General features: G+C 30.4%; 98 protein-coding genes and 2 pseudogenes (1 of these 100 running past the window's edge). 41 read left to right on the plus strand and 59 right to left on the minus strand.

The features are described 5' to 3' along the window. The 5 genes and pseudogenes from AC27L2_RS05760 to AC27L2_RS05780 form a co-directional block, all read left to right on the plus strand. A pseudogene (locus AC27L2_RS05760) lies at positions 1-193 on the plus strand (tunnelling fold family protein); the annotation flags it as partial. Between the two features lie 33 nt (positions 194-226). Further along, on the plus strand, positions 227-1,615 hold the full coding sequence (locus tag AC27L2_RS05765; protein ID WP_487210753.1) for a tyrosine phenol-lyase: 1,389 nt from the start codon (positions 227-229) through the stop codon (positions 1,613-1,615). Between the two features lie 23 nt (positions 1,616-1,638). Next, positions 1,639-4,197, plus strand: coding sequence for a [protein-PII] uridylyltransferase (gene glnD / locus AC27L2_RS05770; protein ID WP_487210755.1), 2,559 nt, complete (start codon positions 1,639-1,641; stop codon positions 4,195-4,197). Between the two features lie 8 nt (positions 4,198-4,205). Continuing rightward, on the plus strand, positions 4,206-5,033 hold the full coding sequence (gene murI, locus AC27L2_RS05775; protein WP_487210756.1) for a glutamate racemase: 828 nt from the start codon (positions 4,206-4,208) through the stop codon (positions 5,031-5,033). Positions 5,034-5,093: 60 nt separating this feature from the next. Beyond that, the gene (locus tag AC27L2_RS05780) at positions 5,094-6,203 is read left to right on the plus strand and encodes a DUF4932 domain-containing protein (protein ID WP_487210757.1); all 1,110 of its coding nucleotides are present in this window, start codon (positions 5,094-5,096) and stop codon (positions 6,201-6,203) included. A gap of 50 nt (positions 6,204-6,253) precedes the next feature. Here the strand turns inward: AC27L2_RS05780 and AC27L2_RS05785 are convergent, their stop codons facing one another. The 23 genes from AC27L2_RS05785 to AC27L2_RS05895 form a co-directional block, all read right to left on the minus strand. Beyond that, positions 6,254-6,784, minus strand: a complete 531-nt coding sequence (locus tag AC27L2_RS05785) for an NUDIX hydrolase (protein ID WP_487210758.1) — start codon at positions 6,782-6,784, stop codon at positions 6,254-6,256. Positions 6,785-7,076: 292 nt separating this feature from the next. After that, positions 7,077-7,541 carry a bacterioferritin gene (bfr, locus tag AC27L2_RS05790; RefSeq protein ID WP_487210759.1) on the minus strand — a complete coding sequence of 155 codons (465 nt, stop codon included), beginning with the start codon at positions 7,539-7,541 and terminating at the stop codon, positions 7,077-7,079. 14 nt (positions 7,542-7,555) lie between these two features. Continuing rightward, entirely contained in the window at positions 7,556-8,548 is a 993-nt protein-coding gene (gene mgrA / locus AC27L2_RS05795) for an L-glyceraldehyde 3-phosphate reductase (RefSeq protein WP_487210760.1), read from the minus strand. 2,312 nt (positions 8,549-10,860) lie between these two features. Then, positions 10,861-11,613 carry an ABC transporter ATP-binding protein gene (locus tag AC27L2_RS05800; RefSeq protein WP_487210761.1) on the minus strand — a complete coding sequence of 251 codons (753 nt, stop codon included), beginning with the start codon at positions 11,611-11,613 and terminating at the stop codon, positions 10,861-10,863. A 213-nt stretch (positions 11,614-11,826) separates the two neighbouring features. Beyond that, positions 11,827-12,195, minus strand: coding sequence for a hypothetical protein (locus AC27L2_RS05805; RefSeq protein WP_487210762.1), 369 nt, complete (start codon positions 12,193-12,195; stop codon positions 11,827-11,829). Between the two features lie 166 nt (positions 12,196-12,361). Beyond that, positions 12,362-12,532, minus strand: coding sequence for a hypothetical protein (locus tag AC27L2_RS05810; RefSeq protein ID WP_487210763.1), 171 nt, complete (start codon positions 12,530-12,532; stop codon positions 12,362-12,364). Between the two features lie 127 nt (positions 12,533-12,659). Further along, positions 12,660-13,013 (minus strand): hypothetical protein, encoded by a 354-nt coding sequence (locus AC27L2_RS05815; RefSeq protein ID WP_487210764.1) that lies wholly within the window; start codon positions 13,011-13,013, stop codon positions 12,660-12,662. A gap of 83 nt (positions 13,014-13,096) precedes the next feature. Further along, complete coding sequence (locus AC27L2_RS05820) at positions 13,097-13,267, minus strand: hypothetical protein (RefSeq protein WP_487210765.1); 171 nt, start codon at positions 13,265-13,267, stop codon at positions 13,097-13,099. A 103-nt stretch (positions 13,268-13,370) separates the two neighbouring features. Beyond that, a complete protein-coding gene (locus AC27L2_RS05825; RefSeq protein WP_487210766.1) occupies positions 13,371-14,150 on the minus strand; it encodes an ABC transporter ATP-binding protein in 780 nt (259 codons plus the stop codon). 1,464 nt (positions 14,151-15,614) lie between these two features. Further along, positions 15,615-15,815, minus strand: a complete 201-nt coding sequence (locus tag AC27L2_RS05830) for a hypothetical protein (RefSeq protein WP_487210767.1) — start codon at positions 15,813-15,815, stop codon at positions 15,615-15,617. Positions 15,816-16,190: 375 nt separating this feature from the next. Next, positions 16,191-16,382 carry a hypothetical protein gene (locus AC27L2_RS05835; protein ID WP_487210768.1) on the minus strand — a complete coding sequence of 64 codons (192 nt, stop codon included), beginning with the start codon at positions 16,380-16,382 and terminating at the stop codon, positions 16,191-16,193. 38 nt (positions 16,383-16,420) lie between these two features. After that, positions 16,421-16,558, minus strand: a complete 138-nt coding sequence (locus AC27L2_RS05840; RefSeq protein ID WP_487210769.1) for a hypothetical protein — start codon at positions 16,556-16,558, stop codon at positions 16,421-16,423. A gap of 151 nt (positions 16,559-16,709) precedes the next feature. Further along, a complete protein-coding gene (locus tag AC27L2_RS05845) occupies positions 16,710-16,907 on the minus strand; it encodes a hypothetical protein (RefSeq protein ID WP_487210770.1) in 198 nt (65 codons plus the stop codon). A 291-nt stretch (positions 16,908-17,198) separates the two neighbouring features. After that, positions 17,199-20,369: an efflux RND transporter permease subunit gene (locus AC27L2_RS05850; RefSeq protein ID WP_487210771.1), complete on the minus strand. Its 3,171-nt coding sequence runs from the start codon at positions 20,367-20,369 to the stop codon at positions 17,199-17,201. Positions 20,370-20,379: 10 nt separating this feature from the next. Continuing rightward, positions 20,380-21,591 (minus strand): efflux RND transporter periplasmic adaptor subunit, encoded by a 1,212-nt coding sequence (locus tag AC27L2_RS05855; protein WP_487210772.1) that lies wholly within the window; start codon positions 21,589-21,591, stop codon positions 20,380-20,382. Positions 21,592-21,608: 17 nt separating this feature from the next. Continuing rightward, positions 21,609-24,965, minus strand: coding sequence for an efflux RND transporter permease subunit (locus AC27L2_RS05860; RefSeq protein ID WP_487210773.1), 3,357 nt, complete (start codon positions 24,963-24,965; stop codon positions 21,609-21,611). Positions 24,966-25,317: 352 nt separating this feature from the next. Next, on the minus strand, positions 25,318-25,440 hold the full coding sequence (locus AC27L2_RS05865) for a hypothetical protein (protein WP_487210774.1): 123 nt from the start codon (positions 25,438-25,440) through the stop codon (positions 25,318-25,320). A gap of 147 nt (positions 25,441-25,587) precedes the next feature. Next, complete coding sequence (locus tag AC27L2_RS05870) at positions 25,588-25,788, minus strand: hypothetical protein (protein ID WP_487210775.1); 201 nt, start codon at positions 25,786-25,788, stop codon at positions 25,588-25,590. A 142-nt stretch (positions 25,789-25,930) separates the two neighbouring features. Further along, complete coding sequence (locus AC27L2_RS05875) at positions 25,931-26,437, minus strand: hypothetical protein (RefSeq protein ID WP_487210776.1); 507 nt, start codon at positions 26,435-26,437, stop codon at positions 25,931-25,933. Further along, a complete protein-coding gene (locus AC27L2_RS05880; protein WP_487210777.1) occupies positions 26,427-27,521 on the minus strand; it encodes a 6-bladed beta-propeller in 1,095 nt (364 codons plus the stop codon). Before AC27L2_RS05880 ends, AC27L2_RS05875 begins: the two co-directional genes overlap by 11 nt. Positions 27,522-27,630: 109 nt before the next feature. Continuing rightward, the gene (locus tag AC27L2_RS05885; RefSeq protein ID WP_487210778.1) at positions 27,631-27,792 is read right to left on the minus strand and encodes a hypothetical protein; all 162 of its coding nucleotides are present in this window, start codon (positions 27,790-27,792) and stop codon (positions 27,631-27,633) included. A gap of 27 nt (positions 27,793-27,819) precedes the next feature. Next, a complete protein-coding gene (locus AC27L2_RS05890; RefSeq protein WP_487210876.1) occupies positions 27,820-28,077 on the minus strand; it encodes a MauE/DoxX family redox-associated membrane protein in 258 nt (85 codons plus the stop codon). Positions 28,078-28,089: 12 nt separating this feature from the next. Next, positions 28,090-28,248 (minus strand): hypothetical protein, encoded by a 159-nt coding sequence (locus tag AC27L2_RS05895; protein WP_487210779.1) that lies wholly within the window; start codon positions 28,246-28,248, stop codon positions 28,090-28,092. 652 nt (positions 28,249-28,900) lie between these two features. Between AC27L2_RS05895 and AC27L2_RS05900 the strand changes: the two genes are divergently transcribed. Together AC27L2_RS05900 and AC27L2_RS05905 are read left to right on the plus strand one after the other, a co-directional pair. Next, positions 28,901-29,191, plus strand: a complete 291-nt coding sequence (locus AC27L2_RS05900) for a nucleotidyltransferase family protein (protein WP_487210780.1) — start codon at positions 28,901-28,903, stop codon at positions 29,189-29,191. Further along, positions 29,188-29,532: a HepT-like ribonuclease domain-containing protein gene (locus AC27L2_RS05905; RefSeq protein WP_487210782.1), complete on the plus strand. Its 345-nt coding sequence runs from the start codon at positions 29,188-29,190 to the stop codon at positions 29,530-29,532. The genes AC27L2_RS05900 and AC27L2_RS05905 overlap by 4 nt, the downstream gene beginning before the upstream one ends. A 306-nt stretch (positions 29,533-29,838) precedes the next feature. On the opposite strand, the gene AC27L2_RS05910 is transcribed toward AC27L2_RS05905, so the two are convergent. The 3 genes from AC27L2_RS05910 to AC27L2_RS05920 all read right to left on the minus strand — a co-directional run bounded on the left by AC27L2_RS05910 (position 29,839) and on the right by AC27L2_RS05920 (position 32,708). After that, positions 29,839-30,189, minus strand: a complete 351-nt coding sequence (locus AC27L2_RS05910) for a YkvA family protein (RefSeq protein WP_487210783.1) — start codon at positions 30,187-30,189, stop codon at positions 29,839-29,841. A gap of 2 nt (positions 30,190-30,191) precedes the next feature. Next, a complete protein-coding gene (locus AC27L2_RS05915; protein WP_487210784.1) occupies positions 30,192-32,243 on the minus strand; it encodes a S9 family peptidase in 2,052 nt (683 codons plus the stop codon). 102 nt (positions 32,244-32,345) lie between these two features. Further along, positions 32,346-32,708 (minus strand): co-chaperone GroES, encoded by a 363-nt coding sequence (locus tag AC27L2_RS05920; RefSeq protein ID WP_353677818.1) that lies wholly within the window; start codon positions 32,706-32,708, stop codon positions 32,346-32,348. Between the two features lie 73 nt (positions 32,709-32,781). On the opposite strand from AC27L2_RS05920, the gene AC27L2_RS05925 reads away from it, so the two are divergent. The 5 genes from AC27L2_RS05925 to AC27L2_RS05945 all read left to right on the plus strand — a co-directional run bounded on the left by AC27L2_RS05925 (position 32,782) and on the right by AC27L2_RS05945 (position 36,645). Further along, positions 32,782-33,399, plus strand: coding sequence for a class I SAM-dependent methyltransferase (locus AC27L2_RS05925; protein WP_487210785.1), 618 nt, complete (start codon positions 32,782-32,784; stop codon positions 33,397-33,399). An 82-nt stretch (positions 33,400-33,481) separates the two neighbouring features. Beyond that, positions 33,482-34,117 carry a TetR/AcrR family transcriptional regulator gene (locus AC27L2_RS05930; protein WP_487210786.1) on the plus strand — a complete coding sequence of 212 codons (636 nt, stop codon included), beginning with the start codon at positions 33,482-33,484 and terminating at the stop codon, positions 34,115-34,117. After that, positions 34,098-35,102: an HlyD family secretion protein gene (locus AC27L2_RS05935; protein ID WP_487210787.1), complete on the plus strand. Its 1,005-nt coding sequence runs from the start codon at positions 34,098-34,100 to the stop codon at positions 35,100-35,102. Before AC27L2_RS05930 ends, AC27L2_RS05935 begins: the two co-directional genes overlap by 20 nt. A gap of 286 nt (positions 35,103-35,388) precedes the next feature. Continuing rightward, the gene (locus AC27L2_RS05940; RefSeq protein WP_487210788.1) at positions 35,389-35,670 is read left to right on the plus strand and encodes a four helix bundle protein; all 282 of its coding nucleotides are present in this window, start codon (positions 35,389-35,391) and stop codon (positions 35,668-35,670) included. Between the two features lie 75 nt (positions 35,671-35,745). Then, on the plus strand, positions 35,746-36,645 hold the full coding sequence (locus AC27L2_RS05945; RefSeq protein ID WP_487210789.1) for an ABC transporter ATP-binding protein: 900 nt from the start codon (positions 35,746-35,748) through the stop codon (positions 36,643-36,645). A gap of 24 nt (positions 36,646-36,669) precedes the next feature. Here the strand turns inward: AC27L2_RS05945 and aroE are convergent, their stop codons facing one another. The 4 genes from aroE to AC27L2_RS05965 all read right to left on the minus strand — a co-directional run bounded on the left by aroE (position 36,670) and on the right by AC27L2_RS05965 (position 42,620). Then, positions 36,670-37,548, minus strand: coding sequence for a shikimate dehydrogenase (gene aroE, locus AC27L2_RS05950; protein WP_487210790.1), 879 nt, complete (start codon positions 37,546-37,548; stop codon positions 36,670-36,672). An 8-nt stretch (positions 37,549-37,556) separates the two neighbouring features. Next, the gene (locus AC27L2_RS05955; RefSeq protein WP_487210791.1) at positions 37,557-38,978 is read right to left on the minus strand and encodes a tetratricopeptide repeat protein; all 1,422 of its coding nucleotides are present in this window, start codon (positions 38,976-38,978) and stop codon (positions 37,557-37,559) included. Positions 38,979-39,138: 160 nt separating this feature from the next. Further along, positions 39,139-40,362, minus strand: a complete 1,224-nt coding sequence (locus AC27L2_RS05960; protein WP_487210792.1) for a galactokinase — start codon at positions 40,360-40,362, stop codon at positions 39,139-39,141. 209 nt (positions 40,363-40,571) lie between these two features. Further along, complete coding sequence (locus AC27L2_RS05965; protein ID WP_487210793.1) at positions 40,572-42,620, minus strand: alpha-amylase family glycosyl hydrolase; 2,049 nt, start codon at positions 42,618-42,620, stop codon at positions 40,572-40,574. 365 nt (positions 42,621-42,985) lie between these two features. On the opposite strand from AC27L2_RS05965, the gene AC27L2_RS05970 reads away from it, so the two are divergent. Genes AC27L2_RS05970 through AC27L2_RS05980 form a run of 3 tightly spaced genes read left to right on the plus strand, consistent with a single transcriptional unit; the run spans position 42,986 to position 47,464 of the window. Next, positions 42,986-44,830 carry a sodium:solute symporter family protein gene (locus AC27L2_RS05970; RefSeq protein WP_487210794.1) on the plus strand — a complete coding sequence of 615 codons (1,845 nt, stop codon included), beginning with the start codon at positions 42,986-42,988 and terminating at the stop codon, positions 44,828-44,830. 5 nt (positions 44,831-44,835) lie between these two features. After that, positions 44,836-46,251, plus strand: coding sequence for an MFS transporter (locus AC27L2_RS05975; protein WP_487210795.1), 1,416 nt, complete (start codon positions 44,836-44,838; stop codon positions 46,249-46,251). Between the two features lie 13 nt (positions 46,252-46,264). Further along, positions 46,265-47,464: a glycoside hydrolase family 130 protein gene (locus tag AC27L2_RS05980; protein ID WP_487210797.1), complete on the plus strand. Its 1,200-nt coding sequence runs from the start codon at positions 46,265-46,267 to the stop codon at positions 47,462-47,464. A gap of 101 nt (positions 47,465-47,565) precedes the next feature. Here the strand turns inward: AC27L2_RS05980 and AC27L2_RS05985 are convergent, their stop codons facing one another. Beyond that, positions 47,566-48,594: a PorV/PorQ family protein gene (locus tag AC27L2_RS05985; RefSeq protein ID WP_487210798.1), complete on the minus strand. Its 1,029-nt coding sequence runs from the start codon at positions 48,592-48,594 to the stop codon at positions 47,566-47,568. A gap of 160 nt (positions 48,595-48,754) precedes the next feature. Then, positions 48,755-49,501 (minus strand): 2,3-diphosphoglycerate-dependent phosphoglycerate mutase, encoded by a 747-nt coding sequence (gene gpmA, locus AC27L2_RS05990; RefSeq protein WP_487210799.1) that lies wholly within the window; start codon positions 49,499-49,501, stop codon positions 48,755-48,757. Between the two features lie 122 nt (positions 49,502-49,623). Between gpmA and AC27L2_RS05995 the strand changes: the two genes are divergently transcribed. From AC27L2_RS05995 to AC27L2_RS06010, 4 genes are all read left to right on the plus strand, one after another. Then, positions 49,624-50,088, plus strand: coding sequence for a TPM domain-containing protein (locus tag AC27L2_RS05995; protein ID WP_487210800.1), 465 nt, complete (start codon positions 49,624-49,626; stop codon positions 50,086-50,088). 57 nt (positions 50,089-50,145) lie between these two features. Next, positions 50,146-51,093: an MBL fold metallo-hydrolase gene (locus AC27L2_RS06000; protein WP_487210801.1), complete on the plus strand. Its 948-nt coding sequence runs from the start codon at positions 50,146-50,148 to the stop codon at positions 51,091-51,093. 123 nt (positions 51,094-51,216) lie between these two features. Then, on the plus strand, positions 51,217-52,053 hold the full coding sequence (locus AC27L2_RS06005; RefSeq protein WP_487210802.1) for a glycoside hydrolase family 16 protein: 837 nt from the start codon (positions 51,217-51,219) through the stop codon (positions 52,051-52,053). Between the two features lie 5 nt (positions 52,054-52,058). Then, on the plus strand, positions 52,059-53,969 hold the full coding sequence (locus AC27L2_RS06010; protein WP_487210803.1) for a CotH kinase family protein: 1,911 nt from the start codon (positions 52,059-52,061) through the stop codon (positions 53,967-53,969). Between the two features lie 146 nt (positions 53,970-54,115). Here the strand turns inward: AC27L2_RS06010 and AC27L2_RS06015 are convergent, their stop codons facing one another. From AC27L2_RS06015 to AC27L2_RS06055, 9 genes and pseudogenes are all read right to left on the minus strand, one after another. Then, positions 54,116-56,455, minus strand: coding sequence for a spermine/spermidine synthase domain-containing protein (locus tag AC27L2_RS06015; RefSeq protein WP_487210804.1), 2,340 nt, complete (start codon positions 56,453-56,455; stop codon positions 54,116-54,118). Between the two features lie 58 nt (positions 56,456-56,513). Beyond that, the gene (locus AC27L2_RS06020) at positions 56,514-59,063 is read right to left on the minus strand and encodes a glycoside hydrolase family 9 protein (RefSeq protein ID WP_487210806.1); all 2,550 of its coding nucleotides are present in this window, start codon (positions 59,061-59,063) and stop codon (positions 56,514-56,516) included. A gap of 52 nt (positions 59,064-59,115) precedes the next feature. Then, entirely contained in the window at positions 59,116-60,882 is a 1,767-nt protein-coding gene (locus AC27L2_RS06025) for a peptidylprolyl isomerase (protein ID WP_487210807.1), read from the minus strand. Positions 60,883-60,899: 17 nt separating this feature from the next. Continuing rightward, positions 60,900-62,426, minus strand: a complete 1,527-nt coding sequence (locus tag AC27L2_RS06030; RefSeq protein WP_487210808.1) for a glucuronyl esterase domain-containing protein — start codon at positions 62,424-62,426, stop codon at positions 60,900-60,902. 145 nt (positions 62,427-62,571) lie between these two features. After that, positions 62,572-64,311: a T9SS type A sorting domain-containing protein gene (locus AC27L2_RS06035; protein ID WP_487210809.1), complete on the minus strand. Its 1,740-nt coding sequence runs from the start codon at positions 64,309-64,311 to the stop codon at positions 62,572-62,574. A gap of 108 nt (positions 64,312-64,419) precedes the next feature. Continuing rightward, entirely contained in the window at positions 64,420-67,413 is a 2,994-nt protein-coding gene (locus tag AC27L2_RS06040; protein ID WP_487210810.1) for a TonB-dependent receptor, read from the minus strand. A gap of 229 nt (positions 67,414-67,642) precedes the next feature. Continuing rightward, positions 67,643-68,344, minus strand: a pseudogene (locus AC27L2_RS06045) (MvaI/BcnI family restriction endonuclease). 1 nt (position 68,345) lies between these two features. Next, positions 68,346-68,516, minus strand: coding sequence for a hypothetical protein (locus tag AC27L2_RS06050; protein ID WP_487210811.1), 171 nt, complete (start codon positions 68,514-68,516; stop codon positions 68,346-68,348). Beyond that, on the minus strand, positions 68,491-69,645 hold the full coding sequence (locus tag AC27L2_RS06055; RefSeq protein WP_487210812.1) for a DNA methyltransferase: 1,155 nt from the start codon (positions 69,643-69,645) through the stop codon (positions 68,491-68,493). Before AC27L2_RS06055 ends, AC27L2_RS06050 begins: the two co-directional genes overlap by 26 nt. A 338-nt stretch (positions 69,646-69,983) precedes the next feature. On the opposite strand from AC27L2_RS06055, the gene AC27L2_RS06060 reads away from it, so the two are divergent. Continuing rightward, positions 69,984-71,303: a TrpB-like pyridoxal phosphate-dependent enzyme gene (locus AC27L2_RS06060; RefSeq protein WP_487210813.1), complete on the plus strand. Its 1,320-nt coding sequence runs from the start codon at positions 69,984-69,986 to the stop codon at positions 71,301-71,303. A 92-nt stretch (positions 71,304-71,395) separates the two neighbouring features. Here the strand turns inward: AC27L2_RS06060 and argH are convergent, their stop codons facing one another. The 6 genes from argH to argC are packed head-to-tail and all read right to left on the minus strand — an operon-like array spanning position 71,396 to position 77,558. Next, on the minus strand, positions 71,396-72,763 hold the full coding sequence (argH, locus tag AC27L2_RS06065; protein WP_487210814.1) for an argininosuccinate lyase: 1,368 nt from the start codon (positions 72,761-72,763) through the stop codon (positions 71,396-71,398). Between the two features lie 3 nt (positions 72,764-72,766). Continuing rightward, positions 72,767-73,993, minus strand: coding sequence for an argininosuccinate synthase (locus AC27L2_RS06070; RefSeq protein WP_487210815.1), 1,227 nt, complete (start codon positions 73,991-73,993; stop codon positions 72,767-72,769). Between the two features lies 1 nt (position 73,994). After that, the gene (gene argR, locus AC27L2_RS06075; RefSeq protein ID WP_487210816.1) at positions 73,995-74,456 is read right to left on the minus strand and encodes an arginine repressor; all 462 of its coding nucleotides are present in this window, start codon (positions 74,454-74,456) and stop codon (positions 73,995-73,997) included. Positions 74,457-74,476: 20 nt separating this feature from the next. After that, complete coding sequence (gene argB, locus AC27L2_RS06080) at positions 74,477-75,325, minus strand: acetylglutamate kinase (protein WP_487210817.1); 849 nt, start codon at positions 75,323-75,325, stop codon at positions 74,477-74,479. Beyond that, a complete protein-coding gene (gene argJ, locus AC27L2_RS06085) occupies positions 75,322-76,545 on the minus strand; it encodes a bifunctional glutamate N-acetyltransferase/amino-acid acetyltransferase ArgJ (RefSeq protein ID WP_487210818.1) in 1,224 nt (407 codons plus the stop codon). Before argJ ends, argB begins: the two co-directional genes overlap by 4 nt. Next, on the minus strand, positions 76,512-77,558 hold the full coding sequence (gene argC / locus AC27L2_RS06090; protein WP_487210819.1) for an N-acetyl-gamma-glutamyl-phosphate reductase: 1,047 nt from the start codon (positions 77,556-77,558) through the stop codon (positions 76,512-76,514). The genes argJ and argC overlap by 34 nt, the downstream gene beginning before the upstream one ends. Positions 77,559-77,845: 287 nt before the next feature. Between argC and AC27L2_RS06095 the strand changes: the two genes are divergently transcribed. From AC27L2_RS06095 to AC27L2_RS06150, 12 genes are all read left to right on the plus strand, one after another. Next, positions 77,846-81,061: a ligand-binding sensor domain-containing protein gene (locus AC27L2_RS06095; protein WP_487210820.1), complete on the plus strand. Its 3,216-nt coding sequence runs from the start codon at positions 77,846-77,848 to the stop codon at positions 81,059-81,061. A gap of 3 nt (positions 81,062-81,064) precedes the next feature. Then, positions 81,065-81,439: a response regulator gene (locus AC27L2_RS06100; protein ID WP_487210821.1), complete on the plus strand. Its 375-nt coding sequence runs from the start codon at positions 81,065-81,067 to the stop codon at positions 81,437-81,439. A gap of 253 nt (positions 81,440-81,692) precedes the next feature. Continuing rightward, positions 81,693-82,076: a hypothetical protein gene (locus AC27L2_RS06105; RefSeq protein WP_487210822.1), complete on the plus strand. Its 384-nt coding sequence runs from the start codon at positions 81,693-81,695 to the stop codon at positions 82,074-82,076. Positions 82,077-82,294: 218 nt separating this feature from the next. Next, a complete protein-coding gene (locus AC27L2_RS06110) occupies positions 82,295-82,681 on the plus strand; it encodes a hypothetical protein (protein ID WP_487210823.1) in 387 nt (128 codons plus the stop codon). A 208-nt stretch (positions 82,682-82,889) separates the two neighbouring features. Next, positions 82,890-84,233: a type II secretion system F family protein gene (locus AC27L2_RS06115; protein WP_487210824.1), complete on the plus strand. Its 1,344-nt coding sequence runs from the start codon at positions 82,890-82,892 to the stop codon at positions 84,231-84,233. 48 nt (positions 84,234-84,281) lie between these two features. After that, the gene (locus AC27L2_RS06120) at positions 84,282-86,066 is read left to right on the plus strand and encodes a GspE/PulE family protein (RefSeq protein ID WP_487210825.1); all 1,785 of its coding nucleotides are present in this window, start codon (positions 84,282-84,284) and stop codon (positions 86,064-86,066) included. Between the two features lie 167 nt (positions 86,067-86,233). Then, positions 86,234-87,460, plus strand: a complete 1,227-nt coding sequence (locus tag AC27L2_RS06125; protein WP_487210826.1) for a type IV pilus twitching motility protein PilT — start codon at positions 86,234-86,236, stop codon at positions 87,458-87,460. Between the two features lies 1 nt (position 87,461). Next, positions 87,462-89,018 carry a hypothetical protein gene (locus AC27L2_RS06130; RefSeq protein WP_487210827.1) on the plus strand — a complete coding sequence of 519 codons (1,557 nt, stop codon included), beginning with the start codon at positions 87,462-87,464 and terminating at the stop codon, positions 89,016-89,018. Beyond that, the gene (locus tag AC27L2_RS06135) at positions 89,015-89,902 is read left to right on the plus strand and encodes a hypothetical protein (RefSeq protein WP_487210828.1); all 888 of its coding nucleotides are present in this window, start codon (positions 89,015-89,017) and stop codon (positions 89,900-89,902) included. The genes AC27L2_RS06130 and AC27L2_RS06135 overlap by 4 nt, the downstream gene beginning before the upstream one ends. A gap of 1 nt (position 89,903) precedes the next feature. Further along, positions 89,904-91,148, plus strand: coding sequence for a type II secretion system protein GspD (locus tag AC27L2_RS06140; protein ID WP_487210829.1), 1,245 nt, complete (start codon positions 89,904-89,906; stop codon positions 91,146-91,148). A 61-nt stretch (positions 91,149-91,209) separates the two neighbouring features. Further along, on the plus strand, positions 91,210-94,716 hold the full coding sequence (locus AC27L2_RS06145) for a response regulator (protein ID WP_487210830.1): 3,507 nt from the start codon (positions 91,210-91,212) through the stop codon (positions 94,714-94,716). A 4-nt stretch (positions 94,717-94,720) separates the two neighbouring features. Beyond that, the gene (locus AC27L2_RS06150) at positions 94,721-95,407 is read left to right on the plus strand and encodes a response regulator transcription factor (protein WP_487210832.1); all 687 of its coding nucleotides are present in this window, start codon (positions 94,721-94,723) and stop codon (positions 95,405-95,407) included. A gap of 10 nt (positions 95,408-95,417) precedes the next feature. Here AC27L2_RS06150 and menE read toward each other — a convergent pair whose 3' ends face one another. From menE to AC27L2_RS06185, 7 genes are read right to left on the minus strand one after another with little or no spacing between them, the layout of a single operon-like run. Continuing rightward, positions 95,418-96,875, minus strand: coding sequence for an o-succinylbenzoate--CoA ligase (gene menE / locus AC27L2_RS06155; RefSeq protein WP_487210833.1), 1,458 nt, complete (start codon positions 96,873-96,875; stop codon positions 95,418-95,420). Next, complete coding sequence (gene menC, locus AC27L2_RS06160; protein WP_487210834.1) at positions 96,872-97,933, minus strand: o-succinylbenzoate synthase; 1,062 nt, start codon at positions 97,931-97,933, stop codon at positions 96,872-96,874. Before menC ends, menE begins: the two co-directional genes overlap by 4 nt. Beyond that, on the minus strand, positions 97,930-98,829 hold the full coding sequence (locus tag AC27L2_RS06165) for a 1,4-dihydroxy-2-naphthoate polyprenyltransferase (RefSeq protein ID WP_487210835.1): 900 nt from the start codon (positions 98,827-98,829) through the stop codon (positions 97,930-97,932). The genes menC and AC27L2_RS06165 overlap by 4 nt, the downstream gene beginning before the upstream one ends. 5 nt (positions 98,830-98,834) lie before the next feature. After that, a complete protein-coding gene (gene menB / locus AC27L2_RS06170; protein WP_487210836.1) occupies positions 98,835-99,668 on the minus strand; it encodes a 1,4-dihydroxy-2-naphthoyl-CoA synthase in 834 nt (277 codons plus the stop codon). Further along, positions 99,658-100,497 carry a 2-succinyl-6-hydroxy-2,4-cyclohexadiene-1-carboxylate synthase gene (menH, locus tag AC27L2_RS06175; RefSeq protein WP_487210837.1) on the minus strand — a complete coding sequence of 280 codons (840 nt, stop codon included), beginning with the start codon at positions 100,495-100,497 and terminating at the stop codon, positions 99,658-99,660. The genes menB and menH overlap by 11 nt, the downstream gene beginning before the upstream one ends. Continuing rightward, the gene (gene menD, locus AC27L2_RS06180) at positions 100,472-102,256 is read right to left on the minus strand and encodes a 2-succinyl-5-enolpyruvyl-6-hydroxy-3-cyclohexene-1-carboxylic-acid synthase (RefSeq protein WP_487210838.1); all 1,785 of its coding nucleotides are present in this window, start codon (positions 102,254-102,256) and stop codon (positions 100,472-100,474) included. Before menD ends, menH begins: the two co-directional genes overlap by 26 nt. Beyond that, positions 102,253-103,602 carry an isochorismate synthase gene (locus AC27L2_RS06185; RefSeq protein WP_488657389.1) on the minus strand — a complete coding sequence of 450 codons (1,350 nt, stop codon included), beginning with the start codon at positions 103,600-103,602 and terminating at the stop codon, positions 102,253-102,255. The genes menD and AC27L2_RS06185 overlap by 4 nt, the downstream gene beginning before the upstream one ends. 193 nt (positions 103,603-103,795) lie before the next feature. Between AC27L2_RS06185 and AC27L2_RS06190 the strand changes: the two genes are divergently transcribed. Then, a complete protein-coding gene (locus AC27L2_RS06190; protein ID WP_487210840.1) occupies positions 103,796-104,227 on the plus strand; it encodes a MarR family winged helix-turn-helix transcriptional regulator in 432 nt (143 codons plus the stop codon). Here AC27L2_RS06190 and prmA read toward each other — a convergent pair. From prmA to purM, 4 genes are all read right to left on the minus strand, one after another. Further along, positions 104,216-105,067, minus strand: coding sequence for a 50S ribosomal protein L11 methyltransferase (gene prmA, locus AC27L2_RS06195; RefSeq protein WP_487210841.1), 852 nt, complete (start codon positions 105,065-105,067; stop codon positions 104,216-104,218). The genes AC27L2_RS06190 and prmA overlap by 12 nt on opposite strands. A 9-nt stretch (positions 105,068-105,076) precedes the next feature. Next, positions 105,077-106,498: a D-alanyl-D-alanine carboxypeptidase/D-alanyl-D-alanine endopeptidase gene (gene dacB / locus AC27L2_RS06200; protein ID WP_487210842.1), complete on the minus strand. Its 1,422-nt coding sequence runs from the start codon at positions 106,496-106,498 to the stop codon at positions 105,077-105,079. Next, a complete protein-coding gene (locus AC27L2_RS06205; RefSeq protein ID WP_487210843.1) occupies positions 106,499-107,860 on the minus strand; it encodes a TatD family hydrolase in 1,362 nt (453 codons plus the stop codon). A gap of 92 nt (positions 107,861-107,952) precedes the next feature. Further along, entirely contained in the window at positions 107,953-108,942 is a 990-nt protein-coding gene (gene purM, locus AC27L2_RS06210; RefSeq protein WP_487210877.1) for a phosphoribosylformylglycinamidine cyclo-ligase, read from the minus strand. Positions 108,943-109,215: 273 nt separating this feature from the next. On the opposite strand from purM, the gene hrcA reads away from it, so the two are divergent. The 8 genes from hrcA (at position 109,216) to coaD (ending at position 115,178) form a co-directional block, all read left to right on the plus strand. Further along, complete coding sequence (hrcA, locus tag AC27L2_RS06215; RefSeq protein WP_487210844.1) at positions 109,216-110,262, plus strand: heat-inducible transcriptional repressor HrcA; 1,047 nt, start codon at positions 109,216-109,218, stop codon at positions 110,260-110,262. Between the two features lie 22 nt (positions 110,263-110,284). Continuing rightward, the gene (grpE, locus tag AC27L2_RS06220; protein WP_487210845.1) at positions 110,285-110,938 is read left to right on the plus strand and encodes a nucleotide exchange factor GrpE; all 654 of its coding nucleotides are present in this window, start codon (positions 110,285-110,287) and stop codon (positions 110,936-110,938) included. 11 nt (positions 110,939-110,949) lie between these two features. After that, entirely contained in the window at positions 110,950-112,068 is a 1,119-nt protein-coding gene (dnaJ, locus tag AC27L2_RS06225) for a molecular chaperone DnaJ (protein WP_487210846.1), read from the plus strand. Positions 112,069-112,414: 346 nt separating this feature from the next. Then, on the plus strand, positions 112,415-112,603 hold the full coding sequence (locus tag AC27L2_RS06230) for a ComEA family DNA-binding protein (RefSeq protein ID WP_487210878.1): 189 nt from the start codon (positions 112,415-112,417) through the stop codon (positions 112,601-112,603). A gap of 19 nt (positions 112,604-112,622) precedes the next feature. After that, complete coding sequence (locus AC27L2_RS06235) at positions 112,623-113,180, plus strand: hypothetical protein (RefSeq protein ID WP_487210847.1); 558 nt, start codon at positions 112,623-112,625, stop codon at positions 113,178-113,180. 16 nt (positions 113,181-113,196) lie between these two features. After that, positions 113,197-114,120, plus strand: coding sequence for a type IV pilus biogenesis protein PilM (locus AC27L2_RS06240; protein ID WP_487210848.1), 924 nt, complete (start codon positions 113,197-113,199; stop codon positions 114,118-114,120). After that, positions 114,117-114,671 (plus strand): 16S rRNA (guanine(966)-N(2))-methyltransferase RsmD, encoded by a 555-nt coding sequence (gene rsmD, locus AC27L2_RS06245; RefSeq protein ID WP_487210849.1) that lies wholly within the window; start codon positions 114,117-114,119, stop codon positions 114,669-114,671. The genes AC27L2_RS06240 and rsmD overlap by 4 nt, the downstream gene beginning before the upstream one ends. Positions 114,672-114,698: 27 nt before the next feature. Next, positions 114,699-115,178 (plus strand): pantetheine-phosphate adenylyltransferase, encoded by a 480-nt coding sequence (gene coaD / locus AC27L2_RS06250; RefSeq protein WP_487210850.1) that lies wholly within the window; start codon positions 114,699-114,701, stop codon positions 115,176-115,178. Here coaD and AC27L2_RS06255 read toward each other — a convergent pair. Next, positions 115,175-115,343, minus strand: partial view of a DNA-methyltransferase gene (locus AC27L2_RS06255; RefSeq protein ID WP_487210851.1) — the 3' portion only. Its footprint extends 767 nt past the window's final position; only the last 169 of its 936 coding nucleotides appear in the window; the start codon falls outside the window, past its right edge; it ends in the stop codon at positions 115,175-115,177. The genes coaD and AC27L2_RS06255 overlap by 4 nt on opposite strands.

Raw genomic sequence — 115,343 nt, forward strand, 5'->3', positions numbered from 1 at the left:
TGTAGAATTAAAGTCCTATAAATTCTATCTGCAATCTTATCGCAATGATGGAATTTATTTTGAGGCTGTTACAAATAAAATTTTGAACGACCTTGTTGATGTTTTGCAACCTCGATACATGAAAATCACTGCAAAGTTCAATACACGCGGCGGAATTCATTCTGATGTTATTGTTGAATATAAGAAACAATAGCCAAAAGCTATAAATAAAATATGAGGTCACACAATGGCTAAAAAAGTCATCAAAAAAAGCTGGGCTGAACCATTCAAAATAAAAATGGTTGAACCTGTTAAAATCACAACTCGAGAATACCGTGAAAAATGTATTAAGGAAGCTGGTTACAACACTTTCCTTTTAAAATCCGAAGATGTTTATATTGATTTGCTTACAGACAGTGGAACCAATGCAATGAGTGATTATCAATGGGCTGGTTTGATGATGGGTGACGAAGCTTATGCAGGCAGCAGAAATTTTTATTACCTATGGGATAATGTAAAAAAATATTACGGCATGCCTTACTTTGTTCCTACACATCAAGGAAGAGCTGCTGAACATATCATTTCAAAAATTTTGATTAAGCCCGGAGATTATATCCCAGGTAATATGTATTTTACAACAACAAGGCTACATCAAGAATTAGCAGGCGGTACTTTTGTTGATGTCATAATCGATGAGGCTCACGACCCACAGAATCGACACCCATTCAAAGGAAATGTTGATTTGAATAAGCTTGAAGACCTAATTAAAAAAGTTGGCGCAAAAAAAATTCCTTATGTAAGTATTGCCGGTCCTGTAAATATGGCAGGCGGTCAGCCAATTTCAATGGAAAATTTGAAAGCTGTCCATTCACTTGCAAAAAAATATGGAATTAAACTCTGGTTCGATGCTACTCGTGCTACTGAAAATGCTTACTTCATAAAAATGCGCGAAAAAGGTTATGAAAACAAAACCATCGCACAAATCTTAAAAGAAATGTGTTCTTATTTTGATGGACTATGGGTGAGTGCAAAAAAAGATTTAATGGTTAATATCGGTGGCTTTCTTGCAACTCGAAATAAAAAAGTTTATGAAGAAGCCAGAAACCTTGTTGTTGTTTATGAAGGTCTGCATACTTACGGCGGATTAGCAGGAAGAGACATGGAAGCTATGGCAAGAGGAATTGAAGAGATGGTAAAATTTGAAAACATAAGTTCAAGAATTGGACAAATTGAGTACTGCGGCAAACAACTTGAAAAATATGGTATTCCACTTGTTTATCCCTTTGGCGGTCATGCAATATTTCTTGATGCAAAAAGATTTTTGCCTCATATCAAACAGGATTTTTTCCCAGCTCAAACTCTTGCTGCAGAAATTTATGTTGACAGCGGAGTAAGAGGAATGGAACGCGGAATTGTTTCTGCTGGAAGAGACCCAAAAACAGGATTAAATCGTTATCCTAAACTTGAACTTGTAAGATTAACATTCCCGCGCCGTGTTTATACTCAATCACACATTGATGTTACTGTTGAATCTATAGCTCAAGTTTATCAGGATAGAAAAAAAATTAAAGGTTTGAAAATGGTTTATGAACCAAAATACCTTCGTTTCTTCCAAGCAAAATTTGTTAAATTATAATTAAGATTATTGATAACATAAATATGAGCGACGCACTTAAACTGAAAGAATCGTTTTTAAGAGATAGAAATTTACTTTTTGAGGATTCAGATATTCTCAAAGACCCTTTTAAATTCTGTAAAGAATGGAGTGTCCTTGTTGAAGAATATATCTTAAAAGCATTAAAAGAAATTAAACTCAACTGTTCAATTGCATCGGTGGGAAGTTTTGCACGACGCGAACTTTCTCCCTATTCCGATATCGATATAATGTTCATCTTCGAAAAAGTTGATAATGATGATAACATTGTTAAAAAATGTATCACAATTTTATGGGATACAGGAATAGAAGTTTCTCATACTGTAAGAGAATTTTCTGATATAAAAAAATTTTTAAAAGAAGATTTGCATGCTTTCACTCAGTTTTTTGAAACAAGATTTTTATGCGGCGACAAAAAAATTTATAATGAATGGAATAAAAAAGTATTAAGCATATTAAAAGACAGCCACAAAAAAGCTCTTATCAACGAGTTCTTTGAAGATACACGTCTTAGATATCAAAAATATGGTTCATCGGCAAAAGTGCTGGAACCAAATGTCAAATTTACTGCAGGTGGTTTGCGTGACCTTCAAGTAGTTGAATGGATTTATTCATTAAAAAACAATGTAATATTAAATTCACAAAATGAAATTACACAAACCGAAAATTTTATTAATATCTTGAAAGAAAATAAAATTCTGATTCCACGTGCAGCTGCAAGATTACTGGAAAGTTATAAATTTATACTCAACACGCGTAATCATCTTCATTTAATCTCTGGACACAAAAACGACCGTCTTGAATTTTCTGACCAGGAAAAAATTGCTTACCGCCATGGTTACTCAGAAAGCAACTGGCAGAATTACATGAAAAAATATTTTGAATCTGCCAGCATTATTAAAAGATTTTTTACCACAATGACAAAAAGATTCGAAGATGAACTTTCAAAACCAATTCCTGATTATTTGTCTATTCAATTAGATGATGATTTTTCACTTAAGGGCAGCATAATTTATTTAACACAAAATGTTGAATTAACAATGTCAACAATACTGCGTGCATTTTATTACAGAGGTTTGTATGATGCACGCTTTGATGAAAATCTTAGGTCACAAATTATTGAAGCTGTTATAGACCATGAAGATGTTCAGACTCTTGAACATCAATCTTCTGTTTTCTTTAGAGAAATTTTAAAACTCCCTAAAAATGTAAGCAAAACCTTAAATGCAATGAATGAACTCGGTGTGCTTGGTGCTTTTCTTCCAGAGTTCAAAGAAATGATAAATTTTTTTCAGCCAGGTGTTTATCATTGCTATACCGCAGACGAACATACACTTGTTGCATTATCCAATCTTGAAAATCTGAATAACGAAAATAATTTCATGGGACGACTATTTCAGAGCATTAAAGAAAAAGATGTTCTGTATCTTGCTGTTCTATTTCATGATATTGCAAAACCAATTACTGTTTCTGGTCATGAAATTATCGGTGCTGAAATTGCAAATTCTGTAATGGAAAGATTAGGATATGGTCAGAATGAAATTCAAAAAGTAAAATTTCTTGTGCGCCATCATTTAACAATGGAACAAGTTGCATTCAGAAGAAATCTTAATGATGCAACAACACTAAATATTTTTGCCGATATCTTTCCATCATCAGAAATGATTGACCTTCTCTATTTACTTACTTATGCAGATTTATCGGCTGTATCCCCTGTTGTATGGACACAATGGAAAAGCGAACTCTTATACGAACTTTATTATAAAACCAAGAGAATGGTTGAAGAAAGAATCACAGGACAAGAATTGCTTGCTCTAAGCATGGAAGAAATTATTAAAACCTCTGAAATCTTTGCAGATGAAACTGTAAGAAATCATATTGATTCAATTGACGACCTAGGATACCTGCAATATTTTACAGCAGAAGAAATCAATCAACATATTGAAGAAATTAACAAAGGGCTTCCTGTTTCTGTATTCTTCAAAGAAGAAGGAGGTTATACTTCAATTACAGTAATTACAAAAGATTCCGATGCACTTTTATCTCGTCTCTGTGGTGCTCTTTCTATAAATGACCTAAATATTCACGATGCAAAAATTTTTACAAGAAAAGATGGTATTGTAATCGATAATTTTAATGTTACAGATTTTAGAACAAACAATGTTGTTAATGATTCACGCTATCCAAAAATTATTGAAGACATCAAACTTGCTGTATCCAATCAACTTCAGATTGTAAAAGAATTTAACAGAATTAAATCCAAATGGTGGAGAATAGAAAACAAATTATTTAAACGAAAAGGTGAAGTAAAGATTACTTTTGAAAAGCATGACAGATTCACAATTATTGATATATTCTCGCCCGATAGACTTGGCCTTCTCTATCAAATAACAAAAAAAATGAATGAGCTTGGCCTTTCAATTTATTTTGCAAAAATTAATACCAAAGCCGATGACATTGTGGATTCATTTTATGTTCTCGATAGAAACAAGAAAAAAGTTTCAATAAATTCTTATGAACTAATTAAACACGAACTCACCAAAACAATCGAAGAAATGTTATAGGAAACATTATGAACTTTATGAACAGAACTAATCCAATCGGATTTTTTGATTCCGGAATAGGAGGATTAACAGTAGTAAAATCTGTAATTGAACTTCTTCCAAATGAAAACATTGTTTACTTTGGAGATACTGCACGAGTGCCTTACGGAAGTAAGTCAAATGATACAGTTATTGAATACTCACTTCAGGCAGCAAATTTTCTTTTAAGAAAAAACATAAAATTACTTGTTGTTGCCTGTAATACTGCTTCTTCTGTTGCTCTTAAGGAACTCAAAAGATTTCTTACAATTCCAGTAATTGGCATGATTGAACCAGGCTCCAAAATGGCGCTTCAAGAAACAAAGAGCGGAATAATTGGAGTAATAGGCACAACTTCTACAATAAATAATAAAGCATATTCAACACAAATCAAAAAATTAAATCCGAAAGCAAAAGTTATTGAAAAAGCATGTCCTTTATTTGTCCCATTAGCCGAAGAGGGATGGATTAATCACAAAGCAACAGAACTAATTGCAAAAGAATATTTAACAGAACTGAAAGAAAAAAAAATTGATACACTTGTTTTAGCATGCACACACTATCCAATACTTTCGGATGTAATTCAAAAAGTTGTAGGTAAAAATGTAAAACTTGTGCATTCAGGCATTCCGGCAGCAAAAATTATAGAAGAATATTTGAATGGAAGAGGATTAAGAAATATTTCAAATCATCTTGGAAAAAGAGAATTTTATGTAAGCGATATCCCAAATAAATTTCATGAAATTGCAGAAAGATTTTTAGGAACAAAAATTACACATCTTCACAAAGTTGAACTTGAAGAACTTACGAACGAATAATCTTGTGTTCGATTTTTACTAAAGAAGGATAATGATATTTGAAATAAATTTGTTTAAGAAATGAAATCCACAAGTTCAATTTTTGTATTGCTTGTTCAATTTCTAATGCTAAATTGTTCAGGCGATAATGATTCTATTAACATACCTGTTGACATAGAAGAAGAAATTGCATTAGATAATCCACCCGATTTAATTATAAAAGTTGATCCGAGAATCGAGTTATTAGCAGTGGTTCAACACTTCACTTCATGGGCAGAAAAAAATCATACAAAGTTCAATATTGGTTATAAATATGAAATCGATAACTATTTCACAAATTATAAAAATCATTCAGCCGTTCAGAAATCTCAAGCATTAACAAATGCTGGTTTCATTTATGATGCTCCAGTTGCTTTTGTTTTATATCATAGCACTCCTCCTAATTTTGAGCAGATTGTCCCATACTCTGATTACTTAATAAAACGCGCTGGTGGAGAATCTAATCTCAAAGATTTTGCAGAAAAATTGCGCTTATTTGCAAATGAAACTAACTTCATGAAATTTTTTGAAAGTAAAAGAAAATTTTATAATCACCTGCAAAATGAAATAATCAGAAATATTGGAGAGGTTAATTATATAAAAATATTAGAAAATTATTATGGTAAGAAAAAACACAGTTACAATATTATTCCAGCACCGCTTTTTCACTCAGGCGGCTATGGAGCAAAAGTCCTGAATGACACTGATGAAGATATTTATAACATTACGGGACCGAAAAATTATTCCAAGGGTAATCTTACTTTCGGTGATAAAGATGATATACTTTACATTTTATTGCATGAATTCAGTCATTCATTTATTAATGACATTACAGAAAAATATTCTGCTCAGATTAATAACTCAAAATCACTTTTTGAGCCTATAAAAGAAAAAATGATGCTTCAAGGATATAGCAACTGGCAAAGTTGTGTAAATGAACATTTAGTTAGAGCAGTCGTAGCAAGAATAACAATGCAGCTTATGGGAGAATTTTATAAAGAATTGATAATCAAAAACGAAATTAGTAATGGCTTTATTTACATTTCAAAACTTGATTTACTTTTATCTGAATATGAAAACAACCGAAATCAATATCCAAATTTTGAAAGCTTTTATCCCAGAATTATAGAACTATTTAATTCTCTTATCTAACCACATTAGATTAAAAATTTTTACTGCGCAATTTTTATAAACAGCATATATCAATAATTTAATTTAAGCATTGTTATTCCGCATATAGTTTTTGCATCAACAATTTCACCATTCCGAATTTTTTCTTCTGCTTCTTCAATAGAAAGCTCAATTAATTCCATTCCTTCTTCACCTTCTTCACGCTCATGATTCCCTTCTGTTAAATCTTTTGCAAGAAAAATATGAAGCACCTCATTGCAAAATCCTGGTGTTGTATAAATTTTCCCAAGCTTAATGATATTATTTGAAGTGTAGCCTGTTTCTTCTTTTAATTCTCGAATTGCACAATGAAGCGGCTCCTCCCCTTTATCTAATTTACCTGCAGGAAGTTCAAGAATAACTTCGTTATGAGGATAACGATATTGTTTAACAAAAATTATTTTCCCATTATTCAAAACAGGAACAATAACTGCTCCTCCTGGATGCACAGCCACCTGTCGTGTTGCCAAATTTCCAGAACCATTGTATTGAATATCATCAACTTTAACACTAAATACTTTCCCTTCGAAAACTATATTGCTTTTAATTACTTTGAAATTCATTTATTCCTCTGCTTGTTATTAATTGCAAAGTTACATAATTACAAAATTACAAGATAGACAAATTTTAATAAGAAAGAAGGGTGAACACAAAATGACAAAAACTACAACTTGAAATAAAGTTACATGAAGTAATAAGATAAACATACAGCAGCTGTAGATGAAGTCTCAGGCGTTGAGAAAACAAACTGTCTCTAAATTAACTTGGGAGTAATTATAAAACGAAAACTATTTTGGTAAGATTTATTTAATAGAAATTGAGGCGTTGCGTTCAATCAACGCCTCTGCAATTATATTACACTTGATTTGACAAATAACTTTCCAAACCCATCTGTTCAATTTGTGATCGTTGAGTTTCTGCCCAATCTACATGTCCTTCTTCCATCTTCAAAATTTTTGTCAATAGTTCAGCTGTAGATTCATCGCCAACTTCTCGTGCAAGTGCAATTCCTCTGTTATAAGCTTTAATAGCATCCTGCTCAGCTTCTTGATCATTGTAAATAATATCTGTGACAGATTTGCCGATTTTCATTTCTTTTAATTTGTTTACTATTGGATTTCCTTCGAGAAACAAAATTCTTTGAATAAGCCATTCAGCATGATGCATTTCATCGATTGCTTGCTTTTCGATTGCTTCGTGAAGTTTGCTGTAACCCCAGTTATCACACATTTCTGAATGAACCATATACTGACTGATGGCAGTTAATTCATCAGCTAATAAATCATTAAGAACTTCGATAAGTTTTTCATTCCCTTTCATTTTTATACTCCATTTTATTGAGATAAGATTTTTTCGATTTCATTTAATTCATCTTCTGAAAATTGTAAATTGTTTAATGATCCTACCGCATCATCAATCTGTTCAATACGACTTGCACCAATCAGTGCCGAAGTTACAACATGTTTTCTTAGAACCCAGGCAAGAGCCATTTGAGCTAAAGATTGATTTCTCTTTTTAGCAATTACATTGAGCTTTTTTATTTTTTCTAATTTATCATTTGTAATCTGTTCAGCTTTCAAAAATCCCCATGGTTTCGAAGCACGAGAACCTTCTGGAATTCCATTTAAATATTTATCTGATAATAATCCTTGAGCTAATGGAGAAAATACAATACATCCAATTCCTTCTTGTTCAAGCACATCTGTTAATCCATCTTCAATCCATCGGTCGAACATATTGTAACGCGGTTGATGAATTAATAAATGATGCCCCATTTGCTTCAGAATATCTGCAGCTTTTTTTGTTTCCTCTGGTTTGTATTGAGATATTCCAACATACAAAGCTTTACCGCTTCTTATAATTAAGTCTAATGCACCTATTGTTTCTTCAAGTGGAGTTTCGGGGTCAGGACGATGATGATAAAAAATATCTACATAATCTAAGCCCATTCTTTTAAGACTCTGATCCAAAGATGCAATCAAATATTTTTTTGAACCCCAATCACCGTAAGGTCCAGGCCACATACCCCAGCCGGCTTTTGTAGAAATTATCATTTCATCACGATAGCCTTTGAAATCTTTTTTAAGAATTATACCAAAATTTTCTTCTGCAGAACCTGGAGGCGGTCCATAATTATTTGCTAAATCAAAATGAGTAATACCTAAATCAAAAGCATGACGAATAATTGCTCTGCCATTTTCAAATACATCGACTCCGCCGAAATTATGCCATAAACCTAATGAAATAGCGGGCAGCTTTAATCCGCTTTTCCCGCAGCGGTTATATTTCATTGTATCGTAACGATTATCTGAAGGTGTGTAATTCAATTTTTTTTCTCCAATAATTTTTTGTGAATTTAACGATTAAATTCAATAATTCAATATAAAAAAATTCTTTGTTTTATTTAGTAATTATTATTACAAATACATTTTGATGTATTATTAATTACAAAATTACAAAATTGTGCAGAAGTCATTCTTATTGTAAAACGAAATGCAGTTTCGTTTAAAGATTACAAAATTGCAAGATTACAGGTTTATCGAGATTAGAAATGTTTTTCAGATATATTCTTTGCGGCTTTGCGATAAAAATAATTCTTATTTTTTTACCACAAAGTTCACTAAGGATTTCACAAAGTTACACGAAAGAATAATATCTTTTATTCCTTTGTGTTGAACTTTGTGCACTTTGTGGTAAAATAATCTCAAAATTCTCTGTGGTTCTCCGTGTTATCTCTGTGGCTCTCTGTGTAATTTATTTTCACACAGAGAACCACTGAACTTAACTCTGAGAACCACAGAGTATTTCTATAGTTAAAGACAAATTATCATCTTTGAAATTTTTTCAAGGAAATGATTTACAAAATGGTTACTCAATTTTTGTGTATAGTTTTTATGAAATAAGATGTATATAATCCAACCAATACAACGATAACAAACGCTCCAATTTTGATTAAAGTATATGACTCATTCAATGAAAATAATACGAATAAGAATAATAGAAAAAAGATTGAATTCATAATAATATATTCAGTAATACTCCGTGGGTAATAATTAAATTTGCGTGCATACTTTTCAGAAACTACTATAGCTATTAAACCTAAAAGCAGCGGAGTGAGAGATAAAGGAACTGCTGATAGAATATTTTTACTTTCATTTAACAAATAAATAAACATAAGCAGAGACACTATAAAACAAATTATCAACCAGAAAGAAATATGAAATGTTTTGGTGTTTATTTTCATAGTCCTCAATTTATAATTGTATGGTTAAATAATTTTATAAAAGATTTTCACCATATTCACAAATAATAAATAACTACCTATAAACTGCAGAAAATATTTTATAACGATTTCTTAAAATTCTATTTCTAAAAAAATTATATATTACAATAGAACCTGAAATCGAAACAAAGAGACTAAAAATTATAGAAATGTTAGTTATAAAAATTATTAATGTTACTGTAATTATTGATATTAAATTAGCCCTCAAAGATGTATTGTTCCTAAATGAAAACAAACTTTCAATTTTTTTGGGGAAATAGAATGAATTAACTATCCCTATTATTAATAAAACGAATCCGCTTGTAACATATATTAGTATATATTCAATATTTAACAAGTTAAAGAAATATTCAAGAAGAAAAGTAATTATTGCATCAGGGAGTATCATCACCAGATATATTTTAAAAATATTTTTCGAATAATAAATTAAACTTACCCCTGCTTTGCTCATGGTCTACCACATAGAACGTAAATATCCGAAAGTATTGTTCAAAATATATGTAAAAAGAATAGCCGGAGATAAAAAGAGATTAACAAGATATAGATAAAATCCAGGTAGATCATTCGATTTTAACAGCATATTTGCATTTGTTAAGACCAGTAAAAATTTTACTAATAATGACAATATCAGTATAGTTCTTAACTTACTATTGCCAACAATTATTTTAATAACAGGGTTTGTAAGTTGTTTTCTCACTGTTTCTTTCATAGTCTTCTGTTTGGAGTCGACAATGGAATTCTCTATTATAATATTGCTTATAAGAAGTGTTAAAAGAAATATTGATGCTATTAAATTATAATTAATAAGGTCAATCCTAAAGTATAAAAAACTAAGTAATATGAACACTCCTGTAACAAATGGTATTATTAATATTATTGATTTCCTTGTTCTAAATTCTATGAATAATTGCAGTATTCTTTTGAATAAATGGATTATTACAATCCACAATAATGTATTGATAATAAAAATAAATCTGTCCCCTTTCATTAAAAAAAAAAGGGTTCCTGTAAATAAAATTAATCCCAAATAATAAGGACAAATAAATTCATTGAGCAGGTTGTAAAAAAATTTCTTTACTTTAGCTACAGGAAAATTTTGAGGTATAAATATTTTTATTGATTGATATGAGGGGAAAAAACCTCTAATCAGTGTTATAATCATTAATGTGAGAATTAAATACAGTTCAAGTTCATGTTTAGACAGATAAATTTTTTTGGTATCAATAGAGTTATAAATACTAGAAAATAATACACCATAAAACACTGCCAAAATAAAAGCAAGTATAAAGCTTATAGTTTTTACGGGGTGAGCTTTAATATCAAAAATTCTTTTTAATCTGAGTATCAGTAAATAAACTAAAATGCCCATTCGACTTCCTTAATTCTGGGTTTGTAATCATTTAGTTTACTTAATAAACTCTCATCAATATTTTTATTGCCATTATCAAGGAATGAAGACAAAGTACCGTCAAAAATTATTTTACTATTATCCAGCACTGTTATATGTGTTGCAACTTTTTCAACATAATCCAGGTTATGTGAGGAAAGGAATATTACTCTATTATTATTTTTATATCTGTTCAAAAATTCTATTAATAAGTTTGAAGCAACTGGGTCGAGACCTGAGAAAGGTTCGTCAAGAAGAAGATATTTTGGCTTATGGAGTATAGCAGAACAAAACATCAATTTCTTTTTCATCCCTGTAGAAAAATGTGCAATAACATTTTTTATATCTTCTATATTTCCGAAAAAATAGACAGCCAGGCTTTCAATACGTTTTTTTAATTCTTTATTAGGAATTTCATATAATCTTCCAACAAAAGATAAATACTCATAACCAGTAAGTTCTTCTATCAAATAGTTTGCTTCTGATAAAACGCCCAAATTCCTTTTAATTTCTAATTCATTAGCATTGTAATTCATGTTATCAAAAAAAATTTCCCCTGAATCAGGCTTAATAAAATCTGACATAATATTAATAAGTGTTGTTTTGCCTGCACCATTTTTACCAAGTAGACAATAAATAGAATTTTGAGGAGCGGTAATATTAATATTATCCAGAACTTTTTTAACTGAATAATTTTTTGATACTTTACTGATAACTATCATATTTTATTATTAGTTGTTAAAAAAAATAAGATACTTATTAATTTAATAATTTCCCCTGCGGCAACGGAGAATTACGATTAAGTGTTGTTGAAAATGAAAAAGTACTAAAATAAAAAAGTGCCAGAAAGTTGTTCTTGGCAGCTTGGAAATCTTATTCATATTATTCTACTTCTAGGAAAAGGTTAAATGAACGATATAATACTTCCATTCTCGTTAATTTAATTGATTTTTAGTAACCTTAAGCAAAGAATAAGTAGTGAATATCCCAACAATAGTCATTAAACAAAAAAGAAGGACTATAATAAAGAAAAAAGTTGAATCAAGAAATTTTAAAGCTGCTATAAATATTAAAAAAGAAATAAAATTAATTAATATATATTCTTGAATATTTTTAATATAATAAATTACATTTTTTCTAAGTCTTTTTTCAATATACTGAGAAACAATAATTGTTATAAAGGGCATTAATGCGATTATACCAGAAAATACTGAATAATGAAACATAATATAAGAAAATATCAATGTATAAATTGATACTATTGTAATCCAAAAATATTTTGAAACTTTATTTAAGTTATACATTTTAACACCCTCATAAAATAATTATAAAATATAATTCACTAAGATTGAATGTAGTGAACGAGTTAGTAACTATATAATAAAATTAGTTACTAACTCGATTAAAAGTCAATTTATATTATTAACATACAGCAACAGCTGTTGCAGAAATTATAACACCCACTATTGCTTAACCCCATATGCCTACAGGTCCACTTGCTAAACCAAACGCTAAAACATTCCACGCACCCAATTGGATAAATGCAGCATTACATAACCAATAATTCACTCCTTTTCCACCATAAGCCTCGGTTCTACCACCTTGAATTATTTCCATCTGCTCAACACTTAGTCCCTTCATTTTGCACCTCCATTTATTTAGTTATTAATTAATGTCCCGCGGCTAAGGACAATTGATTACTACCGATAATCCGATATCCCATGCTATCGGATTTTTTTAATTCTTCAATTCTGTCTGTTTATTTTGTTTATATCTGAGAAGTAAAAAAAAATGTTGTATATATCCCTACCAAAGTCATAACAGTAAATGCCCCGATTTTAATTAATAAGTAATCATCATTTAGTGAGTATAACACAAAAATAAATAGAGAAAAGAAAAGTAAATTTGTTATTAAATATTCTGGGATACTTGTCGGATAATAACTATTTTTACCTCTTACTTTTTCTGCTACCGTAATTTGTATTATACCTCCTATTAAAGGAATGAAAGCAGGTAAAATACCTTTATTTTCCTTCATTAAATATATTAATATAAGTACTGAAGCAATAACACAAATAAACAACCAGAAAGAAATATGGAATGATTTTTTTTCTATTATCATATTTCCTCCTAAAATAATCTAATTGTTGGGAGCCAGGATAGCAATATTTTAGTGGCTCCCTTATATTAAATTTTGCTCTTATTTTAACATGCTGCAGCTGCAGTTACTCCAATGATAACACCTGCTACAATCCCAGCACCTGTCAAACCTGCTAAACCAAAAGCTAAAGTATTCCAGAAACCCAATTGAATAAACGCGGCATTACATAACCAATAATTCACTCCTTTTCCACCATAAGCCTCCGGTTCTACCACCTTAAATTATTTCCATCTGCTCAACACTTAGTTCCTTCATTTTGAAACTTAATTATTAACCCCAGCTAATCTGATATTTTGGACCGTTTGATTTTTTAATTATCTATAACCATGAAAGCATTTCGTCATTTTCATTTTTATCTGTGGTTAAATCTATAAATATCTCTTCAAGCGATTGATATGTTTCTTTTGTTACTTCGTTTTTTATTTTGTTTCTGATGTCTTTTGTTTCCGATTGAAAAACAATTTTACCCTTGTTAATAATTGCAACTTCATCACAAAAATCTTCTACTTCTGCCAATGCGTGGGATGTAATTAAAACAGTTGCACCTTTGTCTCTCATTCTTTTTAATATGTCTTTCATTTTCTTGCGTGAAATTGGGTCAACGCTTTCAAATGGCTCATCAAGAATAAGAAGTGTAGGGTTATGAATAATTGCAGCAGCAAAAGCTAATTTTTTTTTCATACCTTGAGAATAAGTTTCAATAAGTTTTTTTTCTGTTAGTTTTAAGCTAAAAAAGTGGATTAATTCTGAAATTCTTTGAATGGCTTTACTAATTTCCATGTCGTACATAACCGAAACGTATTTTAAATATTCATATGAATTCAATTTTTCTATCAGAAAAGACTCTTGTAAAAGAAATCCAATATTCTTTTTGTAAGTATATGACTCTCTTTTTATTTCATCCCCGTAAATATAAATTTTACCTGAATCCCAATTAAGTATATTAGCAAGTATATTAATTAACGTTGTTTTCCCGGCACCATTAGGTCCTGTAAGTCCAAATATTTTACTGATCGGTACAGAGAATGATAACTTATTAAGTGCTAAAATATCCCTACTATAGCTTTTTACTAATTCTTTGATTTCAATTGCGTTCATTAATTTCCTCAATAATAATTTTATTGTCCATATATTTATAAAGGATAGTAAAACCTAATATACTTGAAATCAAAGGGAAATAATAAAAGTTAAAAATTTTATAAAATATATTATATGGTATTGATGCTAACAGATAAACGACGAAAAGGAATATCTTATTTTTATAATGACCTATATTAGCATGATTTTCCCTGTAAGTGTTAGATATAGAACCGTATAAGCCTGCTAAAAGTATATATGGAATTATTGAAAGATAGAAATATATAATTTTAATTAAAAAAGATATAGAGTTTATTTTGAAAAAAAATATAGGAAATGCTGATATTAACAAAAAAATGAAACTTATATAAAAACTAGAAATGGTTTTTAAATAAAATATTTGTCTTACTTTCATTGGTAAAACTAAATAAAACTTATGCTCGTAATTTGCCCTTTTCAACTGTTCAAAAAATATATTTTTAAATTCAAAAACAGTAATAAAAACGAGGAAGACATCAATATAGTTATAATATTTTTTTTGCAATAAATAAAAAATTATCAAAGCTGTCCAATTCATTAATAACAACGAAAAAAAACTTATTTTTCTCAATACCATTAAAAAATCTATATAGAGAATAATTTTACTTTTTATACTTAACATAGAGAAAAAAGATTATTATGTTTTTAATTTACTATTGATACACCTTATCATTTTTTAGCAAGAAGAAATTAACTAAGTAGACAAAAATCAAAATTGACACTAATAGACATACCATTGTTAATAATTCACTCCAATTTTGAGAGAAAATATCGTAGGCGGCTATTCCAATAAAATTAGAAATGGGAAAGTATAAAAATGCATTGTTCCCAAAAGTTTGTGATAAAATTTGAAAAATAATTATTACAAAAGGAATAATACCTGCTATTATATTAATATTGGAAAATATCTTGGCAACTAAGTACAAAAAGATAATTATTGAATTTATTACAGAAATAAATACTACTGTGATTATAAGGCTAATGATTAAAGAGTAAATTTGTTGGATAAAAACAAGATACATTAGTAGTAATTGTGGGAAAATTATCACCATAATACTCCAGTCAAAAGTAATAGATAAATTTAAATAAGTAAACTTTTCTAAGCTTGATAAACTGAATAGGCTAATGGATCTTAAATCAATAAACAAACGCCTAATTATTCTTAGTGTAGACAAAATTGTATATAGAAGAAAAATAACGGTAAAAAGAACACATAAATTAGCTTTATTAAAATCATACTTAATAATGTACCAAGTTAGTATTCCGGTGGAGACATCTAAAATAAGCGTGAATAAAAAATAAGCGAAGGGGATATTTTTATATTTATCCCTCTTGCTTAAAAGCATATTTAACTGAATTAAATAAAGTAATTTTGAAAATTTCATCATTAAGTGGGCGTTAGGCTAGTACAGAGCTGCACTAGCCTATTACCATTAATTTTACTTATTATCCAAAGATTGCTTCACCGCAACTTATTTCTGCGCTGATAATTGATACACGTAAAAAGATTATTGCTGCCATCGCTGCAGGTGAAGTAACGGACATTGCTGATCCAATAACCCCAGCTACAGATAAACCACAACTCACCCATGATACCCAGCCGCCCCCAATAGTATTTGATACCTTCTCAACATTTAATTTTTTCATTTTACACCCCCATTAATTTAGTTAATAATTTCCCCTGCTGCATTGGGGAAGTTATTATGGAGTGTTGTTGTAAATGAGAAAGTATTAAAAATAAAAAGTCCCAAGAAGTTGTTCTTGGCAGCCTGGAAATTTTATTCTCATATATTATTCTACTTCTAGGAAAAGGTTAAATGAACGATATAATACTTCCATTCTCGTATATTTAATTGATTTTTAGTAACCTTAAGCAAAGAATAAGTAGTGAATATCCCAACAATAGTCATTAAACAAAAAAGAAGAACTTTAATTAAGAAAAAAGTTGCATCAAGAAATTTTAAAGCTGATATAAATATTAAAAAAGAAATAAAATTAATAAATATATATTCTTGAATGTTTTTAATGTAATAAATTACATTCCTTCTTAAATCTTTTTTCAATATACTGAGAAACAATTATTGTTATAAAGGGCATTAATGCGATTATACCAGAAAATACTGAATAATGAAACATGATATAAGAAAATATCAATGTATAAATTGATGCTATTGTAATCCAAAAATATTTTGATATTTTATTTAAGTTATCCATTTCCCCCTTCTGTAAAATAATAAAGTCTATTTATATTATTAACATACAGCAACAGCTATTGCAGAAATTACAACACCTGCTATTATTCCACCCCATAAGTCTACAGGACCACCTGCTAAACCAAACGCTAAAACATTCCACGCACCCAATTGGATAAATGCAGCATTACATAACAAATAAGTTGCCTTTTCCCAGATTTTATCTTCTAACCTATTGTCTTGATAATGATTATTTATTATAATTAAATTTGATCAGTTACATCTGTTATAAGAGCAATATAATTAGATTTATTCCTAATTTTATATTTAATTACTTTCTCTAAAAGTATTATTTTGAATAGTATTTCCAACCCTCATAAAAACCGTCTACAAATTCTTTTGTTGCTGTTATTATACCAGTAATTAATATTATTATACTAATGCTTATATATACATACATTAAAAATTTTGTCTTAAATCTAATTGCTCTCTTTTTGTAAATTAATAAAATTCCAAGTATAATTAATATTAAACTAATAAAAGTCATTTATACCTCCTATTAATTTTGCCTAATCAATTTTTATTATTCCCCTCTAAATAGTCAATTTAAAATATTCAAAAAGTTAGCAAACTATATTTGTAAACTAATATTAACGAAGTAATATCTCTATTGATTTGCTCTTACTGCATAACTAATGGATACTTTTTGAATTTTATACCCTCAAAAAATGTCATCACATTACCCTCTTGTAAAATAACATTTTTTGCTGCTTAAATATAATATGGGGAGGGGAATTGTCAAGAAAAAAATTAGTGTTCAAAAAATAATAACCAAAGCTTATATTGCTTTAGATTTTTCTCTGAATACAATAGTGTAATAAATTAATGGAACAAAAAAAGCAATAAAAATTGATGATGTTATTATACCACCGATAATACTTAAGCTAAGATTTTTCCAGAAAGTAGATTCTGAGCTTAATACAAAAGGCACCAAAGCAAAAATTGTAGTAGATGAAATCGTTAAAATTGCACGTAGCCTGGTTGCTGATAAAGTAATTATTTCTTCAATGGTTCCTGATTGTTGATTTTTTAATATATAATTAACCATTAATATTGCACTGTTTACAGTTAGTCCCATTAAAAGAAGCATACCTGAATAAGCCCCTCTTTCTATATTAAAATTAAATAACCAGAAAACAAAAATTGAACCTAAAAATGCAAATGGAATAGCAGAAAAAATTATCAGAGAATTTTTTAAAGATTCAAAAAAGGAAGAAGAAATCATAAATATTATCACTCCCGCAGCCAAAAATATCTTCAATATGTCATATTCATTTTTTAATTCTAATACAATTGGGAAATCTACCTGTTCAATTGTAAAACCAGGCGGAATATCGATATTTGCTAATGTCGATTGAAGAAATTGCTTGCCGTAATAATAAGGTCCTTTGAACTCGAAACTAATGTATCTAACATATTGCTGATCTTCTCTATTAATAGTAGAAAGAATTTTCCTTTCATAAAAATTAATTATATCCTTCACTTTGAAACTCTTTCCGTTATAATCCTTTAGTATAATATTTTTTAGTTCCTCTAATTGAACTTTATTATAATTTGAAAACTTGATTTGATATTCGACCTGATTATTTTCTATCCTAAATTTATTATCATTAAAAACACCTTCAATATTTTTTGTAATAACAAAAAATATTTCTGCTAATGTAATATTATATGCTTTCAATTTTTCCCTATCGACTTCTCCAATAATTTCATAATTCTCGGGAGACCATAAAATTTCTGATTTATCAATATCAACATTATCCACTCGAGGATTAACAATAATCTTATTTCTAAATTCTTCGGCAAGAGATTTTACTTTTTCATAATTATAACCTTTTACTACAACATTAAATGGACTGTATGAAATACCTTCTGCATTTGAAAACCCAGGACCAAAACCATAAACATACGAATTTACACCCCCAAGTTGAGCTGTATACGCAGTAATATAATTTCTTAGAATATAGGGAAAAGATGTATTAGCTTGATTTTTATCAAATTCTATTCTAATTACTGCATTTTCTTCATCAATAACATTGGCTATAAGGTTTTTAAAATTACTTTTATATTGCAATATATCGTTCTCTAAATCTTTACAAAGTTTATTTATTCTTTCTATTCTATTGCTATTAGGAAGTTCAAGTCTAACATAAATATAAGTTTCTTCGCCATAACTCCAGATTTCCCCTTTTGATATATGATTAAAATATAAATTCAAACATCCACCTAATGCATAATTTAAAAATGGTTTTATTTCATGATAAAATTCTGAATCAAAAATTAAATTATATACTTTGCCAATAAATGGTGTTTCAATCCTGTCGGGTATTAACCAAACAGGCAGCCCAATTATCAAGATAAGAAATGTTAAACTTAGCTTCTTAAAACGAATAATCATTCTTACAATTTTTTTATACTGGTTATTAATAAACTCTAAAGATGATGGAAACAACTCTGTTTTCTTATTAGGTTTATATGATTTTAGATAAAGAAAGGGCACTACGGTTATTGAAACTATGAGAGAGGCAAATAAATTAGAACCCATGCCAATTGCAAAATGCTTAAAATATAATTTCAACTCGCCTGTAAAAAATATTAAGGGAATAAAAACAAAAATTACAATTATAGTAGAGGTTAGAAGTGGATTAAATATTTCTTTGGTATATACACTTAAATATTTTATTCCTTGTCCATTATAATGTTTGTCGAGATAATCAATAACAACAATTGAGTTATCAACTATGAAACCCAGACCAACGATAAAACATGTTATTGTAATTATGTTTAATGTTAGTCCAAGTAAATAAAACAGTGCAAAAGAAAAACTTAAGGAAAAGAAAACAGAAATGATAATTATCAATGGATATTTGTAATTTCTAAAAATCAAGAGCAACACTATGAATAAGATTAGAAATGATAAAATACCGTTTCGATAAAGAGAGAATAATTCGGCATACATCTCCTCACTTTTATCAAGCTCTTTAATAACAATAAAATCAGAGGGAAAAATTTTACTGAGTTCTTGAAACTTTTTCTTTACATCATTTGAAACTTTAAAAGTATTTGCACCCAGTTCCTTACTTATAATTAAATTAACAGTTTCTTTTCCGTTAATTCTGTAATACGATTGAGGTTCCTTAAAATCTTCCGATACTTTTGCTATATCTTTAATTTTTATTGTTTGGTTGTTAGATAATTTTTTTACTGCTTGATTTTTAATTATCTCCAAATTGTGGATTTCATTTCTAACATTTATATAATATTGATAATTTTGATTATTAACTTTTCCTGCTGATATAATAACTTCGGCATCTTTAACAGCATTGGTTATATCTTCATTTGTAATTTCAAGGGCTTTTAATTTATCATAATCAACAATAATATTAATAATTTTATCAGAACCACCTCTTACTTCAACATTCGATACACCATCAATTGACTTAAGCTGCATCAATACATTATCAATTATAAATTTTCTTATTTCATTTGCACTTTTATCTGAAGATATTGAATAAACAAGAAATCCCTGTAAGTTCTCTAACTGTTCTGGGACATAAGAAGAAACTACTGGTTTTGAAATACCAAATGGCAATTGATGTTTAAGTGCATTTAACTTTTCATTTATTTCTATACGGGCAAAATTTATATCACTATTGGGATGAAAATCGATAAAAATATTTGATAGACCTTCTGAAGATTTAGAAGAGATTTTTTTTACTCCCATTATTGTGGATAGCTCGGCTTCTACAGGCGAAGTTACGTAAGCTTCTACCGCTTCAGGAGAAGCTCCTTGCCAATAAATTGAAATTGATAATTTTGGATAATCAACATGTGGACTTAATTCAACCGGTATATTTAATATAGAAACAATACCAACACACAGAACACCAAATAAAAACATCAATGTAGTAACTGGACGAGATAAAAATATGTAGAATATTTTTTTCACTAACTTCTTTTTATTTGATTACATTTACTTTGGAATCGTGTGTAAGCGTATAATGTCCCTCAACAATAACTTCTTCACATGGTTTTAACCCATCAATAATTTCAATGTATTGGTCATTTTCTTGCCCTATCTTAACATATTTCCATTTTGCCAGATTATTTTCAACTGCGAATACTAAAGTGCGCTTATCTCTTATCAGTAATGCTTCCTTAGGGATCAATATTCTATCTTTTAGATTATCTACTTCAAGCAAAACATTAGCAAACATACCTGGTTTAATTTTATTTGAAACATTTTGAAGTAATACTGTAACTTTACAAGTTTTTGTTTCTTTATCTACGTAAGGACTAATATAAATTATACGACCATTAAATTTTTCTGAAGATAAAGAAGGAATTTCTATTAACGCATTTTTCCCAATATTAATTCTAGGGATATCATTTTCGAGTACTCCAACATCAATTTTAAGAGCTGAATTATTCAATAGTTTGCAAAGTTTTTGCCCTGCTTGAATTCTTTGACCTACCACCAAATCACAATCTCCTATAACTCCATCAAATGGAGCTTTTATTTTTGTAAACTCATAATTCAATCTTGCTCGTTTATAAGCATTTATTGCACTAGTAAGACCACTTCTACTTTGTATAACTTCTTCTCTTTTTGCACCAGTAAATATTAATTTCATATCAAGCTCATTTTTCAAATCGTTGTATTTTGTTTCATCAATTTTACCTTCAGCATAATCCTTTTCAAGTTTATTAAGTTGCTCCAAATATTCTTTAGCTTTTGGATTTATAGTTGTATCATTAGAATATTCCCTAACTAAAAAGCCGTATTCAACTTTTGCATCTGTTACTTTTGCAATAGCATCATTTAATGCAATTTCATATTCACGATCATCCAATCCTATTAGTAAATCACCCTTTTTTACATGTTTACCTTCGTAAATATTAAGATAACTTATTATGCCGCTCACATTCGAAGTCAAATCAAGTTCTTCTGACGCTCTTATAAGACCGTTAGCATTAACATATAGAATTAAATCTCCTTTCTTGACTTTTTCTGTTTTTACATCAAAAACTACTTCATTAAGTTTATCATAATTAACATTTACAGATTCATCAATTTTTTCATTGACTGAACTTCGGAACAGAATAATCATTAAAAATATAACTGAAACAGAAATAATTGAGATAACTACAATCCATAACTTAATTTTCATTTTAACCTCAAACTCAGTTATAATTTTTTATATTGCTGCGATAATTTATCAACATAAGTATAAAGAACAGGAATAATAATCAATGTTAGAAAAGTTGATGTAATTAATCCCCCAGCTATTGCAAGAGAAATGGAAACTCTTAGTTGAGTTGCTGCGCCAATTCCAATCATCATTGGAATTAATGCAAAAATAACGGTAAATGAATTCATCACAATTGGTCTAAATCTATCTTTACCAGCTTCAATAATTGCTTCTTTTACAGATAAACCCTCTTTTCGTTTTCGTAAAATAAATTCCATTTTAACTACCGCGTCATTATCGGCTATTCCTATTAAAATTAATAAACCAATAACAGATATAATGCTTATGCTCTCTCCAAAAATATAAAGTAAAAGTATACCCCCAATTAATCCTAAAGGAACAGAGAATAAAATAATAAAAGGATATAAAAATGATTCGAATTCTGATGCTAAAATCATATACATTAATAAAACAGAAATTATTAATGCAACATAAAGTTTTGAAAAAGCTTCATTTATTTCCTCGTTAATTCCACCAACCAAAATTATTTCATTGTTAGATTTAGGAATTTTTGAAATTATATTTTCTATTTTATTGATTGCTTTATCTATACTTATATTGTCAACTTTAGCATAAATATAAAGAGTTCTTGATTGATCCTCTCTCCAGATTTCATTGTAATTATAACCAAACGAATAATTTACCAGATTTTTAATTGGTATTTTCATATTCTTGTTAATTAAATAACTATTAAGCACAGAATTTATATCTGTAATGTTGTTATTTGATATTACTACTTTAATTCCCACTTTTTTATCAAAAGAAGAAAAAGAAGCAGCTATTGTCCCTCTTGTTATATTTCGAATTTGATATGCAACCTCTTCTGCACTTAATCCATATACAATACATTTATCTCTATCAATAGTTATTGTATATTCAGGATTACCTTTATCGATTGCAATTCTTAAATCTTTTAGTCCACTAATTCTCGCAGCATTAATTTTATTTAATAATAATTCTGCTTTTGCATATGCTTTATTTATATCCTTATTCTTAACTTTTATTGCTATATCATTTTCAGAAGGATTAATAACCATAGAATAACTTGTTTTTACTTCTTTAAATGAATATTTAACACTTTTAACATTTTTAAGTATGGTTCTTAATTTTTCTTGAACTTCTTTATAGAATTTGTAAGAATCGAGCTTGATAATGAAACTTGTTTTATTTACAGAAACCATTTCCTTATTTAAAAAATCAAAATCATTTACTCTACCAATATTAGAAACTATAGCCTTTACATGAGGCATTGACAATATATTTTTTTCAATTATTGAAGTATTCTCTGCATTCCCTTTCAATGATGTGCCTGTTGGATATTCAATTTCCATTATGAATTCATCCATTTCAGATGGAGGGATGAATTCTTTCTTCATATTTATAAGTGCAATTATTGTAACAATAATCAGCAAAAAAGTTATTGTTAAAACTGCTTTTTTGTGTTCAAGCGACCATTCTAATAATCTTTCATATTTATCAATGGTATATTTCAAAAAATTTTCTGCAGCATTGAAAAACAAGTTAAATCTTTTATTTAAAAAATTAATTACTTGTAAATAAGTATAACCAGCAACAAACTGTATAAATTTAATTACTACAATAAGAGGAAATAATAACCAACGAGATATTGAATCATGCTTTATTGATTCTTTTATAAATGAATGAATGTTTTGATACTTTTCAAAGTTATTAATTAGTTTAAAACTGCTTATTGAATCGAGCATTGGAATAAGCGTTAATGCAGTTATGATTGAGGATAAAAGTGAAAATGCTATTGCATAAGATTGGTCTCTAAATAATTCACCGGCAATACCACTTACAAAAATTAGAGGAAGAAATACTGCAATAGTTGTAAGAGTTGAGGCAACTATCGGCATTGAAACTTCGCTTGTTCCCTTAATAACTGCCAGTCGGTTTGAATCCCCCAATTCTCTGTATCTGGAATTATTCTCAATTACAATTATTGCATTGTCAAGCAACATACCAATTCCAATCGCAATTCCTCCTAATGATATTATATTGAAACTGATATTAAAAAGATATAAAAGAAGAACTGTAATAAATAAAGAAGCTGGAATAGTAATTCCAATAATTAATATATGTTTTACATTTCTTAAGAAGAAAAAAAGAACTACAACTGCTAAAATTCCACCATAAAAAATTTCTTGCTTAACATTTGATATTGCTTGCTCAATAAATCCCGATTGGTCAGAAACAATCAATAATTTATACTCCGGATATTCCTTATGCAGAGAGTTTATAGTTTCTTTCACTTTTTGTACAATTGATACTGTATTTGCATCGGGTTCTTTATAAATCAAAATTCCGATAGCTTCATATCCATTATAACGGGTTAATCCTTCACGTTCTTTAAAGTTTTCACTTACACTTGCTATATCTTTTAAAAGTATTGCGCTTCCATCATAATTTCTTTTAACAATTGTATTTTTAATATCATTTACATTTTGGAATTCACCAAGTATTCTCAATGAAAATCGAGAAAATCCTTTCATTATTGAGCCAGCTATTATGTTGATATTTGATGCATATAAGGTTCTTTCAATATCATTAAAAGTAATATTGTATGAATTCATTTTTACTGGATCAACATTTACAAGAATTTCTCTTTCAAGACCACCTGTTATAACTGCTTGAGCTATTCCCTCTATCTGTTCAAATCTCCTTTTAAAAATAATCCTGCCTGCTTCTTTAAGATTTATTAATCTCTGGATTTCTTCTTGTGGAGAATTATGGTCAACAAATTCAGGATTAGAAACATTGAAATATCTTTTCGCTTCTTCATCATGATGAAATGTTGACAAAAATTTTTTCTCGGTACTATCTGTTTCTTTTTCATTAAATGATAATACAATAGAAAGTATTGGTGCTGCTGATGGATCTGTTCTTATAATTGTTGGTCTTCCTGCTTCTTTTGGCAACAATATGCTAACATTATCAAGTTTTTCACGAAGAGATAGAATTGCATATTTAATATCAGTGCCCCAAACAAAATCTATACTGATTATCGACATACCTTCTTTTGATACAGAAGTTATCTTTTTAATTCCTGGTATTGTAACAATAGCTGATTCAAGAGGTTCTGTTATTTGTTTTTCTACTTCTTCTGGGGTTGAATTTATATAAGTGGTTTGTACTATTAGGTGAGGGATGTTAATATTTGGTAATAAATCGACACCAATATTTGAAAAAGCAAAAATACTTAACAGTGCAATGCCTGTGAAAAACATTGCAGTTGTAACAGGTCTCCGTATGCTAATTAAGCTAATTTTCAAAGTTAAGTTTATATCAACTTATTTAATTCTTTTTATAAAATTGTAAAATATTTTCTAAAAATTCAGTTGATATACTCTTTAATTTTTTTCAACAATAAACTATACTTGTTCAAGTATTGTTAAAAAATTTATTGTAAATGAAATCATTCAATGTTTTCTGCTAAGTTCTTATTATATTTTTACCAGTTTATAAATTTTATTTTAATATAATCTGTATTTTCTTCAGTTAATAAATAGATATGACCATTAGCAACATAAGCAATATACCTTCTACTTTGTCATCAAATATACAATCATAATTAGAGTTATAAATTTATAAATAACGCTCTCCATTTAACATAGACCTATTGTACTACGATTCTTTGTAGAGATTAACATTGTATAATATCAAGGATCTATTCGTTTCATCATAACCAATATTCCTGAACCAGGTTGTTTTCGAACCAAAATCAGCTGTAGCATCAAGAGATTTCATTACATCTTCAATGGGAATATTGGGCGGTACTTTAAAAAATTTTGGCTTCAGTCCCAAATGTTTTAATCTTTCTAAAATCTTTTCCTATATGATGAATTCTGTTTGAGGCTAATTGTTTTGCGAAAAAAGTACTATTTCCCCCGTTCACTAATAATACCCCTTTTCGATAAATGGTAAAAGTGTAGCTGCTGCAATTTGTAATTCTTCATTCGTATTAATTATTACTTTTATTGAATCAAGCATTGGCTGAGGTTCTAATATTTTACTTGTCCCTGAGAAAAGAAGTAATCCAGAAATTAAATAATAAGCAAACCAACAAATTATATTCTTAATTTTGTGCCCCACCATAGATTTTAATATTTATCCTTCTTTAGTAAAAAGATTGTACTTGATAATATCATTTAATTGTCAATTAACCATATTATTAATATACCTTTCTATAATCTTATAAAAGCTTATTGATTTTAAATAATTATTTTTATCTGCAGCATCAGCTTTTTATTATATTTCCCTCTTTATTGATTAGGAAAACTAATAGTTCATAACTGAATGGAAATTTAATATTATTTTTATCGGTTTCAATGCAAACAGCTTTGCTGATAAACGACTTTATTAATTGATTTTTGTTGAATGCTATTGCATAAACCGGCATGCCTTTTCTGTTCAATTGTTCTATTTCTTCCAAATGAAATTTTATACACGAATAGCATGTGAAATTATTAAGTATAATCAACAAAAAATAATTTTTATTTGACGAGCTTTCTAATATTTTTTTTGAATCGTCGCCAATAATTTCTTCTAAATTTTTACCCTCAAGGTATTCTTTTATTGTTATGTCGTTTTTAAACGACTTGACAGAATCTTGATATTGATTTATTAATCGATTATTAGAAGGTCTAGTAATAGTGAAATAAGCTAATATTAATAAAACGATTAAAGATATATATACAATATCATTCTTAAACATCACCAATTTTTTAGTGATTTTATTTATCATCATTCTTCTCCCTTAATCTACATACTAACAACTTCAAAAATTTTGGATCCTCTTTATGAATGACATAAATCATACCGTTATTAACAAAAGCCAAAATACCCGGTAATTTATCATCATAAATTACATTGTAGTTTTCATCAAATACCTCTAAATAATGTTCTCCTCTCATAAGTGACCTGTATAAATAAAAATCTTCAAAAAGATTGGTATAACCTAAATACAATCTTTTCTCGTAAGTATCATATTTTAAATTATGCCATCTTGTTATATTGGAATGAAATTTTGCATTAGCTTCAACGGATGCCTGTGTATCTCTCGCTTTTAATTTCGGAGGATCTTTATACTTATTTGGTTTCCTTCCAAAATGCCTAAGAACATTTAGATTCTTATCATAAAGTTTAATGTAATAAGTAGCCCCTTGAATTGTAAAAAAATGATTTTCATCTTTTTTGGTTACAAGTGATTCATCCTGTTCTCGAGTATAACCTTCTAATTCATCATTAAAATAATTCTCGTCCCAGTCATCAAAATTCACATAGTTACTTAGAGCTGTATCAATTTTTATAAAGGGCTTAAACTTTTCATAATAAGATTTTTCTACGATTGAGTATGGAAATGATACATTAAATATAAAAAAGTCTCCAATACAAATTGGAGTATATGGCCTGTATATTAATTCCTTTGGAAGCTGCATTCTCTTTATAAATTCTAAATTCCTATTATATTTATCAATAATTCTTCCTGAAGAAAGCCAAATATAGTTACTATCATAAATAATATTCGGTGCATAACTATATTCACCAGGACCTTTACCTTCGCGGCCTATTACTTTTAATAAATCTAATTTATTTGAGAATACCCAAATTTTTTTTAGAAAAAAATCTGATATTAAAATTTTATCGCCTATAAGTTGAATATCATGAATGCGGCCTATAAAAAGCGAATCTTTGTAATAATATGTAAGAGTATCAATAACCTGGAGTTCATATTTATCTTCGTAGTTTGATATGTAGATATCATCTTTTTTTGTTGAACATTTAACCGTGATTAATATTATTAGTAATGCTATTAAAAATCTTCTCATATTAATCCTGTTATTTATTTATTATAAACATCTGCAGTTATTATTATACTGCAGTCATTCATTACTTTTAAGAAAAACCCCAAAGGCATAAATATTAAAATTAATTTTCTTAACAAAGTGGACCGCAACAGTTATCCCCTCGTTTACAACACACTTCTTTATCTAAATCAAGATAATAATGACATGGCTCAGTTTTAGCCATTGTTACTTTGCTTTCTAAAATAAAAAGCACCCCTATAATGAAAAGAACAATGAGAATTAACTTCTTCATTTTTCACCTCCTTTTTATTTGTTATTATTATTCACCAGCATTAAGCTGGTATTCATTTATATAAATTCTTAAACTAATAGAAATAAATAGAATAAAAACATTTCTGATTATCATACCTATCCCGAATTTATTCTCAATGGCTTTTCCAAAACATCCGCAGTCATTATCTAATCCAATAACACTACCATAAACGCTAATGAGAAAAAAGAACCCAAATAAAATCGTAACAGCTGTTATCGATTCTTTAATATTTTTTTTAAGTAAAAGCATTATCCCAAGAACTATTTCGACAACTGGTTAAAGTGTAGCTGCTGCAATTTGTAATTCTTCATTCGTATTAATTATTACTTTTATTGAATCAAGCATTGGCTGAGGTTCTAATATTTTACTTATCCCTGAGAAAAGAAGTAATCCAGAAATTAAATAATAAACAACCCCAAAAAGTAAATTCTTCATTTTTTTACAAACTTATTATTAACTTTTAATTGTATTTAATGTTCTGTTATTAATTATTATTTGAATAATTTTTAATAGAACAAAGCATGCTTTTATTATTAATATCCATAAATGAGAATAGTTTTAGCAAGAATTTTTCTTATAATATCCAAAATATCTTTGCTCTTCTTCTAATTAGAAAAATATCTATATAAAATTCTATAAAAAATTTTAGAATTATAAAAAGTTATACAGATTTTATAATCGATTTGGTTATATTGTTTAATTAATGGATACTTTTTGAATTTTATACCCTCAAAAAATGTCATCACATTACCCTCTTGTAAAATAACATTTTTTGCTGCTTAAATATAATATGGGGGGGGGAATTGTCAAGAAAAATTTTTATCAATAATAATTTTTTATGTTATCGAAAAATTCTATAAATAATTTTCTTAATCTAATGTTTAAACCAATAAAATAAGAAACTAAAAATATAGCTACTTCTGTAAAAATAAACTGCCATAGCTTGTATGAGAATAGATAAGGTAAAAAGTTTAAAATAAAATGATAAGAGAAAAATATATAAATTGTATTTAGAAAAAATACTTTATTATTGTAAAAAATATTTATGAATTAATTTATTTTTATTGATAAGTAAATGAAAAAATTTATGAAAACACTTCAAGAAATTATTGATATACTAAAAAAGCATAAGGACATACTAAGAAGTAACTATAACATCAGAAGTGTTAAAATTTTTGGTTCTTATGCCGAAGGGAATCAAACAGAAAAAAGTGATATTGATTTAATTGTTGAATTTGGAAAAACACCAACACTTATAGAACTTATCCATATAGAAGAAGAATTATCTAAATTACTTAACACGAAGGTTGACCTGCTGACAGAAGAAGGTATAAGTTCTTATGTAAAACCCTACATCAGAGAAGTTACTGCATTATGAAAATTGCAAAACCATATCTTGAACATATTCTTGAAGAGTGTAATTTTCTTAATGAAACTTTTAAAAACATGAAGTACGAAGAATTTATTAGAGATCCAGTTATTATTAGAGCCTCTGTTAGAAGTCTTGAGGTTATAGGAGAAGCGGTAAAAAATCTACCACAGGATTTTAAAGAAAAATATACTTCTATCTTATGGAAAGAAATAGCTGGAATGCGGGATAAACTTATTCATGAATATTTCGGAGTAAATTATAAAATTGTATTTGAAACAATAGTTAAAGAAATACCAGAGCTTAAGAAGAATATTGAGGAAATATTAATAAAAGAAGGCTGGTTATAGAATTTTATATCAGCGGTCAGAAAAGAACTTGATAAAATCCATTTTGAATCACCAAGCATAAACGCTAGTGAACAATCAAATGTTTTGTGCTGTTATTCACAGAGCTGTTCAAAAATTAAAATGAAACCTTTATTGAATAATTACTTTAGACTACCTTGCAATTGATAAATAATAATAAAAAAAATATCGCAGTTATCTGTCAATTAATGAATTAGTATACTAGTTAATTAAAAAAAAATAAAAAGATAGAGTTAAACTCTTAATGCCTTAGCTGTTAATCACAAAATATACATTCTAAATTTTTAATCAATCATAATACCCCATCAATTCATGCCCAAGAAATTTAATTACTGCTGTAATAACTCCTAAGTCATCAAGGTAACCGATAAGAGGCGCTAAATCCGGTATAGCATCAATTGGTGTTATGAAATAAATTAATGCACCAATAACAATCGACTTGCGATACCATGATACACTCTTATCTTTCATATATCTGTAGAGTGCTTTAACTTCTTTTGCAAAGCGTATTTTGTTTCCAACTTTTTCTAATTTTGTCCACAAATTTTCTTCAATGTAATCGGACTTCTCCTGAAATTCTTTTTCTGAACTTACCGTGCTAAGTTCTTTAAGGTCTCTGTCATAAAATTCGTACGACATATTTATTTCTCCTTATAATTTTCGAACCAATCAAAAATTGTTTTCCACCATAATAATGAATTTTGAGGTTTGGTGACGAAATGATATTCATCAGGAAAATATAATAACTTGCTCGGTATACCTTTTCGTTGTAAAGTAGTGAAAAGTTCAAATGCCTGTCCTTCAGGTACTCTAAAATCATTTGCACCATGAACAACCAATGTCGGCGTTTTAAAATTATCTGCATAACGATGCGGCGACCATAATTCATATAATTTTCTGTTTGTCCATGGAGTGCCATTAAATTCCCATTCAGGGAACCAGAGTTCTTCTGTTGTTCCATACATGCTTTCAAGATTATAAACTCCAGCATGTGAAACTAATGCCCTGAATCTATCTGTGTGACCTAAAATCCAGTTAATCATATAACCGCCGTAAGAAGCTCCAGCAGCAAAAGTATTTTTGGCATCAATAAATTTGAAATTGTCTATTGCATAATCGCATGCATTCATCAAATCAATATAAACTTTGCCGCCCCAGTCGCCGGAAATTTCATCAACAAATTTTTGTCCATAACCCGTGCTGCCTCTTGGATTTGGTGCAACAACAACATAACCCTTTGCTGCAAACATTTGTAAATTCCATCGATAATGAAAATCGTCTGACCAATGTCCCTGCGGTCCGCCATGAATTAAAAATATCATTGGATATTTTTTCTTTGAATCAAAGAACGGAGGTTTAATTAAAATTGATTGAACTTTTGCACCGCCAGCACCTTCACTCCAGAATGTCTCTATGTCATTAAATTTTATTTGTGAAAGCAAATCATTATTTAATTTTGTTATCTGCTCAATCCCTCCCCCATTAGTTTTAAGTGCAAATATTTCAGAAGGCATTGTTGTTTTTTGTCTCTTAAAAAATATTACTTCACCATTTTGTGAAATAATCATCTCTTCATTTACACCATCTTTAACGAATGTTAACAAATCACCAGTTTCAACATTTATTCTATAAATAGAATTGTAAATTTGATTTGCTGCATCAAAGTAAATGTATTTGCTGTCGGGTGACCAAACTATTTGTCCAACCGATAAATCAATTTTTTCCGTTAAATTTCTTAAAGTGCCTGTTGTTCTGTTATACAGAATTATATCCTGCTTATCAGCTTCAAATCCAGCACGAGCCATTGAACGGAATGCAATATATTTTCCGTCAGGAGAATAGACAGGTTGATTATCATTTCCTAAACTTTTTGAAATTTTTTTGTAAGGTGCTGCTTTGCCACTTTTAATATCAGAAATATTTACAATGAAAATATCATTATTCGTACTTGTTGCAACTACTTTATCTGTATTCATCACAAATGCAATTTCTTTTCCATCAGGAGAAAATGTATAATCCTGACTGCTTCCTAAATCAATCGGTGGTACATCATATTTTGTATTTAATATTAAATCATAATATTCTTTCTTTTCGATATCATATAAAAATAAATGACTTCTTTTTTCATCACGCCATCTGTTCCATGCACGAAACATTAGTTCTGTAATTAATTTTGCTTTGACTTTGCTTTCTTCTTTTTCTTTATCTTTTTGTTCATTGCAATTTTGGCCATTGCATTCAGGATATACTTCTGAAACAAACAAAATTTTCTTACCATCCTTTGACCAAACTAATCCCGAAGCACCAGTATAAAGATTTGTAAGTTGAACATCATTTTTACCATTTAAGTCGCACAACCAGATATTATTTTTATATTCATATGAAATTAATTTCCCATCAGGAGAAAATTTTGGATTACTTTCATTTTCTTCAGAATTTTTAAGAGGTCTTAAATTTTTGCCGTCAGAATCAATAAGCCAAATATCTGAGTTGCCTTTATTTTTTTCGATGTCATAAGAAGTAACTGTAAATGCGATTGTTTTTCCATCTGGCGAAACATCAAAGCTTCCGATTCTTTTCATTGCCCAGAGGTCTTCGGGTGTCATTGCTCTTTTTTGTTGAGCATTAAATTCACCCGCAAAAAGACATATCAATAAAATTAGAATCAGCGGAAGTCTAAATAAAACTTTCATCATTACCCCGAGGTTGTTTTTTCTTTATAATAAAATTATAAAAAGATGGTTGGAATTGAAAATGAGAATTTGATTGGATTTCAGAAAATTTATGAAATAAAATTAACTCAATAGCTCTTCATCTCTGTAAAGTAGAAGAATTGCAGATTGATTTACAATCACAAATTTTTGTTTTTCAATTTCGACTTCAATAGCATCTTTGCGGAGGAATAAAGCAAAATCTCCTTCTTTTGCCTGAAGAGGAAAATATTTAATTGATTTACGTTCTTTCCATGGCTCATCATCATCAACAGGAATTCCGATTGGATATCCAGGACCAACTTTAATAACATAACCCCCTTGAACTTTTTCTTTTTCATGAACGCCGGGGGGCAAATAAAGACCGCTGTTTGTTCTTTCAAGATTTTCTTCCGGCTTAATTAAAACACGGTCGCCAACTATAATTATTTTATCTGTGTTAATCAAAGCAAACTTCTATTATATTTCATATGCAAAAATAAAAAAGTTAGCTCAGAGCATCAAACAAGGTAAATGCAAAATGAAAGAACTCTGGAATAAACGATATTCAATTAATGAATACATTTATGGCAAAGAACCAAACGAATTTTTAAAACAAGAACTTCAAAAAATATCTCCAGGAAAAATTTTATTTCTTGGTGAAGGCGAAGGAAGAAATGCAGTTTATGCTGCAAAACTTGGCTGGGAAGTAGATGCAATAGATTTCAGCGAAGAAGCAAGAAAAAAAGCTTTAAATCTTGCTGATGAAAATAATGTTAAAATAAATTACATAATTAATGATATTGCAGAATTTATCCCAAATTCAAATCATTATGATGCTGCTGGAATTTTTTATTTACATCTTGATGAAAATCTCAGAAAATCAGTTCATAGAAAAATTATTGATGCACTCAAACCATCCGGTAAAATAATAATTGAAGTATTTGAAAAAGAGCAATTGAAATACAATTCTGGGGGTCCAAAAGAAGAATCACTTCTTTACTCACTTGAAGAAATTACAGAAGATTTTATTGAGCTTGATTTTGAAATTTTTGCAAAAGAAAAAATTTTTCTGAACGAAGGAAGGGGACACAAAGGAGAAGCCGCTGTAATCAGATTTGTTGGTGTAAAGCCTTTATTCCCAGATAATCATCCATAATTATTGAAAACCACAGAAACTAATATTTGATTCTTTAGTTTCCTATTGCATATATTTTGCCAAAAGAATTTTCTGATTCCCAATGAATGATAAAGAGAAGATATTAGCACATGCACAAGAAATATTTTTCCGTGAAGGTTTTTATAAAATCAGCATGGACGAGTTTGCTTCTTCTTTAAGAATGAGCAAAAAGACTATCTATAAACATTTCGCCTCAAAAGAAGAACTTGTTAAGTCAACTGCTTATTCTTTCATGCAGCAAATCAAAAAAGAAATTGAATCGGTCGTAAAAAGCGAACTCCATTCAGTTGAAAAAATTGTTTCAATTATCAATATATTGAAAGAAATTGGCATAAGCAGAATGAGTGAACGATGGCTTAATGATATAAGACTTTATATGCCTGCATTATGGAAAGAAATTGATTCATTCAGACAAAAACTTTTGAATAAAAACATATCAATAATTTTTTCTCAAGGAATTAAAGAAGGATATATCATTGATGTGCCTCATCAAATTATAATTAATGTTTTTATGAGTGCAATTCAATCGGTTATTAATCCGGATTTCATCATGAACAATAACTTTTCGATAAGCGAAGCAATTAATTCAACATTAAAAATATTATTTAACGGAATATTAACAGAAAAAGGGAAAAAAGTTTATAACAAACTCTTAAAAAATAAAAAGCAGGTTCAGCATGATTTCGAAGATGAATAATTTTTTTGCAGTTAAGTGCAACAAATTTTTCTTGTTAATTACACTTCTAATTATCAACAACTGCAGCAGAAATAATCACAATTATATTGAAGAATCCGGCACTATAGAAGCTACAGAAGTGATTATAAGCTCACAGGTCGCAGGCAAAGTAATAAAAATACTCAAAGATGAAGGAGATAAAGTTTTTTCAGGCGATACAATTTTAATTATTGACCAGGAAACACTATTGCTACAACTAAAGCAGGCTATTGCAAATCGTGACATCGCAAAAGCTCAATATGATTTATTGATAAAAGGTGCACGCAAGGAAGATATCAAACAAGCAGAAGAATCTTTAAAACAAGCAGAGGCAAATTTTATACTTGCTAAAAATGATAAAGACAGAATGGAAAATTTATATCAAACAAATTCGATAAACAGAAGACAATACGAAGAAGCATTAACTCGATACGAAGTTGCTCTTGCACAATTAAATTCAGCAAAAGAATTATATAACAAAGTAAAAAATTATGCTCGTCCCGAAGAAATAGCACAAGCAAAAGCCAACTACGAAAAAGCTGCAGCAGCTGTAGGATTAATTGAAAAAAATATTCGTGATTGTTTTGTTACCTCGCCTGTTAATGGATTTATTGTTAAAAAATTTGTTGAAGTAGGCGAAACAGTTTCAATGATGTCTTCACTTGTTAAAGTTTCAGATTTATCAGAAGTAAAATTATCAATTTATGTTTCGGAAACAGATTTAGGAAAAATTAAACTCGGACAAAAAGCAGAAGTAAGAGTAGATTCTTTCAAAGACAAAGTTTATAAAGGGACAGTGATTTACATTTCACCCGAAGCAGAATTCACGCCCAAAAATATTCAAACAAAAGATGAAAGAACAAAACTCGTCTTCGAAGTAAAAATAAAAATTCCCAATCCCAATTTTGAATTAAAAGCAGGAATGCCGGCCGATGCGAGAATTTATCTTTTGGAATATAAAAATTGATTATTTAAGAAATTATTGAATTGAAGAAATTTATAGTTTTACATAATTACAAAATTACAAGATTGTGCCGCAGGCATTCCTTCGGAACAAAATTGCAAGATTTAAGAATATCATTTTAGAAAAGAAAATTATTAATATACAATGAGAATAAATTTTTGATTGTGATTTTTAATAATTCGAAGAAAAATCTTAAACAACATAAGGATATAATATGAATGTACTGAAATTTGAAGATATGAAAGTTTAGCAGGATACAAGATTATTTGTACAAAAAAGATTACAGAAAATGCACAATTCAAAAAAAAGTTTTAAAGAACAGATTCAAAAAGCATCGATTTCATTAATGAACAATATAGCTGAAGGTTATGAAAGGCATTCGAATAAAGAATTAATAAAATTTCTTTCATACTCAAAAGGTTCTTCTGGAGAATTAAGGAATATGCTTTATATCGCACTTGACTTAAAATATATATCCCAAAAAGAATTTCAAAAACTTCTTGAAATGAATTTATCGATTTCAAAACAACTTCCCAATTTTATTAAGTCTTTAAAAAACAGAAATAAATAACTATGAAACCAAGACAAAAACAAAATGTTATAATTTTACAATCTTGCAATCGTGTAATCTTATAAATGTATAAAAATGAACACCATCACCATAAAAAACTTAAGCAAATCTTACGGAAGCATAAAAGCTGTAAATGGAATAAGTCTTTCTGTTGAGAAAGGAGAAATGTTTGGATTGGTTGGTCCAGATGGAGCAGGAAAAACGACCACAATCAGAATCTTATGTGGATTAATTGAACCAGATGAGGGGGAGGTAATTTTACTTGGAAAAGATATTTTAAAAGAAAAAAAAGAAATTCAGAATAACATCGGATACCTTTCACAAAAATTTAGTCTTTATGGTGATTTAACAATAGATGAAAACATAGAATTCTTTGCCGAGATTCATAATGTTCATAATTATCAAAACAGAAGAGATGAATTATTAGAATTTACCAGATTAAAACCATTTCGCAAAAGACTTGCCGAGCAGTTATCCGGCGGCATGAAACAAAAACTTGCACTTGCATGCAGTTTAATTCACAAACCTAAAATTTTATTTCTCGATGAACCAACTACAGGCGTTGATCCAGTTTCAAGACGTGACTTTTGGAAAATTTTATCTCAACTTCTAAAAGAAGGAATTACTATTTTCATGACAACTCCCTACCTTGACGAAGCTGAAAGATGCCATAGAATTGCAATGATGAATAAAGGAGAAATTATAGCTCTTGACCAGCCGAATAAACTAAAAGAAAAAATAAACAAACAGATAATTGAAATTGTATGTAGTCCAGTTAGAAAAGCTTACAGCATTTTAAAAGAAAAAACTAATCACGAAGTTCAGCTTTTTGGAGACAGAGTTAATATAATGACTGAGATTTCTTATGATGATAAAGAAATAATTAATTTACTTTTAGAAAATAACATTGAAATTATAGATTCAAGAATTACAGTGCCTTCGCTGGAAAATATTTTTATGCACTTAATTAAATAGTAAAAAAATTTGATGTTACAATGATTAACTCAGCAGATAAGATTCAAGGGCTTTGTAGACTTTATCTTTTGGCATTTGTTCGCCTGTCCATATTTCATAAGATTTAGCACCTTGTTCTACAAACATTTTCAATCCAGTAATAATTCTTGCACCTTGAGATTCGGCAAGCTTAAGTAATTTGGTCTTAATTGGTGTGTAAACTACATCGAATACAATTTGATCTTTTGTGAAAGATTCTAAAATTGTTGTAGCTGCATCATCAACATCGGGATACATTCCAATTGATGTTGTATTTACAATCAATTTCGAATTTCTGAAAACATCAATAAGGTCTGGAGGAACAAGCGGATAAGATTTAATATTTGAAAAAAGCATTTTTGTAGAAAAATATTCTTTCAAAGACTCAGCCAGCTGCTCTGTTCTGTTTACAATATTAATTCTTTCTACCTTAAAATTTCGAATCAAAGAATAAATAACACTTCGTGATGCACCTCCAGCACCTATCACTGTTACTGTTGTTCCTTGAAGTTCTTCTTTGTAAGGAAGCAAAGATTCTGTTACACCAAGCACATCGGTATTATAACCTCTCAAAATTCCATCATCATTTACAATTGTATTGACTGCTCCGATAATACTTGCTTCTTCCGATATATCTTTAAGAAAAGGCAGAACTTTTTCTTTAAGCGGAATTGTAACATTAAATCCTTTAATGCCAAGTGCAACCATTCCTTTCAATGAATCTTTCAATGCTGATGGAGGAACATCAAAAGGAAGATAAATATAATTTAAGCCTGATAACTCAAAAGCAATATTGTGCATCAATGGAGAATAAGAATGCTTAATTGGATGACCAATTACACCAACAATTTTGGTGTTGTGACTAAATTTATTTTGAATTTGCATGGCAGTATTCAAGATTTATTTTCTTCGAGCAGTTTTACAAAAAGTTTTGAAGATTTTACATCCGGATAATCTTTTGTAAATTCATTCTTAATATCTGGATCAAGCTCAAAGGCTTTTTTCAAACAATCAATTGCCTGCTGGGTATGACTTAATAGAAAATTAATTTTGGCTTTGTTGTAATAAATTCCAGCATAATCAGGTTTTAATCTCAAGCATTCATCGTATGCATTTAATGAATCAATCCATCTTCCCATCTCAAAATATGTTTCTGCTAATTTAAACCAGGCATTAAAATTATCTGGATTTAACTCTATTGCTTTTTTATAACTTTCAACTGAATCCTGAAGTTTACCAATAGAATATTCTAAATCAGCCTTTGCATACCATGCATCTTCCGGGTCAGAAGTTAAAGAAATTGCAGTATTAAAGTCTTTCAATGCAAGCTGATATTTACCAATTGAATCATAACAATAGCCGCGGGCTAAATAAGCTTCGTAATATTCAGGGTCTAATTTTATAGCTTCGCTGTAGCATTTAATTGCATTATGAAACGAGCCCATCTCTTCATAAGTTTGTCCCATGTTGAAAAGAATTGTCTCATCATCTCTATCCAATTCATATGCTTTTTTGTATGCATTAAGTGCATCATTAAATTTGCCTAACTTAAAATATGCATAACCACAGTTGAACCATGAACTTGAAAAATCTTCTTTAAGTGCAATAGAAAATTCAAAAGCATCAATTGCTTTTTTCCATTCTTCCATTCTTAAATGAACTATCCCTTTGTTGTACCATGCAGTATAACTATCTGGTTCGCTGTCAAGATAAGTGTCGTATGCTTTCAATGCTTCTTCAAGTTTATCGGAATTTTCATAACAATAACCAAGTTCATACCATGCTTCTACAAATGTCGGGTCAATTTCGAGAGCCTTTTTAAAATTAGAAATTGCTTCTTCAAATCTTTCTTTGCGTTCGTATAAAAGTCCAAGACTGTATAAAGTTTCTTCGTTATTTGGTTCTATCGTTAAAGCTTTATTGAGTGATTCAATTGCTTCTTCAAACATTCCGAGATTATCTTCTGCAATAGAGATATTGATATATGAATCTACATCAACGGGGTTAAGAGAAAGAGCTTTCTGAAAACATTTGTAAGCTTCTTCGAACTCAAATGAGTTATTCAAAAATATGCCTTTAAATTGCCACATGTCGGAATTATATGGTGCAACCTGAAGTACTGCATCTGTCAGATATAATCCATCTTCAATGTAATCATATTCAAGACAAAGCTGAATAGTATCTTCTATTAAATCAATATTTGAAAGTATTTGTCCATTGTCGATATAATCGCGGCACAAATCAATTTTTGATTTAATTTCTTCTTCACTTATATACGAATTATAGTCATCAAAATATTCTTCTGAAAAATTCATTTATACTCCTTATAAATTCAATGGAAAATGTATTACTAAGGTATATTAAAATCAAGTTGATTTTGTGATATAAAATTTGTTATTGAAAAATGGAAAGAAAAAAGGAAAAATTTTACATCACTCAGCTAAAATTGAGGTGAAAAAATTTTTCCACTAATCGTTAAATCACTTTTTCAAACTTTTTTGATGAAAATTCTTTTATTCCTTCTGCAAAGTTAAATTTATATGCAACCAACTCTCGATTAAATTTTTCTTTGAATAAATACTTAATAAAATTAATAAAACTTTCAGAACAATCTTTTTTGACAATATGATATGTGCTTCGTAGAGGAGAACAGCTTATCATTTTAGAGCCAACCACACATTCATTTTCCATCGCTTTTGAAACAATAAAATCACATTCTTCACAACTAAGTTCGTAATCTTTTGACAAACTCCAGTGAGATTCAGCAAGATATTTCCCAAATTCATCAAATGAATTTTGTTTGAGACTTTCAATGGCTTTTTCAACTCGTTCTCTTTCTTTTACATTATAAAGAACACGATTAAAAATTTTCTTTGGAAGCATATGATAATGCTTAATCAAAAAATCAAATCCAACATCGCGCAAATTTTTAATTCCCCAGATATAAAGTCTTAAACCTTTTACACCAACTTCACATTCTTCTATTCTTTCATTACAAATCTTCAAAGAATTATTTATTCTTTCACAAGTATCAATTATAACAACTTCAAAATTATTTTTTACAGGAATTGTTTTATATTCTTTTGAACGCAAATCATAAAAAAAGAATCTATTCTTTTTTGACAACAGAGTTGTGTAACAATGAGTTTTATTAGAAATCTTGCCAATTATGCTCAAATCATTTTGATAAATTAAATTTACCAGTTCATCGATGTTCAGCTTAAGTCGAAATGATTTTTTAATTGCAGAAGCAAAAGCTGTTTGAATAGAAGCATATTTTCCAATGCCCAAACACTCTGGCACATCAGAAGAATAAACACAATCAAATCCATTATGAATCAAATTATTCTTCTTAAATAATTTTATTAATCCAACATGATATTTAAAATCGATGCTCTGTTCATCAGGAATATCGCTTAAAGAAAATTCAATCTTTCTGTCATTATTTACATTGATAATGTTTATTATGTTATCTTTTCTCTTTCTTAAGACGACAACATTATATGTATTCAATGATGCTGATAATAATATGCCGTCATTATAATGTGTGTGGTCGCCCAGAAGAATCATGCTTGCTGGAGTAATTGCAATATTTGAACTGCTGAAATCACCAAAAGCTTCTTCAAATTTTGATTTGACCTGCAAAGCTTTTTCATAAATTTGTTCTGAAGAATTATACTCATCAAATATTTTCATCATCCACCTTCCAATCTTTTATTGAAAGAGCAAAGAATGTTTTTGTCTTATTAAAAGTTATTTTATAATCTTCTAAGGCAATTTTTTATAAAAATTTTCAAAATTTTCATTGCAAAACTACTAAAAGAATCATAAATCAGAAATGAATGCTTGAATTTAAATTAAACAGCAGTTTGAACGAACGGAAATAAGATTTAATTACACGTTCATTATCAGGAATGATTTTTAATTTGCCTTAAAACAGCACCAGTTGTTGATTCTAAAATTATTGATTTAGAAATTTTATAGAGGGGATTTATGCCAGCCGAATTTTTATCAACAAGAACTTCCCATTCGCCATTTGGAAGTGGGAATTCAAGATTCTTATTTAGTTCGGCATTAAACAGCACCATAAAAATATTGTCTTCATTTTTTAATAAGTAACAAAAGCCAAATTCACTTTCATAATGGTCATAAAATGAAATGTCGTGATAATCTGCTCTTCTAAATGCTGAATAAGTTTTTCTTAATTCTATCAATCCTTTGTAGTAATCATATAATTCTTTGTTAATATCTCGATGATGATAATTCAAATAGTTTGTTGAATTATCTTTGTTATAAGAATTGTAATCAATCTGACCTTTGTGAGAATCTTTAGAGTTTGTTTTAGAAGAAATAATTTTTGTGCGTGCAAATTCCTGTCCTTCATGTATCATTACAATTCCTTGTGAAGTTAGAAGAAACAATGCTGCAAGTTTATTCAGCTTCAACTGCTGTGGAGTTAATTTCACAAATTTATTTACGTTGTTAATCACTTTATCTGGACGGAATTTATTATCAGCTATTCTGATAAAATCTCCAAGTGTATAGCCATCATGAGATTCAAGATAATTTACTGAATGTTCCTTTTTATAAAAAAGACCATGTTCATCATTTATCAATGTTCCATTGACATAACTTTTTATTCTTTGTGGAGAATTATTTCCATACCATTGACCAAAAATCCAGCCTAATCCATAGAATGGATTTTCACCTTTAATTCCGTTTCTTATCTGGTCGTTCCAAGCTGCAAAATTTTTTTCTGAAAAACCTCTTGGATTATATCCACCGCCCCATGCTTCTGCAATTAGAATAACACTTGGATTTATTTTTCTTGCTTCATGACCAATCATTTCAAATGTATCCCAATCAATCAGAGTGCTTAAATCGAAACGGAATCCATCTATGTGATATTCTTTCATCCAGTATAAAATACTATCAACGATTAATCTTCTCACCATTGGTCTTTCTGTCTTCAAATCGTTACCGCAGCCGCTGTGAGAAGTATAATTCCCATTTTCATCAAGTCGAAAGTAATATTCTTTGTCAATTTGTTTTAAGTTGCCAAGCTCATATTCAGAAAGATGATTATAAACAACATCCATTATCACAGCAATTCCTTCCTTATGAAATGCTTTAACTACATTTTTAAATTCATTTATTTGCTTTCCGCTTTTTCCAATCCATTTATTCCATTTGAAATTAGTTTCTGAATAGTAAGCTGCAGGTGCAAAGAATGCTGCAGTCATATAACCCCAATGGTTTCTTTCATAAGGATTCCAAGAATTAAAGAAATTTCCTTTAAGTCTTTCAAATGGAGCTTCGCAGTAACCAAATTCTTGAACAGGCATAATTTCAACTGCATTAACTCCAAGTGATTTTATATAATCAATTCCTCCGGTAATTCCTTTTTCAATTAATCCAGCATAGGTTCCTCGTTTTTTCGCACCCGAAGATTTATGTGCAGTCATATCTCTGACATGCATTTCATAAATAATTAAATCCCGCCAATCAATTTTTTGCCATGTGGTTCCCTCCCAGTCAAATGGCTCATCTTTAATTACAATAGATAAACGAGGGTTGAAGTATGAAGTAAAAGTTGTAATTGCTTTTGAATATGGGTCAATACAAATCGGCTTGTATGAATTAGCTAAATCTTCTCCTGCATGATAAACTTTATATCCATAAAATTTATTGTAAAGTTCAGAATCAATTTCAATTTCCCAAACACCATCATCATCCATTAACATAAAATATTCTTTGTGAATTTTATCTTCAGGCTTTTCAAAGATACACAACCTTACCTGAACAGCTGAGGGTGCAAATAGTCTGAAAATTGTTCTGCCATTTTCTACATAAGAGCCGAGTTTTTTACTTGAATAGTAATTATCTAATTCTTTATGATTTTTTTGTAAAGTTGATACGGGGGATTCAAGTATGTTTTCTTTATCTATTACAAACAAATATCACCTTAGTTAGAATTATGAATAAACCACACTGTATTATCGAAAGATTTTAAAAATAGTTTGCATGTGACTTAATTTTTCCCTCTAAAAAGTGTTCCAAATTTCTTGTTGTGAAAATTTTTTCAGACAGAATATAATTTTAATGTTTCTTTCAATTCCTGAAATAATAATTTTATAAAAATCGTTCTTATAAGAATTAAATCATTTTAATAATTATCAATTTCATAATTTTTATTATATTGATAAAACACGCCTTAAATCTGCACTCCAAAAATATCATAATTGTGTAAAAATTAATTCTTTATTGTGGCATTATTTCTGAATAAAAGAAAAAGTTAATAATAATAAAATGGTAATTTTGTATGATAATTCACACCATAGACTTACTTATAATTATTGCATACTTTGCAGTTATCCTATTAATTGGAATTTTGGTATCAAAAAGAGCAATTAAGGATATTGATTCATATTTCCTTGGCAGTAATGCTCTTCCATGGTGGATACTCGGAATCTCAAATGCTTCCGGTATGTTTGATATTACAGGAACTATGTGGCTTGTTTATTTAATGTTTGTATATGGATTGAAAAGTGTATGGATTCCATGGCTTTGGCCCATCTTTAATCAAATCTTTTTAATGGCATATCTTTCAATTTGGTTAAGACGTTCAAATGTTATGACTGGAGCTCAGTGGATTGAAACCCGTTTTGGTAATGGAAAAGGGGCAAGACTGGCTCACTACATTGTAGTTTGTTTTGCACTTGTGAGTCTTGTTGGCTTTATTGCTTATGATTTCAAAGGGATTGGAAAATTTGCAAAAATATTTTTGCCATGGGATTTATCTCCTGATGCTTATGCTGTAATTCTGATGAGTATTACTGCAATTTATGCTGTAAAAGGCGGGATGGTCAGTGTTGTAGCAACAGAAGTGCTTCAATTTTTAGTTATGACAATTGCATCAATTGCTGTTGGAATAGTAGCGATGAATGCTGTATCACCCGATGCATTAAATGCTGTTATTCCTTCGGGATGGAAAGAAGTTTTCTTCGGATGGCATTTAAATCTTGACTGGTCTGGAATTATGGATTCTGTTAATCAAAAAATTGCTCAGGATGGTTATGAACTTTTTACAATATTTATGATGATGGTTTTATTCAAAGGAATTTTAGTTAGTGCCGCAGGTCCAGCTCCAAATTATGATATGCAAAGAATCCTTGCAACAAAAAATCCAAAAGAAGCTGCAAAAATGAGCTGGTTTGTTTCTGTTGTCCTTTTCTTCCCAAGATATATGATGATAGCAGGTTTAACAGTTCTTGCATTAGCATTCTTAATGCCTGAACTAAAAGCTATGGGTTCAAATATCGATTTTGAAATGGTATTGCCATTAGCACTGAAAAATTTAATCCCCGTAGGTTTAATCGGTATTTTATTAGCTGGATTATTGGCTGCTTTCATGTCAACTTATGCAGCCACATTAAATGCAGCACCAGCTTATGTTGTTAATGATGTTTATAAAAAATTTATAAACCCAAATGCACATCCTAAAAAGTATGTTAAGCTGAGTATAATTGTTTCAATTTTCTTTGCTGTGCTGGGTTTTGTATTTGGCATTCTTGCTCAATCTGTTAATCAAGTTACGTTATGGATTGTAAATGGTTTGTGGGGAGGTTATACAGCTGCAAATGTTCTTAAATGGTATTGGTGGAGATTAAATGGATATGGATATTTCTGGGGAATGGTAATCGGAATTGCATGTGCTTTACTAATGCCGGTAATGTTCCCTAATTTGCCTGCATTGACTGCATTTCCATATGTGCTTGCAGTATCTGTAATCGGCTCTATTCTTGGAAGTTATTTAACAGAACCAGAACCAGATGAAGTATTAATGAAATTCTATGTTAGAGTAAGACCATGGGGATTATGGAAACCAATCAGAAAAAAAGTAGAAGAACGTTTTCCTGAATTTAAATCAGATGCAAATTTCAAAAGAGATATTTTTAATGTTGTAGTTGGAATTATCTGGCAAACAACTCTTCTTGCCGCTCCAATGTATCTTGTTATAAAAGAATATAAATATTTGGTAATCACTTTAGTTATTACTTTGATTACCTCAATCATTTTGAAATTTACCTGGTGGAATAAGTTAGAAGAAATTGCAGGAGAAAAAACAGAGAAGTTCTATCACGAAATTGCAGAAAAAATTAAATAATCTATATGAGAGATGAAGCTGTTCAAGTAGAATCGAAAACAAAAATTTCTTTATTGGAAAAAATTTCTTATGGATGCGGCGATTTTGCTTCATCGATGTTCTGGAAATTATTTTCAATGTATCTTTTATTTTTCTATACAGATATTTTTGGACTTCCCGCCGCTGCTGTTGGCACAATGTTTTTGATTACAAGAATATGGGATGCAATTAATGATCCTATGATGGGTGCAATTGCAGATAGAACTAACACACGCTGGGGAAAATTTCGCCCTTTTCTTTTATTTGGTGCAGTCCCTTTTGCAATAATTGGAATCATAACTTTTACCACACCAAATTTATCTTCCACAGGAAAACTAATTTATGCATATACAACTTATACTTTGATGATGATGATTTACACAGTTGTAAATGTTCCTTATTCATCTTTGATGGGTGTTATAACAAACGACACAAACGATAGAACATCTCTTGCATCATTCCGATTTATTGGAGCTTTTTCCGGCGGAATACTTGTAACTGCTACAGCTAATTATCTAATAGATTATTTCAGCAAAGGAAATAATTTATCTCAAGGCTATCAATGGACAGTTGGAGTTTATGCTGTACTTGCAGCTTTATTTTTTATTTTAACATTTGCAGGAACAAAAGAAAGATTAAAACCAGCAAGAGAAAAAAAATCTTCTCTTAAAAATGATTTGAAAGACCTTGCACATAATAAACCTTGGTTCATAATGCTGGGGGCAGGAATTTCTGTTCTGATTTTTAATTCTTTACGTGATGGTTCAATTCTTTATTACTTCAAATATTTTATTAAATCTCAGGAAATAAATTTACTTGGATACAAATTCACCTTATCTCATTCAGAATTATCATCTGCATATATGACAATCTGGCTTGCAACCAATATCATCGGCGTTATACTTGCAAAACCAATTTCTTCTTTAATTGGGAAAAAGAAAACTTTTCTTATATCTACAATTTCTTCTGCTGTTCTTAGTATTCTTCTTTATTTTCTGCAGCCTCATCAAATTATTTTAATTTTCTTGTTGAACATTTTAATCGGGATTTCAGCAGGAATTGTATTGCCAATAATCTGGTCAATGTATGCAGATATTTCGGATTATTCAGAATGGAAATCTGGAAGAAGAGCAACAGGATTAATTTTTTCTTCATCTTCAATGTCACAAAAATTTGGCTGGACTTTAGGAGGCGCATTATCTGGCTGGATTTTAGCTACATTTGGTTTTCAGCCAAATGTTGAACAAACTGATTTTTCGCTTCTTGGAATTCGTCTCATGATTAGCATTATTGCAGCTGCAGGAGCTGTTTTAGCTACAATCTTCATCCTCTTTTATCCACTTTCCGAAGATTTTATGAAAAAAATTGAAACAGAACTTGAACTTGCAAGAAATAAAAATTGAAAAGGAGAATTAAATGACAAAAAAGCAATTCAATGAAAGATTAAAAAAGTTATTCGAAGAACACAATAAATTAATAAAAAGAAAAAATGTAAGACTTACAAAAACAAATGGAATTTTTTATCGTTACAAATATCCAGTGCTTACAGCAGAACACACACCAATTTTTTGGCGCTACGATTTGAACTACGATACAAATCCTTATCTAATGGAAAGAATGGGAATTAATGCAACATTTAATTCTGGTGCTATGGAATTTAATGGCAGTATTGTTCTTGCTGTTCGTGTTGAAGGTGTTGATAGGAAATCTTTTTTTGCAATTGCAGAATCTCCAAATGGCATTGATAACTTTAAATTCTGGGATTTCCCAATTAATATTCCTGAGACAGATAATCCTGATACAAATGTTTACGATATGAGACTTGTTAAACATGAAGACGGTTGGATTTATGGAATTTTTTGCACTGAAAGAAAAGACCCTGATGCACCTCAAACAGATACTTCTGCTGCAGTTGCTCAAGCTGGAATTGTTCGAACAAAAGACTTAATAAATTGGGAAAGACTTCCAGACTTAAAAACAAAATCTCCACAACAAAGAAATGTTGTTCTTCATCCTGAATTTGTAAATGGCAAGTATGCATTTTACACACGTCCACAAGATGGATTTATTGAAACCGGCAGCGGCGGCGGTATTGGCTGGGGCTTATCAGATTCGATTGAAAATGCTGTAATTGAAGAAGAAATAATTGTAGATGAAAAAATTTATCACACAATTAAAGAAGTAAAAAATGGTTTGGGTCCTGCTCCAATTAAAACAGAAAAAGGCTGGCTACAATTAGCTCACGGTGTAAGAAATACTGCTGCGGGATTAAGATATGTTTTGTATATGTTTTTGACAGATTTAAACGAGCCATACAAAGTTATTGCTCGCCCAGGTGGTTATTTCCTTGCACCTGAAGGTGAGGAAAGAATTGGAGATGTATCCAATGTTGTATTCAGCAATGGTTGGGTTGCAAAGAAAAATGGAGAAGTTTTGATTTACTACGGCTCATCCGATACACGAATGCATGTGGCAGTTTCTACAGTAGATAAACTTTTAGATTATGTATTGAATACTCCAGAAGATGGTTTAAGAAGCGCTGTTTGTGTTCAACAAAGAATTGAATTAATTAAGAAAAATCTTGAAGTAATGAAAAAACTAAAAATCAAAAAATGATTTCCTTTCATGGTACCTCCTAAATCCGTGCTGCAAAAGTTTATATTGTAGCAGCACGGAATTTTTCTGCATAATCCTCTTTAAGATTTACAAAAGAAATTTTACTTCCCTTCTCTTAAAAATTCAGGTTCTTCGAGCGTGAGAATTAGTGAGATTCGATGAGTATCCGGCAATCTTTCTGATTCTGATTGTGTTATTCTTGCAAAAGAATAATCAATTGTAAGTTTGGGGAGATTGATTCCTGCACCAACTGTAAATTGTTTTATATCACTGTAACCTGCACGAACAGAGAAAATATTTTTATAATTATATTCAAGTCCTGAATGCAAATCGAAACTTACAGGACCAATATTAAAGTTCGATGCTGATTTTCTATTTTCAAATCTAATATCAAAATCAAAAGCTGGCAGTATTGTTCCACCAAAAATATTAATTGAGTAAGCTGCGCCTAATTTTAGAGTTGGAGTAATAAGTTCATTTCTTCCTGTATTCCAAGCTACTAATGTAGTTGTTATATCCTGAAAATTAAGACCGAGAAAAAGATTTTCGTAAGGTTTATATTGAGCTCCAATATCGAAGCCAATGCCTGCAGCACTATATTCTGCAATGTTTCTTTTTATAATTTTAACATTGGCTCCCCAGGAAAAATTATCTGAATTTCTTTTTGCAAATGTTAAGTAAAATGCCCAATCAGTATTGTTGAATTCAGTAATTTTTGAATAGTCAGGTCGGTCATCATGTATATCTAAGATTCCATCACCATTTACATCATTAATTGCATTGCGTGTATCGGGAATACCGTCAATGCTCAAACGAATAACACTTAATCCCAGACTCATGTCTTTTCCATAAGGAACTGCTACAGATGCATAATTATAATTAACGAGACTTCCGAAATGTTCTTCGTGCATTAAACTAATTTGAGGATAGTTAAGATGAGATAAACCAGCAGGATTCCAGTACCCGCTTGTTACATCACTTACAATTGCTACTTGCGAGCCTCCAAGTGCAAGTGCTCGAGCTCCAACACCTATTGATAGAAATTCTCCTCCATATTTGCCAATAACAGTTTGAGAATTTATCGAAATTGAAAAAAGGAGAAAGAACAAAAGAAAAATTATTTTTTTCATAATTATATCCTTCAACTATGAACCAGTAAAAATATTCTGTTTCTTTCTCCTAATTTTTATATAAGATTTTTTACTCAAAATGCTTTCTTTACGCTCTCTGCGGTTAATAAATATTGACACCGCAGAGAGAACGTTAATATTATCAATCAACTTTTTCAATCTATTTCTTTTCTGTTTGTTTGGCAACTGCGTTAATTGCAGCATTAATTGCTTCTTCGTCTCCAAGGTAATAATGCTTTATTGGCTTTAATTCATCGTCAAGTTCATAAACAAGAGGAATTCCAGTTGGAATATTTAATTCAACAATATCCTCATCAGAAATATTATCAAGATATTTAACAAGAGCACGAAGACTATTACCATGTGCAGCAATTATAACTTTTTTGCCGCTTTTGATTGTTGGAGCAATTGTTTCGTGCCAGTATGGTAAAAATCTTTCAACTGTAAGTTTTAAGCTTTCTGTCAATGGAATATCTTTTTTATCTAAATCTTTATAACGCGGGTCTTTACCTGGATATCTCTCATCATTTTCGTCAAGTGGTGGAGGAGGAACATCATAACTTCTTCTCCAAAGTTTCACTTTTTCCATACCATATTTTTCTGCTGTTTCTGCTTTGTTCAACCCTTGAAGTGCACCATAATGCCTTTCATTTAATCTCCATGATTTTATAACAGGAATCCACATCAAATCCATTTCTTCGAGAACTATATAAAGTGTTTTAATTGCTCTTTTTAAAACTGATGTGAAAGCAATATCAAAAGTATAACCTTCCTGTTTTAATACTTTACCTGCCTGGTGAGCTTCCTCAACTCCTTTTTCTGAAAGGTCAACATCAGTCCATCCAGTAAAGAGATTTAATTTGTTCCATTCACTTTCACCATGTCTAAGCAATACTACTTTATGCATTTTAATCCCCATAGTTTTGTTAAAAAATCAAAAGCAAATATATAAAAAATTCTCTTCCTTGCTGTTTTTTTTGATTACTTATTGACTTATCTTTATAATGAATTTAGAAATCGGATTTTAATATGAGTACGAAAAAAAGTTTAATTTATCATTTCTTTACTGATGATGACTTTTTAAGATTCTCAAAAAAAATAAAAGAGGCAGAGAAAAATACTTCCGGCGAAATTCGTGTTTGCATTAAAGAATACAGAAATTTATTTGAAAGAAAGAAAGAACTGCGGCAGCTTGCTGAAAAAGAATTTTATAAATTGAATATGCACAATACCAGAGATAAAACCGGAATTTTAATTTATCTTCTTCTTGGCGAAAGAAAATTTTACATTTTAGCCGATGAAGGAATTAATTCAAAAGTTGAACAAAATACCTGGGATAAACTCCGCGATGAAATTCAATCAAAATTTGTTGATGGAAAATTTTCAGAAGGAATTATTCATTGCATCGAACAAGTTGGAAAAATATTAAGCAAACATTTCCCAATAAAACCTGATGATACCAACGAGCTTTCAAACAAAATTGTAATTAGTTAATTGAATTTTTTGCAGTGATTTTATGTTAAGACTGTAGAAATTTTAGAAATCATTTCTATGAACATTTCAAGAAAAAAATTTATTAGGCAATTATCATTAATTATAAGCGGTTCATTTTTATTTACTCATTTTACAAGTTCAAAAACAAAAGCAAGTCCATATCTAAAACTTAATTACAAACCAGAACCTTCTTCATGGAGTAATGAAACAATAACTCTATCTTGGATTGGACATTCAACTGTATTAATAAATTTTTTTGGGAAATGGATTTTGACTGACCCTGTCTTGTTTGAACGAGTAGGAATTTATCTCCTGGGCACAAGCTATGGTCCATCAAGAATTACTCCTCCAGCATTAAATATTGATGAAATACCTCAGCCAGATATTATTCTGCTTTCACATGCACACATGGATCACATGGATTATCCAACATTAAAACACTTTGCAAAAAAGTATCCAAACAAAATTGATGTTATCACAGCATATCTCACAAAAGATGTAATTGAAGATTTGCCATGGCGTTCTTTAAATGTTCTTGATTGGAATGATGAAATTAATTTACAAGGAATTCGTTTTAAAGCACTTGAAGTAAAACATTTCGGCTGGAGATTTCCATGGGAAAAAGACCGCTCAAGAGGATTCTTTAAAGATGGAAGAAGTTTTAATGCATACATAATTGATTATCACAATAAAAAAATTTTGTTTGGAGGCGATACTGCTTACACCACAAAACTCAACAAAGCTAAAGAAGAAAATATTGATATAGCAATAATGCCAATTGGAGCTTATAATCCATGGCGCAGAAATCATTGCAATCCGGAAGAAGCATTAAAAATGGCTGCTAATATTAATGCAAAATATTTTATACCAATTCACACAAAGACATTTAAACAGGGCATTGAACCAATAAACGAACCAATTGAATGGCTTAGAAATTCAGCTCCGAACTATCCACTAATAATCGGGCTGGATGAAATTGGAAAAACTTTTCAGCTGCCAGCCTGATTTTATTTACATTAAAAAATCATTTATCACATCATCTCGAAAGCTCATCTTAAAAAATAACACTGACAATTTCGAAAAATAATTTTAACTTGCTGTTAAAGAATAAACTAAAGAAGGGAAACCATGAAAATCATTCTCCTTTACTTTGTTGCATTAAGTTTTTCATTAACATTCTGCAGCTGTAAATCTGGTGCGACTGAACCAGGCGACAAAGATTCAACTGCAATAGCTGGCTGGGAATTAGTTTGGTCTGATGAATTTAATTACGAGGGTTACCCAAATCCACAAAAATGGGGATACGATATTGGAGACAACGGTTGGGGCAATAATGAAAAACAATACTATTCAGCTCGATTGGAAAATGCTCGAGTAGAAAATGGTAAATTAATTATCGAAGCTCGAAGAGATAACTGGAATGGAAAAGAATACACTTCTGCAAGACTTGTAACAAGAGGCAAAGGGGACTGGACATACGGACGTTTTGAGATTCGTGCAAAACTTCCTAAAGGCAGAGGAACCTGGCCTGCAATCTGGATGCTTCCCACTGTTTGGAATCTTGGAAATGGAAGCTGGCCTGATAATGGTGAAATCGACATTATGGAACATGTAGGTTATGACCCCGGAGTTATTCATGGTTCAATTCACTGCAATAAATATTATTGGAGAATTGGAACTCAAAAAACTGCAACAATAAAAGTTCCTGATTGCACAGATACATTTCATAACTATGTTCTCGAATGGAATAAAGATGAAATAAAAATTTTTGTTGATGATAAACAATATTTCTCTTTTAAAAACGAAGGAAAGGGATGGGAATACTGGCCCTTCTTCAAAGATTTTCATTTGATACTGAATATTGCGATAGGCGGTGATTGGGGAGGTGCTCAGGGCATTGATAATTCGATATTCCCTCAAAAAATGGAAATCGAATATGTAAGAGTTTACAAAAAAGTTGAATAAAATTTATGAATAACATTAAATTCATTTTTCTATGCTTCCTAATTTTCTCAACTTTTGTTTTTCCTCAAACCAAGCTCACTTCTTCTTATTTGCCTATAATTGTTATTGATACAGAAGGAAAAACAATTGTTGATGAACCCAAAATTGATGCTCACATGGGAATAATTTACAATGGTGAAGGAAAAGTTAATAACATAACCGACCCTTTCAATGCTTACAATGGAAGAATTGGAATTGAAATCAGAGGTCAAAGTTCACAACAGTTCGATAAAAAACAATATGGAATTGAAACCCGTGATTCACTTGGAAATGAAATTGATGTTTCATTGCTTGGTTTGCCAAAAGAAAGCGACTGGGTTTTAAATGCTTCTTACATAGATAAATCTCTTTTAAGAAATGTCTTGGCATTTAAGATTTTCAACGATATGGGAAGATATTCATCGCGCACAAAATTTTGTGAACTAATTATTAATGGCGAATACAGAGGAATTTACATACTTCAAGAAAAAATTAAGAGAGATAAAAACAGAGTAAACATTTCAAAACTGGAATCAACTGATACTGATGAAAACATAATTACCGGAGGATACATTATAAAAATAGATAAAATTGACCCTGGTGATAAAACTTGGACTTCCCCTTATCCTCCATTCCAAGGTGCAGTTCAGAAAATTGTTTATATCTATGAATATCCTGATGCTGAGAAAATTAATTCTGCTCAAGCTGAATACATTAAAAACTATGTTACAAATTTTGAAAAGATAATGAATACAACTAACTACAACGACCCTTTTTATGGATATTTGAATTATATCGACTTAGATTCATTTGTAGATATGTTTTTAATCTTTGAACTATCAAAAAATGTTGATGCTTACAGATTAAGCACTTTCTTTTACAAAGACAGAAATAAAAAACTTTGTGCAGGTCCAATCTGGGATTTTGATTTAACATTCGGGCTTCCAGATTATTACGAAGGTTGGCGCACTGATGGCTGGCAGTATAAGGTTCCACTTTATAACGACTTTTGGCAAATTCCTTTCTGGGTCTCCAAACTTTATAACGACCCAATCTTCAAAAATAAATTTGCTAAAAGATGGAACGAACTTAAAAATAATATCCTTAGTTACGAAACAATCTCAAAATTTATAGATGACTGCATAAGTAAAATTTCTGAAGCAAGAACAAGAAACTTTGAAAAATGGAATCAGTGTTTCGACGGCAAAACTTACATCTGGCCCAACAAAAATTATTTCAAATCTTATGAGGATGAAATTAATTATCTCAAAAACTGGATTAAACAAAGATTAGAATGGCTGAATAAAAATATTTCAACTGACTATTCTTACATCGATTGGCTTGAAAAAAATGAAAAGATTACAGTAAGATACAACGGAACTTCTACAGAAAATATTTTTTATGTTAATGATTTTATTACCTCACTTCATAATATTGATTCTGTAACTCTTGTTTCAAACAATTCCAATATTAAAATAAAATTAACAGATGATAAATTATTTGCCTACGTAAATAGTCCCGAAGAATTTACTGTTTATGGTTTGGGCTGGAAAAATAATCAGGTGGTTTCAATATCTCCTAAATATATTTTTAGTTCTTTATCAAGTAATGTTGAAGATGAATCTATAAGAAAGAATGATTTTATTCTTTATCAGAATTTTCCAAATCCATTTAATCCAGTAACAACAATTAGTTTTGAGCTGCAATCTAAAAGCTGGATTATGTTAAATGTCTATGATATTCTTGGAAATAAAGTTGCAACATTGGTGAATGGAGAAAAGCCAGCAGGCAGACACGAAGTAAAATTTAATGGCAGTAACTTAGCAAGCGGAGTTTATGTATATAAACTTATTGGTGCAAATGGAAATCTTTCCCGAAAGATGATGTTGATGAAATAAAAATTCGACTTGTTAAAAAGTTCTGAGATTATCAAAAAAATTTTGATTTATTTCAAAAATAATTGATTGCAGCAGATCTCATAAAAGAAAAATGATTTTTAATTGCATTCAATCAATTCAAAAGAAATTAATTTATTATTCCAATTTCAAAGCAATAAAACTCTTTTTGAATTAATTAACAAAGCAAACAAGAAATAAAACAAAAGACCAATAACAAAAGAGTATGTAAAACCAGTTAACATTGACAATGAATATGCTGTTACAGAACCAAGAACTGATGTTGATGCATTAATTCCATACATCCATGGAATATAATTATCAAGTTTATTTTCCTTTAATAAACTTATGAGTGTTGGAAACAGAAAACCAAGCAAAATACCTAAAGGCATTATTAACAAAATCATTATAGCAATTACAAAATATTGATTAAATAATAATAAGTATCTGAACAAAAACTGTCCAAAGAAGAAAACAATAAAACCATAAAGAATTATTAAGGCGCAAATAATTTTTAGTGTTTGATAATTTTCTATTTTTATAATTCTTTCTCTCATTCCGCTTCCAAGACCCATTCCTGTAAGTAAAGCAAACAACAAAATTGAAAGTGAAATAGTAGGCGAACCCACATATAAAATTAATTTTTGAAAGAGAGAAATTTCTATAATCATAAAACCGATTCCAATCAAAATAAACAACAACAATATTTTTCTAAGTCTTTTAATTTTTATAAAATTCTTTTCACGGTTGAAAGATTTTAAAGCTGCAAGAATGAGTAAAATATTTATTGTTAAGATGCTGATTAAAAGCCACTTAATTTCATCTGGTAATAACTTTGAAATTTTGTAAAAAAATGGTTTGTCATCTGCAACTGGACTAATATCAAACGGATGATTTTCAATATAACTTTTCAAATCAATTTTATTATTAGAAAGATTGACTAATAAGTCATTGATAAATGAACCGCTTACATTAAAATCTTCATCATAAGGTAAAAATGTAACCTGCGGAAAAATCTTGGGAAGATTTTTCAATTTGCTTTTTAATTCATTAATCTCGTTTACAGTAAAGGGCAATTTTTTAATCACAATTGTTGGAGCATATTCATCTTCCAGAATAATAAAGTGTTTGACAGCATCAACATTTGAAATTCCAATTTCTTCAAATGTTTTTACTGCAGTAACGATTAATCTCAGCAGTTCCCATTTGTTATGGAGTGTTAAAATTAACATTCCTTCGTTTGTTAAAACATTCATGTAATCAGATAATGCTTCGGAGGTAAGCAAATAATTTTCGCTCATTGCCAGAGCATCTATATTTTGAAGTTGTTCTGTTGAAGGCAATGCAATCAAAATTATGTCAAATTTTTTATTTGATTGCTTAACATAATGTCTTCCTTCCCTTACAATAATTTTCACATTTGAAAATTTATTGTATATGCCGCCATTAAATTTACTGTGACTTTTAACTATATCAACAAAATCAGGATTGATTTCAACTCCCGTTATCTGTTTAATTCCAGAGAGCAAGCTTATCAATACTTCTTTTCCTCCGCCAGGACCAATTATCAATATCGAATCTTTTTGATTTTCAGATAAAAATAAAAATGGAATAGTAGTTGAATGGCCAAGCAAAAGTCTTAATGTTGTTTTATCTGGATTTTTTATATCTCCATTAAAATGATACATCTGTGTTCCTGCAGCTCCATCAATAAACAACTGTCTTACAACATTTTGATGACTATATTGAACGAGGTCTGCTCTTCCATAAATGCTCCATCGGCTGTCTATAATATTTGCCTGAACATTTAAATCGGGATAGACATAATAAAAATCTTTCTCAGGAAAATTACCGATTGGCACTTTACCTAAAAATTCATTTTTCCCATTTATAAATAAAATTATGAAAGCAAAGAGTGGAATGATTAACAACCCTCTGTTCTTTTTATTATTATACTTCAATAAAAATGAAAAAAATAATATTAAGGTAGAAAGGAAAAAAATACTGTTTGGTGCACCAAAAAATTTAATTAGAAAAATTGGAATAAAAGCCCCAAAGGCAGCGCCAATTAAATCGGCAGCATATAATTTGGAAATTATTTCAGAATAGTATTCGAAAAAAACAGAATATATAATTCCCGCCAAGAAAAATGGAACAATTAACAATATGAAAAAAACAAAATGATTTGTAATTGAAAATAAGATAACTAAAACAATAAAGCCTGTTAATGAAAATGCATAGAAGAGTAATAATCTAAAAACAATTTCATTCAGATTGTTTTTGTCTTTAATTTTGATTTTATAAAAAGAATAAATACCGCCGCAACCTAATCCCAGTATAGCAAAAGATAAGATGATAAATGCATAGTTATAAACAAAAATTACCGAAGAAATTCTTGTTGATATAATTTCAAAAGCAACAATAGAAACAGAAACAACAAATAAAGAAAGATAAACTAATTTATAATTAAGATTCTTTATTGACTGCAAAATAAATCCCGCTCAATCATTTAAGAATATACAAAGTTATTAAAAGCAAATTAAATAATTAATTTGAATTAACAATTTCATTGACAGCATTAGCCAGAAAAATATATGAGGCAGCAATGCTAATCGTATATTCATTTTCTCCCCAGAAGAAGGGCCAATCTTCTTTATTTTCAGGAAAATCTGGTTTGAAAATCAATAATCCCGGAACAACTCCTCCAGCTATAAAAGAGAAATCTGCTCTGTTGCTTCCATAAGCAATTTTTTTGGAATGAACGCCTACACCAGAAACAAAAGAAATATTTGAATATGGATGACATCCAAAAATGTAATTTAATCCTTTTAAAACATATTCACGGTCAATTAATTCAGGATAAGATTTATATAAGAAGTAATTAGTTGTTGCCCAATTAATAATAATATGATTTGCACCCCAGCCCCTTGTCTCCAGAGGAACTCCATATGGATTTGCTCTATCCAAAGCTTCGAGTGTTCTTTTATATTTTTCTACAAAAGGCATTAATTTATTTTTAAAGTCAACATCCATGCTTTGAAGTGCTCTTGCAGCAACAGACATATTCCATACAATTGTTGTATCATTAAGGCTATGCCACAATTTTTTCATAAAATAATTTTTATAAGTTGTATCGCCTGTTGATTTATATAATTCTAACGCTGCAAGCAAATCTGTATTCTGTCTGAAAAATTCATCCTGTCTTTGAAATTTGTTAAGTGAATCAGATTGTTCGAACTGCCATGCTTTGATTGCATATTTTAATGCTTCATCGGCAAGTTCTTTATTATAATCTTTAAGAGCACGATAAGCAGCTGCAAGAGATGCTGCAGAATAATAATTCAACCAGGGCATTCTGATTGTGAAAACCCATCTGTCATCCATAGTCCCGCTTGAATGTTCATCTCTCTCATAAGGTTTTAATGAAGGATTGTAAGGTAAATTATCAGTAATTGTAGATGCATCGCCAAGATGATGATATTGATGCAAATTACCCACAATTATTCCTCTAACTGCATGACCAACATTTTTTTGTTGTGCAACTAATTGTAAAGTGCCGTGTTCTATCTGCTGCAATAAATCGGGAATACCATCAGGTCTTCGAATATCAACATATTTCGTTTTTCTATCGATAAAAGTTTGGTCGTAAGTTAACCTAAAAGATTCCCATGTATCAACAAGACTAAGAACAACACTGCAATGGGATCGGGTTTCAATATCAAAATCTCCGGCATCAAACCAGCCACCAACCGCCATACCTGGAATTCTTTCAAATGGTTTATATTTTGTATAAGTAGTTGAATCCATATTGTAAAGGTCAAAATGAATATGATTTGTAGGAGCTTGAAGTGCATCATCCTGATAAGGTAGTCCATGCCAAACTCGATAAGCTTCGTTAACAAACATGTGGTCCATTTGCACAGAGAAAAATTGGCAAAGTGTTAAATGCCATACATCTTTGTAAACTCTAGGATTAATCGAAAATGGTTTTGTAAGCTGGTCTCCATATTTTATAACATATAAGCCAGTATCACGAATGTTACTAAAATCAAATATTCCATATTGATAACGAAGGAACTTGCCCCATTGCTTTACAGATTTATTGAGTATTTCAACTAATTGTCCTGATGGCAATAGTTTATAAAGTGCAGCAGAATTCAGAAATTTATCATTCTTATCAAGTTCAATTATTGCATATTTTTTTTGAGAAGGATGATACCCAACTTGAGAGTAAGTTATGTTTGGTTTACGAATCCAGTTTTTAATTGTAGATGCTTTTATATTCCATTCAATTACTTTGCCTTTTGTATTTGATGGAATTAAACTTCTTACAACGAACCAACCATTTTGAGCAATGTTACGTCCATCAAACAACATTAAGTTGCCAAGCAACGAGTTAATTTGGATTCGACGTTCTGGGTCTTCTGGTGCAAGAACAATTTTAGATCCTTCAGCAATTGGCAATGGCTCAACAAATTCATTTCTGCCTCTGTCATCAAAAGTTCTGTGTCCTCCAAATTGTGGAATCTTTTCAGTCAATGGTTTTACTTCTACTGGTCCAGATGGATATAACGGAAAAATTCCCGTTCTATTATCAATCATATAAGTCTTTTCGAAATAAGCGGAAGGGAGAAATTCAAGATTAAATCCTGCATGACCCTCAAGTTCTTTCGGAAGAGGTTTATCAAGAAAAACACTAATGTTTAATCCATCATTTGTCCCTTTAACTAAAATTTTCGAGTCAAAATTATAATCTTTATATCTTAGAGTAACTTCAATGCTGTTGTTTTTCTTGTCAACTTTTCTTTCTTGAACCATAGGAACTAAATCCCATTGCTCAGGTGTATGTCTTAATCTAACTCCGCCTCCTGTAGCTGTGCGGACTCCATGATGGATAAATTCAATTCCTGCAGTTTTCTCATCAAAGAAAAATCCTGTGTATTGATTGCTGAAAACAAAAACATCAAAACCTCTTGATTCAAAATAATCCAAATTGTTAAGGGTCAACTTTTGTGAAAATATTTTTGAAGAAAGCACAACAATTAGAATAAATGTTAATGCAGCAAAAAATAGAGATTTAACATTAGTGTTTTTCATGTTTGGCACCTTTTGAGAATTTGTTTTCAAATTTAGTTTTTCATTTATAAAATTAATTTAATACTATCCCCAGCGATAATAATTTTTCTTTCAAAACATTATCATAAATTTTTACACCATATTTATCTTTCAACTGCTTAATTAATTCTTCTGATTTTTGTTCTTTATGATAATTTATAAAGTCGTTTTTTATTTTATCTTTCACATCATCATAGGTTAATTGTTTTTCATCTCTTTTGTAGACGCATTTAATCAATGCATACTTTTTTTCATTTTCATTTTCTTGATATTCGATTGGACCAATTATTTCATCCTGATTCATGTTAAATGCAATTTTGCCAAGCACAGGTTTCTCTTTTGAATTATCAGAAATTATTTCACCTGTTTTTTTACGAATAAATCTTTTAACAAAAACTATTTTATCTAACTTTTCAAAAGGCACACCATTTTTATAATCTTCTTTCATTCTATTTATTGCCGAAGTATCATTTGCAACCACAAGATAGATATTAACTTTTGCTAAGTGATAATAAAGAGAATCTTTATTGCTTTCATAAAATTTTTTCAATGTATTCTCGTCTGGTTCTGGAATTTGTTTATCAATTACTTCTTTATCATAAAGTTTTACAATTTCATTTACCATAAAATTACTTTTCAGATATGGATTCAAAACTTTTTTCTCGAGTCCAAGTTGACGAGCTTTTTTAGCAACGGCTTCTATTTTTAATGCTTCTATAATAAAATTTTTCACATCCTGTTCTTTTATGATTGATGAGCGTCCCATTATTAAAACATCATCTAAGATTTGTAAAAACTTTTTCAAATCAACTTTGGATTTGGGAGAAGTTAAAATTGTAAAATTCTTTTTCTTAGAAATTGCAGAATTAATTGTGTCCTTGTATGCACCCTCGTAAAAGTGGGGAGTTTTAGACCACGCAACAATATTTTCGACTGCAGTTTCGTTCCATTTAATTTTGTCTTCATCAATTAATTTTTTTTGTTCTTCTTCAAAATCTTTAATGCTCATATACGAAAAAGCATCTCTTAAAGCAGAGCGTATTTCATATTCTACATTTTCGATTGGTTCAACTTCTACTTTTTTTACTTCATCAATTTTAATTATATAAAATGCTTGTGGTGTTTCAATTATTCTGATTGAACCTTCAGGTAGATGAAAAACAATATTATTTATTTCTGACATCAAACTTTTTTTCCAATCAATTGGAGCTGCAATGCCGCCATTTTTGCTTGATAGTTCATCATCAGAATATGTTTCTGCAAGTTTTCCAAAATCTTCACCTTCCTCAATTTTCTTTTTCAGCATATAAGCTAAATTTCTTAAAGAATCAATTAATAGCTGCGGCATATTGTAAGTTTTATTAAGAAGTATTGTCCTGTAATTAACTATTCTATCCATCATGCCATAAACTTTTTTAACAGCAGAATCTGTAACATACTTATTTGCATATTTTAGTTCGTAATATTCATTATATAATTCTTCGTTAATTGCACGATTAATATTCTTTATAAGTTTTTTATCTTTATGAAGGTTTCTTTCAAAAAAATCAAATACTTTTAATCGGTTGTTAATAATACGATTGAGTGCAGGAATATAACCTTTTGATTTTTCATTCAAGAAAATTTTATTATAGAAATTTTCAAGAACATAATTATGAAGGTCTGAAAAAGTGATTGAAAAATTTTCTCCAACTTTTGCCACAATGCTGTTTGTATCTTTTACTTGAGCAGTTAATTTTAGTGACAAAAAGAATATTACAATTAATATTTCGACACTTCTTAAAAAATTAGATTTATTCATTAGAATGCTCATGAATTTTATTTCATATAAATCATTTTTTTGCTAATGATACCGTGGTCTGTTTGAAGCTGATAGAATAAAGTCCCTGATGAAATTGAAGGCGGAGTATAAACAATTGTATATTCACCTGGATTTTTTTCTTCATCTATTAAAGTATCGATTGTTTGTCCAAGCACATCATAAACTTTCAATGTTACTTTTGTTTTTTCAAGAATTCTAAATGAAATTTTTGTATTTGGATTAAATGGATTGGGATAATTTTGTGAAAGTTCAAATTTATCAACAACTCCAATAATTTCATTTACAGAAGTTGGCGGATTAAAAGAAAGCTGCGGAGTAGTCCATGTAATCCATTTTGTTAAATCAGGATTATAAGGGCTTCGCTGAATATTTGTATTAATATCTTTTTTATCGAGCAAAAATTTTTCAACAAAGGCAACAACTTCTGGTTTTTGAACATCTGGCAATTGACAATGATTATGACCACCTAATATAGAGAATCCAAATCTATCTGGAACACCAAGTGCTTTCCATACTTCATAAGCTGCCTTACATCCTACATGTCCTGATTCTTCAGCAAGCCATTCATAATCAGGATTTCCGAGAACAAATAAAGCTCTTGGTGCAATCATAGCCATAAGTTCATGGTGATCAAATGGCAATTTATTAACTGCATTATTGAATTGACGCAAGTCTTGATGATACCATGGTGCACCTTGCGCATTCCGAAGAGTTTCTCTGCTTCCACTCAAAGTTTCTGTAACACGCCAAGCAGCATCACCGCCACCTCCAGGTTCCTGAGCAATTGTTAAAGCAATGCGTTCATCAAATGCTGATGAGAAAAGAGCAATTTTACCCGCAAATGAACAGCCTGTGATTGCCAATCTTCTCAAATTTATTTTTGAAGCCAGAGTTTTTTCTAATCCATCAATAATTCTGCTTACACCCCAAGCCCATGCAGTAAAGAACCCAACTTTAGGATCAGGAAAAAGTTTATAAAACCCTCCTGTTCCTCTTTTTACATCAAAACCCCATGGAGCTAATTCCCAGAATCTATATTGAATTGTAGCAATTCCTCGAGTTGTAAAAATATCAGCAGGCAAACTTCCTGTGCCGAATCCAATTCCAATTACCGCAGGAAACGGACCATCTCCTTTTGGAAAAGTTATTTTAGAAGTTAAAACAAGTGTATCACCATTTTGAATTATTGTAACAATTAAAGTGCTGTCTGCAGTAAAATCGGCTAATAAAGTATCAGGAGGAGCTGGTTTAATACCTGTTTCATAATATTGAATTTCTGCACCAATTTCTGCACGTCTGCAGCGCCAATCTTCAAAACTTTTAATTCTGCCTTTTGTACTGTCAGACCACATAAATGGGTCTGGCAATGATTTAATCACTGGCAGTTCGTTAAATGAAGGCAAGGGCGGCGGCAAACAATTTTTACCAGTGTTTTCTACATCAAAAGATAATGGTAATTCCTGTGCATGAATATCATAAAACACGCTTGCTATAAAAAACACTGATAAGATTATTTTTTTCATTTTAACCCCTTTTAGTAAGGAACAAAAATTCATTTCTTTTAAATAATTTTAATTAAACAAGCATTTGAAAATTCTACAAAAAAATTAGTGGAAGCATTCTATTCGAACGCTTCCACTTAAAAAGAATGAATAAAAAAGAATTAGTTTACTTCATCAGAATCATCTTCTTGGAAATGGAATTATTTCCAAATTGAACAGTATAGATATAAACACCACTGGTAAGGTTGCTTGCATCAAATTTAACTTTATGATTACCTGCCTGCTGGAATCCATTATACAAAGTAGCTACTTCTTTACCAAGCAGATTATAAACTTTAATAACTACATTACCAGATTTTGGCAAATCATAAGTAATTGTAGTAGATGGGTTGAATGGGTTTGGATAATTCTGATAAACATTGAAATCAGTTGGAATAATTTCTGCGCTCTCAACATCAGTTGGCAATTGACCTTTATTCAAGGCATTTTTGAGAGCTGCAATTTCAGCATCTCTTTGTGCAAGCCATTGAGCTTTTTTATCTGGGAACCAGTTCAAATCACCAAGTGGGAATCCGCCTAATCCAGCAGTTAACAATGTTGCATTTGTATACGACAAATCAACTGGAATAGGCCAGTCAGAAACATGAGGATATTCTGCTTCGCTGTAAACTTTTCTCCATAAATTCAATACAGCAGTGCTGTTTGTTGTATCAACTGTATTTAAGCAGAATTCTCTAATTTGTGATTTAATAGCATCACTAAATAAATCTTGTGGGTCTTTAAATTTTGGATCAACCGAGAACCAGTTGCCTTCAACCAGATAAGGATATTTCTGATTATTATCAAACATTGCCTGTGTGCGTGCATTCATTCTAATCATTTGAGAAGACCATTTATCAGTATTATTAGTCTTTCTCTGTGCAAGTACTTGATGCATATCAGCAAAGTAGCTATCCCAGTAAGCATTATTATTAGTAACTAAAACTTTTCTATCTACCTGTTCATAATCAGCTGGCAAATCTCTCACATTAATTAATCCCGTTGGCTGTAAATCAAGGTCTGTTTCACTCAAGTCTAATGATGGACAATAGGGCTGCATATTGCTGTTAACAAAAATGTTGTTAGCAATTATCATATTGCTTACATAACCTTGATTTTCGAAAACAATTCCTGCACAGTTAACAAATGTATTATGGTTAACAAATACTTCTTTTACTGGATAATTTCTAAATTTATATAACATACCTTGAGCCATAACATGAGTGCTGTTTTCAACCCAGATAACATCTGTATTATGTTCAACATTATCATAAACACCGCCATTACGTCTGCAAGGTTGACCACTCATATTAACAAAGTAGCAGCCATTGATGTAAAGTTTTGTACCCTCAACCTGATTGGAAGCAACAAATACCCATCTTGTGCGTTCAAATAAACAATTTTCCAAAGTAACAGTGCAGCCAGCTTTAGAACCCCAGAAGAATGTCCATCCAAGATTATTTGTTGCTGATGCAGGAATCATATTAACATTCTTTACTGTAACATCTCCACCAAAATTGATTCCTCCAGTATTTGTTCCAGAACCACAAATTACTGGTGGATGAGAGTCTGCATCTTTATTGGTTACAAGCGGTCTGCTGTCCTCCCCAATAATCTTTGTGTGTATTTTATCGCTTGTAGTAGGATTACTTGCAAGACTGTAAACCTCGTTCTTTTTCAAAAGATAAACTCTCCCAGCAGGAGGATTACTATCATATACTATTGCACCATACAGCGTATTATCTCCCGGCTTAACAACTGCAGTATCTCCTCTAAATTGTTCTACATAATCACTAAGATTTTGTGCTATTGAAGTGCCCGCAATAAAGAGAATTAATACCAGAATAAATTTTACATATTTCCTCATGGTTACCTCCTATTATTTTGTTATTAATTTAAGTTAGATGTTACAGTAATAAGAATATTAAAATATTTTTTATGACATTTTACCTCCGCTATTATTCATAAATATTTTTTATAAACTATATCTAAGAGAAACTTCATAGAAAGTAGGACTATAAGTTGTCGAAGCTAAATTTGAAATAATTTGAGTAGTGTTTGGTCTTCTGAAATCTCTATAAGTTTTTATTGGTTTACGGAATAAATTAATGCCATTGAAAGCTATTGTTAATCCATCTATTGGAAGTTTTTGTTGTAAGGTTAAATCCCATTTATGAATTGCAGTTGTTAGCTGATCTTCCTCTGGTCTAACTCCCACATAAGATGTAACAGCATCTTTCAAATTGTAGGAAATTCTTCCTGAAAAACCTTTGTAATCAACACCAATAGCAATGTTTAGAATATGGTCTGCTTGATGAAGTAATCTTCCTGTATAGATTCTTGATTTAGTCAAATAGTAATGTTTCTGTTTTATACCAGAACCTGCGACAGAATCTATATTTTCAATTACTTGATAATCCATTTTCGACCAAGTTCTTGTATAATTGATATTTAATACAAGTGAATTAAATGGTTTGGGCAGATACCAGAAGTTTGTTTGCCATTCAATTTCAAACCCTCTTAGATAACCTGGATTAGGATTATTAACATAAGAACTGACAAGCTGAGACCTGTTAGGTGCCTGTACATTTAATTTTTTCCAGAGAGCTGAATCGGGGAACCATACATTCCATGCTTTAATATTTTGATAATAAAATTGTGTATTGAAAAATACATCTTTCAACTTCTTATAAAATCCGGTTACGGTAAATAATCCTATTTTGTTACTGTAGAGATATAATGCCAAATCGTAATTGTTTGTTACAGTAGGCTTAAGATTTGGGTTGCCAGCTGATGCACCTCCACCTGGTTCAAAATAGATATTTGGTAAGATAGCCAAATAATCAGGTCTTGAAATTGATTTTGTATAAGCTGCTCTTAAATCTGCCCATTCATTAATTTTATATCTTAATTGTACATTTGGGAAAAAGTTTTCATCATTTCGATTGGATCTGTTCAATGTATCGAAGAGAACACCATCCCCATCGACTGCATGAGTTACATAGAAAAAGTTGGCTTTATAATTCATGTTAAAATGTTCATATCTAACACCAAGAATTAAATTAATTCTGCTGCCAACATTAAATTCCCCCATTAAATAGCCAGCTTTAAATGTTTCTTTTCCATCAAAATCATCACGTTCTGATTTTGCTCTATGTCTTGATTTTAACCAGCCGCTTACAGCTTTCGGCATAAAGGCATCCATAACACTTTTATCAATTGCATATTCAAATTTGTATGTGCCATCAAGAAAATAATTGCCGCGTTCATAATCGTTGTTTCTTACATCAGTAAACATAAGAGGAGATGAATTGCTAATAACTTTACCTGGGAAAAAGTTACTTACAGCATTATAAAAATCAGGGTCACCTACTCTGTGGTAACTTTCTTCAACATTATTAGTTCTTTTTGAGTAATCATATTTACCACCAAGTTTAATTTTACCCGAAGCAATTTGACCAAAACTTAACGGTATGGTAAAATCAAGTTTTGCTGTATATAAATTTTGTCTGAATGCTTCTGAACGCATCCCTGACCATCCATAAATTGGGCTTCTCTTCCATGCGTCTGGGTCAAGTTTAATTTTGTAAACATCATCTGGAGTCATGTAATCTCTTGCTCTTACATAATTAACATAGACCATTTTTCCATCTACATAATCAACAAAAGGTTGACCAGTTTTTTCGCGGAATCCAAATTCCAAGCCGGGGTCACCATATCTGATATCAGTATTCTTATCTGAATATGAATGTGAAAGGCTTAGCTCAGTTTTGATGTTTCCAAAATTATATTCTGTTTGAAGAGCATTGATAAGAAGTTCTTTATTATGTTTATCTCTATTCAGAGTGAAGAACAAACTGTTTTCAGCAAAGTCAAATTCTGTTCTGTATCTTGCTATGTCGTTTATAGTATGAGCCAGTGTGTTTTGTAAAATGATTTTACCATTTGGCAGTTGATAATCAAGAATAACACTTCCACCAACATTGCTTATTATATTTTCTTCATCTTGAAAAGCAAAGTCAATCATTCTGTATTCTGCATTCCCATATCCAGAAGTATCAACACCTTTTTGATAACCAGCGTTTGTAAAATCATTACCTGCATTTGAGCGGTCTGCATTCCCCTGAACAAAAACACCAAGTTTATTATTCCAGAATCTATTGCTTGCACTTACCCAGAATTTATAATTGTCGTAAGTTCTATCCTGTCTGTTATAAGTTCCCTGAGATAAAATATCAAAATGGAATTTTTCCGGAGCTTCCATAATTCTTAAGTTTACAACACCACCTATAGCATTTGCATCCATATCAGGAGTGAGAACTTTTATTACTTCAATACCTGATAACATATTTGAAGAAATAAAACCAAGGTTAACAGAGCGGTCATTCATATCTGTAGAGGGTAGCTGAATACCATTCATCAATATTACATTTTGCTTTGCCTGAATTCCTCTTACAACAACTTTATCTCCATCCATAAGTGACATACCTGGCAATCTGCTCAAAGCTGCAGCGGCACTTTCATCCGGCAGTTCACGAATTCTTTCTGCTGAAACAACATTTTTTATTGTATTAGAAGTCAATTGTTGATTAATTGCTTCTCGCTGACCTTTTGCCTGTGCAGTAACTTCAATTTCAAATTCTATTGCTGTCGGAGTTAGTTGAATATCGCCCAAAAAGAGTTGTTTTGTGGTTACCTCGATTTCCAATTTTTGAGTTTGATAACCAATGTACGAAACTTGTAAGGTTCTTTTACCTACAGGTATATGATGAATAATAAATTTTCCATCATAATCTGTTGCAGCACCAAGACTTGTATTTAAAATTAGTACGTTTGCACCAATTAATGGTTCGCCTGTTCCTTTATCAACAACTCTTCCGCTGATACTCCCGCTTCCCTGGGCAAGGATTATTTGTATTGGGAAAGATATGATTAAAAAGAAAAGAAAAATGTAAAACTTTTTTTGCATGGTAACCCCCTAAAATAATTTATTACAGACTTATTATAATTTAATAAAACCCAGATGAATAAATTCATAATATAATAGAACGGTATTGAACAAATAAGAACGTTTCAAAATAACTTAAGATAATTTTTTTGTCAAGCAAAATTTTCGAAAAAAATTAAGTAAAAAACAGAATTCGATTAATAAGTGCGGTTAATTTTGTGGCAATTTAATTATTGGTTTGTCTTCAAAATTATAGCAATTTTCTTTTTTTTGAATACAGATTAACAAGATTTCTTTCTGAAATTCTAAAACCAGTGCCATGATTTCTAACTCCACCTGATTCTTTTATATGCATCCTTAAATCAATCATTAATTCATTTTTTTCAAAAGCATCTAAAAATTTTTCTGGGGTTGGATTTTCAAGTAAATAAGCTTCATTGAAATGAAAGAACTCAGCATCATTTTCAAATTAGTTATTAGCTATAATCAGCAGTAGTCTATCAAGTTTTGTCATAAATTTTCCTGCAATTACATATGTACTCCATTCTGCAATATGTTCTATTTCATTTATGTTTTTTAATATAATCAAATGTTTTTCTTTATCAGTGATTAAATAAAATCCTTGAGTGTTTGGTGTTTTAACATTTACAATATTGTAAAGTGCTTGTCTATTTTTTTCATCTTTATATCCGTATCTATTAATTAATTCCTTCTGATTAATTTTCCATACACCTTTATTAAATGTAAACAGAGTAATCAAAGAATTTGTGTTTCTTCTCGTTGCTTTCAGTTCAACTCTTCCCCCAATATCTGGCACAGCTATATTTGTTTCCAAAAGCCCAAGCTTTTTTTCAAGCAGATGGCCTATACCTGTAGGACCCTTTCTCAAAGATTTAATGAATCCTTTTAGCTTCAAACTTTCTAAGTGTTTTATTAATTCTTTTAATTGCATTTTATTTTTTCTGACAAATTACTATGTATTCGTTTTTCATCGTTGTGGATGTTTCGCCTGCTACATTTGTGGGGCTATTTTTAAGCGGCATTCTTTTATTTGGAATATTTCTAACAATTGTTTCGATGTGAATAAAACCATTTGACTCAAATAATTCTGCAGTTATTTTCATCGGTGGGAATTTTTATTCCTTTTACTGTTCTATTTCCTACAACATAACAAACAAATCCGCCATGCTTTACTACAACAGAAATATTATTTATCGACTTTTCATAATCTTCATAAAAAGAAATAACATCACGTGCTCGTTCTTTATCTCTTTTTTGAATCGCATTGACTACATCATTAAGTATATCACTTTTAAAAATATGAGTATGTTTTCTTTTTTCTCCTCCCATTAACAACTTATCGACTTGATTTGCTTCTTTGAACCCAAGCCACTCATTTGAAAAACGAGAATATTGACCATAAGCTACTGTTGTTCGAGAGTCTCCATAAGGTGGTGATGTAACAACAATATCAATTGAATTAGGTTTAATTATGTTTTCGGGTATGTTATTGACTGTATTAAAATCATAAACAAATGTAAGCGAGTTGCTTTTATGTGCATCAATAAATTCTAAAAGACCTGCCTTGTTTCTTGTAAGTTTTGAAATCATTATTCCAAAAACATCTTTATCATTTTTCTCTTTCAGATTCTTATCTCTTACTAACTTAAATTCCCCCTGTTTGATAAATGATGATTCTCGTACTGTTTCACTAAAAGCAACTTTGAAAAAGTTTTTAATCTTCATATCAATAATGCTCTCAATGTAACCAAGAATAATCCCTAATTTCTGTTGAACATCCTTTGAAAACCAATAATCAATATTTTTTACTTGAGGAATAATTACTGATTTAGTTTTTTCTGTCCCAAAGCTTACAGAAAAAATGTAATCTATGAAATCATTTATAAAAATATCCAATTCGTTTATGTCAATAACAGTAGTTTTAGCTTTAGCAATCAATCTTGCTAATGGATTAATATCTGTACCGATTGCATTAATGCCGAAAAGATTAGCTTCAACTAATGAAGTTCCAGTCCCGCAGTAAGGATCAAATAAAATATCAGCATTCTTGCCAAAATTTTCTATAAGTCTTCTTGCTACTTGAGGTATCATCATAGCAGGATATGCATGAAAGCAATGAGTATATTCCTTTGTGTTAGCTTTTTTAAAATCCCAGCTCTCATCAACTATTTTATTTTTACGAACTAAATTTGCTTCTGCTTCAATTAGTATTTTTACGGGAGGCTCAATCATTTTGCATTAACCCAAGAATCTCTTTTATAATTTTCTAAATTTTCTACAACACAATCTAACATTAAGATTAGCTTATTATCAAGATTAACTTATTCAAATAAAATAAATATAATTTGCTTACCAAAATTTTTTCTTGACAAAACAAAATTCAAAAATTACTTTTGAACCATGAATTTCAAGAATGTAAATATTGAAAATTATTGGTGGTGGTGGAGAAGACCTTCTCTACCGTCCTAGGACTATAATCTTTTTAAAGAAGAGCCGTGGATGGTAGAACCGTTCACGGCTTTTTTGTTTTAAAACTTTCTGTTAAATCTAACAATTAAGGAGGTGAAAAAATGTCAGAAAACAAAATTGTTTTTCTCGAACAATCCAGAATGCCTACTCATTATTACAATATTTTAGCTGACCTGCCTGTTCCAATGGATCCGCCATTAAACCCTATAACAAAACAACCTGCTACACCGCAAGAACTTTCTGCAATTTTTCCGATGGACTTAATTATGCAGGAAGTTTCTCAAGAAAGATTTATTGAAATTCCTGATGAAGTTAGAGATTTATATCGATTAAGCCGCCCAACACCATTAATCAGAGCAGCAAATTTAGAAAATGAACTTCAAACACCTGCTAAAATTTATTTCAAGTATGAAGGTGCAAATCCAACAGGAAGCCACAAAACAAACACATCATACGCACAGGCATACTACAATAAAAAAGCAGGCATCAAAAAACTTGTAACTGAAACCGGAGCTGGTCAATGGGGAAGTGCACTTGCAATGGCATGCAAACATTTTGGTTTAGAATGTGAAGTGTTCATGGTTAAAGTAAGTTATAATCAAAAACCTTATCGAAAAACTTTTATGAGATTATTTGGTGCCACAGTTCACGCTAGTCCAACTGATTTAACAAATGCTGGAAGAAAAGTTCTTGAAAAAGACCCCAATTCGCCGGGCTCACTTGGCATTGCAATAAGCGAAGCAATTGAAGTTGCTGTTCAAAGAGACGATACAAATTATAGCCTCGGCAGCGTATTAAATCATGTTCTATTGCATCAAACAATTATTGGTGAAGAAGCTCGCCTTCAAATGGAAATGATTGATGAATATCCTGATATTGTAATCGGATGTGTTGGGGGAGGAAGTAATTTTGCAGGAATTGCATTTCCATTTTTGCGTGACAAATTAAATGGTTCGAAAAAGAATCTTGAAGTAATTGCAGTTGAGCCAGCTTCGTGTCCATCTCTCACAAAAGGAAAATATGATTATGACTTTGGCGACGAAGCAGGTTTAACTCCACTTATTAAAATGTATACACTTGGACATGATTTTATTCCTCCTAAAATTCATGCTGGAGGTTTACGATATCATGGAATGGCTCCAACAATTTCACTTCTTTACAACATTGGTGCAATAACAGCAAAAGCTTATGAACAGCAGGAAGTTTTCAGAGCAGCACAACTTTTTGCTCAATGTGAAGGAATTGTTCCAGCTCCGGAAAGTTCTCATGCTGTCAAAGAAGCAATTGAACAGGCACTAAAATGTAAAGAAACTGATGAAGCAAAAACAATTTTATTTAATCTTTCAGGTCACGGATTTTTAGACTTAGGAGCTTATGAACTTTATCTCGATAATCTTCTTGAAAACGGAAACAACAAGTAAGAAGATATAAAAAGAGCTGTCTAAAAAGTAAAACTTCAAAAAAAGATAAAATTGATTATGAATGATTTATACAGTTTTGCTTTTTAGACAGCCTATAAAATTTTTTTCCACTTCTTAATTTGCTTCTCAACTTCTGCAAATGAAGTGCTTCCTGCAGATTTTTTGTTGTTAATACTCGTTCTCGGATTGAAGAGATTATAAATATCGTTTTCAAATTTAGGATGGAATTTTTTATAATCCTTTAATGATAAATGATGCAGCTTAATATTTTCTTCTACACATTTTGAAATAATATTTCCAACAATATGATGTGCTTTTCTGAATGGAACATCTTTCTTTACTAGATAATCAACAAGGTCTGTGGCTAAAGATAAATCCCCTGTCAATTCATCTTCAAATCTGTTCTTATTAAAATTTGTGTGAGAAAGTAATTCCGACATTATGTTCAAACAATCTTTTGTAGTATCTACAGCATTAAAAAGATGAAATTTATCTTCCTGCATATCACGATTATAAGCAAGCGGAAGAGCTTTCATAATTGTTAATAATCCAATTAAAGAACCATAAACTCTTCCAGTTTTTCCGCGGATTAATTCTGCAAAGTCTGGATTTTTTTTCTGCGGCATAAGACTGCTGCCTGTTGCATATTCATCATCAAAAGATGCAAAGGAAAATTCTTGAGAACTCCATAAAATTAATTCTTCACTCAATCTGCTCAGGTGCATCATGATTATTGAACAAGCTGAAATTAATTCGATTAAAGTATCGCGGTCGCTTACAGCATCAATACTATTTTCAATTATTCCATTCATTTTCAAAAGTTTAGAAGAATAATTTCTATCAATATTAATTGATGTTCCTGCAAATGCTGATGCCCCAAGCGGAGATTTATTTACTCTTTTCATTAAATCATTAAGTCTTTCTTTATCCCTCTGAAACATTTCGACATATGCAAGCAGATGATGAGCAAATAAAATTGGTTGAGCTCTCTGAAGATGAGTGTAACCCGGAATAATTGTTGCCTTATGTTCTTCTGCTAATTTCAATAATACTTTCTGAAGAGATAAAATAATTTTCATTAAATCATGAATTTCTTTTCTCATGTATAGTCGTTCATCTAAAGCAATCTGGTCGTTGCGGCTTCTTGCAGTGTGAAGCCGCTTTCCAGTTTCTCCAATTTTTTCAACCAATCTTTCTTCGATTGCTGAATGAATATCTTCTTTTTTCCAATCAAGTTTTAATTTGCCGGTGATAATTTCATTTCTAATTTCTTCAATTGCATTTATGATTTTCTTTTCATCATTCTTTGAAATAATTTTTTGCTTTGAAAGCATTTTAACATGAGCTATACTTCCTTCAATATCTTCACTAAATAATTTTCCATCAATATCAATTGATGAAGAAAATTTTAATGCCGATTCTGCGAGCTGCTTTTTAAATCTACTGTTCCAGATAGCCATTAATCATACCGATAATTTATTTTCTGCTTCTGCTTTTTGCATTACTCTGTTGATAGTTTTGTAAGGCAGTCCATAAATTTTTATAAATCCTTCGGATGCTGAATGGTCAAATTGGTCTTCAACTGTGTAAGTAGCAAGAGCAGGGTCGTAAAGTGAATATGGTGATGTTCTGCCAGAAATTCTGATTGTTCCTTTATAAAGTTTCAGTTTAACAAGTCCAGTTACTTTTTCCTGTGTTTTATCTATAAAAGCCTGAAGAGCTTCTCTCAATGGAGTAAACCAGAGACCATTGTAAATCAAGTTGGAATATTCTTGAGAGATTAAAGTTTTGTAATGCATTACAGATTTTTCAAGTGTAATTCTCTCAAGTTCTTTATGTGCAAAATGAAGAATTGTAGCTGCAGGAGCTTCATAAACTTCTCTTGATTTAATTCCAACTAATCGATTTTCAATCATATCAATTCTTCCAACAGCATTTCTTCCACCAATTTCATTTAATAATTTGACGAGTGAAACGCTGTCCATTTCTTTTCCATTAACACTTTTTGGAATTCCAGCTTCAAATTCAATAGTTACCAATTCGGGTTCATCAGGTGCATTTTCTGGAGAAACTGTATGTAAAAATGCATCTTCTGGTGGTTCAACCATTGGGTCTTCAAGCACACCGCATTCAATTGCTGTTCCCCAGATGTTATCATCAATTGAATATGGATTGCTTTTTGTTGCTGCAACAGGAATCTTGTTTGCAATGGCATAATCAATTTCTTCTTCTCTTGATTTAAATTCCCATGTTCTTAGAGGTGCAATACATTTAATATCTGGGGCAAGAGCACCAACAGAAACTTCAAAACGAACTTGGTCGTTCCCTTTGCCTGTACATCCATGCGCAACCATAGAAGCATTTTCTTTCTTTGCAATTTCGACAAGAGCTTTTGCAAGAAGAGGTCTGCCAAGTGATGTAGCCATTGGGTAAGCTCCTTCGTAAAGAGCTCCAGCTTTTAATGCTGGGAAAGCATATTCTTCAATAAATTCTTTTGTTAAATCTTCAATGTATACTTTAGAAGCTCCTGACTTGAGAGCTTTTTCTTCAAGACCTTCTAATTCTTTTGATTGGCCAAGGTTGCCAGTAAATGTGATTATCTCAGCATCATAATTTTTTTTAAGCCAGTGAACCATTACAGAAGTATCAAGTCCACCTGAATAAGCTACAACTATTTTTTGCTTGCTCATATTACTTTATCCCTAATATTATTTTTAATTGTTCAATTACTTTTTTAATGTTCTTAATAGTTTTAGGAACTACAATTATTGTATCATCGCCTGCGATTGTGCCAAGAATTTCTGGTTCATTTTGTTTATCGATATAGACTGCAACACCTTGTGCTCTTCCTAAAAAAGTTTTAACAAGAACAACACATTCATTAGATTCAATAGAAATTATTTCTTCTGCTATTCTGGATTTAAGAGCTCCATCACCGCCTTCGCTGCCAAGTTTATAAACAAGTCCTTCAGAAGTAGGAACTCTAACAACACCAAGGTCAGTTAAATCCCGCGATAATGTTGCCTGTGTTACTTTGATTCCTTTCTGTCTAAGAATTTTTACAAGCTGAGTTTGATTATAAATATTCTGTGAAGAAATCAAGGATTTAATTAATGCATGTCGTTTTTGAATATCTTCAAGCTTTCTGCTCATAAATCACCTTTTATTTGATTTTAATCTGATACAATCTCGGTTCCTACACCTTCTTTTGTAAATATTTCAAGCAGAAGGGCATGCTGAATTCTTCCATCAATTATGTGAACTTTCTGGACGCCAGCATCAAGAGCAGACAAAGCAGAATTTACTTTTGGAATCATGCCGCCTGTAATTGTTCCATCATTAATGAATTTTTCTGCATCACTTTTTGTAAGATGAGAAATTAATTGATTGCCAGCTTTAACTCCTTCAATGTCTGTCATATAAACAAGTTTTGTTGCATTGAGTGCACCAGCAATGTTACCTGCTGCAATATCAGCATTAACATTATAAATTGTTCCTTCTTCATCCACACCAATTGGAGCAATTACAGGAAGGTATCCATCTTTCAATAAATTTCTAATAAATGTTTCGTTGACATTTGTAATTTCTCCGACCAAACCTAAATCTTCTTTGTTATATTTTTTTACATTAACAAGACTTGCATCAATTCCGCTAATTCCAACTGCTCTTCCGCCGTAAATATTAATTCTTCTTACAATATCTTTATTAATTAATCCAGCAAGAACCATTTGAACAACATCGCGGGTTTGTTCATCTGTATAACGCTGTCCATTTACAAATGTGGTTTTTAGGTTTAACTTTTCTGATAATGAAGTAATTTCTTTTCCTCCACCATGAACTACAACTACATTAATTCCAATTTTTCTCAAAAGTGTAACATCCTGAGCAACCATTTGTTTTAATGATTCATCGTGCATTACTGCTCCGCCATACTTAATTACAAAGACAGCATTTTCAAATTGCTGAATGTATGGCAATGCTTCTACGAGTACATCTTCTTTTCTGTAATTAGGCTGAGTCAAGTTCTGTAACTCCCATTAATTTTTACATACTCTTCAGAAAAATCACAGGTCCAGCAAGTAGCTTTGCCGCTGCCAATGTTTAATCTTAACAACAAATTTATTTCCTTTGGTTTTAGAGTTTTGTTTGCTTCTTTTGCTGGAAGTGCAACATGATAATTTTGCAGCAAGATTGGGACATCATTAATTATTATTTCAAATTTTGCCGGGTCAAAGTCTACACCCGAATAACCTACGGCAGCAATAATTCTTCCCCAGTTTGCATCTTCTCCATGAATAGCAGTTTTAACAAGAGGTGAAAGAGCAACAGTCTTTGCAGCTTTAAGAGCTTCATCATCGTTTTTTGCACCTTCAACATTTATCTCTACTAATTTTGTTGCACCTTCTCCATCTTTTACTATATCGATTGATAATTTTTTCAAAACTTCATAAAGATTATCATAAAAAATTTTATATGCTTCTGATTCTGCAATTATTGGATTTATTCCTGACATTCCATTTGCGAGTGCAATCACCATATCATTTGTACTTGTGTCTCCATCAACTACAATTCTATTGAATGTCTTATCTGTTATATCTTTCAGCATATTTTGAAAAACATTCTTTTCAATTGCAGCATCGGTTGTAATAAAAGCAAGCATTGTTGCCATGTTCGGATGAATCATTCCCGAACCTTTTGCAATTCCGCCAATCGTAACTGTTTTGTCATTTATTTCAAAACTCCTTGAAGCTGTTTTGATAAAAGTATCTGTTGTTAAAATTGCTTCTGCAGATGAATTATTATCGTCGTCACTAAGGTGATGTACAATTTTTTTAATTCCAACAGAAATTTTTTCCATTGGAAGAGGTTCACCAATAACTCCAGTTGATGAAACAAAAACTTCTTCGGGACGAATATTTAATTCTCTTGCAGTTAATTCAGCCATCATAACAGCATCATTATAACCTCTTTCACCAGTGCATGCATTTGCATTGCCGCTGTTTATTATAATTGCTCGGAATTTATCATTTTCATAAAGATGTTTTTTAGAAAGCAAAACTGGAGCTGCCTGAACTTTATTCTGAGTAAAAACACCTGCGGCAATAGCAGGAACATCTGATACAATAAGAGCCAAATCTTTTTTGAATCTCTTAACTCCGCAATGAATTCCTGCAGCTTTATATCCTTTTGGTGCAGTAATTCCAGTTTTCATTTCGACTGCAACTTCATATTCTTGTTCCATTTCAATAATCCTGTTTCTTGTGGTAAATCAAATAAAATATTCATGTTTTGAAGTGCCTGACCCGCGGCACCTTTTATTAAGTTATCTATTGCAGAAAAGACTGTTATAGAATTGTTCTCGTTAATTACAAATCCAATATCACAAAAGTTTGTGTATGCAACATCTTTCATTTCAGGAATTGAATTTTCTAAAAATCTAATGAATGGTTTTGATAAATATGCTGATAAGTATGCTTCTTTAATAATTTTTTCATCAACACCATTTTTCAATTGTGCATTAATTGTAGTATAAATTCCTCGTGTAGCAGGAAGCAGATGAGGCACAAAAGAAAAATTCACTGATTTATTACCAAAAGTTTCAAGATAATATTTTATTTCTGGAATATGCTGATGATTACCAACTTTGTATGCTCTCACATTCTCGTTAACTTCGCTAAATATCATGTTTTGAACTGCTGATTTACCCGCACCCGAAGTTCCGCTGTAAGAAACAATACTAACAAAAGAACTATCTATCAAATCATTTTTAAGTAATGGAAGAAGGGCAAGCAAAATACTTGTTGGATAACATCCTGGATTAGAAACAATTTTTGCATTTGAGATTTCAGCCTCGTTCCATTCACTTAAACCATAGACAGCTTTATCAAGAAGTTCCAGTGCTTTATGCTCATGTTTATAATATTTTTTATAATCATCAATATTTTTCAATCTAAAATCACCACCAATATCAATTACTTTCACATTTTTGTTGTATGCTGCTCTTACAAATTCAAAAGCTTGTCCTGATGGAAGAGCAACAAAAATCAAATCAAGCTCGCCGAGTAACTCTTCAGAAAAATTTTCAATCTGAAGGGAAATTAAATTTCTCAACGAAGTATGAACTTCATCAATTCGCAAGCCTGCCGTAGATTGACCAAATAATTTTTTTATCTCAGCTTCCGGATGATTCAAAAGCAGTTTAATTAACTCAACTCCAGAATATCCAGCCGCACCGACTATTCCAACTTTTATCATCTGATAATTTCCAAATTTTACAGTTATAATTATACACAATTATGCATAATTATGCAAATAAATTTATGCCTTATTTCTGTTGTAAGATAACTTTTTGCAAATCGTAATATTTCTGTAATAATCCAAAAAATGTCGCAAGGAGATTTGAAAATTTTTATAATTAAAAAATTACTATGAATAGTTGTGATTTAATTCAAATTAAACTCAACGAATAAACAATATTTACGATGATATTTCAGGTTAATTTATAAATTGATTATTTTATAAAAGAAATTTCATGAGTAATTATGCACATTCAAAAAATTTACAGTTTATTAGCAATTTTTATCTTCTTTATTAATTGCCAAATAAAATCCCAAAATACCGAACTATATTTTTCTCACATTACCGTTGAAGACGGTATTTCTACAAATGGTATTACAGCAGTATTTCAGGACAGCAGAGGCTTCATGTGGTTTGGCACATATAATGGATTAAACCGATACGACGGATATAACGTTAAAACATTTCTTCCCGAGTCTGATAATCCTGCAAGCATTTCAAATCACTCAATAACTTCAATTGTAGAAGACAAAGAAGGAAACCTATGGATTGCAACAATAGACGGCTTGAATAAATTTAACAGAAAAACAGAAGAGTTCACTGTTTACAAAAACAATCCCGATAATCCAAACAGCATCAGCCATAATAATATTATCACTCTCTACGTTGATAAAAACGGAACGCTATGGGCAGGCACACTTAACGGATTAAACAAATACAATAAAGAAAAAGATAATTTTACAGTTATAAAAAAAGTAAGCGACAGATTAAATCCCGATTCTCTAAACAGCGTTGTTTGTATTGAAGAAGACAATAAAGGCAATCTATGGCTTGGAACATGGAATGGATTAACATGCATGACAAAAGATGGAATGGTAATTAAACAAATTTTTGCACAGCCGCCTAATTACAAAAATTTTGATTATAGAATTGTATCTTCCCTGCTCATTGATAATAAAAATAATTTATGGATTGGCTTGTCAAACAAGGGGATTGCAAAATATGATTTGCGAACAGGAAATATGAAATTTTATAAATCCACAAAAAACAATTCATCAACACTTTCTGATGACCATGTAAATGTAATTTTTAAAGATAAAGATAACAATATATGGATTGGAACCGAGAATGGATTAAATAAATATTTATCATCAAAAGATAATTTTATTAGAATTCTGCATGACCCAAACAAAACTTTTTCTATTATTGACAATAATATTCTTTCAATAACACAAGATAACACAGGAATTTTATGGATTGGAACTGGCGGAGGCATAAGCAAAACATTTTTCCCAAAAAATAATTTTCATTTTATAAATAAAAATATCAGTAACAGGTTAACAGCTATATTCATTAAAAATGATAACATCTGGCTTGGGTCTCTCGATGGTTTATTCAAAATAGAAAATTCGCATATTACTCATTATGAAAGCAATTCAAAAATTAAAAACAGTTTAAGTGATAATTATATAATGTCTGTTTATGAAGATAGTGAAGGGTTAATCTGGATTGGAACAAATTCCAGCGGACTTAATAGATATGACCCCAAAACAGGAAATTTCAAATTATACACTTATGATATTAATGACAATACATCAATAAGCAACAACGGTATTACTTCAATTTGCGAAGACTCACATGGAAATTTATGGTTTTCAACCTGGTGGGGATTAAATAAGTTCGATAAAAAGACAGAAAAATTTTACAGATATTTTCACGATAAAAATAATCCAAACACCTTGCCTCATGATTTAGTGTGGGTTGTTTATGAAGATTCAAGGGGAATGATTTGGGTAGGAACTGACGGCGGCGGTGCTGGTATGCTTAATCCAAAGACAAATATATTTACAAATTTTACAAGGTCATCTCAGGAATCATTAAGAATAAGCGAAAACAGAGTATTTGCAATTTATGAATCAAACGATGGAGTTATTTGGTTCGGAACAAGTGATGGATTAAGCTGTTACGATTATAAAACTAATAAAACAAAAATTTACAGAACAAAAGATGGATTACCGGGAAACATTATCAATGGAATCATTGAAGATAACAATGGAAATCTCTGGGTTACTTCAGATAAAGGTCTGACAAAATTTGATAGAAAGAGAGAAACTTTTTACAACTACACCATAAGAAATGGATTGCCTGCCGTTGGATTTGCTCAAAACTTTACTGCAAAATCTAAAAATGGAAATCTGTATTTTGCTTGCGGTGGCGGTCTTTTGTATTTCAATCCAGACAGCATTAAAGAACAATATCTCACTGCATCTGTAGTTTTCACTGATTTAAAAGTATTTAACGAATCAGTGCCAATTAGAAAAAATAATTCATTCCTAAAAGAATCAATAACAGAAGCAAAAAGCATAACAATACCACATGGAAAAGATGTCATTACAATTGAATTTGCTTTGTTGGATTTTTACAATGTTAAAAAGAATCATTACTCATATAAACTCGAAGGCTTTGATATAAACTGGAATAATGTAGGAAACAGAAACTCTGCAACATATACAAATTTGCCGCCTGGAGATTATAAGTTCATTGTAAAAGCATTTAATACTGATGGTATTCGGAATGAAAGACAAGCATCACTAAGAATTACTATTTTGCCGGCATTTTACCAAACAGCATGGTTCAAATCGTTATCGGCAGCAGTTTTAATTTTGATAGTAGTTCTTTATATAAATTTTAGAACAAGAGCAATTCGCAAGCAAAATAGAATTCTTGAAGAAAAAATTTCAGAGCGAACAAAAGACTTAAATGATACAATCAAAAAACTAAATATCGAAATAGAAGAAAGAATTAAAGCAGAAGAAAAAGTAAAAACATCACTTCAGGAGAAAGAAATATTACTTAAAGAAATTCATCATCGTGTTAAAAATAATCTGCAGGTGGTTTCAAGTTTATTATTCCTTCAATCAATTAATTTGAAAGATGAAAATGTAATTAATGCATTTAAAGAAAGTCGGGATAGAATCAAATGCATGGCATTAATTCATGAAAAATTATACAAGTCAGAAAATCTATCGAGAATAAGCTTTGAAGATTATATTAAGAGTCTGGTTGATGAATTAAAAAAATCATTTGTCAGCAAAGACAGAAAGATTGATATAATCATAGAAGCAAAAGAAATCAACTTAAGTCTTGATACAGCACTCTCATGTGGTTTAATTATTAATGAGCTCGTTACAAATTCATTTAAGTATGCATTCCCGGATTCATTTGCTAAGGAAAATTATGAATTAAAAATAGAGATAAAAGTCAGCCGCATTGATTCAAATAAATACTTAATGATTGTAAGAGATAATGGAATTGGTCTTCCAAAAGATTTCAAAATTGAAAATTCAGATTCATTAGGAATGAAATTGATTAATTCAATTACAAATCAGCTAAATGGAAATATTGAAATAAATTCAGAAAATGGAACGGAATTTAAAATTGTAATAGAGGACTTAAAATAAAATATGCAAAAACCAAAAATTCTTATTGTAGAAGACGAAGCAATTGTTGCTCTAGAAATTCAATACAGATTAACAACAATGAATTATGAAGTTGTCGGCACAGCATCTACAGGTGAAAAGGCTTTAGCGCTTGCAGAAGAAACCAAACCAGATTTAGTTCTAATGGATTTAGGATTAAAAGGAAAGATTAATGGACTCGATACCGCACGAGAATTAAAAAATAAATTTTCAATTCAATCAATTTTTATTACTGCATTTTCTGATGATTCTACTTTGAAAGAAATTCAGAAAAATGGATTTGAAATACTTCAAAAACCTTTTACACCAGAAGAATTACAGAACATTATTGAAGCTGCTCTAAGTAAAATAAGCAGATAATTTATGATGCAGTTGAAGCTTAAAAACTGGAAAAGACTTTCTTTAATTACATGTAATTTTTACAAGAAATGAATGTTAAACTCATAAACCGACAAATATCATTTGCTTTCTTTTATTCCTTTCTTATATTCCAGTGTGAATTAAAAGAGTTTTTTAAAATTTTTCTTTTGGTTCAATATTTGTAAACTAAGAAAAAGTTTTTTAGAAAATTGTCTATCTGGAAAATTTTACCTATTAAAAATTTGGTGAAATAGTGGGACAGCAGCAATTATTATTAATATTACTCGGGATAGTGATTGTTGGGATTGCAATCTTTATGGGAGTAAATTTATTCAGGGCAAATGCAATCGAGGCAAAAAGAAATAATGTTACAAATGAACTTGTGAATTTAGCAGCAATGGCACAAAAATATTACTTAAGTCCAAAAGCTCTTGGTGGCGGCGGAAGATCCTTTTTAGGTTGGGATATTCCAGCAGAGCTAAGAACAACAGCGAATGGGAGTTATAAAAGGGAAAGTGTAAGTGACGACAGCGTAGTAATTATTGGCACAGGAAATGAAGTTGTCACAAGTAATGATTCTATCAAAGTGAAAATAACAGTCAGCCCAACAATTTATAAAGTTACAGTTATTAATTAATGTTCTTTGGAAAATTGTACCTAAATTTATTCTGATTCCCAATGACGTAGAAGATTGTTCAAAATGACAGAATAAAAGAGGTATCATTTTGATGGAACCCGCCAAGGCGGGTGACCGAAGAATCTCAAAAAAGTTAATAATAATAATGATAAAATGAAAATTTTATAGAATTTCCTCATTTAATTAACAAATTAATAACAAATTAAAAGGAGTAAATTATGGGTCAACAACAATTATTACTAATCGTTCTTGGCGTAATTATCGTTGGCATTGCTGTAGTAGTAGGAATTAATGTATTTACAGCAAGCAGTACACAAGCAAATAGAGATGCTGTTATAGCAGACTTAACTAATTTAGCATCATTAGCACAACAATACTACAGAAAACCAACAGCATTGGGCGGTGGTGGAAACTCTTTTACTGGATGGACAATCCCAGCTCAACTCGATACCACAGGTAACGGAACATATTCTGCAACTGTAACTGCTCAATCAGTAACTCTTGTAGGAACTGGTAATGAAACTGGTAATGACGGTTCTACTCCTGTTAAAGTTACAATGGTAGTGGGTCCTACAAAAATTACATCAACTACCATTGATAACTAAAATTACAAGGCTGCCTTCAAGGGCAGCCTTTTTTATTTATTCCACAAAGAAAATTCTATTCTACAATATTCCTCACTTACTAAATTTATGGCTTAATTATTGTTCAAAACTAACGATTATATAATAAATTTTTATCTAATTCATTTTATTTATATTTTTTTTAATTTAACAATGCACTAACAAATTTTGATTATTATAAGGATTACTTATGATTGAAGTAAGATTTAATGCAATAAAACCGAGTGGTCAAACAATTACAGGGATACTTAACGAACCAACTTTCAGCGAAGCTAAAAAGAAAATTCACAAGTTAGCTCAAAAAAATAATTTAAAAATTCATTCCATTCAGAAGAAAAGTACATATATCTATAAAATTCGACGCGGCAATGAAAAACCAATTGTCGGCGAACAAAGAGCATTCAGTAAAGAAGAAGTTGTAAATGCCCTTCGAAAACTTGGTTATGAAGTAATTTCTGTCAATAAAAAATATTTTGAGTTCAACTTCAAACCGCCGCAGCAGGATATTGTTTCTTATGTAAAAATTAGTGCTGAACTGCTTGAACAAAAACTTCCCTACAGCGAAATTCTTACATTGCTTATAAATGATATTCAAAACAAAACTTTGAGAGAAACATTAAGACAAATTAACAACGAACTCAAAAAAGGTGCTGACAGCGAAGCTACATTTCTTCGATATCAATCTGTATTTGGAAAATTTACTGCATACATGCTTGGTCTTGCATCCAAAAGCGGCAATATGGCAGAAATTTATAAAGCAACTGCAAAATTTCTTGAACGTCAACAAGAATTTAAAAAGAATTTAAGAAGTGCTTTAATTACGCCATTAGTTACTTTGTTTGTATTGTTTCTTGCTGTAATATTTTATGTTGGATATATCTTTCCTGAAACAGCAAAATTATTTATCAAATTTAAAATCGATTTGCCTCCTCTTACTGCAGCTACATTAAAAATTAGTGATTTCTTAATTGGAAATATTCTTTGGGTGTCACTTGCAATAATTCTTCCTCCAATATTTTTAATTCAATTTGCTAAAACAAAAAAAGGAAGATTGATAGTTGACAGATTGATGTATAAAATTCCAATCATCGGAAATCTTATTCACAAAACAAATATCGAAGTTTTCTGCCGTGTATTTTATACACTTTATACTGGTTCAGCTGAAAGCATTGAGCCTATTCGAATTGCAGCCGAAGCAACCGGCAATAGTTATTTTGAAAGTCAAATTAAGAATGTTGCTATCCCGTTAATGATTAAAAAAGGAATTGGAATTACAGATGCTTTTCAGGCAAGCGGTGTATTTACAGATACAGCTTTATCAAGATTTCATTCAGGCGAAGAAACAGGAACAATTAAAAATACAGCTCTTCAACTTGCAAATTATTATGAAAGTGAAACTGTATTCAGATTAAAAAATGTTATTGAAATGGTTCAGCTTGCAATAGCAATGATTATTATGATTGTTATGATAGCATTAACATTAATTTCAGCAGAAACTGCAACAATAAGTCCAAAATCACCATTAGCACAGTAACAGCAGATGAACAGCAATGAATAAAATTAAATCAAGGGGAGTGAAGCTATGCTTGATACACAATTAGAAATGGCGGATAAAATTGGTTACCTTTTACTAAAAAAAGGAATAATAGATTCAAAAATTTTGGAGCAGGCATTAAAAGTAAAAGAAGCAGACCAGGCAAATAAAAAACGAAATCTTGCTCAAATACTTGTTGAAGAATTTGGTTTTGAACACGATGTAATATTTCGTGAAGTTGCAATTCTTTATGCTTTCAAAGAATTAAATATTCGACCTGAAGATTTGCCTGAGGAACGAATCAATGAAATAAAAAATTTAATTAATCGTCAGCCTCAAGAAGTAAAACAAATGCTTCTTGAACACCGCATAATTCCTTTCAAATATGATGATAAAGTAAAAGACAAGTTAATTCTTGCTGCTGTTGACCCAACAGACAGAGCAATTGCAAAAGTGGCTTATGCATTAAATGCAAAAAAATATGAAATAAACTACCTGCGCAAAAAAGATTATGATAAACTCATAAACATGATAATTGCTTCTGAGAATGTTTATTTAAAAATGATTGAAGAAGCTGGTGAAGAACTTCATGTTGTTCAAGAAGAAACTATTGATGAAGAAGAGTTAGATGCTGAAATAAATAAAAGTGCTTTAATTAATTTAATTGAAGCTGCACTGGTAGAAGCTGTGCGCAAAGGTGTAAGTGATATTCATATCATCCCTAAAGGTGCAATGAAAACTGAAATTCATTTTAGAATTGATGGCAAATTACAATTATGGCATGTGCAGGAAAATACAATGCCCGAAGCTGTAATGGCGGTTGTCAAAGACCGCTCAAAAGGTCTCGATAGATTTGAAAGAGAAAAAGCTCAGGATGGTTTTATTCAAAGAGAAATTGATGGACATATAATTCGTTTCAGAGTTTCAGTTTTACCTATGGTTGGAACTGAATTAAAAAATAAATTCGAAAGTATTGTAATAAGAGTTCTTGATGACAGAAAAGTAATAAAAGATTTGAACAAACTTGGATTGACTGGTTATGCTCATCAAGCATTTGTAAAAGCAATAAATCAGCCGCAAGGAATGGTAATTCTAACCGGTCCAACAGGAAGTGGAAAATCAACTACATTAATTGCTGCTTTGTATCAAGTTATTCATCCATCTAAAAATGTTTTAACAATTGAAGACCCAGTTGAATATGTAATTGAAGGAGCCCGTCAGCTTAAAATTGGCCACAAAATGAACTTCGAACAGGCAATAAGAGCAATCTTACGTCACGATCCTGACATAGTTCTTGTTGGCGAAATGCGCGATAAAGAAACTGCTGAAACTGCTATTAAACTTGCAAATACAGGTCACTTAACTTTTTCAACACTTCACACAAATGATGCACCAAGTGCTGTGGCTCGTTTATTCAAAATGGGTATTGAACCATTCCTGATTGCTTATGCAATAAATATTATTGTAGCTCAAAGATTAATTCGAAAATTATGCGAACACTGCAAAAGAAAAGTTACAAATCTGGAAGAACATATTTTATCTGCTGGACTCAAATTAGAAGACTGGCTTGGTTACGATATTTATGAAGCTGTTGGCTGCGATAAATGCAATAACACCGGTTACAAAGGAAGAATGGCAATACACGAGGCTCTCTATTTTACAAAAGAAATTAGAAGAATAATTGTTCGTTCTGGCAATGAAGTAGATGAAGAAGCTATTCGTGAGCAGGCAAGAAGAGATGGAACAATCAGCTTAAGAGAATCAGGATTTGAAAAAGTAAAAATGGGATTAACCTCAATTCAAGAAGTAATTGCTGCTACAATGGAAGATTAATTCAATAAAAACTTGATAAAAATTCTCGATAATAAAATGTCATAGCAAAATTTAATGGCATTAATGTTTTTAATACAAATAAATTTATTTCTTTGATTTTAAAATCAATTAAACTATGTTAAATAAAAAAATTAAACCAATTAGAAATATTGCATTCAAAATAAAATATGATAGAAGAAGCAAAACAAATACTAACTAACTTTGCAAATAAAATTCCTCAAACTGTTTTTGGTCCGGAACGAGTAAAATATATTGCAGATAATATTGACCAGCTTACCGACAACGAAAAACTTTTAATAATCCAATTTGCAAATCACATATTAAGTTTAATGATAGAACGACAGGCATCGGATGTTGAGATTGGTGGATTCGGCACACAAGGTTATGTCTGGTTTCGAATTTATGGAAAGAAGGAACGGGTTAAAGATTTACCCACAATGAATACTGATGAGGCTGCTGTATTGATAATTTCTCTTCTTAATAAAAATCAAAGAAATTTTTTGCTTGAACAAAGAAATTTGGATTTCAGCTATTCATTTTTCTATCCTAAACAAAATACAAATGTTCGATTCCGTGCTGATGCATATTTCGACCTTGATACATTAGCTCTAAACATGAGAGCTATTCAGGCAAAAATTCGTCCCCTTGAATCACTTGAATTCCATCCTCTGGCAATTAAGACAATGAGCCATAACTACATAAAATTTGGTTTGTCACTCGTAACTGGAATTACAGGTTCAGGTAAATCAACCACACTTGATGCAATCATTGATTATCACAATCAGTTCGACCCATGTCATATTGTTATAATTGCTTCTCCAGTTGAATATGTTCATACATCTAAAGTTTCCATAATAAAACACAGAGAAGTTGGAAGAGATGTTTTATCTTTCAAAGATGGAGTAATTCAATCACTAAGACAGGATCCCGATATAATTGTAATTGGCGAAATGAGAGACCCAGACACAATAATGGCAGCTTTAGAGGTAACTGATACAGGTCATAAGGTATTTTCTACATTGCATACTTCATCTGCAGTTGAATCTATTGACCGCATTATTGCAGAAGTTCATCCAGTTGAACAGGAAAGAGTAAGAAACCGATTAGCTGATGTTTTAATTTCTGTAGTATCTCAAAAATTAGTCCCAAGCCTCGATGGTAAGCGAGTTCTTGCAAAAGAAGTTCTAATAGTAACTCCAAGTGTTAGAGCAGCAATAAAAAACAACAATACAAGCGAAATTTATATGATGATTAATCAAGGCGGTCCACAAGGTATGATTACAATGGAACAGGATTTGCTGCGCCTTTATACTGAAAAGAAAATATCAAAGGAAAATGCTATTGCTTATGCAAATAATAAAACCCGTATTATGCAACTATTAAAAGCTGTGTAGTATGAAACAAATTGTCTGCATATATAATGAAGGCAACGATGTAAAACTTGCAGTCATGTCAAAAAACAACGAGACTGTATCAGTAAATCGTGTTGCTTCAATTACAATGTCGACAGCTTTGCAAACTTCCTCAAGACAGGAATCACTTACAGAACTTGAGTCTATCGATTCCTCAAGTGAAATTTCTTTTGATAGTATTGAAAAAATTGATTTGGGAAAAGAAGAATCTGTTGATACTTCAGATATTGGACAGATACAAGCTGCATTATCAGGATTAAATTTAAAATCACTTCATTTTATTCCAATTGTAAGTGAGCCTGTTGTAAGTTATCATTTTTATGAAGGTCCAAGAGAAGAGAACAGAAAAAAATTACTTCAATCAATAATTGCAGACATTGAAAACACAAAAGGAATTGTAGTTCCTCCCGATATGATTGATGTAATAGAGTTTAGTGAAAAAGCAATGCTGAGTGTATTCATTGAAGGAGATATTGCTGGAGCTACCATTGTTAATCAACTTGCAAGTTATAATAAAAAGCGTTATTACAAAATTCCTACAATCAAACCTGCAGAATTATCCTTAGCTTATTTTGTTGGTAAATCTCATAAATTCTTTCCGGAAGATTACACATTAATCATTCATATTGGAAAAGAATACAGCAAGCTGATTTTTTTAGAAGGACAAAAATTAAAACACATTGGTGCAACTTTAGATATTGGAACTAAAAATCTCCATACTTATGATGTTTACTTTTCTAAAATACTTCTCGAAATGGAAAATGGAGGAATACCAAAGTTAGACAATATAATTCTTTGTGGAGAAGACCGTTCAGAAAATTTAATTCTTTCTTTCTACGGGACATTTCCAGAAGCAAATGTCTTCGAACTAAAATTTGAAAACTTGGATACATCATCATTAACCGAAGATGAAATTAAAAATCTTGCTCTCTATGCAATTCCGATTTCTGTAGGAGTAGAATATTTTGATGAGCTCGATAAAATTTATACTGGCATAAACTTCCTTCCGAGATATATTCAAGAAAATCAGAAATTTTTGCAATTTGGATGGCACAGCTATGCAATGCTTCCTTTATTATTTGGTGCCACATTTTTCTTTACATTCAAAATTTTATCAAGTTATGAACAAATAAAAGAACTTGATTTAGAAATAGAAAGATTGACTCAAAGACAAATTCAGAATCAGGCACTTGTGCAGGAAATTACTCCTCTTGACAACAGAATTAATAACTTTGATGCTACTCAAGCAATTCTTGATTCTGCATCTGCTGGTGCAGGAATCTGGAATAAAAATATCACAAAGATTTCAGATTTTATTGAAAGAAGAAGAAATTTCTGGTTAAGCAGATTGGAAACTGTTTCGCCTTCAGAAATTAGAATCAGCGGATATTCTTTATCGAGAGGTGTGCTTACAGAATTTGCAGAGAGTATGCCTTCTGCTGTAATCAAAAATATCAATTATGAATCCATAAGAGAAAAAAGTGCTTTCTCTTATATAATTAATTTCAAACTGCAGGCAGATACTTTAAAAACAAAATGAACAGCAAAGTAAAAAATACTGTCATCATTTCTGCTATACTTGTTGCCATTATTCTAATCGGCGGGCTATTCAATTATGTTTACTTGAAAGGAAAAATTAAAGACCGTGAAAAAAAGATAAAAGAATTAACGCTCTACCAGCTCGATACCGAAGCATTAACACAACAATTAAATTTTTTGAGAAAACGAGTTGCTCAGCTTGATTCAATTCTTGCCAATAGACAATACAACGTCCCATACAATCTTTCTCAATCGAGTTTTTATGATTTTATTAATCAAGTTACTTATTCATTTTCACCATATTCTTATGTCAATATCGAATTCGACCAAACCGAACAGGGAAACCCATTAAGCATTTATCGTTATACATTAAGTGGAACAGCTGAATTTAATGATTTGAATCATCTGATTTATGCTATCGAAGAAAGCAAAATGCTCAAGAAAATTTCTAATGTTGAAATGACAAACAATGTTAAAGTTGATGAAGATGGAATGCCGCACTATCTGGTTACATTCAAATTCAAAGTCGCTGTTTACTTTTCAAACGACGATAGATTTTATGTTAAAAATTTTGTAGAAAACAGATTAGAACCAAATCCTGTTTATGATATTTTCTATCCATTAATTAGAAATGAAATTCCTCCAAACAAAGAAGGATTGCTTGATGTTCAAAATGCAAAACTGCTTGCATTAATTCCTGATGGCGCATTCTTAGCAGATGCAAGTGGAAATACATTCCTGCTCTGGGAAGGCGATAAAGTATATCTTGGTTATTTGACAAATATTAATTACGATAAAAATGAAGTAAGTTTTGTTCTGAACAAAGGTGGAATAATCGAAACTGTAACACTAAAACTCGACAAAGAAATTAAGAAGAGTAAATAAAATGAAAAAGCTAATTTTTCTTTTGCTAATAATTCAAATGAGCAGAGTTGATGCTCAAATTGATTTGCAGGAAAAACTTAAGGGATATGTTAATCCTGAAGAACTTGTTACTCTTTCTGAAAACATTCCATTTAATCAAGCAATTGAAGTGCTTAGTGCAGTAAGTCAGAAAATCACAGGTAAAAAAATTGTATCAACTGTAAATATAACATCGCCAATTGGAGTTGAATTAAACAAAATTCAATATAAAAAAGCTCTTTTCATAATTGTCCAATATAATAATTTAACTTTGGAAGAAACTGAATCCACAATAATTGTTAAGAAAAAAGAAGAAGCTAAAGCTCAACTTGCAAAAGATGTTTATGCCTCTGTTGATGAACGAGAAGTTCGAATATCAGCATTATTGTTTGAGGCTAATGTTGCTGAAATGAGAGAACGCGGAATAAACTGGGAATTTTTACTCTCAAGAAGCGGATTATCAATCGGCGGAAAACTTGTTACTGTGCAGGAACAAATACAACAACAAAGCGGAACTACAACTCAAATTCAACAAAAGCCTCCAGAATTCAGTGTTAATACAGAATCAAAATTCACTATGGGAAAATTTGAAGGCGATGCTACTTCGCTGTTTAGATTTTTTGAAACAGAAAATCTGGGCAAAATTATTTCAAGACCTACAATCAGCACAGTAAATGGAGTTAAAGGCAGAACTCAAGTTGGTTCAGATATTTCAATAAAAGAGAGAGATTTTGCCGGTAACTTAATAGACAGATTTTATTCTACAGGAACAATCATTGAAGTTACACCTTACATTTACAATGAAGATGGAATTGATTATGTCTACATGAAATTGAAAGTTGAAAGAAGTTCTGCAAATCCCGGAACCATAACAACAGAAATTAGAAAAACTGCTGCAGAAACAAATGTATTGCTGCTCGATGGTGAAGAAACTGCAATTGGTGGATTATTCGTTAATGAGGAAACTATGGACAGACGCGGTGTTCCAATCTTAAAAGATTTGCCTTGGTGGTTTTTAGGTTTAAGATATCTTTTTGGTTATGACCAAAAAACTGTTACAACAAAAGAAATAATTATCTTGATTAAAGCAGAAATTCTGCCGCCGCTTAAAGAAAGAATATCTACAAAGAAAGAAGAAGGCATATTAAAACAAGAACTAAAGAAAAATATCGAATCAATGGATAAATACAAAAAGGAAACTGAAATTAAAAAAGAAGACGAAAAGTAATTACTAATTGATTTTTTATTCTTACGAATAAAGCTGTCATAATTTATGATTTTAAGTTATCATGAAACTGAATACAAAACTGATATTATTTTCATTTATAATTGTTGTTATAACTTCTGCAGCTTCTGCTGTAATTTATTATTCACTTACTGACAGCCTTCTTACAAGATATCAATCACAATCAATTTTAAATTCCACAAACGACTTTATTTTTGTTTTCGAAACATCACTTCAACAAGTCGAATATGACATAAAAAAAATTTCTCCATCATCAAAAAATCTTAGCAGTATAAACTTAGATTCAACCAGCATCGATTTTCTTTTTACCTTAGAAAAGGATTCTTTAATTAATATTAATCAGTTCAAAAAAAATAAAAATGCAAAACTGAACTTAGCTTCGAGGTCAATCAAAAAATTTTTTGATGATAATCCCAATATTGTCCTAAGCTTTACAAGGATTGATAATAATATAATTTATTACGGAAAAATTTTGGATTCAGATTTTCTAAGTAAAATTTCAGAAAAAATTAGAGCTGATATTGCATTAATTATTGATAATCAACTCTACGAAATTTCTCATCCAGATAAAAATCAAAAATTTATACCTGCATTAAATCATTCCATTCAGAATTTAAAATTCAAAAACAATTACGATATTTTTAATGATGAAATTGATAATGCCGATTTCAAAGCTTCGCTCTATACACCAAGACAAATTCTAACTCCAGCAGGCAAATTCAATTTTTTAATATTCACATCATTTGAAGAAGCAGCAGACTTCAGAAATACATTAAGAAATGTGGTTATTTTAATTGTTGCTGCAGGAAGTGCTCTCACATTTATTTTTGTTCTTTTATTTACTTATAAATTTAGAAAACAGCTTACATTATTAAGCGAAGCTACTGAAATTACAACTAAAGGAAATCTTGAACATCGTGTTACCATAATTTCAAAAGATGAGATTGGAAAGCTTGGCGAAGCATTTAATAAAATGCTCGATGTAATTAAAAAGAAAGAAGATATTGAAAAAGAATACACTGAGTTCATAAAACTTATTAATCAAAATCCAACACTAAAGCAAGTATCCGAAGCAGCTCTTTCAAAAATTATAAAAGCAACTGGATGTTCATTTGGAGTGCTATATGTTCTGGAAAATAAAAATCTAAGATTGACTTCGTCTTACGGAATAAATCGAGAATTGATTAACACAAATTTCACATCAGATTTGTATTCAAATGTAATAGATAAAAAGGAAAGCATTGAATTTACTTTTGAGAGCAACTTTCCTGAAATTAAAACTGGTCTTGCATCAATCAAATTAAAATATCTATTAATTTATCCAATCTTATATAATAAAGAACCAATTGCAATACTCGAACTTGCATCCGAAAACATTCCACAAAATGGAGTAAAAAACTATCTTGATAATATTCAGGAACATCTGGCAATTGGTTTGATTAATGCTGTCTCGCTTGAGCAACTTGAAAATTACATTACAGAACTAAAAAGATTAAATGAAGAATATCAAAAGCAGAATAAACAAATAATTCAGCAGAATGAACAGCTAAAAGAACTTCATAATCAACTTAGAGAAAAAGCCGAAGAACTTGAAAAACAAAAACAAAAAGCGATTGAATTGACAAAAGTTAAATCGCAATTTCTCGCAAGCATGTCGCACGAATTGAGAACACCATTGATTTCGATTCTTGGTTTAACCGAACTTTTGTTAAAAGATTCTTCTGCTAATCCAAAGTTTAATGAAAAGCTGAACATTGTCCATCGCAACGGAAAAAAATTATTGAGATTGATAACAAACATACTTGAATTCTCAAGACTTGAATCCGGTAAAATCGAAATCAAAAAAGAAAAATTTTTGTTGAGCGAATTACTTGAAGAATTAAGGCAAAATTTTGGAAGTGCAGCAGAAGAAAAAAAATTGAAATTCATCATTGAAACACCCAAAAGAAAAAATATCCTTTTGGACACAGACAAAAATAAATTAGACCACATACTTTCAAATCTTTTGATGAATGCAATTAAATTCACAGATAAAGGAGAAGTAAAATTATTAATAGAACTGAATGACAACAATTCAATTAAATTTTCGGTCATGGATACTGGAATTGGTATTCCAGAAGAAAAACAAGAATTAATTTTTTCAGAGTTCAAACAAATAGAAACCAACAGCTCAAAACATTTTGGCGGTGCTGGACTTGGACTTGCAATTTGCAAAAGATATGCTGAATTGCTTGGAAGCAGATTATCACTCGAAAGTCAAATTAACAAAGGAACAAAATTTTCTTTTACGCTAAATGATGCAATAGTAGAAATCATAGAAACTAATGGTGATAGTTTCTTAAAAGTAAAGGATGATGATGAGAACAAAAAATTTTCTGCCTTAATAATTGGCAGCAGCGAAAATGCAAATAAACTTGTTAAAGATTATTTGGCAACATACAATTATAAAATTAAAATCTGCGAAAGCGCAAAACAAAGTCTTGATTTAATTAATAAACAAAAATTCAATTCAATAATTATCAATTCTCATTTGAATGATTGCAGCATTTGGCAATTAATTTCAGATATTAGAAAAAATCCTGCTGCACTGGATATACCTATTATCATTTATAATGTTATTGAAAATGAAAAAGTAGGCTGGGCACCGAATGTATTTGATTTTTTAATTAAACCCGTAACAGAAAATATTTTCAAAAATTTAATTAAACAGATTAATTCATTCACATACGAAAGCATAGAAAAAATTATTTATGCCGGCTATAGAAAAGAAGAATATGAAATTATTAAAAACAATGTTTCTGACATTGAATTTGATTACAGAAACTCGCTTGAATCTACCATGGCATTAATTGACTACAGCAAAGTGCAGTTATTCTTAATTGATGTTGAATCATTCAAATCAGATGCACTTTTATTCAGTTCATTATTAAGGCAGAATAAATTCACAAAAAATACATTTGTAGTTTTTCTTCTCCCACAAATTTTTTCTGATAATGAATGTTCAGATTTAACTAACACTTTCAATGCGATAACCTTGAGAGAAAAAAATCATCCTCTTGATATTCTAAAATTCATTAAAGACAGATTGAAGATTGATGACAGCGAAGCAAATAAAAGACTTAATCTAATGATTGAATCTTCACCCAGAAAACCAGAAATAATTCATGATTATTTAAAACCAACAATTATGATTGTTGATGATGATGAAGATACATTATTTACTATTGGAGAATTTTTGAAAGAATTAAACTGCAGTCCAGTGTATGCTCATAATGGAATGGAATGCTTATTAATGCTAAATCATATTTTGCCAGATTTAATATTTCTTGATATAATGATGCCAACTATGGATGGATTTGAAACTATAAAAAGAATTCGTTCAAGCAGCAGAACAGCCAAAATTCCTGTAATTGCTCTTACAGCTTATGCAATGCTCGAAAACAAAGAAGTAATTGAAAAAAATGGCTTTAATGATTTAGTTACAAAACCAGTAGATTCAGCAACAATATCTTCAAAGATTAATAATCATCTCAAAATAAAAGTCTTTTAGCATCATGAAAAAAATTTTGGTTATTGATGATTATCCAGATAATGTATTTTTAATTCAGGATAGACTTGAACAGGAAGGCTTTGAAGTAATAAAAGCATATGATGGACACATGGGAATTCAAAAAGCAATTGAAGAAAAACCAGATTTAATTCTTCTCGACATAATGATGCCTGGAATTTCCGGTTACGATGTTTGCAGAACACTTACATCTCGTGAAGATACAAAACAAATTCCGATAATTCTTTTAACAGCACTTACAGAAGCAGAAAATCTTAAAGAAGGATTGCAAGCAGGTGCATTTGACTACATCAAAAAACCTTTCAATAAAACAGAATTAATTGCAAGAATTAAATCTGCATTACGTTTCAGTGAGACAAATAAATTCTTAATTGAAATAGAAAAAATAAAAACATTTGCTGCTACTGTAACAACAGCCAATCATGAAATCAAACAGCCGCTTACTTTGATTAATCTTTCAACAGCTGCAATTAGAAGAGAACTTTCAAAAGAAAATTTTTCGAAAGATATAGTTTTGAAAAGAATAGAGTTTATTGAAAAAGCTGCGAATGATATAGTAAAAGTTCTTGAAAAACTTGGTTCAATTAAAAAGCCGGTTTTAACACCTTATGTTAACGATCTTAATCTTATTGACCTTGAATCAGAAAAGAATAACGAAGCCGGCAGTAACTGAATTAAAACAATTACTTGTTTACTAATCTCATCAGTTTTTCTTTATCAATCTTTCCTAATTCAGTTCTTGGAATTTCATTCACAAAATAGAATTGCTTGGGGATTTTATAGGAGGCGATGTGGCTGCTTAATTTTATTCTAATTTCTTGCAGATTAATTTCTTTTTTCAAAACTACAACTGCCGAAATTGACTGCCCCCATTGTTTATCTTTTTCAGGAAAGACATAAATATCTTCAACTTCTTCAAGCTGTTTTAATGCATTTTCTACTTCCCTTATACTTACATTTTCGCCTCCAGTGATAATGATATCTTCTCTACGAGATTCAACATATAAAAAACCATCATTATCAATCCAGCCGTAATCGCCTGTTAAAAAATATTCATCAATATATTTTCTTTGATTTTCTGAATTGAGATATTCTTTGAATAGTGTTTTACTTTTTATTGCAATCTCTCCTTTTTCGAATGCATTTAAAAATTCACCTTTACTTCCAACAATTTTGACATCTACATTTTTGAGAGGCTTTCCTGCAGAATCTGGTTTTAATAAATAATTTTTGTTATCTAATGCTGTAATCATTGAACATGTTTCAGTTGAGCCGTAAACTTTAATAATATTCCATCCTTCTTTGATTGCATTATCGCACAATGAAATATCAAGCGGTCCGCCGCCAAGAAAAACATATTTTATTTTTTTCTTTGGTTTGAATTTTTCTTCTGTCAATCTGTAAAGAGTTGTAGAGACAAATGAAATGTGTGTTGGTTCAAACTTATTAATTGCTGTTTTAATGTCATCATATTTCAGTGAATCAGAAATTGCTATTTTACTTCCTGAAATCAATGAGCGGGAAAATATCATAAAGCCGCCAATATGATAAAAAGGAAGTGATGCAAGCCAGATATCATCTTGAGTTAATTCTATAAATTCATTCAGTGCAGATGTGCTTTCATAAATGCTTTCAAAAGTATGAACTGCTGCTTTCGATTTTCCAGTGCTGCCCGATGTAAACATTATGATTGCATCGCGGGAAATATCAAAATTTTCAATGAAATAATTTTTGTAATCCTTGCTTGATTGACTCAATTTTGATAACGGAAAAATCTTAAATGAAATTTCTTTTTTGAAATCATAAAGTTTATCATCTATAATAAGAACGGAAATACCTGTGTTTTCTATCTGCTGCATTAATTCATTTTCTGTTAATCTTGTATTTAATGGAACAGCAGCCGCACCACAAAACCAGATTGCATTAATCAAATACAAATATTCTTTTGAATGATTTAAAAGAATTCCAATTCTATCGCCTCTCTTAACTCCATAATCACATAATTGACAGAAGAATTGAAATGATTTTTCAAAATATTGCTTATAACTAATTTTTTCTGATGAAGTTATTATTGCCAAAGACTCGGGAAATGATTTGCTCTGTTCAACAAGCCAGTGTTCTTTATTTGAAATTGTAATCATAACTTTAAATCATATTTGGGAGGAAAATTTTCTAATTCGAAATTTATTTTGCCATTGTTTACATCATAATAATCATAACAAATGTCTCGTTCAAAAAAATCTGATGTATCCAGTCCGTGTGCAAATGAATGTGAAGAGCATGATGCTATAAAAACCAATGCACTTTTTCCAACAGCACTTTCAAAAGATGATGAGATAATTACATACTTATTCTTTGCTTCAGCATAATTTATTAATTCTACTGAATCAAACAGACTGCCGTATATCATTGGTTTAACCACAACAAAATCAATTTGACTACTTTCAATAATTTTTTTTGCATCGTCAAAATTTTTTAGTGATTCATCAAGTGCGATTTTTAATTTAGGTTTTTCTGCTAATTCTAAATTACACATTAAGCCAGAGCATGGTTCTTCAATAAATTCTATTTCGAATTTTTCTAACTCTTTAAGATAATTTCTAGCTCTTTCATAATCCCATTTTCCGTTAACATCAAGTCGCTTTTTAATTTTATTTCCAAACATATTTTGAATCTTTTCTAACAATGCCAAATCATCTTCAAAATTTTCTCTTCCAATCTTTATCTTAAAAGTTCTATAACCTTGAAAATATTTTTTTTGAATCTCATTCATTATCAACTCTGGCTCTGAAATATCCAGCACCGCATTAACGCTGATTTCATTTTTTAAATTTTTATTCAATAGAAAATTATTTTGTTGAGATTTTCTGAGAAATAAAAAATTCAGAAGTATTTGTTCAAAAGCAAATCTCAATGAATTTAAGCTTGATAAGTTTTTTATTTGCTTCCTCGCATCATTAAGATTATTACTTAAAGCAACTTCATTCTGTGAAATTAATTTTAATTCTTCTTCTAATTCATTTAGAGATTCTTTGCTGAAATTTGGTAGAGGCGATGCCTCACCGTAAGTAACATTGTTTTGTTCATCTACTGCTTTTATGATAAATCCTTCTCGTTTAGAAAATGAGTCAAATGAATTTCTAAATACTTTTTTTAGCGGAAGTGAAAAGAAAGAATATTTAATTTCTTTTAATATCATAAAAGAATACCAGCTGCAAAGAGTAATCCATAAATTGCAGAAAGCTTTGCAGTAAGTTCGAGAGTTTTATTTAATTCTCTTCCTTTAAGTGTGTAAATCATTTTTATCAATTTAATTGCAATTGGCAAAGAAAGAATTGGCAGGAAAACAAAGAAACTTTTTTTGAATGTAAAATAAACAACAAATAAAATTAAATATGATACTATCATAAAGAATACATATTGAAGTCGTGAAAATTTTTCTCCAAACACTACAGCAAGAGTATTTTTACCGCTGAGTTTATCTTCGTCTCTGTCGCGGTAATTATTTACAACAAGAATGTTGGTAATTAAAGCACCAACTGGAACAGAAGCCCAAAAAATCATTGGTGTAATTTCTTTTGCCTGAACATAGTAAGTTCCAATTGTTCCAGCGAAACCAAAAAACAGAAATACTGCAATATCTCCAAGTGCATGATATGCAAGCGGAAATGGACCTGCTGTATATGCTACTGCAGTAATAATTGAAAGAACTCCAATTAGAAAAATTACCCATCCACCGATATAAACAAGATAAAGACCAAGCAAAAAGCTCAAGCTGAATACTACTATAATTCCAATTTTCATTTCATTAACAGAAATTAATCCAGATGCAACTGCTCTTTGAGGTCCTGTTCTTTCTCTTTTATCAGTTCCATGAAGGTAATCAAAAAGGTCGTTAACAAAATTAGCTCCTATTTGAAACAATAGTGAACAAAGCAAAGCTGTTAACGAAGCAATGAAATTAAATTTGTTATAATGAATTGCAATAGAAGAACCAACTACAACAGGCACAACAGCTGCAGGTAATGTTTTGGGTCGTGCAGCTAAAATCCAGCTATTAATTTTTTTCGTAAATGTAATTGAAACTGAATTCATAAAATTTATGGCACTCTTGGAAATTTTGAAAAGTCCGGTTTTCTTTTTTCGAGATATGCATTCTTTCCTTCTTGAGCTTCTTCTGTCATATAATAAAGCAAAGTAGCATTTCCAGCAAGTTCTTGAATTCCAGCCTGTCCATCAAGTTCTGCATTAAAAGCTGATTTTAAAAGTCGAATTGCAAGCGGGCTTTTTTCAAGAATTTCTTTTGCCCATTTGATTCCTTCTTCTTCAAGTTGTTCTAAGGGAACAACTTTATTGACAAGTCCCATTTCAAGTGCTTCCTGTGCATTATATTGACGACATAAGTACCAGATTTCACGAGCTTTTTTCTGTCCAACTATTCTTGCAAGATAACTTGCACCAAAACCGCCGTCAAAACTTCCTACTTTCGGTCCTGTTTGCCCAAAGATTGCGTTATCTGCAGCAATTGTTAAATCACAAACTACATGCAATACATGACCGCCGCCAATTGCATATCCGGCAACAAGAGCAATCACTGGTTTTGGTATACTTCTTATTTGCTTTTGAACATCAAGAATATTTAATCTTGGAACACCATCTTTTCCTACATAACCTTTATCGCCGCGAATTGATTGGTCGCCACCAGAACAAAATGCATATTTTCCATCTTTTGATGGTCCTTTTCCTGTTAATAAAATTACTCCAATGTTCGTATCTTCTCGTGCATCGTTAAATGCATCGTATAATTCAGAAACTGTTTCTGGACGAAATGCATTTCTTTTTTCCGGTCGATTTATTGTTATCTTGGCTATTCCATCCATCTTCTCATAAATTATGTCCTGATAATCTTTTGCTTTTATCCAGTTATAACTCATAATGATTCCCTTTCAAATTATTTAAGAAGTTCAAAACAAATTTAACAAAAACATCGGGCTTTTCTAAGTGAACATTATGCCCACAATTTTCTGCTATTTGATGTTCTGCCATTGGAAATTTTGTTTTCATTTTTTTTGCAATTAATGTATATTTTTCGTCAAGACTGCCAGTAATCAAAAGCACAGGAAATTTCAGCAGGTTCAATTTATCCCAGTAATTTGGCATTAAACCTGTGCTGAAACCAAGCAAGGAATTAGATAATCCTATAACACTGTTTTGAAATTTTTTGTTCTTTATTGAATCATAATTTGAAATTTTCTTTTGAGATTCGAATAGAGGAAGATTCATCCAGTAATCAACAAAGTTTTTTATTCCTTCATTTCGAATTTTTTCTGCCAGAATAAAATCAGAAATTACTCTTTCCTTCTTTTCTGCGAAATCTTCTATTCCAGCTGTAGTGCTTTCAAATATTGCAGCAATTATTTTTTCGGGATAATGCAAAGAATATGATAGTGCAGCTCTTCCTCCCATTGAATAACCACAAATTATAAGTTTATCAATTTTCAGATTATCAAAAATGCTGTTGAGCTGATTAATAATTGCAGTGCAGGTATAATAACACGAATCATCAGGAGATTCAGTTAATCCGTGTCCAATTAAATCTATTGCGATGGGGAAATACTTATCTGGAAGTTTATTAAACATAAAAAACCAATCTTCGGCACAACCTGTAAAGCCATGTAAAAATACAATTGGGATTTTCTCTTCACATTTTTTGCTTTCATCAATAAGAATGTTAAATTCAATTTGATTTACTTTTATCTTCATCTAATTGGATATTAATTGCTGTAGTTATTTCTTTCCAGATTTTTTCACGAATTAATTTCGATTTCTTTGAATCAGTTTTTATTTCAAGAACTGCGAGTTTTTTACTATTGAACGACAACAATAGTTTCTTTTTTAAGTCGGCAATATTTTCTATTAAGAAATATTTTCCATTGTATGCTTCTACAAATTTTGAAAAATCAATATTCAGCGGTGTAACAAAATTTTGGATATAAGTTTTTCCAAATCTTGAAATTGGGAGCGACTCAAAAATGCCGCCGCCGTTATTGTTAATTAAAATTACTGTCAATGGAATTTTGAATTTAACTGCATTATGAAGACCATTCATATCATGATAGAAAGCTAAATCACCTGTTATTAAAATTGTCGGCTCCTTTGATATTGCTGCTATTCCAAGAGCTGTTGAATTTATTCCATCAATTCCGCTTGCACCGCGATTGCAAAAAATATTTATATGCTTTTGATTTGAAGAAACAAAAAAATCTGCATCACGAATTGGAAGACTATTTGAAATCATCACATTGCATTTTGAAGGAAGAGCTTCAAAAACTTCATAAAGAATTTTTCCTTCAAAATTAATTTCTTCTTCCTCGAGCATCTTTCGCTTAATTTCTTCTGCAATTTGATTTAATCGAATTATATTTTCAAACCATTCTTTGTTTCTCTCTAATTGTGAAGTATTAATCTTATCTAAAACAAGTTCACAAAATTCTGTTGGATTAATTTTCAAAACTGTTTTTGCAGTTAAAGATGGGTCATTCCTATCACCAAATTCATTAATCAAAATTTTTTCTGCTTTAGAATTTTTGTAATAATTCAAAATAACATTTGAAGTAGGTGAACCTCCAAATTGCAGAATGATTTCGGGGTCATACCTTTGCAAAAAATATTCTGACCTTACAAGTGATGTAAAATTTTCAACAATATTTTTCTTTGAATGTTTTCCCTGTCTTATACCAGAAGAAATATCGGCAAAAACTGGATATCTTAATTTTTCAGATAAAGTCATACACAACTTTGCAAATTTTTCGTCATAGCTGTTATATCCAACAATAATTAATCCTTTTTTATGATTAATTATTTTTTTAATTGTATCAACAATTAAATTCTTTTTTCTTTTTATTCTTAAATCCACAGGACTTATAGAATTATAAATTTTATCAAGAAATTTTATATCTACCTTTTCTGTGTAAGTATCTGGTTCAAATGGTTTTTCAAAAGGGAAATTTAGATGAACAGGACCAGGATTTTCTATCAATGCAGTTTTTAATGCTTCATCTGTTTTTTTAATCAAGCTTTTTAATTTTTCGTAATTTATTTCTGGCAAGCCTGCATCTGCAAAATATCTTATGTGATTTGCAAATATGTTCTCTTGATTTATAGTTTGATTTGCTCCTGTATTTCTGAGATATGGCGGTCTATCTGCAGTACAAATAATTAAAGGAACTCTTTGATAATATGCTTCAATTATTGCAGGATAAAGTTCTGCTACTGCGGTTCCGGAGGTTGTTAATACTGCAACAGGAGTTTTAGATTTTTTAGCCAGACCAAGTGCATAAAAAGCAGAGGAACGCTCGTCAACAATTTGATATACTTTTATGTTCTCATTCTGATTAAATGCTAATGTTAATGGTGTGCTTCTTGAACCTGGGGAAATACAAACATATCTTACTCCATAATCTACAAGTCTGTTGACAAATAAATCACACCATATTGTATTTCTGTTAATTGATATTTTCATTTTTTAATCTCTCTAAAAAGTGAAAGCATTGGTTTTAATTTAAGCTCTGTTTCTTCGAATTCACTTTTTATTTCAGAACCTTCTACTATGCCGCAGCCTGCAAATGCATATAAAAAAGAATTTTTGTAAAGAGCAGATCTAATTCCAATAGCAAACTCACCATTTCCTTCCAGATTAAACCAGCCAAGAATACCTGCATATAAACCTCTATCGAAATTTTCCAATTTTTCTATTTGTTTCAAAGCTTTTTCTTTTGGCAAACCACAAATTGCTGGTGTTGGGTAAATACTTTTTATAAGTGAAATAATAGAAGCATCTTTTCGAACTTTTGCATTAATTTGAGTCCAGAGATGCTGAATATTTTTTAACTTTTTGATTTTTGTCTTACTATAATTTACACTTTCAGATAATGCTGATAAATTTTCAACAATAAATTTAAGAACGGCATCATGCTCGTGAATATTTTTACTATCGCTTAATAATTTATTTTCGAGAATATAATCTTCTACTTCATTGATTCCTCTTTTAATTGAACCAGCAAGTGCATCTGTTTCAAATTTATTTTGTGAAATTCTTCCAAGCAATTCAGGTGTTGCACCAAAAAAAACAGAAGTATTGTTTCTCCAGGCAAATACATAGCATTCAGGAAAATCAGTTTTAAGTTTTTTGATAATTTCAATTAAGTTAATCTCTTCATTGATGCTAACTTTTTTGATTCTTGCAAGAACAACTTTTTCTAAGTCGCCTGATTTTATATCATTTAATGCCGTTGATACCATAATATTCCAGTCATCAATATCTGTATTATCAATTTTATCATTTTCTTTATTATCAAATTTTGCAGAGCAATTCAAAATATTTTTTAATTTCTCTTCAAGAACTTTTTCTGTTTGTTCATTCAAAAAATCATTCACAAAATTGAAAGCAAAGTAATATTTGTTTTTGTATTTAATAAAAGATATTTCTGGAACAAACCAAATTTCGGATGGATAATCGCTCCAGAGATTTGTTTTTTCTTGAACGGGAAATTTTATTCCGCCGACAAACAAAGGATAAAAACTAAAATCAGATTCCTCAAGGTTATGAATATGTTTTAGCTGATTAATTTTTTTATATGAATTTTCATTAATTGAAAAAATATTTCCAAAGGAAAAGAATGAATAATCTCTTTCAGGAAAATCCCAAAGAAAAAATTGTTTTTGATTTAAGAGGGAATTGAAATATTCTTCATAAATTATTTCATCGATTTCTTGTATGTAGGTATACAATAAATTGGGATTCTTGTGTTTAATATTTTTTTGTAATTTAAGTATGTATGTTGAGAAATTTTTATTATTTACTATCAAGATTAATTCATTATTATATTTATTTGAATAAATTGCAGGTGCAAAATAATAAAAAGCATTGAAACAGCTTTTGAAAATGAATTTAATTTTATATGTTTAGAATCCGAAGCGCAATTTAATAGTTCTTTGATTATAAAGATTTAATTAAGAGGGCTGGGGAAACGAAAATAAGTTATTAACAAGGAAGGAGAAAATGAAAATGCAAACAGAAAAAGGGGAAGCCGCACTCCAACTTATGGAGAAAGTTACAAAAGCAGGTGACAAATTCAGAAGGCTGCAAGCCAAATACATGTTCGAACAAAAACTTACAGCTCCTCAATTTGGAGTTTTGGAAATACTCTATAGAAATGGTCCTATGCCGCTTAAGAGAATTAGTGAGGAAATGCTTGTTACAGGTGCAAATATTACATGCGTTGTTGATAATCTCGAAAAAGAAGGACTTGTTAAAAGAGTTCATTCAAAGGAAGACAGAAGAGTAATTCTTGGCGAATTAACTCCAGCAGGAAAAGAAAAGCTTGACAGGATTATGCCGCAATACATAGAAAAAGTTGCTGCCGTTACTTCATCTTTAACAGAAAGTGAACAGAAACAACTAATTGAATTGCTTGAAAAATTAGCTTTCTAAACGGAATGAGAGAGAAATCCATTCATCCATTTGCATTTTTTCAAGCAGCTTAAATCCAAGTGAATTATATTTTTTAGCAATTTCTTCTTCGTCAGAAATTAAGAGACCGGAAAGAATCAAAATTCCGGTCTTTTTTATTTTACTTTTTATCTCATCTGCTATTTCAATCAGAACATTTTTGTTAATGTTTGCAGTTATAATATCAAAATCTTTTTCTGAAATTTGATGTATCTCTGCAAGTCGTATTTCAACTTTATTTTCAACATTATTCATTTTAACATTTTCATTGCCATTTAAGTAACACCATTCATCATTATCAATTCCAAGTGCTTTTTCCGCACCAAGAAATACAGAAGTAATTGCAAGGATTCCAGTTCCAGTTCCTATATCTAAAACTATATTTCCCTGCTTAACATACTTTTCTAAAAATCTCAAAACCATTTTTGTAGTTTGATGTTCTCCTGTTCCAAAGGACATTTTAGGGTCTATCGTTATAACTAATTGTCCAGCTTTCTGATGATATTCTTTGAATGAAGGTTTAATAACAATTTTATCTGTAACTTCAATTACTTTTACATTTTTTTCATACTCTTCATTCCAGTTTCTGTCTTCAAGTTCTTCTTCAATCAAATTATAAGATTCTATGAAATTATTTTTTTCTGCTTCATCAAGAATTCTTTTTATATCATCTGCCGAAATATTTTTTGATTCATCTGCAAAAACTATAAGTTCATTTTCTGTTTCATTAATTCCATCTAAATTTAACTGCCATAACAATCCGCTTATAATCTCATTATTTTGAGGAATTGTTCTTATAATAAATTGCTTAAACTTCTTCATTTAGTTCACCTAATTGTTATAAATAATTTCACAAATTTTGTCTTGAAAATCTCTTGCTTTATTTGGTGCAGTTACAAAATTCTGCATCAAAATAGAAAATGCAATCAAATGATTTTTATGATTAAACATGTAACCTGCAAGATTACTTATTCCGCTTAATGTCCCTGTTTTTGCTCTTACTTTTCTGTAAACAACAGAATTATGCATTCTGTTTTTTAGTGTTCCATCATAACCTGAAATTGGAAATGTGTTGTAAAGTTTTACAAACAAATTTTCTTTTTCATAATAAAAATATTTTAGTATGGAAGTTATAAGTTCGGCGGAAACAAGATTGTAAAAAGAGAGTCCTGAGCCATCAACAATTTTGAATTTTTGAGAATTAAAACCTGACAAAGTAATTAAACTATCTATTAAAAGAATTCCATTTTTTGTTGTAGCAGGTTTGCCAAAATATTTATGTGCAAGTGCGCGTAAAATTAATTCTGCCCCTAAATTATAACTTGTTTTGTTTGTATAAATCAATACAGTATCGATATCTCTTTCAAATGAAAAAATTTCTTTTGCATCATCGGGAGTAATTTTAAACTCTACGTTACCGCTGAAACTAATTCCATTTTCATTGAGCTTTTCAGCAAACAGTTTCAAAAAAAATTTTGAAGGATTTGCAACGCTGAAACTTAATGTATCTTGTTTCGAATTATTTGAGAAATTTCCAGTTACTATAATTTTTTCATTATCATTCAATCTGCTTCGTGTTATAATAAAATCAGAAGTATCAAAACTTGTAGTTGATGAAGTATTAACTACTTCGAAATAATTTGTTTTTGGAATAATTTCTATTTGAACTGGTTCTCCGACATTCAAAGGTTTATAAACAACTTTGAAAGAATTTCTGTTAATCGAAAGCGGTGTTATGTATGCAGCAAATGGATAAGGGTCATCATCCCACATCCAGCCTTCGCCCCAGAACAAAGAATCAGTCATTGAAATATCACCATAAAGATTTCCTGAAATTTTTTTAATGCCAAATTTTTTGATTTCCTTCGTTAAAGAATCTAAATCATTTAATGAAAACAGCGGGTCGCAGCCTCCAAGAACAAATAAATTTCCTTTACAAACAGAATCTTCAATTTCACCATCATAATAAATTTTTGTTTTAAATTTGTAATCATCTAAAAATAAAAGTGCAGTTCCTGTTGTTAATATTTTTTGAAGTGATGCAGGCCGTAAAAGAAGCTTTTCATTTTTTGAATAAAGCTTTTTGTTTTCTGTTAAATCATAAATATCAACTGCTGCAATTGTTGAAGTAAAAAATTCATCAGCAAACAAACTGTCAAGTGATTTTGAAAGATTAACTGATTGTGCAAAAAGGAAGTTTTGTTCAGCTGATGTGAATACAAGCAAATATAGAAGTAAAAATTTTTTGTTCATTTATGAAAAGTATTCTCTTTCTCTAAACTCAACACCAAGTTCTTCTGTAACAAATTTTTTTGCAGCTAATGAATCAACTTCGCTTAGCCCGACTATTGTCATGATAACGCGAGAATATTTTTTTGCTTTTTTAGCAAAGTCAACCATCTCGGCATGCATTGATGGGTCAACTCGCATCAATTTTCCGTACTGAATCGGGTCAACAGAATTTAAGCTTATTGATACAACATCAATTAAGCCTTCAAGTTCTGGTGTAATATCCCTTTTGTTAATGTAATTTCCATGGCCATCAGTATTTAATCTTGTTACTCCGCCATTATCTTTAACATACTTTGCAATTTTTTTAACAACATCCCATCTGATTGTAGGTTCTCCATAACCACAAAAAACTATTTCTTTGTATTTCTTCGGGTCGCCAATCTCTTTTATATAAGCTTCTGCATCCGGTTCTTCTGATTTCTTCATTTTTAAGTTGTAGCCATTTATAACTGCATCCCCTTTTCTATCGCAAAAGACACAATCAGCATTACATCTGTTAGTAACATTTATGTAAAGAGAATTTCCAATTTTATATGTTATGCTCAATTTTGGTTTTTTCCCAATCCCAAATAATTTATAAACATTGTAGGATGTTGTTCTTGCAACATCTTCAACTGTAAGATTTTGAATTTCTGCGATTTTTTCTGCTATCAAACGAATATAAGCAGGTTCATTTCTCATTCCTCTGTGTGGAACTGGAGTCATAAATGGTGAATCGGTCTCAAGAAGCATATTCTCAATGGAAATACTGGAAACTACTTTTCTTAAATTTTCTGCTTTGTTAAATGTAATATTTCCTGTAAAGGAAATGAAATTATGCATTTCAATTAATTCTTTAGCATTAGATATTGAACCTGCGAAACAATGATATTGAGCTCTTAATCCAGAATCTTTATACTTGCGGGCAATTTGCATTATGTCATCATTAGCTTCTCTGTTATGAATTATAACAGGCAATTTCAATTTTAATGCAAGTTGAATCTGGTCTTCAAATGCTTTTATTTGAATATCACGCGGAGAAAAATCATAATAATAATCTAATCCAATTTCTCCAATTGCAACTACCTTTTTATTCTTTGCAAGTTCCTCAAGTTTATTAACAATACTATCATTCCATTCTTTGCTATCGTGCGGATGTACACCTACAGCTGCATAAACGTTATCATATTTTTCTGAAAGTTCAATTGCCTGTTGAGATGAGACTAAATCTGTTGCAGGAACTATTATTGAGTTAACTTCAGATTCTTTTGCTCTTTGAATTATCTGCTCAACTTCACCATTGAAATTAGGATAAAACAGATGAGCATGTGTATCTATAAACATATATTTTTTTACTTGTTAGTTTTTGAGTAAATGCTGCTTAATTATTTATTAATAAAACAATTTAATAGAAATTTTCATTCAACTTCGAAAAATTAATATACTTCACCGATTACAATTCCTGTTTCATTCAAATTTTTGCTGAGCTTTAAAACTTTATCTACATCATTTTTATTTACAATTGCCACCAATCCAATTCCAAGATTAAAAACTTCTCTCATTTCATTATCATCAATTTCTCCAGTTTTTTGAATCAATTGAAATATTGCAGGGATTTCCCATGAATGCCAATCAATTTTCATTTTTAAATTTTCTGGGATAACTCTTTTTGTGTTGCCGATAATTCCACCGCCTGTGATATGCGAGAATGCTTTTATTGAAATATTTTCTTTCAATAAATTAATTAGAGAAAGATAAGATTTATGAATTCTTAATAGTTCTTCTCCGAGTGTTCGATTTAATTCATCTACAAAATCGCTCAGCTTGAATTTGCTTAGTAAAACTTTTCTTGCAAGAGAATAACCATTTGTATGCAATCCATTTGAAGGAAATCCAATTAATACATCTCCTTTTTCTACATTTTTGCCGTCAATTATTTTATCTTGCTCTACAATACCCACGATTGTGCCAGCAACATCGTATTCATCTTCTGCATAAATGCCCGGCATTTCTGCTGTTTCGCCTCCAATCAATGCAACATTATTTTCTTTGCAGGCAATAGAAAATCCTTTAATAATTTGTTCGGCTTTTTCAGGTATTAATTTCCCAAAAGCAATATAATCCATGAAATACTGTGGTTCTGCTCCACAAACTGAAATATCATTGACACAGTGGTTTACTAAATCCTGTCCAATTGTGTCGTGTTTATTCAACATCATAGCAATTTTAATTTTTGTTCCAACACCATCAACACTTGAAACAAGAACAGGATTCTTCCATTTTCTCAAATCAATCTTATAAAATGCTCCAAAGTGTCCAATGCCGTGCAAAACATTTTGATTAAATGTAGATTTAGCGAGCAACTTTATTCTATCGACAGTATCTTCACCAGCTTGAATATTTACACCTGCATCTTTGTAATTTATTCCCACAGAATCCTCTAAATTTTTACAGCAAATATAAGAAAATATTAATGCTGAATTATAAATTAACTTCGGTAATTAAATTATTACAAAATTTAAATTCAGCATTTTACCAGATTAAGATTTTTGATGATATGTGAAAATCCATTGTCTTTAATTTGAAACTTTAAGTCAATTCATGTTGTCTTATGCGACGCTTTTGAGAGTAAATCATCTAATCTGAAAAATTCTCAAAATTTTGATATTTTTGAAGCCACGATTAGGATGGATAAGTGTATGCAGGATTATCAATTAAAAGACAGGGAAAAGGCAATACTTAGATTTGTAATTCATCAATTTATTTTAACAGCAAGTCCCGTAGGCTCGAGAAATATTTCAAAGAAATATAACATTGGTCTATCCCCTGCTTCAATTAGAAATATTATGGCAGATTTAGAAGAACTGGGGTATTTAGACCATCCTCATACTTCTGCAGGAAGAGTTCCTACGGACAAAGGTTATCGTGTTTATGTGGATTCATTAATGGATCCACCAACACTTGATTCACAAGCAAAACATATTATCGATGTTAATTTAAGTCAGGCGCCAAGCGAAACTGATGAACTGCTTAAGATAACAACAAACATTTTGAGCGATTTAACAAATCAGCTCGCAATGGTAACTTATCCAAAATTCGAGCAGGCAGTACTTGAAAAAATTCAGATTGTTCAGCTATCTTCTACAAGAATTCTTGTTGTTGTAACTGTAAAATCAGGTTTGATAAGAACTATTACACTTGAAATTGATGCAGAAGTAAAAGAAGATCAGCTTGCTGTTGTTCAACATCTTTTGAATGAAAAATTAGCCGGATTAAAATTTTTTGAAATTAGAAATACAATCAGCGAAAGAATTAAAGATTTTGATAAAGAATCATACAAACCTATAATCAGAGTTTTTCTTGATTCTGTTGACAGAATTTTTACAGATAGTCCAAGTGATAAAGTTGTTGTAGCAGGTGCAAAAAATATTCTTAAACAACCAGAGTTTGCAGATCACGAACAATTTCAAAGCATTATTGAACTAATTGAAAATAAAGATATCATCATTCATATACTTGACAAAAAACATCCATCAAAAAACAATGATGTACTTGTAACAATTGGAGAAGAAAACAAAGACGAAAAGTTTTCTGAATACAGCATGATTACAAAAGAGTATAAGATTGGAGATTTGCAGGGAACAGTTGGAATTATGGGACCAAAGAGAATGGATTATTCAAAAATTATTGCTGCTGTTGTTTATGTTGCTCAACAGCTTTCCGAAGAATTAACTAAACAAAGATAATATGAGGAAAAAGAAAAAGATTATGGAAGATAATAAAATTCAAGAACAGAATAATCAGGCAGAATTACCAAACGAACAGAAAGAAAGTCAACAAAACGGAACTGAAACTCAGGATACTCTTAAACAAGAAGAGGAATCTGCTGTTCAATTTGATTTGCTTGAAAAACAAATAAAAGAATTAGAAGAAAAAATTTCTGAACTCGAAAAAAATAACAGTGAATTAAAAGATGCATTTTTAAGAAAGGCAGCAGAATTTGAAAACTATAAAAGAAGAACTGAAAACGACCAGCTTAATATAATTAAATATGCTGCCGAACCTTTTATAAAAAGTATTCTTACTGTCTACGACGACCTCGAAAGGTCTTTAACTCATGTTAATGGTGACAATAATTTTGAATCGCTGAAAAAAGGTCTTGAACTAATTTATGATAAGTTTACAAAAATTCTTAATTCACATGGAATTAAGAAAATTGATGCAGTAGGTCAACCTTTTGATGTAGAACTTCATGAAGCTTTGATGCAAAGACCAGCTGAAGGCATTCCGCCTCATACAGTTCTTGAAGTTTTAGAACATGGTTATATTTATAAAGACAAAGTTATTCGTCATGCAAAAGTAATTGTAAGTTCAGAAACAACATCTGAAGATAATCAACCAGATTCTCAAAACAATAATTAAGGATAGAAATTATGGCTAAGAGAGATTATTACGAAGTTTTAGGTGTAAGCAGAGACGCAACAGAAGAAGAAATAAGAAAAGCATACAGAAGACTTGCGATGCAATATCATCCAGATAGAAATCCCGGAAATAAAGAAGCAGAAGAAAAATTTAAAGAAGCTGCTGAAGCCTACGAAGTTCTAAGCAATGCAGAAAAACGAGCTAAATATGATAAATATGGACACAGTGGTTTACGTGGCGGAGAAGATTTCCATGGCTTTGAAAATGTTAATGATATATTCAGTCACTTCTCTGATATTTTTGGCAGTGCTTTTGGTGGCTCTTCAATTTTTGATGATTTCTTTGGAACTTCTACTTCACAAAGAACACAAAGGAAAACAACAGGAACTCCTGGTTCCGATCTTAAAATAACTCTTAAACTTACACTCGAAGAAATTGCAACTGGAACAACAAAGAAAGTTAAAATCAAGAAATACATAAAATGTGAGACATGCGGAGGAACTGGAGCTAAAGCTTCTTCGGGTTATAAAACTTGTACAATGTGCAATGGAACAGGTGAAATTAGACAAGTATCAAGGTCAATCTTTGGCCAGTTTGTAAATATTACAACATGCAAAAATTGTGGCGGAACTGGAAAAGTAATTTCAGAACCTTGTCCAACATGTTCTGGTGATGGAAGAGTTTATGGAGAAGAAACTATCAAAATTAATGTGCCTGCAGGTGTTCATGATGGCAGTTATATGACTTTGAGAGGTGAAGGAAATGCAGGCAAAAATGGAGGTCCTGCTGGAGATATTATCGTTGTTTTCCAGGAACTTCCACATCAATATTTTACAAGAGATGGTGATAATGTAATTTATGAATTATTCATAAGTTTTCCAGAAGCTGTATTAGGCACCGAAGTTGAAGTTCCAACTTTAACTGGAAAAGCAAAATTAAAAATAGAACCTGGCACTCAACCTGGTAAATATCTCAAGATGCGTGAAAAAGGAATTCAACATCTTAACAGTCATGGTGCAGGTGACCAGCTTGTAAAAATTAATATTCATGTTCCTAAAAATATAACTGCAAAAGAAAGAGAATTGCTCAAAGAACTTCAGAAAATGCCAAACATAAAAGTGGGTGATTAATTTTATTCCAATCTTTGAACAGGCGAGGTAAACAATCGACCTTTTCAAAAAAATATCAAGAAAATTTGGCTTTACTGAAACTGAATCAAAAGTAATTTTATTTCTTTTAATTGCACTTTTTATTGGAGCTGCAATAAATTTTTTTAAAAACAATCGTAATAATAATTTTCTTGAATATAATTACTCAAAGGATGACAGCCTTTTTTACAGCTATCAGCTTCCTCAAAACGATTCTGCAGAAAAATATGTAAATCTGGGAGTTGATTATCAACGGGAACTTTTAGATTTTAGCAAAGAAAATTTAACAAAAAATATAAATAAAGAAATAAAAGACAGTTCTAAGTTAATAAACATAAATTCGGCAAGTTTAACTGAGTTAATTAGTTTGCCGGGAATTGGTGAAAAAACAGCTGCTGAAATTATAAATTACAGAAAAAATAACGGAGCTTTCAATAACATAAATGATTTGCTGAAAATTAAAGGTATCGGCAAATCAAAATTAGATAAAATAAAAAGCAGAATCACAATTAAGTAAATCTTTTGGAGGAAAAATAATGAACCCAAAGTCAGAACCATGGTATATTCATGCTGTCTTATATGTAATAATTGCTGTTTTGGTGTATGTATTAATTAGAGTTGCATACATAGATCCAAATGAAATTCTCGAAAAAGAAAAATATTACAAACAGGAATCAAGACTCAGAATGTCTAATCTTCGCGCAGCAGAAAAGTTATGGGAAGCTAAATATGGAAAATTCACAGATAATCTAAACGACTTGATTAACTTTCTTAAAACCGACCCAAGTGTTAAAAAAGCTATGGAAGGCATTGATACTGTTACAGGCAAATCAACAAATCCATTTGTTAAATTATCGGATGGAAATTTAGTCTGGGATTCTATTACTCACTCGCCAAAATCAGGAAAGCCATATATTGTTATGGTAGATACATCTATTTCTGCAGATACAATTATCGACAGACGCGGAAGAATAATTAAGATTGACACAATTAAAACAATTGGACAAAGATACTTTATTCAGTGCCCCGATGGCTATGGAACAATCGGCGACCTCAGAAGCGATGCTTTAAAGAATACTGCATCATGGGAATAAAATTATTTGAGTCAATGTGTTTGAAAATCATATTGGCATAAATTTAACAGAAACTAAATTTCAATTTGTAGAGGTAAGCTATAAACAAAATTCATTTTATCTTGAAAATGTTGACCAAGTAATCTTCAAAGAAAATTTAAGCCCTTCTCTTATGAAGGGCTTTAATTCATTTATAGAATCAAAATTCATTTCTAATCTTCAAGAATCTTTCAATAAAATCATTTCAAAAAAAAATCCTGTTTCAAAATATGTTTCTTTTTCTCTTCCAGATGAATTCTTTTTTATTTTCGAAATACCATTTGACCCAATTCTTACAAAAAAAGATTTAATTGAGCACTTCAAGTGGGAATTGTCAGTTCTACATCCATACTTAGATATCAACGATTACTTAATTCAACACATTGAAGTAAACAAAACTACTGTTCGAAAGGAAGAATGTGCTGTTGTTTTTTCATTGAATAAAAACATTGTAAATGCTATTAATAAATTTTGTAAATCAAATAATCTTGAACTTAAATACATTGATAATGCACATCTATCATCTACAGCTTTTTTACATTTATTAGAAAATACAGTTAAAGAAAACATTACATTCAGTTTTTATATCGACCAGAATTATTCTTCGTTTGCAGCAATTGAAAATAAATTTCCTTTTTATTTCAAAGTGATAGATACATTAAAAATTCTGGAAGGCATTGATGAAATACTAATACAACTTTCGAAATATGGAATTAATTCTGCAAATCAAATTACAATTTGCGGGCAAAGCATTACTGATGAAGTGATATTGAAATTAGAAGAGAAGTTCAATCAAAAATTAAAAAAGATTAATCCATTTGAAAGATTCAAAATTGATGACACATTAAAGAAAAATCCTTTTTATTCATCACAGTTTAATTCATTCACAGCTGCAACAGGAATGGCATTAAGAGTTATATGAGAATAATTGCAGGAACATTCAAAGGACGAACAATTAAATTCCCGAATTCAAAACTTGTTCGGCCAACAACAGATAAAGTAAAAGAGTCTTTATTCAACTATTTAAGCAATCAAATAGATTTTGAAGGCATCAAAGTATGTGATATTTACGCTGGTTCTGGTTCACTCGGATTAGAAGCATTAAGCAGAGGTGCTGAAGAAGTTCATTTTGTTGAAAAAGATTTTTATGTTGTAAAAGTCTTAAAAGAAAATATTTCTTCTCTTAATTCAGAAAGTAAATGTAAAATATTCAAAACAGAAGCATTAAGATTTTCTAAAATGAAAAATCATGAAAGATATGATTTAATTTTAGCTGACCCACCATTTTTTAAAGATGATATTCATTCAGTTGTTCGTAATTTACTTGAAAGAAATTTTTTAAGTGAAGATGGAATTTTATTGGTTGAAAGGTCAATCCAGACCAGAGAAAAAGATGTTGAAAATTTTCAGTGTGAACATTTCAAAAAAATTGGAGATAGTTTAATTTATCTTTTCAGAAATAAATCTGAATAAAATTTATCAACACATAGAGAGATTATTATGGCAAAAGTAATTTATCCAGGAACATTTGACCCTGTAACCAATGGTCACATAGATATAGTTCAAAGAGCAAGTGAACTCTTTGACGAAGTTGTTGTAACAGTTGCACGCAATCCTATGAAAACGGCTTTGTTCACTGTTGAAGAAAGATTAGAAATGTTGAAAGAAAGCTTGAAAGATTTTAAAAATGTTATTGTAGATTCTTTTGATGGACTAGTTGTCGAGCATGCAAAGCAGGTTGGTGCAATTGGAATTATAAGAGGATTAAGAGCTGTGAGCGATTTTGAATATGAATTTCAAATGGCATTAATGAACAGAAAATTAGCTGGAGAGATTACTACAATTTTATTAATGCCTCATGATAAATATACATACTTAAATTCAACGATTGTAAGAAATCTTGCTCAGTTTCATGGTAATGTATCGGAATTTGTTCCTCCAATTGTTGAAAAAAAATTAAGAGAGAAATTTGGATATTAAAATAGTTTGACACTGTTTGAGGGTAAATCAAACAATTCAGGAACATCAAAGTTGAGTAAAAATTCCTTAATTCTTTTTTCTGATAATTTTACATAATCTTTATTAATTTCATAGCCCACATAATGCCTGCGTGATTTTAAGGCTGCAATAGCTGTTTGTCCGCTT

This window comes from Rosettibacter sp. KY25, assembly GCF_057554405.1.

What these genes read in the sequence shown, in the direction of transcription:
- AC27L2_RS05765 (WP_487210753.1), top strand. Translation starts at nt 227, where the DNA reads ATGGCTAAAAAAGTCATCAAAAAAAGCTGGGCTGAACCATTCAAAATA.
- glnD (WP_487210755.1), top strand. Translation starts at nt 1,639, where the DNA reads ATGAGCGACGCACTTAAACTGAAAGAATCGTTTTTAAGAGATAGAAAT.
- murI (WP_487210756.1), top strand. Translation starts at nt 4,206, where the DNA reads ATGAACTTTATGAACAGAACTAATCCAATCGGATTTTTTGATTCCGGA.
- AC27L2_RS05780 (WP_487210757.1), top strand. Translation starts at nt 5,094, where the DNA reads ATGAAATCCACAAGTTCAATTTTTGTATTGCTTGTTCAATTTCTAATG.
- AC27L2_RS05785 (WP_487210758.1), bottom strand. Translation starts at nt 6,784, where the DNA reads ATGAATTTCAAAGTAATTAAAAGCAATATAGTTTTCGAAGGGAAAGTA.
- bfr (WP_487210759.1), bottom strand. Translation starts at nt 7,541, where the DNA reads ATGAAAGGGAATGAAAAACTTATCGAAGTTCTTAATGATTTATTAGCT.
- AC27L2_RS05800 (WP_487210761.1), bottom strand. Translation starts at nt 11,613, where the DNA reads ATGATAGTTATCAGTAAAGTATCAAAAAATTATTCAGTTAAAAAAGTT.
- AC27L2_RS05805 (WP_487210762.1), bottom strand. Translation starts at nt 12,195, where the DNA reads ATGTATAACTTAAATAAAGTTTCAAAATATTTTTGGATTACAATAGTA.
- AC27L2_RS05810 (WP_487210763.1), bottom strand. Translation starts at nt 12,532, where the DNA reads ATGAAGGGACTAAGTGTTGAGCAGATGGAAATAATTCAAGGTGGTAGA.
- AC27L2_RS05815 (WP_487210764.1), bottom strand. Translation starts at nt 13,013, where the DNA reads ATGATAATAGAAAAAAAATCATTCCATATTTCTTTCTGGTTGTTTATT.
- AC27L2_RS05825 (WP_487210766.1), bottom strand. Translation starts at nt 14,150, where the DNA reads ATGAACGCAATTGAAATCAAAGAATTAGTAAAAAGCTATAGTAGGGAT.
- AC27L2_RS05830 (WP_487210767.1), bottom strand. Translation starts at nt 15,815, where the DNA reads ATGAAAAAATTAAATGTTGAGAAGGTATCAAATACTATTGGGGGCGGC.
- AC27L2_RS05835 (WP_487210768.1), bottom strand. Translation starts at nt 16,382, where the DNA reads ATGGATAACTTAAATAAAATATCAAAATATTTTTGGATTACAATAGCA.
- AC27L2_RS05845 (WP_487210770.1), bottom strand. Translation starts at nt 16,907, where the DNA reads ATGACTTTTATTAGTTTAATATTAATTATACTTGGAATTTTATTAATT.
- AC27L2_RS05855 (WP_487210772.1), bottom strand. Translation starts at nt 21,591, where the DNA reads ATGAAAATTAAGTTATGGATTGTAGTTATCTCAATTATTTCTGTTTCA.
- AC27L2_RS05865 (WP_487210774.1), bottom strand. Translation starts at nt 25,440, where the DNA reads ATGAAATCTCTTGATGCTACAGCTGATTTTGGTTCGAAAACAACCTGG.
- AC27L2_RS05870 (WP_487210775.1), bottom strand. Translation starts at nt 25,788, where the DNA reads ATGGTGGGGCACAAAATTAAGAATATAATTTGTTGGTTTGCTTATTAT.
- AC27L2_RS05875 (WP_487210776.1), bottom strand. Translation starts at nt 26,437, where the DNA reads ATGATAAATAAAATCACTAAAAAATTGGTGATGTTTAAGAATGATATT.
- AC27L2_RS05880 (WP_487210777.1), bottom strand. Translation starts at nt 27,521, where the DNA reads ATGAGAAGATTTTTAATAGCATTACTAATAATATTAATCACGGTTAAA.
- AC27L2_RS05885 (WP_487210778.1), bottom strand. Translation starts at nt 27,792, where the DNA reads ATGAAGAAGTTAATTCTCATTGTTCTTTTCATTATAGGGGTGCTTTTT.
- AC27L2_RS05895 (WP_487210779.1), bottom strand. Translation starts at nt 28,248, where the DNA reads ATGAAGAATTTACTTTTTGGGGTTGTTTATTATTTAATTTCTGGATTA.
- AC27L2_RS05900 (WP_487210780.1), top strand. Translation starts at nt 28,901, where the DNA reads ATGAAAACACTTCAAGAAATTATTGATATACTAAAAAAGCATAAGGAC.
- AC27L2_RS05905 (WP_487210782.1), top strand. Translation starts at nt 29,188, where the DNA reads ATGAAAATTGCAAAACCATATCTTGAACATATTCTTGAAGAGTGTAAT.
- AC27L2_RS05910 (WP_487210783.1), bottom strand. Translation starts at nt 30,189, where the DNA reads ATGTCGTACGAATTTTATGACAGAGACCTTAAAGAACTTAGCACGGTA.
- AC27L2_RS05915 (WP_487210784.1), bottom strand. Translation starts at nt 32,243, where the DNA reads ATGAAAGTTTTATTTAGACTTCCGCTGATTCTAATTTTATTGATATGT.
- AC27L2_RS05925 (WP_487210785.1), top strand. Translation starts at nt 32,782, where the DNA reads ATGAAAGAACTCTGGAATAAACGATATTCAATTAATGAATACATTTAT.
- AC27L2_RS05930 (WP_487210786.1), top strand. Translation starts at nt 33,482, where the DNA reads ATGAATGATAAAGAGAAGATATTAGCACATGCACAAGAAATATTTTTC.
- AC27L2_RS05935 (WP_487210787.1), top strand. Translation starts at nt 34,098, where the DNA reads ATGATTTCGAAGATGAATAATTTTTTTGCAGTTAAGTGCAACAAATTT.
- AC27L2_RS05940 (WP_487210788.1), top strand. Translation starts at nt 35,389, where the DNA reads ATGCACAATTCAAAAAAAAGTTTTAAAGAACAGATTCAAAAAGCATCG.
- AC27L2_RS05945 (WP_487210789.1), top strand. Translation starts at nt 35,746, where the DNA reads ATGAACACCATCACCATAAAAAACTTAAGCAAATCTTACGGAAGCATA.
- aroE (WP_487210790.1), bottom strand. Translation starts at nt 37,548, where the DNA reads ATGCAAATTCAAAATAAATTTAGTCACAACACCAAAATTGTTGGTGTA.
- AC27L2_RS05955 (WP_487210791.1), bottom strand. Translation starts at nt 38,978, where the DNA reads ATGAATTTTTCAGAAGAATATTTTGATGACTATAATTCGTATATAAGT.
- AC27L2_RS05960 (WP_487210792.1), bottom strand. Translation starts at nt 40,362, where the DNA reads ATGATGAAAATATTTGATGAGTATAATTCTTCAGAACAAATTTATGAA.
- AC27L2_RS05970 (WP_487210794.1), top strand. Translation starts at nt 42,986, where the DNA reads ATGATAATTCACACCATAGACTTACTTATAATTATTGCATACTTTGCA.
- AC27L2_RS05975 (WP_487210795.1), top strand. Translation starts at nt 44,836, where the DNA reads ATGAGAGATGAAGCTGTTCAAGTAGAATCGAAAACAAAAATTTCTTTA.
- AC27L2_RS05980 (WP_487210797.1), top strand. Translation starts at nt 46,265, where the DNA reads ATGACAAAAAAGCAATTCAATGAAAGATTAAAAAAGTTATTCGAAGAA.
- AC27L2_RS05985 (WP_487210798.1), bottom strand. Translation starts at nt 48,594, where the DNA reads ATGAAAAAAATAATTTTTCTTTTGTTCTTTCTCCTTTTTTCAATTTCG.
- gpmA (WP_487210799.1), bottom strand. Translation starts at nt 49,501, where the DNA reads ATGCATAAAGTAGTATTGCTTAGACATGGTGAAAGTGAATGGAACAAA.
- AC27L2_RS05995 (WP_487210800.1), top strand. Translation starts at nt 49,624, where the DNA reads ATGAGTACGAAAAAAAGTTTAATTTATCATTTCTTTACTGATGATGAC.
- AC27L2_RS06000 (WP_487210801.1), top strand. Translation starts at nt 50,146, where the DNA reads ATGAACATTTCAAGAAAAAAATTTATTAGGCAATTATCATTAATTATA.
- AC27L2_RS06005 (WP_487210802.1), top strand. Translation starts at nt 51,217, where the DNA reads ATGAAAATCATTCTCCTTTACTTTGTTGCATTAAGTTTTTCATTAACA.
- AC27L2_RS06010 (WP_487210803.1), top strand. Translation starts at nt 52,059, where the DNA reads ATGAATAACATTAAATTCATTTTTCTATGCTTCCTAATTTTCTCAACT.
- AC27L2_RS06020 (WP_487210806.1), bottom strand. Translation starts at nt 59,063, where the DNA reads ATGAAAAACACTAATGTTAAATCTCTATTTTTTGCTGCATTAACATTT.
- AC27L2_RS06025 (WP_487210807.1), bottom strand. Translation starts at nt 60,882, where the DNA reads ATGAATAAATCTAATTTTTTAAGAAGTGTCGAAATATTAATTGTAATA.
- AC27L2_RS06030 (WP_487210808.1), bottom strand. Translation starts at nt 62,426, where the DNA reads ATGAAAAAAATAATCTTATCAGTGTTTTTTATAGCAAGCGTGTTTTAT.
- AC27L2_RS06035 (WP_487210809.1), bottom strand. Translation starts at nt 64,311, where the DNA reads ATGAGGAAATATGTAAAATTTATTCTGGTATTAATTCTCTTTATTGCG.
- AC27L2_RS06040 (WP_487210810.1), bottom strand. Translation starts at nt 67,413, where the DNA reads ATGCAAAAAAAGTTTTACATTTTTCTTTTCTTTTTAATCATATCTTTC.
- AC27L2_RS06050 (WP_487210811.1), bottom strand. Translation starts at nt 68,516, where the DNA reads ATGAAAATAACTGCAGAATTATTTGAGTCAAATGGTTTTATTCACATC.
- AC27L2_RS06055 (WP_487210812.1), bottom strand. Translation starts at nt 69,645, where the DNA reads ATGATTGAGCCTCCCGTAAAAATACTAATTGAAGCAGAAGCAAATTTA.
- AC27L2_RS06060 (WP_487210813.1), top strand. Translation starts at nt 69,984, where the DNA reads ATGTCAGAAAACAAAATTGTTTTTCTCGAACAATCCAGAATGCCTACT.
- argH (WP_487210814.1), bottom strand. Translation starts at nt 72,763, where the DNA reads ATGGCTATCTGGAACAGTAGATTTAAAAAGCAGCTCGCAGAATCGGCA.
- AC27L2_RS06070 (WP_487210815.1), bottom strand. Translation starts at nt 73,993, where the DNA reads ATGAGCAAGCAAAAAATAGTTGTAGCTTATTCAGGTGGACTTGATACT.
- argR (WP_487210816.1), bottom strand. Translation starts at nt 74,456, where the DNA reads ATGAGCAGAAAGCTTGAAGATATTCAAAAACGACATGCATTAATTAAA.
- argJ (WP_487210818.1), bottom strand. Translation starts at nt 76,545, where the DNA reads ATGGAACAAGAATATGAAGTTGCAGTCGAAATGAAAACTGGAATTACT.
- argC (WP_487210819.1), bottom strand. Translation starts at nt 77,558, where the DNA reads ATGATAAAAGTTGGAATAGTCGGTGCGGCTGGATATTCTGGAGTTGAG.
- AC27L2_RS06095 (WP_487210820.1), top strand. Translation starts at nt 77,846, where the DNA reads ATGCACATTCAAAAAATTTACAGTTTATTAGCAATTTTTATCTTCTTT.
- AC27L2_RS06100 (WP_487210821.1), top strand. Translation starts at nt 81,065, where the DNA reads ATGCAAAAACCAAAAATTCTTATTGTAGAAGACGAAGCAATTGTTGCT.
- AC27L2_RS06110 (WP_487210823.1), top strand. Translation starts at nt 82,295, where the DNA reads ATGGGTCAACAACAATTATTACTAATCGTTCTTGGCGTAATTATCGTT.
- AC27L2_RS06115 (WP_487210824.1), top strand. Translation starts at nt 82,890, where the DNA reads ATGATTGAAGTAAGATTTAATGCAATAAAACCGAGTGGTCAAACAATT.
- AC27L2_RS06120 (WP_487210825.1), top strand. Translation starts at nt 84,282, where the DNA reads ATGCTTGATACACAATTAGAAATGGCGGATAAAATTGGTTACCTTTTA.
- AC27L2_RS06125 (WP_487210826.1), top strand. Translation starts at nt 86,234, where the DNA reads ATGATAGAAGAAGCAAAACAAATACTAACTAACTTTGCAAATAAAATT.
- AC27L2_RS06130 (WP_487210827.1), top strand. Translation starts at nt 87,462, where the DNA reads ATGAAACAAATTGTCTGCATATATAATGAAGGCAACGATGTAAAACTT.
- AC27L2_RS06135 (WP_487210828.1), top strand. Translation starts at nt 89,015, where the DNA reads ATGAACAGCAAAGTAAAAAATACTGTCATCATTTCTGCTATACTTGTT.
- AC27L2_RS06140 (WP_487210829.1), top strand. Translation starts at nt 89,904, where the DNA reads ATGAAAAAGCTAATTTTTCTTTTGCTAATAATTCAAATGAGCAGAGTT.
- AC27L2_RS06145 (WP_487210830.1), top strand. Translation starts at nt 91,210, where the DNA reads ATGAAACTGAATACAAAACTGATATTATTTTCATTTATAATTGTTGTT.
- AC27L2_RS06150 (WP_487210832.1), top strand. Translation starts at nt 94,721, where the DNA reads ATGAAAAAAATTTTGGTTATTGATGATTATCCAGATAATGTATTTTTA.
- menE (WP_487210833.1), bottom strand. Translation starts at nt 96,875, where the DNA reads ATGATTACAATTTCAAATAAAGAACACTGGCTTGTTGAACAGAGCAAA.
- menC (WP_487210834.1), bottom strand. Translation starts at nt 97,933, where the DNA reads ATGATATTAAAAGAAATTAAATATTCTTTCTTTTCACTTCCGCTAAAA.
- AC27L2_RS06165 (WP_487210835.1), bottom strand. Translation starts at nt 98,829, where the DNA reads ATGAATTCAGTTTCAATTACATTTACGAAAAAAATTAATAGCTGGATT.
- menB (WP_487210836.1), bottom strand. Translation starts at nt 99,668, where the DNA reads ATGAGTTATAACTGGATAAAAGCAAAAGATTATCAGGACATAATTTAT.
- menH (WP_487210837.1), bottom strand. Translation starts at nt 100,497, where the DNA reads ATGAAGATAAAAGTAAATCAAATTGAATTTAACATTCTTATTGATGAA.
- menD (WP_487210838.1), bottom strand. Translation starts at nt 102,256, where the DNA reads ATGAAAATATCAATTAACAGAAATACAATATGGTGTGATTTATTTGTC.
- AC27L2_RS06190 (WP_487210840.1), top strand. Translation starts at nt 103,796, where the DNA reads ATGAAAATGCAAACAGAAAAAGGGGAAGCCGCACTCCAACTTATGGAG.
- prmA (WP_487210841.1), bottom strand. Translation starts at nt 105,067, where the DNA reads ATGAAGAAGTTTAAGCAATTTATTATAAGAACAATTCCTCAAAATAAT.
- dacB (WP_487210842.1), bottom strand. Translation starts at nt 106,498, where the DNA reads ATGAACAAAAAATTTTTACTTCTATATTTGCTTGTATTCACATCAGCT.
- AC27L2_RS06205 (WP_487210843.1), bottom strand. Translation starts at nt 107,860, where the DNA reads ATGTTTATAGATACACATGCTCATCTGTTTTATCCTAATTTCAATGGT.
- hrcA (WP_487210844.1), top strand. Translation starts at nt 109,216, where the DNA reads ATGCAGGATTATCAATTAAAAGACAGGGAAAAGGCAATACTTAGATTT.
- grpE (WP_487210845.1), top strand. Translation starts at nt 110,285, where the DNA reads ATGGAAGATAATAAAATTCAAGAACAGAATAATCAGGCAGAATTACCA.
- dnaJ (WP_487210846.1), top strand. Translation starts at nt 110,950, where the DNA reads ATGGCTAAGAGAGATTATTACGAAGTTTTAGGTGTAAGCAGAGACGCA.
- AC27L2_RS06235 (WP_487210847.1), top strand. Translation starts at nt 112,623, where the DNA reads ATGAACCCAAAGTCAGAACCATGGTATATTCATGCTGTCTTATATGTA.
- rsmD (WP_487210849.1), top strand. Translation starts at nt 114,117, where the DNA reads ATGAGAATAATTGCAGGAACATTCAAAGGACGAACAATTAAATTCCCG.
- coaD (WP_487210850.1), top strand. Translation starts at nt 114,699, where the DNA reads ATGGCAAAAGTAATTTATCCAGGAACATTTGACCCTGTAACCAATGGT.